A 115,343-nucleotide genomic window follows, 5' to 3' on the forward strand; every position below is an offset into this window, starting at 1 on the left:
TTCTTCGTGTTGTTTATAGCATTACTTTTTATTCCACACCCGACAAGCCATCAACACGACACATTAAGAACATTGCTAAGTATCGCTGCCGCAGGAGTAATAACAACCTTCCCCGGATTTATTGAGTTCACATATACAAATAAAGCTGGATATTCCATAACTGCTTTTGGTTCAATAGCAATTTTCCTTGTTGTATACCTGATTAACCCTGCAAAGCTTAGAGAAAAGATCGAAAAATAATAAATCTGATGCGCACAATGACGTTATGCTAAAGAGGCCGCTGCGGGATTCGATTTTCGCAGCGGCCTTTTCAACATAACGAGTCGTACATTATGCGCACCAACGTTGATTCAGGGCGAATCCAGCATTCCGTGGCCGTCATTGGGTTTTCCCTTGGCTACTGATAGCTGTTGTAAAATCATTTACGAGTTTGTACATAACGCTACCCACTGAGCTACCTGGTTGATAGTCTTGATTACACAGAGTAATCAGCGCTGATGGAGAAAACATGTCGATAACCGAAGCAAAGTTGCTGGCATCTGGATTTACATCCTCGGACCTTCAGAAGTTGCGTAAGTACATAACAAAAGATGCCCTTTCTCTGGATATGGTGATATCTGACTTGTCCAGACGTTTTAACGCAGCGTTGTTATTGACCATATTGCTTGCTGCTGTTTACCTCATAGTTCTTATCATCGCGTCCAGAGAAAATGTAGTATCCACGGGCGTTGCGATGTTGATCGCTTTGTTCATCATTTGGTTTTTTCAGCCGCCGTTTCTTTCCTATAAGGCATGGAAAATTAAAAAGAAATACCGTTAACACGGCCGCTGTCTTTAGAATCTCTTATCTCAGTTTGCTGACGTAGCCATCATCACTCATCTTTCATAAATATGGCATATGCTTAGCGGATCCTTCTCTTAGCAGAATTCAAAACAGGTTCAGATACTCATGAACAGCAATCTGCCTCCGGTCGACGACGAACCGGGCGTTCCACCTCCGCATGTCAGTTTCCGTGAAGCCTTTTTATTCTGGCTGAAGCTGGGATTCATCAGCTTTGGCGGGCCGGCTGGGCAAATTTCGATAATGCATCAGGAGCTGGTTGAAAACCGACGCTGGATATCCGAACAGCGCTTTTTGCATGCACTGAATTACTGTATGGTGCTTCCGGGCCCGGAGGCGCAACAACTGGCGACCTATATTGGCTGGCTGATGCACCGCACCTGGGGCGGCGTGGTTGCCGGGACACTGTTTGTGCTCCCTTCCCTTTTTATCCTTATTGCCCTGTCGTGGATTTACGTGGCGTATGGCCATTTGTCTGTCGTTGCCGGTCTCTTTTACGGCATAAAACCGGCAATTACGGCGATTGTTGTGCAGGCTGCGCACCGTATCGGTTCGCGGGCGCTGCGTAACCGCACGCAGTGGGCAATCGCTGCCGCCGCGTTTGTCGCCATTTTCGCCCTCAATGTCCCTTTTCCCGTTATTGTCCTGTCAGCCGCAATGATGGGTTATGTGGGTGGGCGCCTTTTCCCCGACCATTTTGGTCAGGGTAACGCCCATGACGCCAGCCGAAAATCCTACGGTGCTGCCATTATTGATGACCATACGCCAGCGGCTCCGCATACAGTTTTCAAATGGTCACGCTTGACCCTGATTATCATTGCCGGTGTTTTTTTATGGGCAACGCCAATGGCGATGCTCTATCTAAGCTTTGGCTGGATGCACCCGTTTACCCAGATGGGCTGGTTCTTTACCAAGGCGGCGCTGCTGACCTTTGGGGGTGCCTATGCGGTACTGCCTTATATCTACCAGGGCGCGGTTGGTCATTATCAGTGGCTCACGCCAACGCAGATGATTGATGGTCTGGCTCTGGGCGAAACCACGCCGGGGCCGCTTATCATGGTTGTGGCATTTGTGGGATTTGTTGGTGGCTATGTGAATATGGCGTATGGCCCGGATCAGCTTTTCCTGGCGGGCGCTGTTGCGGCCGTGCTGGCGACCTGGTTTACGTTTCTGCCATCGTTTCTGTTTATCCTCGCCGGTGGGCCTTTTATTGAAACGACGCACAACAATATTAATTTCACCGCGCCACTCACGGCAATTACCGCAGCGGTGGTTGGCGTGATCCTGAATCTGGCACTCTTTTTTGGCTACCACGTGCTCTGGCCACAGGGATTTGACGGCAAAATGGACTGGATAGCGGCGGTCATTGCTTTTGCTGCCGCCATCGCACTATTCCGGTTCAAATATAGAGTCACACACGTAATTGCCGCATGTGCGGTAATCGGATTGATTTTACATCTTTTCCTCAGAACATAGAGCAAGGCCCCGAATAACCGGGGCCAGACAGCCATTCTAACCTTCACGTTTAAAGAAAGTTGAAGCACGTCTGATATACTTCAGTTTTTTTAAAAACCGCACTAAATAAATGGAAATTGAACTGGATAAAAGTTTTAAAGAACGCGTTTTGCATGCGGTTCTTTTCGAAGTGACGGCCAATGTCATCATTGCGCTGTCACTTGCGTGGTTGATGAACGTGTCGGTGCTTCAGTCGGGTTCGTTGTCCGTGATATCTGCACTTGCCGCCACGGCATGGAATTTTGTGTTTAATAAATTCTTTGACGCCTTGCAGAAAAAATATGCGTTTCAACGAACATTTCTCGTGCGTGCAATCCATGCTGTCTGCTTTGAAACAGGACTTATCATCACATTAATCCCTGTCGCGATGGTAATGCTGAATTTAACAGTCACTGAGGCATTTTTTGTCGAGATCGGTCTGGTACTGTTTTTTCTGCCATACACGATGCTCTTCAACTGGCTTTATGACTACCTGCGTTGGACATTTGTTGGTCGGAAACGGTCCGCCATCTAGATCTATACTCTTTATTTCTGCATCTTATTGAGGAAAGAAGATGTTCGATCATGTGAAATTCGGCGTCAGTGATTACGAAAGAAGCAAAACCTTTTTCATCAAGGCGCTTCAGCCGCTTGGTATTAAGATCGTTGATGAAGGCACACCCGAATATGGGGTTGAAATGAGTTCCGGCAACGTGTCACTTTGCCTGTTCCAGACGCGCGACAAACCGGCCCCTCTGCACCTGGCGTTTGTGGCAGAAACACGCCAGCAGGTAGATGATTTTTACCAGGCTGCCTTGCAAGCGGGCGCCCGTGATAACGGTGCCCCAGGCTTGCGGCCCTACAGCAAAAACTACTATGCCGCCTTTGTCATTGCGCCTGACGGCCATAATATCGAGGCGGTCTGTCATGCACCGGACTGATTCATGATGGATTTTGTGCGGGTTTCTCTGCCGGTGCTGCGAACCAGTTTTCTTCCGCGACGACGACCGCACCTTCCGGCTGCATCACGAAGTTTGGTGACATAATCTGCACGTTGAACTCGTTGAAGACGTCCTGAATGTTACTGTGGAGCTCATTGCGGGCTTCGGCAAGTGACTGTCCGGGCTGCAATTTTACCTGCAGCTCATAGGCAATGTACCAGTCCATCAGCCCCAGCTGACGCACCAGGGGCTGCTGCGAAGGGTCAACACATTTCGACCGTCTCGCCGCCATCTCCAGCATGGCATGAACCTGTCGCCACGGCGTGTCATAGCCAATCGTCACGCCAATCGTCAGGTTCACGCCACCGTCAGGATTCTGTACGCTCAGATTGGTGATTTTTCCGCTCACCACCACCGCATTGGGTACGGTCACAACATAGTTCTCGCGGGTGATGATCTTGGTCGCCAGCATGCCTATCTCCGTGACCAGCCCTTCGTTATCCGCCACCCGTATAACGTCTCCTTTCCTCAACGCTCGTGAGTAGATCAGTACCAGTCCGCTCATCGCATGGTTCATCACGCCTGCCGAACCCAGGGTAAGCATCAGGCCAAAGAAGACGCTAATGCCTTTAAACGCCAGCGAATTCGCTCCCGGTAAAAACGGATAGGCCGCAGAGAGGGCAAATAACCACACCACGACAGAAATCAGTTTACGCGTAGCTCCCACGGTTTCAGGATGAATGCCCGGCAGCTGCAGGCGCCCTGCTTCCACCTGATTTAACAACACCTTCAGGAGCTTCAGAATAAAGGCGGTAATCACAAAGATGATCAGGACAATCATAATTCCCGGCATGGCCGAGACAATCGACAGCGCAATATCCCGCAGCACGTGCATGGTCCAGTCGCCTAACGATGCACCCCAGACGCGTGTCCAGGGGAACAAGCTGAACGCCCAACTCAGCCAGAGATACAATCCGAGAATACCCAGTAAAATCATCAGCAAAGCATACAAACGAGCCTCAATTGCGCCGACAAACTTACGCCAGCTCTGCGGGATGACGCTGCGGTTTTCAAGAATGCGGCGACGGCAGACATTGCGAACCCAGCGCCACGACCGCCACGCCCCGTACCAGAAAAGAGACAGAACCAGCAGCCCGACGACCGTTTTCCCGGCGGAGAGCGCCAGCCAGGCGGTGTCATATTGATCGCGAAGCGCCGTACGTTGCGCCTCCATCCGCGCCAGCACGCGCTGAGCGGCCTGGTCGAGAGTCAAATCGTCCCCCTCATCCAGGTCCGCCTGCGTAAGCAATAAAACAGGCTTATTGTTCATGACAATCAGCCTTCCCTGCTGGTTGTAACGGGTGACGGGAACAATTTTCAGCGGCTCACGTACGTCCTGCTGCGTGAAATTGCGCAGGGTATGGCGAATACGTAACACGCGTTCTTCAGGCGTCGTGAGACCAAATTTGGCCTGCAACATCACAATCGGTTGATGAAAAATATAAACGGTTCGGGCCCGCTCCTGCTCAGTAGGCTCCTGGCGTGGCTCGGCTGCGACGCCAGTAAATGAGATGACCGAGAGCACGCAGGATAATAATGCGAGCAGGACCTTATTCATTTCCACCCCCTGAAACGCAACTTATTGTTATTTTTCAATTGCCCCAGAGAATGGCGAGTCTCTGCATGTTGAGCATAGACCAGCGTCACGCTTATGCAACATCACCATTATGCATGATACTGCTTGTATTTGCACGATAGTGCCTATTAAGATACTTTTCAGAGCTGAAAACCGATACTTCAATTATTAACGTGCAAATTCATGCACCATCACGCAACGAGGTATGTATGACACAACAGTTGATTTTAATCGCGGGCCCCTGGCGCAGCGGGACTGATGGCGACCAGGCCAAAATGAATGAAAACCTTGCCCGTCTGGAAAACGCAGCATTAGCCGTATATCAGCGTGGCCACGTTCCGGTGATTGGTGAATGGCTTGCGCTACCGCTGGCAAAGGCCGCTGGTTCAACGTCAATTGGGGATGAAATCAGTGAAGCGATGCTCTATCCCGTTGCACACCGGCTTATTGGGAAATGCGACGCGATTTATCGTATTGCCGGTGCGTCTAAGGGAGCTGATATGGATATCGAGGTTGCCCGTAAGCTCGGGCTGAACGTTTACACCTCATTAGAAAGCATCCCTCAGGCCTGAGGACGCGCCTGAACCTGCCTGCTGATCACAGGCAGGTTCAAGGGTTATTCTGGATCTGAGGTCGTCACCACGGAGACGCCCTTCTCCCTTACCGCGCTAATCCAGGCGCGATCGGTATCATCTTCCACGACAATCGTATTGGCCAGCGATAGTTCGCCAATCACAAACGATGACGCGGTGTTAATTTTTTCTGGCGATGCCAGGACCACTGTCTCGGCGGCCCTGCAGGAAAATGCACGTTTGATGCACGCCTCTTCGAAATCGCCGGTAGTAAGCCCCGCTTCTGGATGGATGCCGGTAACCCCCATGAAGAACAGATCCGCATGGATATTGTCGATGCCTTCAATGGCCGCTGCGCCTACCGTCACGATGGAGTGTTTGTACAGACGTCCTCCGATCAGGATCACTTCAATCGAAGGATGCTCGACGAGCCCAAGGGCGATGCTCGGGCTGTGTGTGACCACGGTAATGCGTAAATCCGCCGGTAAAAACGCGATCAGTTCCGATGTGGTGGTGCCGCCGTCGACAATCACCACCTGCCCAGGGGAAATGAGCTTTGCGCCTTTGCGGGCCACATTTTTTTTCGCGTCCATCTTCACCGATTTACGCTCGGCAAACGGCACAGTGGCCGACGAGGCCGGCAGCGCACCGCCATGGACACGCTGCAAACGCCCTTCCGCCGCCAGTTCGCGGAGATCACGACGAATGGTGTCTTCTGACACCGCGAAATGTGCGCTGAGCGCTTTAGACTGGACCTGGCCTTCAGCGGCAAGCTTCTCGAGGATTAATTGTTTTCGCTGACTGGTGAGCATTGTGGATTCCTGATATTGCACGTTTTATCTTGAATGTGCATGATAATGCTGTTTATGACGATCACTCTACGTAAGGAGCAGCAAACGTGCAATCGAAACGTGCAGATGTGCGCATCATTGAAAATGAAACCCTGTCGGATAACTGGTACATTCTGAAAAAGTACACCTTTGAGCTGCAGCGACGCGACGGTGAATGGCAGCGGCAAAGCCGCGAAGTGTATGACCGGGGAAACGGGGCCACGATACTGCTCTATAACCGTGATAAAAGAACGGTGATCCTGACGCGCCAGTTCCGTTTTCCGGTCTTTATCAATGGCCATGAGGACGACCTTATCGAGGCCGCTGCCGGGCTGCTGGATAACATGGATCCCGAAAGCCGCATCAAGGCGGAAGCGGAAGAAGAGACCGGATATCGTGTCTCCCGTGTTGAGAAAGTCTTTGAAGCCTACATGAGCCCAGGCTCCGTCACGGAAAAACTCTATTTTTATATCGCAGAGTATCAGCCGCAGGATCGGGCCAGCGCAGGCGGCGGCATCAAGTCAGAGGGAGAAGATATCGACGTGCTGGAAATGCCGCTGGATGAGGCCTTGCGCGGTATTGATACCGGCAGGATTGTCGACGGCAAAACGATTATGCTGCTTTACCATATCGCGCTGAAAGGCGTTCTGTAGTCACTGCGTCGGTCGAGACCTGCCCCAGTGCGGGTCTCTGCCTGTGCTATTCTTGCTGATGAATTCAACACGGAGAGGCAAAAATGGCCGACTGGAACCCTTCGCTTTATCTGCAATACGGTGCCGAACGCACGCGCCCTGCTGCTGAACTGCTCGCCAGAATTCCACTGGATGAGGTGTCCACCATCGTTGATTTAGGCTGCGGACCGGGAAACAGCACCGCGCTGTTGAAGCATCGCTGGCCTTCCGCCCACATCACCGGTGTCGATAACTCACCGGCGATGCTCGAAGAGGCGCGCCAGGCGTTGCCCGATTGCCACTTTGTTGAGGCCGATATTCGCCAGTACAAGCCAGGCCAGCCGCTGAGCCTGCTTTATGCGAATGCCTCGCTACAGTGGATCCCTGACCATTACGAGCTCCTGCCGCATCTGGTTTCGCTGCTGAAGCTAAACGGCGTGCTGGCGATCCAGATGCCTGATAACTGGCTTGAACCGACACACGTCTCGATGCGCGAAGTGGCTGTTGAACAAGGTTATCCGAATCGAGGCCGTGAACCTCTGCCCGGTGTCCATGCGTATTACGATATTCTGACGGAGGCAGGCTGCGACGTGGATATCTGGCGCACAACCTATTTCCATAAAATGGGGTCGCATCAGGCGATTATTGACTGGGTCAGCGCCACGGGGCTGCGTCCGTGGTTACAGGAGTTGAATGAAAGCGAGCAGAAGCAGTTCCTGAAACGCTACCATGAACTGCTGGAAGAGCAGTATCCGCTTCAGGAAAACGGGCAGATACTGCTGGCATTTCCACGCTTGTTTATAGTTGCTCAACGTCAGCCGTAAGTCGGCTCAGGAGCGAGCCTCTTTCAGCAACTGCTGAATGACTTTTTCCTGCTGTTCGTAATTGCCCTCGCCAAAGGAGGTGTAGCGCAGTTGCCCTTTGGCATCGAAATAGTAGTGTGCGGGCCAGTACTGATTCCCGAAGGCGTTCCAGATCTTATAGTTATTATCCGTGACCACCCGATACGGGAGCTGCCATTTCGTCACCGCTTTTTGTACCGAGGCGAGCGGTTTTTCCCACGGGTATTCCGGCGTATGCACACCTATCACCACCAGACCTTGCGCCTGGTACTTTTGGGCCCAGTCGCGAACGTGCGGGAGCGTATGCTGACAGTTGATGCAGTCCCACGTCCAGAAATCAATCAATACTACCTTCCCCCGCAGAGAGTCAGACGTGACAGGGTCACCATTTACCCATCCTGTTCCGCCGCTTAAGGAGGGTAACTGGCTGCTGGGTTCGGTCATCACCACTGGCTGAAGCTTCACCGGTGCCGTTGCGGGTTTCGCCAGCGTCAGGAGCGAATTCTCCAGACGGTCTGCGACCCCGTTAGCGCCTTTCAGAACGGACGTCATCCCGGTGGCGTTAAACGCAACGGTCGCTAACATGGCCACGCCCGCCCCCTTGCGTAACCTTTCCATCAATGCCGATCTGGCACGCAGGGGTGCCATCAGCGCGCGACCACCGATAACCAGCAGCCCCAGCATCAGCGCGCATCCGCTGCCGTAAGCGGCCAGCAGTGCCCCCGTGGCAATGGCGGAGTGACCGGCAATATTCAGGCTGAAGATGGCACCCAGAATCGGTCCGGCGCACGGCGACCAGAGCAACCCGACGGCAAGCCCGGCCAGAAATGCGGAGAGAGTACCGCGCGTCTGTCCGCTGCGTGTGTTGAGGAGATTACCTGCGCTGACGGCCGGTCCGGCAATACGCTGGGCGAATGTCGGGAAGATGAGTGCCAGCGCGGCTATTGCCAGTACAACCAGTGCGACCCAGCGCCCTGCTATCGTCGCCTGGGCGATCCAGTTGCTGGCAGCGGTAGCAACCAGTGCCACGAGGGTGAACATTACAATCATCCCCGCGAGCAACGCCAGAATATACCGTCGTTGCCTCTGGAACCCGGCAAACAGCAGTGGAATAACCGGGAGTGTGCATGGGCTGAGCAGGCTTATCATTCCGCCCAGAAAAGCGATTATCAGAAACATAGTGACCTCACATTACAGATGCCCTGCGAAGCTGCAGTGAGGTTATTTCACCGTGTTGATATGTTCAGGATGTGTGCAAATCAGCGCGAATTGTCTGTGCGCGTATCATGAAGGCTGTCCGATACAAAACCGTACAATTACCCGCGCGGCAGCGTAATCGAAACGTCCAGCCCACCCTCGGCGTGGTTCGCCAGATGCAATTTCCCGCCTAACTGCGCAGTCAACTGGGCGGCGATCGCCAGCCCTAATCCGGTGCCCCCGGTGTCGCGGTTTCGTGAGGTTTCCACCCGATAAAACGGCTGCAATACCGCCTCCAGTTCGGCGTCCGGTATCCCCGGTCCGCCATCGCGAATGGCGATCGTGACATGATGGGCATCTGAATGAATCGTAATGACGGCGTAGTCGCCAAATTTCAGCGCATTATCCAGCAGATTGGTCATCACCCGGCGTAGCGCCTGCGGACGCGTGACCACGGGCAGACGGGCATCGGTTGCCTGAAGCTGCACGTTTTTCCCGATGTCCTGGTAATCGCTGGCGATGCTGTTTATCCAGGCATTCAACTCCAGCTTGAGCGAGGTCTCTTCCAGAGATTCTGATGACCGGGCATACGCTATTCCTTCCCGCACCAGGCGCGTCATATTGTCCAGGTCGTTGAGCAACTTGTCCCGTAGCTCCGGCTGGTCCGCCATTTCGACGCGCAACTTCATGCGCGTTATCGGGGTCTGAAGGTCGTGCGATACGGAGGCCAGGATCTGCGCGCGCTCGCGCAGGTAAGACTGGATACGCGCCTGCATCGCATTAAAGGCGTGCGCGGCCCGTTGCACCTCGACCGGCCCTGTCTCGGTCATTGGCGAGCTCGCTGACGGGTCGAGGGAATCCACCGCCCGGGTAAACTGAGAAAAGGGTCGAATAACCTGACGCACGGCAATCCATGAGCAGAACGCCAGAAGCAGCAGCTGCAACACAAGCACTACAGGCAGCCAGCTGGCGACCGGAGGCATTCGGGGGATAAGGTCAATGGTCAGCGGCGAACCATCGCTCAGCGTAAGGTGGGCCTGAATATGGGAAACCGGCCCCGGCACGGCAGTAAACGTCAGTGGCCAGGTTGCCGACAGCGCCTCTGTCAGGGTGCGGATGGCATCCTGCGAGCGTTTGTCATGCGGTGCGGGCCCCGGTTCACCGGTGCCCAGAATGTAACGATAGTTCCCCCGCGCCAGTCGTTCCAGCCAGGCTGGACGCTCCCCCGCGGGAAGCCGGTCGAGGATGGCCACACTGGTGGAAACGTCATATTCCAGGTTGCCGAGCATCACCGTGCGGGCGCTGCGCATCCGCTCAAGCATGACCAGCGTGAGGCTGAGCGCGTTGGCCAGCAGGAGCCCCAGCATCACGATGATCAGCAGTCGCGTCAGTAACGAGCGTGGCCAGAGCCTCATTCATTGGCCTCTTTGATGATCACCGGCATGGTAAAAACGTACCCTTCGCTGCGAACGGTCTTGATGTAGGCCGGCGTGCGGGCATCTTCATTCAGTCGCTGACGAACCCGACTGACAAGAAGATCAATCGAGCGCTCAAAGAGTTCAGCATCTCGCCCCTGGGTCAGGTTAAGCAACTGATCGCGGCTCAGCACACGCTGAGGATGGTCTAGGAACACGCGCAGAAGTCGGTATTCCGCCCCGCTGAGTGCCACAATCATCCCCTCGCTGTCGATCAGGTGACGAGCAACGGTGTCCAGTTGCCAGTCGCCGAACATCACCAGGCGCCCGGCCTCGGTCACCTGCAGATTGGGTGGCATGGTACGAAAACGGCGCAAAATGGCTTTGATACGCGCCAGCAGTTCGCGCGCAACAAAGGGCTTCACGACATAGTCATCGGCCCCCATTTCCAGCCCCAGGATCCGGTCTGTCTCTTCGTTGCGCGCGGTCAGCATCAGGATCGGCAGATCTTTATGTTTACCGCTGCGCAGTCCCCGGCAGAGCGTTAATCCGTCATCGCCTGGCATCATCACGTCCAGCACCACCAGATCGACATGCTGTTTATCTAGCACGGCCCGCATCTCTTTGCCGTTCGCCGCGCCAGACGCGCGATAGCCCGACTTGACGAGATAGTCGACAATCAATTCACGAATATCCCTGTCGTCATCGACGACAAGGATATGATCAATATGCTCCACCGGGATCTCCTGACTGAGGGGTAACGTATTGAAAATAGCACATATCACAGCTTATCCGCGTCGATAACCGCCTTGACGAAATCCTGCGGATCTTCCTGCGGCGGGTTGTGCCCCACGGTGGCCCCAAAGGTGCGGTGTTCATATTTACCGGTGAATTTACCGGCATAGGCTTGCGGCGCAGGATGTGGCGCCCCGTTGTTGCCGCCTTCGATGGTGATTGTCGGAACGGTGATATTTGGCAATGTCGCCAGTTTTTGCTCGTAGCTGTCGTATTTACGCTCGCCTTTTTCGAGGCCTAAACGCCAGCGATAGTTGCTGAGCGTAACCGCGACGTGATCGGGGTTATCCAGGGATTTTGCGCTGGCGTTAAAGGTCGCATCGGAAAACTTCCAGTCTGGTGAGGCCTGAGACCAGATCAGACGGGCGAAGTCATGGGTATTTTTGGCATAGCCTGCGGCACCGCGTTCTGTTGCGAAATAGAACTGATACCACCACTGCTGCTCTGCTTTTGGCGGCAGCGGCTGTTTACCAATCTGCTGGCTGCTGATGAGATAGCCACTTACCGAAACAAGGGATTTGACGCGTTCAGGCCAAAGCGCCGCGACAATGTCCGCCGTACGGGCGCCCCAGTCGTATCCCGCAAAAACAGCCTGCTTAATGTTGAGGGCATCCATCAGGTTAACGATATCTTTCGCCATGGCCGAAGGCTGGCCGTTACGCGGCGTGCTTGCTGACAGGAAGCGCGTGGTGCCGTAGCCGCGCAGCGAAGGCACAATGACCCGGTAGCCTTTTGCCGCCAGCGCGGGTGCGACTTCGGCATAGCTGTGAATATCGTAGGGCCAGCCGTGTAACAGAATCACCGGCTGTCCCTCTTTTGGTCCGATATCGACATAGCCGATATTCAGATCGCCAGCGTTAATTTGCTGAGGGTGATCGAAGGCTGCGGCAACATCTTTGCCGGTGACTTCGGCCTGACAGGACATAACGGTGCCAAGAGAAACGGTTAACGCCAGGGTTGAATACGCGAGTTTGCTGAACATGTTGGTATCTCCGGTTAAGAACAGTTGACGGGGATATAACAACACGCGTTTGTATAGCGGATATGTGCGAAAGGGGGTTTATTGCAATCCTGTGTATGTATCCGGTACGCAGATACAGTGTGATACAAACACAGGTGATTCAGGCTTACAGCGAGAGGCGGTAGCGTACGTAATCGTCAGCTTTACCGTATTTGTCATAGAGTTTACGCGCCGGGTTGTTCTCCCGGGTCACCCAATACAGTTTCGACCACCCTTCGCGCTTGCCTTCGGCTATCAGGGCATCAATGAGCGCCTTCCCGGCCCCCACACCGCGTTCGGTGGCATCGACAAACAGATCTTCCAGGTAGCAAACCGGGGCCGTTGACCATGTGCCTTCGTGGAGAATGCACATCGCGAAACCAATGATCTTTTCGTCTTTCTCTACCACGCGGCAGAAAATCGGTGAATGCGCTGAGAGCGCCCTTTCCCATGTCGATGCGGTAACCGATTCATCAAGAAAGCAGTCATAAAAATGGGTATACCCGTCCCACAGCGGTCGCCATTGGGAGTAATCGTCTGCGTGTAAAGGTCTTACGATAACTGTCATGTTTTTCTCACTTTACGGCGCTATAAACTGCTGACAAAGTGCATGGTGTATGTTTCGCCCGGCGGCGCTACGCTTGCACGGGCCTACAATGAATTGGGAAGTGTAGGCCGGGTAAGCGCAGCGCCACCCGGCAAGAAATCAGCAACCTCAAGCGCCCTTTAGACCGCTCTTTACAAAATACCAGAACGCAAACAAAATCATAACGCTTAAATATGGAGATCTGCGGATGACGATACCGACGCTCACGACAGAACGCTTGCTGCTAAAACCGCTGGTTGCCGAAGATGCCGTTCAAATACAAAAGCGCTATCCGCGCTGGGAGATCGTCCGCTATCTGGTCTCTTCCGTGCCCTGGCCCTACCCGGATAACGGCGCGGAGAACTATGTCAACAACGTGGCGCTGCCGGATATGGCGAAAGGGATTGCCTGGTTCTGGAGCATCCGCCGTCGTGAAGCGCCGGACGAACTGATGGGGGTTATCTGCCTGTACGATGTGGAAGATAACAACCGCGGGTTTTGGCTGGCGCCGGAGTTTCAGGGAAAGGGATATATGCGCGAAGCCAGCATTGCGGCAACGGATTACTGGTTTAACACGCTGAACAAACCCGTATTGCGCGCGCCGAAGGCGGCCGCCAATAGCCGCTCCCGTCGTATTTCAAACAGTAGCGGCATGCGGCTTATCAGAACGGAAAAGAAAGCGTACGTCAGCGGTATGCTCGATTCTGAGCTGTGGGAAATCACCCGGGACGAGTGGAACGCCCGTCAGGTCAGCTGATAATACTTATCCGGCATCAGCCTTTCCGGAATGTTCTCTTCATCGTTCATCTGCAGCAGATCGCGTTCCATCATGTTGCAGATTGCGTCCAGCGGCAGGTCGTTGTCTTCGGTACCAAACGGATCTTCCAGCTCTTCTGCCAGCGTATCCAGCGAAATGAAGGTATACGAAATCAGCGCAGAGACAAACGGCGTCATGTAGTGCAGGTCAACGACCAGCGCGAACGGCAGCATGATGCAGAACAGATAGACCGTACGGTGCAGGATAAGCGTATAAGCAAACGGCACGGGCGTGGTGGCGATGCGCTCGCAGCCTGACAGGACAATCGACATATCGTTGAGACGGTTGTTCAGGCTGTGGAACAGAATATCGGAGAGGTCTCCGTTACGGCGTCTGACGGCCAGCCATTCACCCATGATCAGCAGAATACGGTTCGCCGGGGAATTGGCGGCCATGACGTTGCGTAAATCCTCCGCCGCCAGATAGCGCGCCAGTTGCCCTTCCCCCTTTTCACGACGCAGGGTCATGCGCAGACAATGGGCAAAGGCGATCTGCAGGCGGACGAACTCACCCAGATGTTTATCATCCGGCAAGGTGTTTTTAACCTCGCGAAATAACGAGCGTGCCGCTATCATCAGTTGCCCCCACAACTGGCGCGCCTCAACGTAGCGCGAATAGCAGGCGTTGTTTCTGAACCCCAGAAAGATAGCGATGGCCACACCCAGGATGCTGAACGGTGCAACGGTAAATTTAATGCCCAGCGAGGTATACCACGGCAGCATCAGAATAACGGCGATGGATAGCAGGAAGTTAAGTAACAACCGGGTATAGATTTTAGGAAGTACCGAACCGTGCCAGACGAAAATCAGTTGTAGCCAGTGCTGTTTGGGACGAACAATCATAGTCAGCTTCAGGAAAGGAAAGAGCCGCGTTATTAAACGTGATCCCTGTCACGGTTGCAAGCTTGTTAATAAGAGATTGCATTTTATCACCTGATAAGCAATAAACCGCACGGTGCTAGAGTCTGCTTTACATAAACGAGTCCATAGTATGTTGTAACTAATAAAGTATAAAATACCCGGCCGAAGCCGGATATGGTTTAACAAAGCGGTTTTACTGCGGCCCGCATCCCCTGTTGCAGAATCGCGTCGAGATCGCGCGAAACCTGACCGACAAGACCCTCTACCTGAGTTAAATCCTGCTCCCAGTGCTCAGTAACGCTTAAAACGGAGGCGACCAGCTCGCGGGTGGTGATCTGTTTATCGTGATGCTGCGCCCACAGCTGTTGGTAACGAGCAAGCCAGTGCGCGTCATCCTGCACCGGATAGTTCTCCCCGTTACGCTCTGCACGGTAGAACGCGATCAGTGCGGCCAGCGCGAACGTCAGGCGAGCGGGCAACGTGCCAGATGCCTTCACCCCCGCCAACAGCTGCGGCAGAATGCGCGTGCGATACTTGGTCATGCCGTTAAGGGCAATCGACAGCAGCTGATGCTTGATATACGGATTGCGGAAACGACCCGTAACGGCGCTGGCGAAAGACGCCAGTTCATCACGCGGCAAATCCAGGACCGGAATGATTTCCTCATAGATCGCTTTTTCGATGAATGCGCATATGTCGGCATCATTCATCGCCTCGCCCACCGTATCCAGCCCCGCCTGGAACGCCACCGGCACCAGCGCTGTGTGCGCGCCGTTGAGAATCGCCACTTTGCGCTCCTTGTACGGCTTAATGTCATCCACAATCCGCACGTTTAGCGGGAATTTGTCCAGACGCAATTCGCTGGCCAGGGATTCAGGCCCCTGAATAACAAACAGGTAGAAATGTTCAGCGGTATCCAGGAACGCATCGTGATAGCCAAGCCCGGCTTCCAGCGTCGCCGCTTCGTCGCGCGGATACCCCGTTACAATGCGGTCAACTAACGTGGAGCAGAAGCTGTTATGCGCATTCAACCACTGAATAAATTCCGCTGGCAGTGCCCATGCCTGTGCATAGCGCAGCACCAGTTCGCGCAGCGCTTCGCCGTTATAGTCTATTAGCTCGCACGGAATGATGATCCAGCCTTTGTCCGCGGCGCCGTTAAAATGGCTGAAGCGCTCAAACAGCAGCCGCGTCAGCTTCGCTGGATAGCTCACCGCTGGCGCATCTTCGAAACGATCGCCCGCGTGCCAGCTAATCCCCGCCTCGGTGGTGTTGGAGAAGACAAAACGCATCTCCGGATTGTGCGCCAGTTTCAGAAATTCATCGTACTGGCTGTAGACGCTGATCTCTCGATTCACCGAGCGGATAAGACGCGCTTCGCTGACCGCCTCGCCCTGCTCATTCAGACCACGAATGATCGTGGTATACAGGCCATCCTGAGTGCTTAATGACGGCGGGAAGTCGCTTTGAATTGGGCGTACGACCACGACGCCGGCATCGAGATCGGTATGTTCGTTTAACAGGTCGATTTGCCAGTCGACAAACGCACGCAGGAAATTGCCCTCGCCAAACTGAATGATTCGTTCGGGGTAGAGAGCACCGGGGAAATCACGACGGTTAAGTGTGTTCACAATGGGGTCCTTTTATGATTAGTCGTACAACCTGATTAAATTGGTATGATAACTTACCAAAGGTTTTCGACCAGAACCCCGCTTTTGATCAATTCATCACGTCATTGAGGGAAATAATCACAAGAACTTATAGAAGACCGATGTGGCAGTCATCGCGCCATCCGGCATTAGCGCATAACGCGGGATCTCCCCCACTTTTTGCCAGCCAGCACGCTGGTAGAAGGTCTCCGCTCCGCTGCCGGTTGAGGTATCCAGCACCAGCACCGAGATGTCTCTTGCTCTGGCCTGCACTTCCAGTTCCTCCATTAGCGCCATCGCGGCACCTTTACGACGCGCTTTTTCATGCACTAGCAGCTTTGCCACATCGGCACGATGCGGCTGGTTTTCCGGCTGATCGGTAATGAGCTGCACGGTGCCAATCATGCCATCCTGAGAATCGATGCAGGCCAGCACAACGCGTTCGTTACGCCCTACGCTACCGGCAATATCCTGCCAGAAAGCACGAGCTTTATCGGTACTGAATGGCAACATAAAACTGATGGAAGCGCCGCCCCTGACACAGTTTTCAAGGATATCGGCCAGCGCATCGAGGTGGGTGAGAATATCGTCCCGGGTGAGGGTTTTGATCTGCAGTGAGGTATTCATGGGTTTTCCTTACGTTGAATACGCTCACTGTGCATTTAACATTTACGTAACGCAATCACATCAGACATAGGCTTTTGTTATGTCATGTTGCGCGCCTGCGCTGCTGCTTCATGGCATACATTTTTTCATCCGCGTCTTTCATCCACTGCTGCAGATCGTTGCCGTTATGATCGAACTCGCTCAGCCCCCAGGAAAAATGGAGTGACCAGGGATGCAGCCTGCGCGCATTGTACTGTTCAACCTGCTCGGCCAGATACTGCATGGCAATCCAGGCCCCCTGCTCGTCGGTATCGGCAAACAGCACGGCAAACTCATCGCCGCCAAAGCGAACCAGCAAATCCGCTTCACGGAAAGAGGTGCGCATCAGTTCCGCCATCACTTTCAGCGCGTTGTCGCCCTCTTCATGTCCGTAGCGATCGTTAATCTCTTTGAAGCGATCCAGATCCAGCCAGCCCAGAGTTAACGGCTCCGCCCGGCGTCTGGCTACGGAGAGCGTGAACCGGAGCAGCTGGTTAAAGCCCCGACGGTTAAACAGACCGGTTAATTCATCGGTTGTCGCCGCGCTGACGGCAGCAAACTCGTCTTCCGCCAGTGCGCTCAGATCGCCCAGCACGGCAAGATCGGCTGCGGAAAATTCACGAGGAGAATAATCAATCAGGCACAGCGATCCCACGCTCGCCCCGTCACGTAAACGCAGTGGAAAACCGGCATAGAACCTTACGCCGGGCTCACCGGCCACCAGCGGATTATCGGCAAATCGATCGTCCTGACGCATATCGGCAACCACCAGCGGCGCTTCGCTGAGGATCGTATGGCCGCAAAACGAGATATTACGCGGAACGGTGTCAGGCGCCTGACCATCGGCCGACTTCACAATCAGCGAGTGTTCATCAATAAGATTGACCATCGCCAGGGGAACCTGGAAGAAGCGTTTTGCCAGACGTGTCAGTCGGTCAAACGCCGGGGAACTGTCGATCTCAAGCAGGCCTGACTCGCGCAGCGAGTTCAGACGTTCCATTTCATTTGCTGGGGTTGCAGGTGTTTTCATAACGTCTCCTGACGCAAAGCGTTACTCAAAGCGTAGCCTAAACAGAGACATTGTCAGTGCGCGAATATTCTGTTCTTACCGTCCCGCTTGGCGCGGTACAGGGCGTTGTCCGCGGCCTGTAGCCAGTCGGTTACGCTTATCATTTCTTGCGTGGCACAGGCGATACCGATGCTGAGCGTGCAATGCACCGTCTCCTGAGCCACCTCCTTTTTCATTGCAGCCGCATCCATAATGCGTCTGGCGACAACTTGCGCCTCTTCAAGGGTGGTATCCGGCAGCAAAACCACAAATTCATCGCCGCCAAGGCGTGCGGGGGTATCGTTCGGGCGTGTCGACAAATGCAGTATTTGCGAGACGGCCGCCAGCAATGCATCCCCAACCTTATGACCAAAACGATCGTTAACGTCTTTAAAATTGTCGATATCGATGAACATCAGGGCCGATTCCCGGCACGTCTGGCGCAGTTTATTCAGTTCGTGGTCAATCCGCTTTTCGAGCAGCCGTCGGTTCGCGATATCCAGTAGCGGATCCATCATCGCGATCCGCTCAAGCTCCCGGCTCTTGATCCGCAGGCGCAGCGCAATGCTGTCCGTTAATATGCTCAGTGCCAGCAGATAAATTGCAATCAGCGGCAGCGTGGCAAACATGGTGCGCTGCGAAACGTACATATCCACCGCCATTCCCTGCGTCAGCCAGGTCACCAGAAAAACGCCCACCATGGTGATGGCCGCCTTTCTCATCAGCGTAACGCCCCCTGCTGAGAGCCGATCGGTCAGCATGATGGTGGCAATGACCACCGACGGCAGCGGATTGACCGCCATCATGGCGATCCAGAATCCCCCCGCCCCGGCGTCCAGCACCAGATTCTGATGCTCAGTTACCAGCGGCATGGCCGAATTTCGCGCCCGATACCAGGCAAGCGTAAGCCAGATAAACGCGTTCAACGCCAGCAAACACATCAGCCAGATTGAACGATTCTGTTCAATCAGCACGGAGAGGATGGGAACAAAACAGAGAAACGTGCCGAGAATACGCATCAGATACATACGTTTGACAAACCGGCTTCCTGGTACACGAGGGGGTCTACTGAGTTTGTCAGCTGCATTCATTCTGCGAATTTTCCGATAGCTTTCTTGCGGTATCTTATTGACGTTAAAAATACCTAGCAAGCAATTTATCTGCTATTCGTTATGATTAATCCCCGGCAGAATGCAGGCTGCGCTCAGGTTTCACTCTCCGGGGTCGGGGTAATGGGATCGTCTGACACACGCGCACTGGTGCGATTTCTCCCCGCTTTTTTGGAACGATAGAGATGATCGTCTGCTTCGGCCATCAGCCTGTTGAATACTTCGGTCAACTGCCACGACGCCGCCTTCCCGCTCCCGAGACCAATACTCACGGTAAGATAGAGCGCTTGCTGGCGCCAGGTAAACGGATGAGCGGCAATGGTGAGTCTGATACGTTCCGCCAGCGCAAAGCCGTGCTGCGCGTCACCGGTGTTCACCACAACCGCGAACTCTTCTCCGCCCATACGCGCCACCATACCGTCGTCTCCGACAACCTGCTGAACCTCGCGGGCAAACGTGGCCAGCACGCGGTCGCCACACTCATGCCCATAGTTATCATTGATGCTTTTGAAGTAATCGATATCCAGCAGCATCACGGTCAGAAAACGTGTCTGCCGCTGCGCCTCTTCCCGCTTTAACGCCTCATAGAGCCCGGAGCGTGAATAAACGTGGGTCAGAAAATCATAATCCGCGCGCAACGACACCTGACGGATGAGCGAATTAATGGCCGCCATACTGACGGAGACCATAACCGGACAGATCGCCATGGTGGCAATCCCCAGCCGGGCGGAGAACATCATCGGGGTAGAGAGCGGCGTGCCCACGGCGATATTGATAATGGAGTTAGCGACCAGAACGATCTCCAGACCGCCGGTCAGAAACGTCAGCAGACAGGTCGCGGGCAAGGAGTAGCGGACCGCACACCAGATCAGCGCCGGCAGCGGAAAGGCAAGGCTTCCCGCCCCGCCAATCACCACCGATGCCATCACCGAAACAATCAGCGCAATGACCGGTAAAAGTTGCTCCAGACGCAGCCTGAATGCCCGCGTCGGCATACTGACCGTGAGCATGCAGGGTAAAATGAGCACGCCGGTTGAGAACTGCTCGCTGAACCAGTCGGCAAACAGCGGCCAGAAGGTATGGCTGTCGATCCCCACCGACCCGGTCGCGCCGAGCAGCGCACATAATAAGGCGGCGAACAGACAATAATTGAACAGCCGCAGCGCATTAATGGGATCGGGGGTTTTCTTCATCAACCGCTTATCACGCACCACCAGCAATGCGACAACAACGATAAAGACCATATTCGACAGGTTGATGACCACCGAGGCCATTCCCCAGTTGGTGGTGACCGCATCGTACATCAGCATGGCGACATACGACACCGCGTAGTTATGAAGGCGATTGAGATAGGTAAAACGGGCAAAGACGCCCGCCATCACGCCATTCAGCGGCCAGAACAGCGACAAGGCTTCGACCAGACGTAATTCCGCGCCGATAAAGTAGAACAAGGTGGTGAGAATAAAGATACCCGCCGCATTACGCAGTGGGGATTCAGGGCGAAAAAGCGTGAAGGCAGCGGGGTCTGAACGCATTAAATATCATTCCATATAATAACTTATGGCAACTAACTGACCCGTCACCACGCGGGGGATCTCATAGCGTGCATCTATAACACAATTACAACAGGATCAGCACCCATCAACATCAGGCGTTCATCTGCAACACCAGCCAGTGGTGGATCACGCCGACGATATAGTGCTGTTGCTGCGCGGTGAGCTGAACACCTTGCGGAATGTTGTGCCATTTCGCCAGACAGCCGCGACAGCAGGTGGCGGTCGCGTGCTGGGCAATAAACACCGGATGGCCGCGCATGGGGGTCTGTTTACCGTCGTTGACGGGGTGCGCGGGGGCAAGACGCTTCGCAATAAAGTCGGCAGCATGCTGGTCAATGGTATCGGCACCTTTGTCCCAGCAGTACTGTCGTTCTTTTGTGCCTAAGCGAAAGCGCGACCGAAAGGTCGATCGCGCCAGGCGAGAAAAAAGAGGATCCAGGTCAGACATCAGTAAACGGAACGTCCCAGGCGTTGGGTCAGTTTCTCCAGAACCGCCACACCGGCCAGTGAATTACCCGTCTCATCCAGCTCCGGGCTCCAGACAGCAATAGCCATCTCATGCGGTACAATGGCAACCACCCCACCCCCGACGCCCGACTTGGCCGGAAGACCGACGCGCCAGGCAAATTCGCCCGCGTTCTGATACATCCCGCTTGTCGCCATCAGGGCATTGACCTGACGCGCCTGCATAGGTGAAACCACCTTCTGATCGAGATGCGGTGCGTGCCCCTGGTGAGCAAGGAACAGGAAGGTCTGCGCCAGCTCCACGCAGCTCATTTTCAGCGCGCAGTAGTGGAAATAGTTTTGCAGTACGGTCGCCACATCATTATGGAAATTGCCGAACGATTTCATCAACCAGGCAATGGCGGCGTTACGCGCAGAGTGCTCGAACTCCGAACGGGCGACCACTGAATCATAAGCAATATCGTCAACGCCTGAGAGCTGGCGAACAATTTCAAGCATGCGCTGGCGTGGCGCGCTAAGACGGCTTTGCAGCATATCGCAGACCACCAGCGCCCCCGCGTTGATAAAGGGGTTACGCGGTTTACCCTGTTCAATCTCAAGCTGTAGCAGAGAGTTAAACGGCTGCCCGGAGGGATCTTTACCCACCCGTTGCCAGATCTCCTCTTCCTCGTACTGTCGCATGGCCGCAACCAGACTTAGCACTTTCGAAATAGACTGGATGGAAAAACGTTCCGTGGCGTCACCGGCCTGGTAACGCTGACCGTCTATCGTACAAATTGCAATTCCCAGCTTATTCCCGCTGACCGAGGCAAGGGCCGGAATATAGTCGGCAACCTTTCCTTTTCCAAGTAACGGACGAACCTGCGCCAGAATCTCGTCCAGCATCTCATTATGGATGACCGCAGCCACTCTCTTTGCTCCTTGCCCTCAGGCTAAAACGGGCTGCGAGTATAACAGACGCTTATGTGTTGCGTCAGGCACTGAGACGAAAACGCGAAACCGCCTGCAATAAAAGATCCGACTGTTTGTGCAGGCGCTCAGAGGCATCAGACGCGTCAGAGACAAGGCTGTCGGTTTGTCGCGACACCTGATTCAGCGCCTGAAGCTGGCGCGTCATCTGATGAATACTCTCCCCCTGACTCAGCGTGGCCGCGGAGATCTCATTCAGCAAACTGCTTAATGTTCCCACCAGCCCCGTCACCTGCTGCAGGTTATCTTCCAGACGGTTAACGGCCCGTGACCCGTCTTCGATCCCCTGAAGGGAACGGTTGATAAGCTCCTGAATGGTCTGCGTAGAATGGCTGCTCTTCCTCGCCAGCAGCCCCACTTCACGAGCGACAACGGCAAACCCGCGCCCCTGGTTTCCCGCGTGAGCCGCTTCAATTGCCGCATTCAGTGCCAGAATGTTGGTCTGAAAAGCGACGCTGTCGATCATGGCCACGATCCCCCGCATCTCTGAGGATCGGTCGACGATCGCCTGCATCGACGCATTGACGGTCGACATCATCTGATCCCCGCCCGCCGCGGCCTGGCGCGCCTCATCCGCCCGCGAGCTGGCAAGCTTCGCATAGCCCGTGTTGCCTTCTACGTGGGTTTCCAGAGTCGCGATATGCGCCGTCACGTCTTCCAGCTCTTTGGCCTGACGTGCCGACTGGTGATACAGCTTTTGATTGCCCTGCGCCAGTGCGCCAATATTTTCCACCATGGAGGTGGTCGCATCGCTGACCTGGGTCACCAGCTGCTGTAGCCCGTTCTGCATGGTGGCAATACTGTCGCTGAGCTGGGCAATTTCACGGTTAAAACGCGTCACGCCAGGAGGGGTACCGGAGAGATCGCCCGCGGCCAGCCGGTTGATATGCGCAATCAAGCGCCGCAACGGGGTAATCACCCACCGGGACATCCCGAACCAGACGGCAACCGCAATAGCGAGCAACAGAACAGGCGCAAGCAGGAACAGCGTTTGCAGACCGGAGAGCTGCGCAATCAACGACTGACGCCCTTTGAGCGCCTGCTTCTCGCTTGCTTGCTGATAGCGGGCATAGTTGTCATTAAAGTCGGTCTGAAACGCCTGCGCCGGCACGGCAAAAAACGCATCGATGGTGTTGGTTTTCACCAGCCCTTCCGCCTGCTCTTTTATCGCGCCGTAAAAAAGCTGATAGCTGTTCACCAGGGCGTCATCTTTTGGCGGATTAAGCGCCAGCCAGGCATTCCACGCCTGCTGCGAAACGGCCAGCGCCTTTTGCGCGTCGTCCATCAGGCTGTGCCAGCTGCCCTCGGAGCCGGTCTCTTTATCCTGCATAAACCAGACGCCGGAGCGGTTAAGCAGATCGCTTGCGGCCAGCAGGGAAACGCGAGCCAGATCCAGCTTGCTCTGCTGCTGGTACGCCAGCAGGTTTTGCTGCTCGTTGCGTTGCGCTTCCTTAAGGGAGGCATTGAGCAGGAACGACGAGGAGAGTTGCAGGGCGGAAAAGAGGCCGATAATACAAAAGATACCGGTCAGCAGGCCAAACTGGCGGGGGATAATGCGCTGCGCAATACGACGATAAATTTGCGTTAGGTTCATAATTTTCTTCAGTAACAAGACGTTAGACGCGTGCGAGTCTACGAAACGAAAATGACAGAACCATTGCAGAGAAATGACAGAGGCCCTCGTCGTCGGGGCCTCTGTAAGGATGGCGGTTACACTCTGTTCTTCCACACCGTCTGCACGTTACAAAACTCGTGCAAACCAAAGTGGGAAAGCTCGCGACCAAAACCACTTTTCTTCACGCCGCCAAAGGCCACGCGCGCGTCACTGGCGCTAAAGCCATTGATAAACACCCCGCCGCACTCCAGCTCGCGGGCGAATTTTCCGGCCAGCGCTTCGTTGGCGGTAAACACCGTGGCAGAGAGACCAAAGTCGCTGTCGTTGGCAAGCTGCAGGGCATGTTCCGCATCCTTCGCCACCGTAATCGCCGCAACCGGACCAAACAGCTCCTGACGGAAGGCGGTCATTGTCGGGGTGACATGGCTCAGCACGGTTGGCGCGTAATAGTTGCCCTCCCCGCTGATTTTCTCGCCGCCCAGCAGCAGCGTGGCCCCTTCCGCGAGCGTGGCCTGCACCTGCTGATGCAGTTCGTCACGCAGATCGAAACGCGCCATCGGGCCAGTATCATTCTCTTCCCGATCCGGTGCTCCCATCTTCAGCGCCGTAACCGCCGCAACAAAACGCCGGGTAAAGTCATCGGCAATACCCTCTTCGATAATAAAGCGCTTTGCCGCCGCGCAAACCTGCCCGGTGTTCTGATAACGTCCCGTGACGGCCGCGCGAACGGCCAGATCCAGATCGGCATCATTCAGCACGATAAACGGATCGGAGCCGCCCAGCTCCAGAACGCATTTTTTCAGCGCCGCTCCCGCCTGCGCCCCTATTGCCGCACCTGCACGCACGCTACCGGTGACGGTTACCGCTGCAATACGACGATCGTTGATCGCCTGGCTCACGCCATCATTGGTGGCATTCACCCAGCCAAAGACGCCTTGCGCAATACCGGCATCAGCAAAGATTTGCCCAATCAGCGCAGCAGAACCAAGGACGTTCGGTGCGTGTTTGAGCAGATAGCTGTTACCTGCCAGCAGGATCGGCACCGCACCGCGCAGTACCTGCCAGAGCGGGAAGTTCCACGGCATTACCGCAAGAATCGGCCCCAGCGGACGGTATTCAATGACCGCGTTTTGGTTTTCCACCAGCGTGGGCTCCGCACGCAGCATCGCCGGGCCATGTTCCGCATACCAGTCGCACAGACCCGCAGATTTGGCCACTTCCGCCCGCGCCTGCACAATCGGCTTGCCCATTTCCCGGGAGATCATTTGCGCCATCTCTTCCCCACGCTGGCGCAGTGCTGCCCCCAGGTCGCGCAGTTTTTGTGCCCGGTGAGAGACGCTTTCTCCTCGCCACTGGCGAAAACCGGCATCAGCAAGGGCGATTGCCTGTTCGACCTCTTCGGATGTGGCCCAGGGATAGGCGGCCAGCGTCTCGCCTGTCGCCGGGTTAACAGAGAGGGCATGCGTAGCAGATGAATAAGTCATGATGTTCTCCACGTAATATCGGTTGATTGATTGTGGCCCACTCTGCTATTTCTTAAAAATGAATAATACTAACCACCTTATTCACGAATCGAGAATGCTATGGATTTAACTCAGCTTGAAATGTTTAACGCCGTTGCCCTGACCGGCAGCATTACCCAGGCGGCGCAGAAGGTGCATCGCGTTCCGTCTAACCTCACCACCCGCATCCGCCAGCTTGAGGCCGATCTCGGCGTTGAGTTGTTTATCCGGGAGAGCCAGCGTTTGCGCTTATCTCCCGCCGGGCACAACTTTCTGCGCTACAGCAAGCAGATCCTGGCGCTGGTTGACGAGGCGCGCATGGTCGTCGCCGGTGATGAGCCGCAGGGGTTATTTGCCCTTGGCGCCCTGGAGAGCACTGCCGCCGTGCGGATCCCGGAAAGTCTGGCGGCGTTTAACCAGCGCTATCCGCGCATTCAGTTCGCGCTCTCTACCGGCCCGTCCGGAACGATGATTGACGGCGTTCTGGAAGGCAGCTTAAGCGCGGCGTTTGTCGACGGGCCACTTTCACACCCGGAGCTGGAAGGCATGCCGGTTTACCGGGAAGAGATGATGCTGGTCACCCCCACCGGACATGCGGAGGTGACGCGCGCCGCGCAGGTAAGCGGCAGCGACGTCTACGCGTTTCGCGCAAACTGTTCGTATCGACGTCATCTGGAAAGCTGGTTTCACGCAGACCGCGCCACGCCCGGGCGGATCCATGAGATGGAGTCGTATCACGGTATGCTCGCCTGCGTGATTGCAGGGGCGGGTATTGCGTTAATGCCCCGCTCAATGCTGGAGAGCATGCCGGGGCATCATCAGGTAGAGGCGTGGCCGCTGGCGGAGAACTGGCGCTGGCTGACCACCTGGCTGGTGTGGCGTCGTGGGGCGATGACCCGCCAGCTCGAAGCGTTTATAGCGCTGCTAAACGAACGTCGACAACCAGAGCCTTCTCCATAAACAGGCTCAGCGGATCGTCGACATACGGCGCAAACGCCGGACGGCGTTCATATCCGCACTGTTCATACAGGCGAATGGCGGCGTGTTGCTTGATCCCTGTTTCCAGGCGCACGGTGTGGCAGTGACGACTCAGGGCTTCATCCTCAAGGGCAGCAAGCAGCTTCTCGCCCAGATGTTGCCCGCGATGGGTCGGATCGATATAGACCCGTTTCATCTCCCCGGTACCGTCGCCATTAAGCACCACAGCGCCACATCCCACGGCCTGCAGCTGCGGGTCGCGAATGATCATCATGATAAGCGAGGCTTCAGGCAGCGCAGCCAGATCGAGCAGATGATTGCTTTCAGCGGGATAGAGTTCGCTCTGATAGCGGTCAAGCGCCGCGATCAGCTTGAGGATGTCCGGATGACGGGCAGATCCAGAGGTAATGGAATACATGGCAGGCTCCTTGCTTTTTTTTGTGAGGCCAGGCTTCAACATAGCGTCTGCCATCTGTTCGGACTTCATAGTTTTAACTTATGTCATGACGCCAGCGTCAGGCGGGTCTCAAGCTGTTCCAGCTGGGTCCGGGCCGCTTCATCCAGCCTGCTGTCGGTGACGATATCCGTCAGGGTGTTCAGGTGCGCCACATTAAACAGCGACCAGGCACCGTACTTAGAGCTGTCTGCCAGCAGCACCCGGCGTTTTGCATTGGCTATTAAATCCCGCTTCAGCGCGGCCTTCTCTTCCGTAGGCGACGTGATACCGCGGGTAATATCCCATCCATTACAGCTGACAAAAGCCACATCAGGCCAGACATTCTGCAACAGCCGACGCCCGTGCTCACCAATACAGGACTGGCTCGAATCATCGATACGGCCGCCAATGATCGTCACTTCAATCTGTTTAAACTCAGAGAGAAACAGCGCAATGTGCAGATCGCTGGTGATGACGCGAAGCGGCAGATGCGTGAGCTGACGCGCGAGTTCAATCATTGTGGTACCGGCATCCAGCACAATGGCATCCCCCGCTTTCACAAAGCTCGCGGCCGCGCTGGCGATGGCATGTTTTTCTGCCAGGCTGCGCTGCATTTTTTCGGACGTGGTCGGCTGGGAAGGAATAAACCGGTTAAGAGTCACGCCGCCGTGGGTTCGGCTGATGACGCCCTCCTGGTCAAGCTTAATCAGGTCGCGGCGGATCGTCGCCGGTGAGGCATCGGTGATCGCCACCAGCTGATCCACCGTGACCAGGTTGTGCCCTTTGAGGTAATCCATTATCTGCTCTAACCGGTTATATCCCTTCATATTATTCCCGTGTAATTTGCATAGCCAACTGAATAGACACCGTCATGCTCTCCGACCTGGCTTTACCGGTCCATGCAATATCGAACGCGGTTCCGTGGTCTGCAGAGGTGCGGATAAACGGCAATCCGGCGGTGATATTCACCCCGTCGTAAAAGCCGAGCAATTTTAGCGGAATATGCCCCTGATCGTGATACATCGCAACGACCATGTCATACATTCCTTCGTGGCATTGCATAAATACCGTATCCGGCGGGCACGGTCCGGTGACGTTGACCCCCTGCGCCTTCATCGCTGCAACGGCCGGGCCAACAATCGTGATCTCTTCATCGCCAAACAGGCCATTTTCTCCCGCATGCGGGTTCACGCCCGCGACCGCAATACGAGGTGCGCTAAAGCCCACCCGTTTCAGGAAGGTATCCGCAATGCCGATGACGGTTTTTACCCGATCCTGATTGAGCGTATCAAGGAATTTACGCAGCGCAATATGGGTCGTGATATGAATGACCTTCAGCCGATCGGTGTACAGCACCATAGCGTAGTCTTTGCTGTGCGTCAGATGGGCCAGCAGCTCGGTATGCCCGGGGTAGTGATGTCCGGCCAGATGCAGCGCTTCTTTATTCAGTGGCGCCGTGGCAACCGCTTTTACGTCCCCCGCCATCGCCAGTTCCGTCGCGCGCTTCACGCAGCGATAGGCTAAATCCCCCGCCTGAGCCTGGACCACGCCGGGCTTCAGGGCATCAGGGTCGGCCAGCGGTTCGTCCAGCACGTTAATCACGTTGGGGGCGAAACGGGCCTCGCTGACCTGCCTGATGATATGGATGTCAGCCTGCCCCACGATCCCATCACCCAGCACCCGCCTGAGCGTGCGGGCACAGCCCACCACGACAACCGGGGCTCCCGTTAATTCGCTCCCGGTGAGGGATTTGATAATGATCTCCGGGCCAATGCCCGCCGGGTCACCCATGGTTACAGCAATAATGTTAGTCACTCAGTCTCTCCTCGATAAAATGCAACACCTCAAGCAGCGTCTCTTCTTTTCCGAAGCCCCCTGCTTTGGTCATTACCGGCTGGTGCCAGGCACAACCCAGAAATTTGCCGTAAGGGACGCATCCTGCGACGCGCCCTGTAATTTCAAATCCTTGCGCATCAAGCGCGCTGGCGACGGCCATTGCCACATCGCCGCCTGAGACATACAACGCATCCGGCGGACATGCCGTCAGTGCCTCTCGGGTAATCTCTCCCAGGAAGGCGCAGATCGTTTCACCCAGTTCGGTCCGGGTCATTTGATACTGCGCGCAAAGCCGTTCAACCTGATGTCGCGCCTCATGGTCCGGGCAGGTATGAACGATGCAGTGACGGCCCGCCTTCAGGACCTGCGTGATGCGCATGAGCGCGTTCGCCGTCTTCCCCTTCAGCACATCATTAACATCAATAAATACCGACGAAACCGCAGGCTCTGCAGCGGCCAGCGCAATCTGACGTTGAGCGATCTCACTCATTGATCCCACCACCGCCAGCAGATGCTGACGCTTCACGGGAGCGAGATGGCGTGCCAGCGCATCACATAACCCGGCAGACCCGACCAGCAGCGGTGTCTGCGGGCAGGTCAGCGCGGCGGCAATAATGGCGTCCAGATCCTCGTCACAATGGGCATCGACAATGAGCCACTCCGTTCCCTGCGCCAGTTCGGCTGCCAGCGTGTTTACCGTCACGGATTGACAACTCACGTCGGTAAACAGGTCAGCAATCGTGGCAGACGGGACGGGCGTTTTCGGATCGCTGGCGAATTCGGTTTCATCCACCGGAATGCCGTTCACCAGACACCTGCCGTGGCGTGTGATCCGCCCTGCCGCGGGATACGCTGGCGCCACAATCACCTGCCGTTTGCCGCTTACTGCCTTAAGGACGCCTGTTTCTGCCCCTACATTGCCGCGCAGCGTGGAATCAATCTTTTTGATGAGCCAGCGCGCAGCCGCAATATCCGCCCCCAGTACGGCCACTTTTTCGGCCGCATCTGCTGCCCGCAGCGCACGGGAATCGGTATTAATAACCAGTGCATCCACCGGCTGGGTAAAGGGGGTGTGGAATGCCACGCTGACCTTCTTACCGCTCAGCGCCAGGCTGACACCCGCATCGTTTGCCCCGGTAAAGTCATCTGCAACGACAACGACGTCTCTGAACAGGTTGTTTTCTTTCATTCCCACTCCGGGCTCGTTTTTCCTGCTAATGATTATATTCAATCACGATTGATTATATGTGAGCAAGATCAAGTTAATCAGTTTGCGAATAAATTATAAATTTAGCCACACGATGACCATGAAGCGTCTTAATTGAGCGAATTTAATCATGGACACAAAGACAGGAGAAAAGCGTGGTTACCCTCAACAGCACCATTATTAGCGGCGCAAATGCGCTCGCCGCCATCAGGCCATTACTCACCGAAAACGCGCAGCTCTTGCTGGTTACGGACGGCAACATTGCGCGTCTGGAGGCGGCAACACAGATCCGTTCAATTCTTGAAGAGGGCAACCGCCGCGTCACGGTGATTGACACGGTGCCGCCTGAACCCTCCCACCACGATGTCAGCCAGTTGCTCGCGGGGTTAAACTGCGGATCGTTTGATGTCGTGGTTGGGATCGGCGGCGGCAGCGTACTGGATGTGGCGAAACTGCTCTCCGTGCTTTGTCACCCGCTGTCACCGGGGCTGGACAGCCTGCTGGCAGGGGTAAAACCGGTGGCACGTATCTCCTCGCTTCTGATCCCCGCCACCGCCGGAACCGGGTCGGAGGCCACGCCGAACGCTATTCTGGCGATACCGGAGCAAAACACGAAGGTCGGTATTATCTCTCCGGTCCTGCTGCCCGATTACGTCGCCCTGCTGCCGGAACTGACCACCAGCATGCCCGCGCATATTGCCTCCTCCACCGGCATCGATGCCCTGTGCCATCTGATTGAGTGCTTCACCGCCACGGTCGCCAACCCGGTCAGCGATAACGCGGCGTTGACCGGGCTCGCTAAGCTGCTGAAGAACATTGAAACGGCCTGCGCTGAACCGGGCAACCTGCTGGCAAAGCTGGAAATGCTGTGGGCCTCTTATTACGGCGGGGTCGCGATTGCGCATGCCGGCACACACCTGGTTCACGCCCTGTCTTATCCGCTTGGCGGGAAATATCATCTGCCGCACGGCGTGGCCAACGCCATTCTTCTGGCGCCCTGCATGAGGGTGGTTCGTCCCCACTGCGTGACAAAATTTGCGCTGGTGTGGGATCTCGTGCCAGGCGCGGACAGCAGCCTGTCCGATGACGAAAAATCTCACGCGCTGGTGGAGTACTTTGCCGCGCTGGTTCGTCGGCTCAACCTGCCGGACAACCTTGAGTCCCTGGGCGTGCCGCGCGAAGACATCGCTTCCCTGAGCGATGCCGCCCTGAACGTTAAACGGTTAATGAACAATGCCCCCTGTCAGGTGAATCACGACGAGGTGCAGGCGATTTACCGGACACTGTTTCCTGAACATGCATAGTCAAGGAGTAAGAAATGCGTAACAACATCAAGGGCGTGCTGACGGCCATCGTCACCCCCTTTGACGCGGAAGGCGAACTCAACCTTCCCGGCTTAACGCGGCAGGTCGCCCGGCAGCTGGACGCCGGAAACGGCATTTTCTGCGGTGGAACCAACGGCGAGTTCTTTGTCCTGAACGAAGCGGAAAAAATCGCGGTCACCCGGACCTGCGTGGAAACTGTCGCCGGACGCGCGCCCGTCGTGGCGCATATTGGCGAAATCTCCACCCGCGACACCATCCGGCTGGGAAAACAGATCGTCGCGCTGGGTGTGGATGCGGTTTCCGTCATCACCCCTTACTTCGTACCGCTGAAACAGTCTGAGCTCATCGCACACTACACCGCCGTCGCTGACGCGCTAACCGTACCGGTCTTTCTGTACAACATTCCGGCGCGGACCGGCAACACCCTTGAGCCCGCCACGGTACGGGCGCTGGCCGAACATCCCAACATTTCAGGTATTAAAGACAGTGCCGGGAGCTATGAAAGCCTGCGCGGTTTCCTCAACGCGGTAAGCGACATTGACGGGTTCGACGTGCTGAACGGACCAGATTCACTGATCCATCAGGGCTTCGTCGAGGGATGTTCAGCCTGTATTTCCGGGCTGGCAAACGTGGCGCCAGCGGCGATCAACGCCATTTGGTCACGCTTTAACGCGGGTGATGTTGAAGGTTCCCGGCAGGCGCAGGAGCGCGTCACCCGGCTCCGCACCGAGCTCTACAGCGTGGCGTTTTCCCCTGCCGCTGTTAAAAAGGCCCTGCAAATCATGGGTGAGGATGTCGGAGAGAGTCGCTATGCCGTGGCGTTTAGCGAGCAGCAGTGCCAACAGATTCGCCAGATAGTGACAACGTCACTTAGCTAAACGGCGTTGGTTTCGTCAATAAGAATACCGGGTACCTGAGGTGCCCAGGATTCACTCGCCCTGAAGAGAGGCAAAGATGAATAATTTTACCGCTGAAGATACCCTGATCATTGTGGGCATAGTCATTGCCTACATCCTGTTCACCACCTGGCTGACCTTCCGGATCCGCAGTAAAAATTCCGGGGACTTTATGGAAGGCTCCCGCGCGATGCCGGCGTTTATTGTCGGGATCCTGCTGATGTCTGAGTATATCGGCGCTAAATCCACCATCGGCACCGCGCAGGCGGCGTTCGAGGACGGGTTTGCTGCGTCATGGTCCGTCATCGGTGCCGCGATTGGCTTCCCGCTTTTTGGCCTGTTGCTGGTAAAACGCATATACAACACCGGGAAAATCACCATCTCGGGTGCGATTGCTGAAAAATACGGTAACAGCACCAAAAACATTATCTCCCTCATCATGATCTACGCCCTGCTGCTGGTGAATGTGGGGAATTACGTCAGCGGCGCAGCAGCCATTTCTACCGTACTGAAAGTCAATCTGCCCGTTGCCGCTTTCATTACGGCTATCGTCAGTACCTTCTATTTCGCCTTCGGCGGCATGAAAGGCGTGGCGTGGGTAACCGTGCTGCACAGTGCGCTGAAATACTTCGGCATTCTGGCCATCATGGGTTTTGCGTTATCCAAAACCGGCGGTTTCACGCCGATGATCGAAAACATGCCGGACTTCTACTGGACCTGGGATGGCAACATCGGCGCGTCGACCATTTTCGCGTGGCTTATCGGCACCATTGGCTCCATCTTCTGCACCCAGTTTGTGATCCAGGCCATCTCCTCCACTAAAGATGTTAAATCGGCCAAACGCTCCACCTGGGTCGCGTTCTTCTTCTGCCTGCCGATCGCGCTGGCCATTGCGGTGATTGGCGTGGCGGCAAAATACCTGCATCCGGAGATCGACAGCCTGTATGCGATGCCGATTTTCCTGCAGGATATGAACCCGTGGCTGGCCGGTCTGGTCACCACCTCTCTGGTGGCGTCCATCTTCGTCAGCGTCAGTACCGTGGCGCTCGCCATTGCCTCCCTGGTGGTCAAAGATTTCTACGTGCCGATGCGCAACCCGACCCCCGAGCAGGAGTTTAAAGCTACCCGCTGGATCTCCCTGCTGATTGGTTTCCTGCCGCTGATTTTTGTTCTGCTGGTGCCTGAAGTGCTGAAGCTGTCGTTCTTTACCCGCGCCATTCGTCTGTCGATTTCCGTCGTGGCGGTCATCGCGTTCTACGCCCCGTTCTTCCGCAGTACTCGCGGAGCCAATGCTGGGCTGATCGGCGCCTGCGTCGTGACCTCTGTCTGGTATCTGCTGGGCGATCCGTTTGGCATTAACAATATGTACATCGCCCTGCTGACCCCTGCGGTCATCATGGTCATCGACCGTCTCATTCCGGGAAAGGCACAGGGTAAAGCGCCAACCCCCGTTGAAAACAATGGAGTCTGATATGTCTGTAACCGTAACCCGCGACGGGATTATTCGCCCACAACAGGATACGCGCGTGAAGGCGGCCATGCTGCCTTCCGCCTGCCCACAAAACCACGCGGCAAATCTGCTGCCGCTGCCGGATGGTTCGCTGATGTGCGTCTGGTTTGGCGGTACCCAGGAGGGTATTGCGGATATCTCTGTGTGGGGTTCGCGCCTGTCACCGGGAAGCCAGCAGTGGAGTGAGGCAGAAAAACTGTCGGATGATGCCACGCGCTCCGAACAGAACCCGGTTCTGTTCCTGGCACCCGATAACGTGCTGTGGCTGTTGTGGACCGCGCAAATGTCCGGCAACCAGGACACCGCTATTGTGCGCTATCGCCAGTCCCGGGATCTGGGTAAAACCTGGGGGGACATCGCGACCCTGCTCGATAAACCCGGCACCTTTATTCGTCAGCCGATTGTCGTGCTGGAGAATGGGAACTGGCTGCTGCCGATGTTTTACTGCCGCACCCGGCCAGGTGAGAAATGGGTCGGTAACGATGACATCAGCGCGGTGAAAATCTCCGAAGACGGGGGCAAAACCTGGCGTGATGTTGAGGTGCCGGACAGCCTGGGCTGCGTCCATATGAATATCACCCCGCTGCGCAATGGCACCTTGGTTGCCCTGTTCCGCAGCCGCTGGGCGGATAACATTTATTACAGCCAGTCAACGGACAACGGCGAAAGCTGGTCCGTGCCGGAGCCCACGGTATTACCTAACAACAACTCCTCTATCCAGGTGACAACGCTTGCCAGTGGCGAGCTGGCGCTGGTGTTTAACCTCATGAGCGCCGCCGGGGCGCAGGAGCGTCGCACCTCGCTGTACGATGAAATTGACGATGGCGATGGCCGTAAAGAGCCGGTTGTGACTCACGGTCGAACCGCCTTCTGGGGTGCCCCGCGTGCGCCAATGACCGTCGCCATTTCGCCGGACGGAGGCAAAAGCTGGCCGTGGCAACGGCATCTGGACGAGGGAGATGGCTACTGCATGACTAACAACTCTCTGGAGAAACTGAACCGTGAGTTTTCCTATCCGAGCATTAAACAGAGCCCGGATGGCAGCCTGCATATCGCCTACACCTACTTTCGTCAGGCCATAAAATACGTGCGGGTGACGCCCGAGTGGGTCAAGGAGTCAGCATGATTATTGGACATCTCGACGCCCTGCCGCTGGCAGGGTTACCGCCGGTGTTGTATGCCCTGCTGTCCCGCCCGGACTGCGCGCTGCAGGCGCTTAGCGAACGCGATGACGGCCGCTGGCAGCCGGACAATGCCCCCTGGTTTTGCCAGATTGGTCCGGCGCAGACGCAGCCGCGCGCGGAGCGGCATACGGAGTACCATCACCAGTGGGCGGATATTCAGGTTGTGCTGGCGGGAGAAGAACTCATCTATGCCGGCGCGCGCCCTGTTGGCAAGCCGGATGACGAAGAGCGTAAAGCGGACCTGTTCATTGCCAGCTCATCGGCACACAGCGTCGGGATCCGCCTTGGCGCGGGTGACTTTGCGGTCTTTTCTCCCGGAGAACCACACCAGGCGCTGTGCACCAGCGGCGCGCCGATGACCGTGCGCAAAGCGGTGTTTAAAGTTCCTCGTTCAATGCTGGAGCTCTGATATGCGTCACGCCGTCGTGACCGGAGCCAGCTCCGGAATTGGTGAGGCCATCGTTAAGCGTTTACTGGCGGAAGGCTGGCAGGTCACCGGACTCAGCCGCCGCGCCGTGATGCCGGATACCCCTCGCTTTACGGGGTTACGCGTGGATATCACCGACCCTGAGGCGCTGAACAGCGCCCTGCACGCCATCGCGACACCGCAGGCGGTGATCCACGCCGCCGGGATGATGGCCGCCGCCCCACTGGGGCAACTGGAAAGCAGGGTTGGCGCGTCACTGTGGCAACTGCACGTCCAGGCCTGCGAAGCCCTGTTTAACCATTTCGCGCCCGCTATGGCCGCCGGTGGACGATTTGTGGCGATTGGCAGCAGAACCTCCCGCGGGGCGGCAGGTCGTTCACAGTATGTTGCCACCAAGGCGGCGATGACAGGGATGGTCAGAAGCTGGGCGGCGGAACTGGCCCCGCGTGGGATCACCGCAAACGTGGTCGCGCCGGGCGCCACCCAAACGCCGATGCTTAGCGCACCGGGGCGAGAAAGTTCACCGCCTGCCTGTCCGCCCATCGGCCGTCTTATCACGCCAGAAGAGGTCGCGGGACTGGTGAATTTCTTGCTCAGCGATGAAGCCGCCGCCATCACGGGCCAGGAGATGGTGATATGCGGCGGCGCCTCGCTCAGCTAGCGCAGGAAGATACGCCCTTTCAGATAGAGCGTCGCCTGGCCGCCAATCAGCACACGGTCGCCCTTCAGTTCGCAGCGCAGATCCCCGCCACGGTATGAAACCTGGCGGGCGTTCATCGACGTTTTGCCCAGCTTCTCGCTCCAGTACGGTATCAGCATGCTGTGCGTGGATCCGGTGACCGGGTCTTCCGGTACCCCTTCGCCCGGGCAGAAGAAGCGGCTGACGAAGTCATACTCCTCTCCCGGTGCCGTCACGCAGACCATTTTCCCGAGCGGCGCCATCGCTGCAATATCCGGGGTTAAGGCCTCCACCTGTTGCTGGCTCTCCAGTACCACCATGTAATCCCGTCCGACGCGGACCTCTTTAGCCTGGTCTATCCCTAGCGCGCTGAACAGGCCCTGCGGGGGATTGTCGACCACCTCGGTCGACCACGCAGGGAAATTGAGCGTCAGCCAGTCGCCGCTGCGTTTCACCGTCAACTCACCCACGAAGCGCGTGGTGAAGGTGATTTCGGTATGCGGATAATCGAGGTATTCGAAAATCACGTGGGACGCTGCCAGCGTCGCGTGGCCGCAGAGGTTGATTTCATGCAGCGTGGTAAACCAGCGCAGCTCGAACCCGGTGTCGGTGCGTACGAAAAACGCCGTCTCAGACTGGTTATGCTGTTGCGCCATTTTGAGCAGCGTCTCATCCGAAAGCCACTCCTCCAGCGGGCATACCGCCGCTGCATTGCCGCCAAACGCCCTGTCGCTGAAGGCATCCACCAGATAAAAATCAATTTCCTGCATTGTCTTTTCCTCTGTTGTTATAGGTATCTAGCGCAGAAAAACTGTGCCTTTCAAATAGCATGACGCCTGTCCGCTCATCAGCACGCGCGAGCCTTTTAGCTCGCACCGCACGTCGCCGCCCCGCGCGGAAACCTGACGGGCAAACATCGTCGTTTTACCCAATTTTTCGCTCCAGTAAGGAATGAGCATGGTATGTGCAGAGCCGGTCACCGGATCTTCCCAGACGGCAACGCCGGGGGAGAAAAAGCGGCTGACGAAATCGTAATCCCCGTCGCCCCGCGCCGTAACGGCAACCTTATGTTCGCCAGGCGTCATGGCTGAAATTGTCGGTGCGAGTGCTTCAACCTGCTGGCGATCTTCCAGCACCACCACCCATGCGCGGCCTTTGCGGGCTTCAACGTAGCGGCGGATACCGAGCGCCGCGAGCATCTCCGGCGGGGGCGTCTCTTCATGCGTGGGACATGCCGGGAAATCCAGCGTCAGCCACTCACCCTCCCGGCTCACCGTCAGGCGGCCAGAGGCCGTTTCGAAGTGGATCCGCGAGTCAGGATAGTCCAGCTCATTGAACAGAACGTACGCCGCAGCAAGCGTGGCGTGACCGCAAAGATTAACTTCGGCCAGCGTGGTAAACCAGCGTAGCTCAATGCCCCCTTTCGTACAGACGAAAAATGCGGTTTCCGACTGATTATGCTGTTGCGCCATTTTCAGTAACGTTTCGTCCGGCAGCCACGCCTTGAGCGGGCAAACGGCAGCCGGATTTCCGCCAAATGACACATTGCTAAACGCATCGACCAGATAAAAATCAATCTCCTGCACTGTCTTACCGCCTGTTTTTGTTGGAGTGTTCTTTTATATTCAATGAAAACCCTGCCTCCGGCTACCGCTTTCATAAGGTAAATATTGAGATCTTCATCACATAATGGTTGAGTTTTCGCCGTGCAAGGCTTTAAGATCGTCTCCTCTTCTTTTGCAACGAATCTCCGACATCCCTATGACAACGAACACAGTTTCCCGCAGGGTTGCGTGGCTACGCGTGGTCACGCTGGCTATTGCCGCGTTTATTTTCAACACCACTGAATTTGTTCCGGTTGGGCTGTTGTCTGACATCGCAGAGAGTTTCCAGATGGAAACGGCGCAGGTGGGCATTATGTTGACCATTTACGCCTGGGTGGTGGCGTTGATGTCGCTGCCGTTTATGCTGCTTACCAGCCAGATGGAGCGGCGTAAGCTACTGATCGGGCTGTTTGCGTTGTTTATCGCCAGCCACGTGCTGTCGTTCCTGGCGTGGAATTTTACGGTGCTGGTGTTAAGCCGCGTCGGGATCGCTTTTGCGCATGCCGTTTTCTGGTCGATTACCGCGTCGCTGGCTATCCGACTGGCACCGGCGGGGAAACGCGCCCAGGCGCTGAGCCTGATTGCCACCGGGACCGCGCTGGCGATGGTGCTGGGCCTGCCGATTGGCCGTATCGTGGGGCAATACTTCGGCTGGCGTACCACGTTCTTCGCCATTGGCATGGGAGCGCTGGTTACCCTGGTGTGTCTGGTAAAACTGCTGCCGAAGCTGCCAAGCGAACATTCCGGCTCACTGAAAAGCCTGCCGCTGTTGATGCGTCGCCCGGCGCTGCTGAGCATTTATCTGCTTACCGTTATTGTGGTCACCGCCCACTATACGGCTTACAGCTATATCGAGCCGTTCGTTCAGGTGGTGGCCGGCTTTAGCGGCAATTTTGCCACCCTTCTCCTGCTGCTCCTTGGCGGGGCGGGCATTATTGGCAGTATTCTTTTCGGCAAGCTTGGCAATCAGCACGCTTCAGCGCTGGTGAGCAGCGCCATCGGTTTGCTGCTGGCGTGTCTGCTGCTGCTGATGCCCGCCGCGGGCAGTGAAAGCCAGCTGGCGATCCTCAGCCTGTTCTGGGGTGTGGCGATCATGATTATCGGTCTCGGGATGCAGGTGAAAGTGCTGGCCCTCGCGCCGGATGCCACAGACGTGGCGATGTCGCTGTTCTCGGGCATTTTTAACCTGGGCATTGGCGCGGGTGCGCTGGTGGGCAATCAGGTGATTCTGCACGTATCCATGTCGGCGATTGGCTATCTGGGGGCCATTCCGGCACTGGTGGCGCTTATCTGGTCGGTGCTGATCTTCCGTAAATGGCCGGTGGCGCTGGAGGAACAGGGGCAGCACGGGTGACGTCTGTTTGTGCCGGGTGGCGCTACGCATACCCGGCCTACAAACCCGTAATAACGTCGGCCCCGCCACCCGGCAATGACCTCAGTGGTAAGTCTTAATAATCTCCAGCACGCCGTTAATAATAAACTGCACGCCCATACATACCAGCAAGAACCCCATCAGACGGGAAATCGCCTCGATACCGCCTTTGCCGACCCAGCGCATAATTGCCCCGGAACTGCGCAACGATGCCCACACAATAATGCCGATCAGTGCAAATATCAGCGGTGGCGCTACGGTCACAACCCAGTCCGGAAACGTAGTGCCGTCACGTACCGTTGAGGCAGAACTGATGATCATCGCAATGGTCCCTGGCCCTGCCGTGCTCGGCATGGCTAGCGGTACAAAGGCGATATTCGCACTCGGTTCGGTCTCCAGCTCTTCGGATTTGCTCTTCGCTTCAGGCGATTCATGCGCTTTTTGCGCCGGAAACAGCATGCGGAAACCGATAAAGGCCACAATCAGCCCCCCGGCGATACGCAGGCCAGGGATGGAGATCCCGAAGGTATTCATCACCAGCTGACCGGCGTAGTAAGCCACCATCATGATGGCGAACACATACACTGAGGCCATCATCGACTGATGATTGCGCTCTGCGCTGTTCATATTCCCTGCCAGCCCGAGGAAAAGCGCTACCGTCGTTAACGGGTTGGCCAACGGCAGTAATACCACCAGCCCAAGACCAATTGCTTTTATCAAATCCAACATAGTGCGTCGTTGTCCTTATCCATGTTTATCACCGCAATTATAGGGTGAAAGTGTGACATTGAGCCATTCACGCAACGTAACGATTATTTTCATAAAGGAACGATAACCCTGCGTTATCTGTATGATTTGAAAGACCTCAACAAAAGTTCATGAAACGTTTTAGCAATTCGTGGCATCCGCAGATCCATTCAGTTGACTTATACTTGCCTGAGCAATAATATCTGCCGTGATTAAACTACTTGCCAGGGCAACCATTGTGAAAAGCACCAGTGATATCTTCAACGACGTTGTTCCGCTGGGTCGTCTTATTCATCTGGTTAATCAGAAAAAAGACCGCCTGCTGAATGACTATCTGTCGCCGCTGGATATCACCGCAACGCAGTTCAAAGTGCTGTGCTCCATTCGCTGCCAGGTGTGTATCACCCCGGTTGAGTTAAAAAAGGTGCTCTCTGTCGATCTGGGCGCGCTGACCCGCATGCTGGATCGTCTCGTCTGTAAAGGATGGATAGAACGAAGCCCTAACCCGAATGACAAGCGCGGCGTCCTGGTGACACTCACCAGCGACGGTGCGGATATGTGTGAACAATGTCATCAATTAGTAGGACAAACACTGCATCAGGAACTAACAAAAAACTTAACGGCAGAGGAAGTGGCAACGCTTGAGCTTTTGCTTAAGAAAATACTGCCGTAAACAGAAAAAGAGGTATGACGATGTCCAGACGCAATACTGACGCTATCACTATTCATAGCATTTTGGACTGGATCGAAGATAACCTGGAATCGCCGCTCTCCCTTGAAAAAGTGTCAGAGCGTTCAGGTTACTCCAAATGGCACCTGCAACGGATGTTTAAAAAAGAGACCGGTCATTCATTAGGTCAATATATTCGCAGCCGCAAGCTGACGGAAATTGCCCAAAAACTGAAAGAAAGCAATGAACCGATCCTTTATCTGGCGGAGCGATACGGGTTTGAATCGCAACAGACCCTGACGCGTACGTTTAAGAACTACTTCGACGTGCCGCCTCATAAGTATCGTATCACCAGCGTGCCGGGTGAATCCCGATACCTTTATCCGCTAAAACATTGTAGTTAATCATCGCCTGTAAAGACGTAACCGAGGAAATCATGAACGTTACCGCCTCCGCCGCCCTCGCCTTGCTGGTGCTCTTTTCCAGCCAGACCTTCGCGGAGCAACCCCCTCGTGCAACGCAGCAAAATAATCATGACACGATGATTTTGCCGTCAGCACATAGCCAGTCCCCTTATGATTTCAACCATATGGGGTCTGGTAGCGACAAATCCGACGAATTAGGCGTGCCTTATTATAATCAGCACGGCTTCTGATTCGTTTTGCCCCGCCGATGCGGGGCTTTTTTCTGCCCTAATTCCGCACTCGCGCCGCCCGACGCACGCGTAAGCCAAACACGTTGATATACAGCCCGGCCATGATCAGCACCGCGCCGAGCAGCTGTAATGCACTCAGCTTTTCGTCCAGCAAAATCGCAGCGCTCGCCAGCCCGACAACCGGCACCAGCAGCGATAACGGCGCCACGCGCCAGGTTTCGTAGCGCCCCAGCAGAGAACCCCAGATCCCGTACCCGATAATGGTGGCGACAAATGCCAGGTAGACCAGTGACAGAATAGTGGTGAGATCGATTTCAACCAGACTCGTCAGCATCACCGCCGGGCCATCAAAAATCAGCGAGGCCACCATAAACGGCACAATCGGGATCAGCGCGCTCCAGACCACCAGCGACATAACCTGCGGGCGTGTTTCATGCTGCATGATCAGCTTGTTGAAAATATTGCCGCAGGCCCAGCTCAGCCCCGCTGCCAGCGTCAGCATAAAGCCCAGCAACGCCACGTGTTGACCATTCAGGCTGGCCTCAATCAGCACCAGCACGCCAAACACGGCCAGAGTGATCCCCGCCAGCTGTTTGCCCTGTAAACGCTCGCCAAAAACAAACGCACCAAGAATGATGGTGAAGAACGCCTGCGCCTGCAGCACCAGCGAGGCAAGACCGGCAGGCATACCAAACTTAATGGCGCAGAACAGAAATGCAAACTGGCCAAAGCTGATGGTCAGGCCATAACCCAGCAGCAGCGTTAGCGGGATTTTCGGGCGGGCAACAAAAAACAGTGCCGGGAAGGCGACCAGCATAAAGCGCAAACCGGCCAACATCAGCGGGGGCATGTTATGCAATCCCACTTTGATGACCACAAAATTAAGTCCCCATACGATGACCACCAGCAGTGCCAGCAATCCGTCTTTACGCGTCATACCCTGCCCCTGATTTATTAATAATTTGTTAACACTTCAAGGTAACAGAAAAAAGTGCGTCGCGAGAAGATCATTAATTCTGGCAGGCAGTTGAAGCACTTACGGATAAATTGGGCGCTATACAAGCTTCTTATGTCGTGATACTCCTTTTAGGACACACTATAAAAAAGTATAAGCATTTGTCGGGCAGGAATATGAAACCATCTCTCAGGCGCTCAACCGCAGCGCTGCTGGCATCGTCATTGTTATTAACCATCGGTCGTGGCGCTACGCTGCCGTTTATGACTATTTATCTCACGCGCGTGTTTAACATGAGCGTCGAGAATATTGGTTATGCCCTGACCATTGCCTTGACCATCGGCGTGGTATTCAGCCTGGGGTTTGGCATTCTGGCCGATAAGTTCGATAAAAAGCGCTACATGCTGATCGCGATTGTGGCGTTTATCGCCGGTTTTGTGGCGATCCCGCTGGTCAATAACGTCACGCTGGTGGTGCTGTTCTTTTCGTTAATCAACTGTGCCTATTCTGTTTTCTCGACGGTGCTGAAAGCCTGGTTCTCCGACGTGCTGACCTCCAGTGAAAAAGCCCGCGTTTTTTCGCTGAACTACAGTTTTTTGAACATCGGCTGGACGATCGGGCCCCCTCTTGGCACGTTTCTGGTGATGTACAGCCTGCAGCTGCCGTTCTGGCTGGCCGCGTTCTGTGCCGCTCTGCCGCTGGGGTTTATCCACTTCTTTGTGCAAAAAAGCATTGCGTTAGATGCCGCGGAGCAGAAGACAACGTGGCAGCCGTCGGTTTTGCTGAAAGACCGCGCGCTGTTCTGGTATACGCTCTCTGGCCTACTCGCGTCATACGTCGGCGGGTCGTTCGCGAGCTGTATTTCGCAGTATGTTCTGGCTGCACATGCAGACAGTGATTTCGCCGAAAAGGTGGTCGCCGTGGTTCTGCCCGTCAATGCCGCAGTGGTGGTGACGCTGCAGTACGCACTCGGACGCAAGATCTCTGCCAGCAATATTCGCCCGTTGATGACGGCCGCCACCCTGTTTTTTATCGTGGGGTTGGGTGGCTTTATGATCTCCGGAGAAAACCTGATTTACTGGGGCATCGCCGCCGCCATCTTTACGCTGGGTGAGATTATTTATGCGCCGGGTGAATATATGCTGATCGATAACATCGCCCCGCCGGGTATGAAAGCAAGCTACTTCTCCGCTCAGGCGCTGGGCTGGCTCGGCGCGGCGGCCAACCCGATGATCACCGGCATCATCCTGACCCATTTGCCGCACTGGTCGCTGTTTATGATTATGATGGCGGCTATCGTCATTGCCTGGCTGATGATCCTGCGTGGAATGAGCGTGAAGCGTGAAGATTGCGTGTCGGGTAGCGCTGCGCTTACCCGACCTACAAAACCCTGATCGCAGGCCGGGTATGGCGTAGCCGCCACCCGGCAACAGCAACAGCCTAGTGGTGCAGCATCTCCTCCACCACCTGCTCTTTGTACATCTCGTTTGGATAATAGGTCGGCCAGTTATCCATCTCTTTCAGCAGTGCCTCGTGGGAGGTATTGCCCATAAAGATGTGGAAGTGGGATGAGGCTTTTGGCGCAATGGTGTGGTCGCTGAACTGAACAAACTTCGGTGCCTTGCTGCCCGCGTCCTTACACTCAAACAGATAGCGAACACCTTTTTTGCCTGACGCGTAGGTCAGAATTTTGTAGCCGCTGTAATCATACTGACAGCGGCTGACCTCTTTACCTTTATGGAATTCCATGACGTTATTTTCGATGCCGATAGCCTCCACATCGGTGGCGTACCCCGTGCGGTAATAGGCTTTGATCTCGTCGAACGTTTTATTGTCCTTCTGCGCCTTCTTTCTGAAGACCGGATCCAGCGAGCCATCCAGCAGGAAGGGATAAACGGACTGCCAGGTGCCGTCCCAGTCGGACAGTTTCCGGTCCTTAACGTCTTTGTCCGCAAACACGCCGTTTGCCGCCTTTTGCTCCGCTTCGGTCATCTGGTGACCGTGTGAGTGGGCAAACAGCTGGCCGCTGACCAGCAGCGCCCCCAGAGTCATCGCAAATTTTCCAATATGTGCAGCCACAACAGTATCCTCACTCCGTTTTTATAAGAATGAGGATGTTATATTATAACATTTCAGATCGCAACCTGTCCGCGAACGCCCTCCTGCTCCATGTTTTCTCCCCGTCCTCGCTGGATAATGGTGCCGCGAGACATGAGCAGATAGCTGTCTGCCAGCGCTGCCGCAAAGTCATAAAACTGCTCCACAAGCAGGATCGCCATGTCCCCCCGGTCTGCAAGCTGGCGGATCACGTGGCCAATCTCTTTGATTACCGAGGGCTGAATGCCTTCGGTAGGTTCATCGAGGATCAGCAGCCGCGGACGGCTCGCCAGGGCGCGACCTATCGCCAGCTGCTGCTGTTGTCCGCCAGAGAGATCGCCTCCGCGTCGATGCTTCATCTCTTTTAATACCGGGAAAAGCTGCCAGATTTCCTCCGGGACATGTTTTGCTTCCCGGGCTGAGAAGCGCGAGAGCCCCATGAGCAGATTCTCTTCCACGGTTAAGCGCGGGAAAATCTCACGTCCCTGCGGCACATACGCCACGCCAGACTGCACCCGCTGGTGCGGCTTGCTGTGGGTGATCTTTTTCCCCTGCCAGATAACCTCACCCGTTTTCGCCGGGATCAGCCCCATCAGACACTTCAGCAGCGTGGTTTTACCCACGCCATTGCGCCCCAGCAGGCAGGTCACTTCGCCGGTGATGGCCTCAAAGCTCACGCCGCGCAGAATATGGCTTCCACCGTAGTATTGATTCAGTTCGTTAACCTGTAACATCAAGGCTCCTTAGCGTCCCAGATAGACTTCAATTACCTGCTCGTTGGCCTGTACCTCGCGCAGCGAGCCTTCTGCCAGCACCTGTCCCTGATGCAGTACGGTCACGCGATCGGCAATGGTTTCAACAAACCCCATGTCATGTTCAACCACCATCAACGAGTGCTTGCCTGCCAGGGTCCGGAAAAGCTCGGCGGTGTACTCGGTCTCCGCGTCCGTCATCCCGGCGGCGGGTTCGTCCAGCAACAGCAGATGCGGATCCTGGACCAGCAGCATTCCGATCTCGAGGAACTGTTTTTGTCCGTGCGAAAGCAGTCCGGCGCGGCGGTCGCGTTCACCGGCGAGCCGCAGCAGGACCAGCATCTCATCAATGCGATCGCGCTGTTCGCCGTTGAGTTTGGCCCGCAGGCTTGCCCAGACGGACTTGTCGGTTTTCATGGCGATCTCAAGGTTTTCCCATACCGTCAGCGCCTCAAATACCGTCGGTTTCTGAAACTTGCGGCCAATCCCCTGGCGCGCAATGGCAGCTGGCTCAAGCTGGGTCAGATCTACCGACTGGTCATAAACGGCTTTACCGCTTTTCGGCCGCGTTTTGCCGGTGATCACGTCCATCAGCGTGGTTTTTCCCGCGCCGTTTGGGCCAATCACGCAGCGCAACTCCCCCACGCCGATATTCAGCGTGAGATCCGTCAGCGCCTGAAACCCATCGAAGTTAACGTTGATCTTCTCCAGCTGCAGCACCGGGTCCGTCTGCTCGCGATAGCGATCCCCGGGCAGTTGGCGAGTGAATAATCCTTCTGCTGGCTGCATTATTTCTCTCCCTTACGAAACAAGCCGTAGACGCCACGCGGTAAAAACAGCGTTACCGCGATAAAAATCAGCCCGAGAAACAGCTGCCAGTATTCCGGCATTGCGACGGTGAAGAAACTCTTCGCGCCGTTCACCAGCGCCGCGCCAATGACCGGGCCAACCAGCGTGCCGCGGCCGCCCAGCGCCACCCAGATGGCGGCCTCAATGGAGTTGGTCGGCGACATTTCACCGGGGTTAATAATCCCGACCTGCGGCACATAGAGCGCTCCCGCCAGGCCACACAGCATGGCGGAAAGCGTCCATACCAGCAGCTTAAATCCCTTCGGATCGTAGCCGCAAAACGTCAGGCGGTTTTCAGCGTCGCGCACGGCGGTGAGAATACGGCCAAACTTGCTTCTGGCGAGGGCAATGCCGATGCCAAGCGTGAGGAGCAGCAACATGACGGTCGCCAGAAACAGCGCGATACGTGTCGTGGTCGCGGTGATGGAGAACCCCAGCAACGTGGTAAAACCGGTAAAACCGTTATTGCCACCAAACCCGGTTTCGTTGCGAAAGAACAGCAACATTCCCGCGTACGTCAGGGCCTGCGTCATGATCGAGAAATAAACCCCTTTGATTTTTGAGCGAAAGGCAAACCAGCCAAACACCAGCGCCAGCAGCCCCGGCACCATCACAATCAGTACCAGCGTCCAGGCAAAGTGCTGGGTTCCCCACCAGAACCACGGCAGTTCACTCCAGGAGAGAAACGACATAAATGCGGGCAGCCCATCGCCCGCGGCCTCGCGCATCAGGTACATCCCCATGGCGTATCCGCCCAAGGCGAAGAAGATCCCGTGGCCCAGCGAGAGCATACCGGCATATCCCCATACCAGATCGAGCGCCACCGCAACGATGGCGTAGCACAGGATTTTGCCGAGCAGCGTCAGCATCCAGGTCGACAGCGCCAGCGGATGGGTGGCGGGCAACATCGCAAAGAACGGCAATATCAGCAAACACGCCACCAGCAGGCTGCCTGCAATCTGCGTTGTGCGTGGCGCTTTTCGCGCCAGTTTTAAGGTAAGTGGCTGGCTCATCAGTCAGTGACCCTCCCTTTCAGCGCAAACAATCCCTGCGGACGCTTCTGAATAAACAGAATGATGGCCACCAGAATGACGATTTTGCCCAGCACGGCCCCCATCTGCGGCTCAAGAATTTTGTTGAAGATCCCAAGGCCAAACGCTGCCGCCACGCTCCCCGCCAGCTGTCCGACGCCGCCAAGAACCACCACCAGGAAGGAGTCGATAATGTAACCCTGGCCCAGTTCCGGCCCGACGTTACCCAACTGGGAGAGCGCCACGCCGCCTAAACCGGCAATGCCGGAGCCCAGACCAAACGCCAGCATATCGACACGTCCGGTCGGCACCCCGCAACAGGCCGCCATGCTGCGGTTTTGCGTTACCGCACGCACGTTCAGGCCGAGACGGGTTTTATTCAGGACCAGCCAGGTGAAGAACAGCACCATCAGCACAAAGCCCAATACCACAATGCGGTTCCACGGTAGCGTCAGGTTGGCAAACACCTGCACCCCGCCGGACAGCCAGGCCGGGTTTGCCACCTCCAGGTTTTGTGCGCCAAACGTCATGCGTACCAGCTGAATCAGCATCAGGCTGATACCCCAGGTGGCGAGTAATGTCTCCAGCGGACGACCGTAGAGATGGCGGATCACGGTGCGTTCAAGGATCATCCCGATGCCTGCGGTCAGGCAGAAGGCGACAGGCAGCGCGACGACCGGATACAGCGCCAGCCACTGAGGCGTGACGCTGGCCATGATCTGCTGAACCATCCACGTGGCGTACGCCCCAAGCATCAGCATCTCGCCGTGCGCCATGTTGATGACACCCAGCAGCCCATAGGTAATTGCCAGTCCCAGCGCCGCCAGCAGCAGGACCGAGCCCAGCGACAGCCCCATAAACGCCTGCCCGAGGAGATCGCCCCACATCAGACGGTGCTGGATTTGGCTCAGGCTCTCCCCGGCGGCGGCACGTACGCGGGCATCCGGTTCGGTTTGCGTCTGGGTATATGGCATGAGTCGGGATGGCACGTCCGGGTCGTCAGATTGCCCGAGTCGTTCAATAGCCTGAAGACGCACGTCAGCCTGTGGGCTGGCGAGCTGGAGATTAGCCAGCGCCAGCAGCAGCCACTGGCGCGCCACATCGTCCGTTTCACTGCTTACCCGCGTTTGCAGGAGGCCGATCATTTCCGGCTGCGCATCCCGCTGTAACTGGCGCGCGGCGGCACGCCGCTGCGTGACGTTGTCACTGATAAGTTGATGCGTAGCGTTGGCCGTGGCGGCCAGCACCCGCAGACGGTTGGTCAGGCGTACGGCTTTGGTTTGCCCTTCTGCAGCAGGGGAATCTCCCAGCGCCACCATCTCGCCATTGCGTCGCGCAAAGGCATGTTTCTGGCTGTCGGCAAACAGATTTTCGTTTTGCAGCGCCTGCAGTAACGGCAGTCTTGCGGCATCCGGCGCGAGAGCCCAGCGGGTCAGCATCTCCGCCTGCTGGCTGCGGCTGGCGGCAACAAATTGATCGGCATCCGATGCCTGCGCCATCCCTGGCAGCAGTCCGGTAAGCCATACAATAGCGATCATCATGCGCATGGCGTTCATGACTTTTCTCCCTGCAGTAATGGCTTAGTTGCTGGCGGTCTTCATCGGCTGATCGGGCTTTTTATCATTCCCGGCGATGAACGGGCTCCACGGCTGGGCGCGTACCGGCTCTTCCGTCTGCCAGACCACGTTAAACTGACCGTTACCTTCGATTTCACCGATCATGACCGGCTTATGCAGGTGATGGTTGGTGGCATCCATGGTGAGCGTAAAGCCGGAGGGTGCCTTAAAGGACTGTCCGGCCATGGCCGCGCGCACTTTATCCACGTCGGTGGTGCCTGCTTTCTCTACCGCCTGCGCCCACATGTGGATCCCAACATAGGTGGCTTCCATCGGGTCGTTGGTGACTACGGTATCGGCGTTAGGCAGCTTATGGGCTTTGGCATAGGCTTTATAGTCCGCCACGAAGGCCTGGTTGGTCGGGTTATCAACGGACTCGAAGTAGTTCCACGCGGCCAGGTTGCCGACCAGCGGTTTGGTGTCAATCCCGCGCAGCTCCTCTTCGCCAACGGAGAACGCCACCACCGGGACATCGGTTGCTTTCAGCCCCTGGTTAGCCAGTTCTTTGTAGAACGGGACGTTAGAATCGCCGTTGATGGTGGAGACCACCGCGGTTTTACCGCCTGCGGAGAATTTCTTGATGTTGGCGACGATGGTCTGGTAGTCACTGTGTCCGAACGGGGTGTAGACCTCTTCGATATCTTTGTCTTCCACGCCTTTGGAGTGCAGGAAGGCGCGCAGGATCTTGTTGGTGGTTCGCGGGTAGACGTAATCCGTGCCCAACAGGAAGAAGCGTTTAGCGCTACCGCCGTCTTCGCTCATCAGGTATTCCACCGCCGGAATGGCCTGCTGGTTTGGCGCCGCACCGGTATAGAAGACGTTCGGCGACATCTCTTCGCCTTCGTATTGCACCGGATAGAAAAGCAGACCGTTCAGTTCCTCAAATACCGGCAGTACGGATTTACGTGACACCGAGGTCCAGCAGCCAAACACCACGGCCACTTTATCCTGGCTCAGCAGCTGACGCGCTTTTTCGGCAAACAGCGGCCAGTTAGAGGCCGGGTCAACCACCACTGGCTCCAGTTTTTTACCCAGCACCCCGCCTTTGGCGTTGATCTCGTCAATCGTCATCAGGGCGACATCTTTCAGCGGCGTTTCTGAGATCGCCATCGTGCCGGAGAGCGAATGCATAATCCCCACTTTGATGGTATCGGCCGCCTGTGCGCCAAAACTCATCCCCATAGCAACGACTGACGCAGACAACGCGAAGGCTTTTAATAATGTACGACGGTGCATATTTTCACTCCTGAAAAAGAACGCTGTGCGAAGACGTCCGTTACGGCATGGACGCGGAAAAATGTCTCAGCGAAACAGGAGCAAAAAGGATGCCAGGATGAATAACGTGCTATTGCAGGATGTGTAACGCGGGATGTAAAGAGAACGACTCAGAATGGTACAGCGCTGCACTTTTATAATGCAGCGCTGTGACGACGGGATTACCAGACTTCGCTGGCGATCTGTGTGACCAGACGCACTTTGTCCCACTGCTGGGCTTCACTCAGGGTGTTGCCCTCTTCGGTGGAGGCAAAACCGCACTGCGGGCTGAGGCAGATCTGCTCTTTTGCCACGTATCTGGCCGCCTCCTCCAGGCGCGCCTTCACCCCTTCAGGGTTTTCCAGCTCGCCATTTTTGGTGGTGATCAGCCCAAGTACCACCTGCTGCTTGCCCGGGCGGACAAAGCGCAGCGGTGCGAAATCACCGCTACGGTCATTGTCGTACTCCAGGAAGAAGGCATCGACGTTCACCGTGCCGAACAGCACCTGGGCCACCGGCTCATAGCCGCCTTCGGAAATCCAGGTGGAGCGGAAGTTACCGCGACAGACATGCAGACCGATGGTCAAATCGTCTGGTTTTCCTTCCAGCGCCTTGTTCAGCACGCGGGCATAGGTACGCGCCAGCTCATCGGCATCTTCCCCGCGCTCGCGGATCTGACGACGCTGGTCATCTGAACAGAGGTAGGCCCAGACGGTATCATCCAGCTGCAGATAGCGACAGCCTGCATCATAAAATGCCCGGATGGCGTCGCGCCAGGTGGTGGCCAGATCGTCAAAATAGTCATTCAGATCCGGATAGACCGTCGCATCAATGTCTTTGCGACCGCCACGGAAGTGCAGCACGCTCGGGCTGGGAATGGTCATTTTTGGCTGCGCGTTGCCGCTGATGCTTTTCAGGTAGCGGAAATCTTCAAGCATCGGATGATCGCCAAAGCCCAGCTTGCCGGTGACGCGCACGCCGTGCGCTTTGGTCTGCACGCCGTTGAACTGAATGCCCTGCTGTGAATCGTAACGCTCAACCCCCTGCAGACCATCGAAGAAATCGAAGTGCCACCAGGCGCGACGGAACTCACCGTCGGTGACCACGTGCAGGCCGCAGGCGCACTGCTGTTCGACCACCTGGCGGATCGCGTCATCTTCCACCGCGCGAAGTTGCCCGGCATCAATCTCACCGCGGGCAAACTGCTGGCGAGCCTGTTTGATGGCATCCGGGCGTAAAAAACTGCCGACTACATCGGCGCGGTATGGGGCGTGCTGTCGCTGCATGGAAATCTCCTCTGTCTGCCGGCGATAATTGCCAGCAGTGATAATTCATCTCTTGAAGTTTTAGACTTCTGGATGTCTAAATGTCCAAAAAAGATGACATACCTGCTGTATCCCGGCAAACGAGAAAATTTCACGACAGTTGAAATTTATTCATGTTCACAACGCGGCAGCGGTTTCGCTACTGGCAAACGCGTACTGTTCGTCCTCCCAGCCAGTGATGCCGCCAATCATGATTTTCACGGGCAGTCCGAGACGCGCCAGCTTCAGCGCGGCTCTGTCCGCGCCGTTACAGTGCGGCCCCGCGCAGTACACCACGAACAGCGTATCGGCCGGCCACTGCGCCATGCGCGCCTCGGTGATCTGGCTCCAGGGCATATGTATCGCGCCGGGCACATGACGACGGGCAAACTGCTCAGGTTTCCCGACAACATGCAGCAACACAAAGTCCTGCTCGTTATTCGTCAGCGCATGGTGCACATCGGCACAGTCCGTTTCGACGCTCAGGCGACGCAGAAAATGGGTAACGGCTTCCTGCGGCTCGGCAGCCGGAAATTCAGTAACATAACTCATGATCCTTCCTCATCTTTGGCGTTTGTGTTAACACTACTCTATCCAGAAATTGATCACGTGAATGCGTCCGCTTATGCCAGAAAACAGCAAAAAGATGACAAACTTAAGACAGGTTTCCCACCCGCTGGTGGTGGTACTGGCCTATGACGGTTTGTGTACCTTTGAATTTGGCGTGGCGGTGGAAATCTTCGGATTGCCACGTCCCGAGCTGGGCGACGAATGGTATCGTTTTGCGGTGGCGGGCATTGATGACGGTGAGCTTCGGGCAACCGGTGGGATCCGCATCCTGACCGACGGGGGGCTTGATCTGCTGGAATCGGCAGACCTGATCGTTGTGCCGGGCTGGCGAGGGATGGATGCGCCTGTTCCCGCGGCGCTCTGTGAGGCCTTACGCCGGGCCAATGCGCGCGGTTGCCAGCTGCTTTCTATCTGTTCCGGGGTGTTTGTTCTGGCCGCGTCGGGTCTGCTGAACGGGCGTAAAGCCACCACCCACTGGCGCTATATTGAGGCGCTGAAAGCCCGTTATCCGGCGATCGGCGTGGTCGAGGATGTGTTGTATCAGGATGAAGGCGATATTCTGACCTCTGCAGGAAGCGCGGCAGGCATCGATCTCTGTTTGCACGTGGTGCGACGGGATTACGGTATGGAAACCGCCAACAGCGTCGCGCGCCGTCTGGTGATCCCTCCCCACCGGGATGGCTCCCAGCCGCAGCAGTTGAGTCGCCCGGTGGCACAGCTGCGGGAGAGCCAGCGTCTGGGACAGTTGTTCGACTTCCTGCACAGTCACCTGAGCATTTCTCACAGCGTGGATTCGCTGGCGCGTCGCGTCGGCATGAGCCAGCGCACCTTTCTGCGCCGCTTTCAGGCTGCCACAGGCACCACGCCTGCGCGCTGGCTGCTTAATGAACGACTCCTGCGGGCAAAAGATTATCTGGAGAGCAGCCGTCTCAGCATCGACAGCATTGCTGAACAAACCGGATTTGGACAGGCAGCGACCCTGCGTCACCATTTCCGCCAACAGTTCGCGCTTTCCCCTGCCCAGTACCGTAAACAGTTTGCCCGCCCGCCACGCTGATGGCCGGTTCGCAGGCAAAAAAAACCGCCATAATCTGGCGGTAAATGCTTGCATGGATAGATTTGTATTTTCATGTCTACGTCCCGACACTCCATGCCGGGCAGCGGATCAATAACAACCTAACATGCCTGAACTCAACAAAAGCTAAACAGAGCCATTAACCCGCTTTGGTATTAATTTGCAGGTAGCGCATCAGGCCCTGTTCCGCGCTCTGTTTTGCATCATCGTTAATCGCTTCCAGATAGAATGGACGCGAGACGCCATACGGTGCTTTATCTGCTGAGAAAACAGCAAACTGAAATGTTTTACTTTTCGACGGATTGGTACACCCTAATTCCCAACGCTCGTCATCAATTTGCTTGCTATTACACGCCACGCGTCCGTAGTCGCTGGTTAAATAAGAACCGACCCGAGCTTCCGCTGACTGAATATAATCCGGTTCGCCACTCCAGTTAACGTTCATACCTACAACAGCCCCAACGGCAACCACCAGAAGCGCTATTGACATGACTTTTTTCATTGAATCAGATCCATTCCTTTGTCAGAGAAATCTTATTATATAAGATTAATCCTTAAACCTCTGCCATATTTTGATACCAAATTTTAGGGTATGACAAAGATAATTCTTTTTTAGGAAAAATCTCACTACTCGCAAAATATATCCTGTTCGCGCAACATGACATATTCTTTGCGCTAATTTGAAAATGCCAATAATAACCCTACGAAACTACGTTCATGCTAGCGTGGCATTTTTAATGAAGGGGAAGTCCATGTTCAAAAAGGGGTTAACGCTTATGATGCTGGTCTGCGCCCTGTTTTCCGGCCAGCTGATGGCGGGACACAAAGGCCATGAATATTTGTGGGTTAAGAATGTTGATCATCAACTCCGGCACGAGGCAGACAGTGATGAATTACGCAGCGCAGCGGAGGAATCAGCAGAGGGTTTGCGCGAACATCACCTGTGGCAAAAATCGCGCAAACCGGGTACTCACTTTCGTTAATTAATTACCCTTACGTTTCGGCAGGGTTTTCATCAGTTCGTCGGGGCTCACGGAGGCAACAATACTGCCCGGTGGCGGCATTTTGAAAATATGGTTTTTCATTTTGCCAATAACGTGCATTTCACACGGACGACAATCAAATTTGAGGGTCAGCACCTCGTCGCCATTCACCAGCTGCATTGGCGTAGCTTTCCAGCTCTTAATATTGCCTTTCGCCTGTTTCGGGCAAAGATTAAAGGCAAAACGCAGACAATGTTTGGTGATCATCACCGGCACATCACCCTTCTCTTCGTGCGCCTCATAGGCAGCATCAATTAACTGCACGCCGTGGCGATGATAAAACTCGCGCGCTTTATGGTTATACACGTTCGCCAGGAACGATAAATGCGACTCGGGGTAAACGGGCGCTGGCACGGTTTCCGCCTTACGGCTGCCGCGGGGATAATTCGCCAGTCGCGCGTCATCCAGCATCTCTGCCGTTTCCCGGCGGAACTGGTTCAGCAGACTATTTGGCACGAACAGCGCATCCGGCAGATTTACCGCAATGTTGCGCGCATAGTAAATCGTCTGTCCCAGCTTCGCCACGCCATCCTTCAGGCTGTTGAGGGCTTTTTCTGCATTGTTCGCCACCTCAAACAGACCGTCGAGAGTATGCGTGACGCTGATGCCGTCTTCACAGGTCATGGTCAGGATCAACTGCTCTTCCCAGCCACCTAACTCGATATCCACCGCAATGCGACGCTCGCTGGAGGTTTTCAGCAGCGCCTGCTGCCAGTTGTGGTCAAGGTTACGGTTCAGCGCGGCGTTAGGACGTGCTTTATAGAGATCGGCAGGCATCTCGTTTGGCCAGACGCGATAGCGGTTTTCACCAGTCTTTTCCACCGTATTAGCACGGAAGCCCACGACTTCACGTTTGATCATCACGTTCAGACCATCCCCGTTCGCCAGCGGTTCGGTCACCGACACGTCGAGATAATCTTTGGCGACCTTCAGCACTTCACCCACCGGTAAACCGATAAACTTCGGTGAATCAAACGCGCCAATATCGCCTTTACGGGCATTGACGAAGTAATCCGTGCTGCCGCGGTGGAAGGTTTTATCTGTCGACGGAATAAAGAAATGCTCGGTGCGACCGGCAGACGCGCGCGCCAGGTCACCGCGATCTTCAATAATGGCGTCCAGCATCTGACGATAATGGGCGGTAATGTTCTTCACGTAGCTCATGTCTTTGTAGCGCCCTTCAATCTTGAAGGAACGCACACCGGCATCAATCAGCGCGCCCAGGTTGGCGGTTTGATCGTTGTCCTTCATGGACAGCAGGTGTTTTTCGAAGGCGACCACGCGGCCCTGATCGTCTTTCAGGGTATACGGCAGACGGCAGGCCTGAGAGCAGTCACCGCGGTTGGCGCTGCGGCCAGTCTGCGCGTGGGAGATATTGCACTGCCCGGAATACGCCACGCACAGCGCACCGTGGATAAAGAACTCAATGGTGGCATCCGTCGCCTGGTGAATATCGCGGATTTGATTCAGGTTCAGCTCGCGCGCCAGCACGATCTGGGAAAAGCCCGCATCGGAGAGAAACTTCGCCTTCTCGACGGTGCGAATATCGCACTGGGTACTGGCGTGCAGTTCAATTGGCGGAATATCCAGCTCCAGTACGCCCATGTCCTGAACAATCAGGGCATCCACGCCTGTCTGGTAAAGATCGGTGATCAGACGTTGCGCAGGCTCCAGTTCATCATCATGCAGAATGGTGTTCAGGGTCACGAACACTTTCGCCCCAAAACGGTGGGCGAACGGCACCAGCTCGGCAATATCGCTCAGGCTGTTGCTGGCGTTATGGCGGGCACCGAAGCCAGGACCGCCAATGTAGACGGCATCAGCCCCATGAAGGATCGCTTCACGGGCGATGGCGGCATCGCGGGCCGGGCTTAAAAGTTCAAGATGATGGGATTGCAGGCGCATACTTCGTCGTTATCCGTTATGGTCAAAATGGCGGCTATTGTAGTCAGAAGTATGCATCAGCGAAACAGTTTTGCGAGCCTTTAGCGGGGATAATGAATCAGGGAGTGAAAATGCACCGGTCGGCTGCTGCTGTTGCGGTAGGCATGCGGTTTATCCCCGGCAAAACGCACGCCCTGATCGGGGTAAAGGGTTCGCCATTCGCCGTCAATTTTCATCTCCAGTTCACCGCTTATCACCACCACGTGTTCAATCACCCCCGCCTCGTGCGGCGTGGATTCACTCAGGGCGCCGGGCGCCAGGATGATGGAGAAATGATCGAACTTCAGCGTCTCATCCCACGGGAACAGCGGCTTCACCACCATCGCCTGCTGCTGCGGGTCGAACACCGCCTGCCGGTCTGCCTCCGGCGTGATAAACGCCGAGAACGGGACGTTTAGCCCCGTGGCAATTTTCCACAGCGTCGACACCGTTGGGCTGGATTCATTACGTTCGATCTGTCCCAGCATGGCTTTTGACACCCCCGTCTCTTCTGCCAGCTTTGACAGGCTCCAGCCGCGCGCCTGGCGCTGCGTCTTGAGTGTTGTAGCAAGATGTTGTGTGATTTCCATGTTTCCTCCCGAGGGGGTAAGCATACCACTTGTACGCTATAACGCACAGTGCTACCTTATTGCGGACGTTATAACGCACAACGGAGATATTATGCGCCAGTCAGCCCCTCTTTTTCCCGCCATTCTTGCCGGATTTGTTGCCGTTCTGGTCGGTTATGCCAGCTCGGCCGCCATCATCTGGCAGGCTGCTGCCGCGGCAGGTGCCAGCGCACAACAGATCGCCGGCTGGATGACCGCGCTGGGGTTCGGCATGGGGATCAGTACGCTCGCCCTGTCATGGTGGTATAAAGCCCCGATGCTCACCGCCTGGTCAACCCCCGGCGCGGCGCTACTGGCTACCAGTCTGCACGGGATAACGCTTGCAGAAACCATCGGCATTTTCATTTTCGCCAATGGGCTGATCTTACTGTGCGGCCTGACCGGACTCTTCGCCCGCCTGATGAAGCTCATTCCCCATTCGCTTGCCGCCGCGATGCTGGCAGGCGTACTGCTGCGCTTTGGCCTGCAGACGTTCAGTCACCTCGACGGCCATTTTCTGCTCTGCGGCAGCATGATTGCGGCATGGCTGGTCGCCAAAGCGCTGGCGCCACGCTACGCCATTGTGGCGACTCTGATAACAGGGAGCGTGGTGGCCTGGGCGGGCGGTGACGTTGTCACAAACCGACTCACCCTTTCCCTCGTCATGCCACAGTTTATTGCACCGGCGTTTAGCCTCACCAGCCTGGTCAGTATCGGCTTGCCCTTTTTCCTCGTGACCATGGCGTCGCAAAATGCGCCCGGTGTCGCCACGATGAAAGCGTCGGGTTATCCGCTGGCGGTATCTCCGCTGATGATCGCAACCGGTGGGCTGGCGCTGCTGCTTTCGCCCTTCGGCGTCTACTCCATCTGCATTGCAGCCATTACCGCAGCCATTTGCCAGAGCCCGGATGCGCATCCGGATGCCAGTAAACGCTGGCTGGCAGCGATGGCGGCAGGCGGTTTTTACCTGCTGGCGGGCGTATTCGGGGGATCCCTTACCGGGCTGATGGCGGCCCTGCCGCCGAGCTGGATCCAGACGCTGGCAGGCCTGGCGCTGCTGGGCACCATCAGCGGGAGTTTGTATCAGGCATTGCATAACGAAACGGAGCGTGACGCGGCTATTGTCACGTTTCTGATGACCGCCAGCGGCGTGACGCTGCTCGGGATTGGCTCTGCATTCTGGGGGCTGGTGCTGGGAGGCGTGTGCTTCGCCGTTTTATCACGCCTTCGCCGCGCGTAGCTGTGAAGGCGTCATCCCCATAACGCTGCGAAAGCGGTTGCTGAAGTGGCTGGCGGAGTTAAATCCACAGGCGAGTGCAATATCCGTCAGCGGCGTCGCCGTATGCTGCACCAGCGTTTTGGCTTTCTCCATGCGGCGCTGCATCACGTACTGGTGCGGTGCCAGCCCCGTCGACTGGCGGAACATGCGGGCAAAATGGTACTCACTGAGCGCGGCCTGCGCCGCCAGTTCAGCCAGCGTGAGCGGCTGAGCAAGGTTCTCTTCGATAAAGGCCAGCACGTTGCGCAGCACAAACGGCGATAGCCCGCCGGTGACCACCGGCAGCTTCCACTGCACATTCGAATAGTTCTGCAGCAGATGGGTCAGCAGCAGCGTCGAGGCCGTGCTGAGCGTCAGCTGGTTGGCTTTTTGCTGCCAGTCACAGCCGAGCAAAAACTGACGATAGAGCGCAGTGATTTTTGCATCGCTGCCAAAGATTTTTTCATCCAGCGTCAACGACAGCGGGCGTTTGTCCCAGATTTTTTCACCCACATCGCGCAGATGGTCATCGGTGCAGTAGAGGTGGACAAACGACAGGTCATCTCGAATATCCCACGTCGATTCACTCTCTTTCGGCATCAGACAAAAACGATCCGGCCCGCCGCCGTTTTTCCAGCCGCCCGGCGTTTTTTGATAGCTCTCATAACCGTCCGCCACGTACAGGCTCAGGGTGTGATGATTGCTTTTTACGGTGATCGTGTCGCGCTTGTTGTACCACGCCGCCAGCTGGATACCGGAATTGAGCGCAACGGTTTCCCGCAGCACGGCGTTCTGTTGGCGGAGCGTTTCAAAGGTATCGTAAGCGTGTGACATAACCGTTAGCGCGTCAGTGAATCAGAATGTCAGTCTAAGAATTGTTGCTTCACGTTGCCAGACCCCGGAACAGAAAAAAGCGCAAGATTTTGCAAGTCCGCCGCAGGACGGTGAAAGCCTGTCAACGCCCTCGTCGCCATACTGTGGGTTTCCGTGGTTTGAGAAGAGAGACAACATGAACGCATTGTTATACGGACTGGTGGTGGTTATCTGGGGAACCACCTGGATTGCAATTTTCCTGCAGCAGGGTCCTGTGGCGGCCCCGGTGTCCATTTTCTGGCGTTTTGCCCTGGCCAGCGCCACGATGATGGTAGTGCTCCTGGCGCTTGGCCGCCTGCGTAAACTGGCGCTGCGGGATCATCTGTTCTGCGTACTGCAAGGATGCTGCGTGTTTTGCTTCAACTTCTGGTGCTTTTACACGGCAGCGGCGCATATTAACACTGGCCTGGAGTCGGTGATATTTTCCATGGCGGTGCTCTATAACGCCATCAACAGTTTTATTTTCTTCGGACAGCGTCCACCCGCGCGTTTCTGGACAGCCGCCGCCCTGGGTCTGGTGGGGATCATCACCCTCTTCTGGGACGATCTGCTGGCCAGCGGCTGGAGCGTATCGCTGCTGACGGGCATTGGCCTTTCCGCACTCGGGACCTACGGCTTCTCGCTGGGCAACATGATCAGCATGCGGCATCAGCGCAGAGGGCTAGAGACGATGACCACCAACGCGTGGGCGATGCTCTACGGCACGCTGGTGATGGGTTGCATCGCGCTGTTCAGAGGCGACAGCTTCGTGCCGCAATGGACGATGAGCTACATGGGGGCGCTGGTCTATCTGGCCCTGTTTGGCTCGGTGATTGCCTTTGGCGCCTACTTCACCCTGGTCGGACGCATTGGTCCGGGCAAAGCGGCCTACAGTACGCTGCTCTTCCCGCTGGTGGCGCTGTCCATCTCCACGGTGTATGAAGGCTACGTCTGGCACATTAACGGCATTATCGGGTTACTGCTGATTCTGGGCGGGAATATGGTGATGTTTACCAGACCGGAAACCTGGTTCAGACGCCTGCGTACGGCATAAAAAAACGGCCTGCGCTTGCAGGCCGTATATGATTATTTCGCTGTTTTATGCACATCAAACATGGTGGCGTCCGTCGCCATGTCATCAACAACCTGCTTCAGCGTCGCGAAGGTCATTGGTGAATTTTCGTTGTTCAGCTCTTTACCTTCACCTTTACGAACTACCTTGATTACCGGTTTGTTCGTCGCCGCATCAATCAACTCACCCTCGAAAAAGAGATGGGTATCCATGGTGCGATGGCCGGTTGCCATCTGCGTACCTGCCACCACCAGCGCAACAGGCACTACTTCATAGAACTGCAGACCTTCTTTCTGCGAGCTCACCCCGGTGATCGCCCCGCGGAAAATCAGGCTGTGTTTGCCCGGCGTCGTCACAATTGGCTTACGTTGGCCAATCGCGGTTTTCATTTTGTTATTGGTGTAATTTAACAGCTCATCAAGCGTACGTTGACCAATCTGGGTGGTCGGTTTAGGTGCCGGATAATAGGTAATCGGCGTCCAGATGATACTGTCGTAATTTGCTTCGTTATAAGAAGGATCAACCCAACGCAGGGTTGGTTTACCCGTTGCAGATGTCGTTTGCTGCAAGCCTGAGTAATCTTTCAAAAAGCCGGAGTATTGATCAGGCGCGGCGACCTTGGATGAACACCCCGCCAGCGCCAACAGACCAGAAAGCACTGCAACTTTAAAAAAAGTGTGAGTACGCATGATGGTTTTCCATGTTATCTGCAAGTATGCATTTGAAGTTATAGCAAAAGTCAGGCGGGTTTGTTGTGACAAAAAATGATGCCGGGAGCACAATTTGCGAAAAGTCTGCCCGCCATGCGACGGGCAGTGAAAAATCATGGCTTGATATCAACTTGCCAGAAGATATGTTTGCCAAACGGGTCGATTTCGTACCCCGTGACTTCCTTACGAACCGGTTCAAAAATCGTGGAGTGGGCGATCATCACCGCGGGCATCTGATCGTGCATCATCTGCTGAGCCTGCTTATACAGCGCCACGCGTTTGTCATGATCGGTTATCGATTTTGCCTCGGCGATGATGTCATCAAACGGCTTGTAGCACCATTTGGCCGAGTTTGAACCGCCGTTCGCCGAGGTGCAGGTAAAGAGCGGACCAAAGAAGTTGTCCGGATCGCCGGTCGCCGTGGTCCAGCCCATCAGCGCGGCCTGATGTTCGCCGCCCTTCACCCGCTTCAGGTACTCGCCCCATTCGTAGGTGACGATTTTGGTCTGTACGCCCACCTTCGCCCAGTCCGCCTGAATCATCTCCGCCATGCGTTTCGCATTCGGGTTATAGGGGCGCTGCACCGGCATCGCCCATAAATCGATGCTGATACCGTTGGCAAAACCGGCCTCTTTTAACAGCGCTTTGGCTTTTTCGGGATCGTATTCGTAATCCTTCAGCTCGCTGTCGGCCCCCCATACCCCCGGCGGCAGCAGGTTCTTCGCCGCCGTGCCAGTGCCGTGGAACACGGCGTCAATAATGGCCGGTTTGTTGATGGCCATCGCCAGCGCCTGGCGCACTTTCACATCATCCAGTGGAGGCTTCTGGGTATTGAACGCCAGGAAGCCGGTATTCAGCCCCGCCTTGCTCATGAGATTGATATCCTTGTTCGCCTTCATCCGCGGCAGATCGGCCGGGTTCGGGAACGGCATCACCTGACATTCGTTTTTCTCGATTTTGGCAAAACGGACCGACGCATCCGGCGTAATGGTAAACACCAGCCGATCCAGCTTCGATTTCCCCTGCCAGTAGTCCGGGAAGGCGGTGAACAGGATGCGGGAGTCTTTCTGATATTGCGCCAGCTTAAAGGGGCCGGTGCCGATGGGCTCCATGTCCACCTTCTCCGGCGTGGCCGCCTTGAGCATCGCGTCGGCATATTCCGCCGAAAGAATGGAGGCAAAATACCACGCCAGATCGGCGACAAATGGCGCTTCCGGGTGCGCCAGGGTAAATCGCACGGTATGCTCATCCACTTTATCAATCGCGGTGATTAAACTGCCAAACTCCAGACTTTCAAAGTTGGAATAGCTGCCGTTAGAGACGTTATGGTAAGGGTGATTCGCATCCTTCTGGCGCATAAACGAGAAAATCACATCATCGGCATTAAAGTCGCGCGTTGGCGTAAAGGACTTATTGCTCTGGAATTTCACCCCTTTGCGCAGATGGAAGGTATAGACCTTGCCGTCTTCGCTCACCTCCCAGCGCTCCGCGAGGCTCGGCACCAGCTCCGTGGTGCCGGGTTTGAAATCGACCAGCCGGTTATAGACCGGCACCGCGCTGGCGTCCACGCTGGTACCCGAGGTATATAACTGAGGATTAAAATTTTCCGGAGACCCTTCGGAGCAATACACCAGCGTTTTCGCGGCTACGGTGGAACTGACCGTGAGCGCGGCGAGTGCCAGGGTTAACGTTGTGAGTTTGCTTTTCATCATTTATTCCTGTCTTTTAATTCGACGGCTAATTAATTCTTTTGCCATTTCATAAATAACATTAAAGTGAGGGAGCAAACACCCGAAAAATAAATAAGGAAGAAAACACTATGGGCTCGCCGCTTTCCAGACAATTAACGCAACGCTTTTTCCGTTATCTCGCCATCACCAGCCAGAGCGATGCAAAAGTCAGCACTCTCCCTTCCACTCCGGGCCAGCATGAGATGGCGCGGGAACTGGCGAAAGAGCTGACACAGCTGGGCTTAGACGACATTGTCATCGACGAATTTGCCACGGTCACCGCGGTAAAAAAAGGCAATGTGCCCGGCGCGCCGCGGATTGGATTTATTACCCATATTGATACCGTTGACGTGGGTTTATCACCGGATATTCATCCACAAATATTAACCTTCACTGGTGAAGACCTCTGTCTGAATAAAGAGAAAGAGATCTGGCTTCGCGTCAACGAGCACCCGGAAATTCTGGCCTATCCCGGCGAAGAGATTATTTTCAGCGATGGAACCAGCGTATTAGGCGCAGATAATAAAGCCGCCGTGACTGTGGTGATGACCCTGCTGGAAAACCTGACGTCGGCGCATCAGCATGGGGATATCGTGGTTGCGTTTGTGCCGGATGAGGAGATTGGCCTGAAGGGGGCAAAAGCGCTGGATCTGAAGCGCTTCGACGTTGATTTTGCCTGGACGATTGACTGCTGCGAGCTGGGTGAAATTGTCTATGAAAACTTTAACGCGGCGGCGGCAGAAATCCGTTTTACCGGCGTCACCGCGCACCCCATGTCTGCCAAAGGCGTGCTGGTGAACCCGCTGCTGATGGCGACGGATTTCATTAACCATTTTGACCGACAGCAAACCCCGGAGTGCACACAGGGGCGTGAGGGCTATATCTGGTTTAACGGCATTCAGGCCGGGCAAAACGAGGCCGTACTGAGAGCGAATATCCGCGACTTCGATCAGGCAAGCTTTGCCGCCCGTAAGCAGCAGATTGCCGACGTCGCGGCGCTGATTGCCGCCCGACACCCCACCGCAAAGGTGGAGTACCAGATTGAGGATACCTACAGCAATATCAGCAATGCGATTGGGGAAGATCGCCGGGCCATTGACCTGATGTTTGCGGCAATGGAATCCCTTGGGATTACCCCCAAACCCACCCCGATGCGCGGCGGAACAGACGGCGCGGCGCTTTCAGCCAAAGGGTTGTTAACCCCGAACTTCTTCACCGGCGCGCACAATTTCCACTCACGGTTTGAGTTTCTGCCGCTGTCGTCGTTCGAGGCCTCTTACCACACTGCTCTACAGCTCTGTCTGCTGGCCGCCCGTTAAACGGGTTTACGCGCCAGCAGGGTCGCGAAGCGCAATTTGATGCGGTTGCCGTTCTCGTCGGTGCGATGCAGTTCGCCGGGATCTTCGTTGTACTTAAGCAGATCCCAGCCTTCGTAATAGTGGCTCAGTTCGCCAGTTTTGAATGCAAACGGGAAGCCGACGGTACAAGGATAATCCGCAGTATTCATGGCGGCCACAATCAGGTTGTAACCGCCCGGTTTCGTGCAGCGCTGCATATTGGCGATCAAACCAGGGATGGTTTTCGCTTCAAGGAACATCAGCACCACGGTGGAGAGAATGAAATCGTATTCCCCGTCAAAGCTCAGGCTGTTCAGATCTTTGATCGCCGTCTGCAGATTCGCTATGCCTTCCGCCGCTTTAATGCGTTCGATGTTATCGATGCTCATGGGGTTTTTATCCCACGCCGTCACATCGTAACCGTTAGCGGCCAGATAGAGGCTGTTGCGGCCATTGCCGCAGCCGAGATCGAGCGTTTTACCGGGCTTAACGATCTCTGCGCTGTACAGCACCTCTGAATGGGTACGGGTGAGTCCATATTTCTCGGTGAAGTAGTTTTCGTCGACAGCCATTATTGCTCCTCAGATTGCATAAGCCGTGCTTTCTCAGTGCGCACCAGAAGTTTGCCCTGTATCAGCAGGATGAATGTACGAACCAACAGCATCCCAATGATGAAGTTAGTGAAGATAAAGAGCGGCACAGCAATGGCGTGGAAAAAGCCTGACGCGCTGCTGTGCCCCAGATGCAGACCGGTGGTTGCCAGAGCCGACACGCCAAACGAGAAGCTCCAGAACGATGCGTTAAACGGCTGAGACATATACCACGGCAACAGACGCAACATAAACAGCAGTTGCAACAGGCCATAACCGAACAGCATTTTGGCAAAGGTATCGGCTTCCCCGCCGTTGACGCTAATCCAGGCGCTGCAGGCCACCAGCGCCGGGGCCAGTTGAATACCCAGCGACGTACGCAGTGCGGTGGGCAGTTCACCCGCGCTGCGAAGGCGCTGGAGAATAACCGGTTCCAGGCTGAGCCAGGAAAAGACGCCTGCGCCGAGGAAGACTAACCCTGCATCGTTAAACCCCAGCGCACCACACGCCATCGCGCTGATAAAATTGTTTGCCACCGTAGGCAGATATAATCCCGGCGTTGTCGCCTCCTGAGGATGGTTACCGCGCCATAGCCCGGCGCTTTGCCAGGCGGCATAGGCAAGCTGCACCACCACGCCCACGGCAAACAACACCAGCGAAACCGGGCGGTACCAGGGGACAAACCCAATGGCAACCAGCATCGTGGTGGCCGGAAAAAGGCTGACAAAGCTGCTCATCACCGGGTGTCGCATTTCCGCCAGCACGCTACGCGGGAAACGCACCGCGCGCGTAATAAACGCCACCGTCAGTAAAAACCAACATACCACCGCAAGGGCAACCAGCCCCTCACCCGGCCAGCGCGTAACCGGCCAGAGGGTGCTGGCGTATCGCCAGGCGAACCCCATGCCGATAATGCCAAGGACCATGCCAAAATAACCTACGGGCAGGTTAAGTACCTGCCGGGTTTCGTCATTTTTATTCATTAATTTTAAAATTTAAAATGTATTTGAAATGCCATTTTAAGGTGTTTCCGCCTCGGATGCCAGCACAACGCAAAGCTGAAAGTTTGCTACGTTTAGTGAAGACGCTCACCAGGGATAACACGATGAAAAAGTATCGGCTCAGCGATGAAACCCGGCTCTGGCACTGGAAAAACGGCGAAACGCCCCACTCGGCTACGTTAAAGCAGATTATCGCCACGACAGATTTTAATGACGTCGCCGCCGGGACGAAAGGCGGCTGGATTGAAGATGAACGCGCCTTGTCTCAGGAGGGGAACTGCTGGATCTACGACGAAAACAGCGTGGTCTTCGCCGGTGCGACCGTCTCCGGTAATGCCCGTCTGACCCTGCCGTGCGTCGTCAGCGACCATGCCCATATTAGCGGCAACAGCTGGCTGGACGGGGCAAACGTGAGCCATGGGGCGCGAATAAGTGACAACGTCACCATTCAAAACTCCACCGTACGGGGGGAATGCCATATTTTTGGTGATGCCCGGGTGCTGCATAACAGCATGATTATCGCCGCCAAAGGCTTAACCCCAGACCAGGAGCAGATCCTTAAAATCTACGACAACGCGACCGTCAGCCAGTCGCGCGTGGTGCATCAGGCGCAAATCTACGGCGAGGCCATCGTCAATTATGCCTTTATCGAGCACCGTGCCGAGGTGTTCGACAAGGCGATTCTTGAAGGGAACGATATCAATAACGTCTGGGTCTGCGACTGCGCAAAAGTGTACGGCAACGCGCGCCTGATTGCCGGATTCGACGACGATGCCATCCCTACCGTGCGTTACAGCTCCCAGGTGGCTGAGAATGCGGTGGTGGAAGGCAACTGCGTAATTAAGCACCACGTGCTGATTGGCGGTCAGGCGTGGCTACGCGGGGGGCCGATCATGATTGATGATAAGGTCGTGATTCAGGGACGGGCGCGGATCAGCGGCGACGTACTGATTGAGCACCACGTTGAAATCACCGACGATGCCGTCATTGAGGCTTTCGACGGCGACAGCATTCATCTGCGCGGCGAAAAAGTGGTTAACGGCGAGAGTCGAATCACCCGCACGCCCCTGCTGGGCGCGCTATAGGGGGAAGATACCGGGATAATTTCGGATTTTGCTGCGGTCATTGCCCCTCACCCCAGCCCTCTCCCAAAGGGAGAGGGGGCCGTCTGTGCAGGCATTATTTGTGGGGATCCCTCAGCCCACAGGGAGAGGGAATCGATCGTTAACGCATTACCCGGTCGTCAACGTAATTACGTTTGTCCGGCGCTGGCGGGAAATACTGATACAGCCAGGTTTCACTGATGGCATCGCCCTGACAACGCAGGAACAGGCGCATATCCACCGGCTCAGTCGAATCGGACGTCGGGTACCAGTCAAACAGAATGCGGTATCCGTCAAACGGCTCAACGTAGAGGATTTCCACCTGCTTCGCTTCACCGCTGGAGAGCGTGATCACCGGCTCAATCCCCTTCGGCGCGGCCGCTTTCAGATCGCCGCCGACAAAGTCGATGGCGAAGCGGCGGGCCCACACTTTCGGGTAGTGTTCACCTGGCGCCCAGCCTTCCGGGAAGCCGCCCATACCGGTACGCGTCGCGAAGACGTTGGCCAGCGGGGAACGTACCGGCGGCATGGCGCTCCAGTACAGGCGATATTTGAAGTCCAACTCATCGCCCGCTTTGACCGCTTTTTCCGGCTGCCAGAAGCAAACCACGTTATCCAGCGTTTCACCCGTGGTCGGGATCTCCATCAGGCCAACCGCACCTTTACCCCAGTCGTTACGCGGCTCCACCCACAGGCTTGGGCGTTTGTTATACCAGCCCATCACGTCCTGATAGTGGGAGAAATCCCGGTCAAGCTGCAGCAAACCAAACCCTTTCGGGTTTTTATCGACAAAGGCATTGAACTGCAATTTCTGCGGGTTGTTCAGCGGACGGCAGATCCACTCGCCGTTACCGCGCCACATGGCAAGACGGTCAGAGTCATGGATCTGCGGATGAATGGTGTCGCACATACGGCGCTCGTTATTGCCGCAGCTGAACATACTGGTCATCGGCGCGATACCGAGCTGTTTGATGTCTTTACGCGCATAGAGATGGTTTTCCACCTCCATGATCACCTGGCTCTTCTCGCAGTGGATCACGAACTTATAGGCACCGGTAATGCTTGGGCTGTCCAGCAGCGTATAGACGGTAAAGGTGGTGTCGCCCGGTTTGACGGTTTCAAACCAGAAGGCCGTAAAATCAGGAAACTCTTCCGGCGTGTCGGTAAAGGTATCCACCGCCAGACCACGCGCCGACAGGCCGTACTGGTAAGTGTCATCCACCGCACGGAAATAGCTCGCGCCGAGGAAAGAGACAATATCGCGACGCGCCAGCTCAGGCGCTTTGAAGGCGCGGAAGCCGGCAAAACCGAGGTCGCTCTGCCCTTCCAGCTGTTTGGTATCTACCCCGGTATCCCCGTAGCTGAAGAGCTCCGGGCGGAAGTGGATCTCACGCGCCTGGGAGGTCGACTGGTCCAGGGAGAACATCCGCACGCGGCGGCGGAAGCCCATCCCCATGTGGAAGAACTGCACGTCAAGCTGACGGCCTTCAATGTTGTTCCACAGGGACTGCTTTTCATCGTACCGGATGGCGTTATAGGCCTGCGGCGTCATGGTTGCCAGCGTTTCCGGCAGCGGACGCGGCGCACCACCCCACGGGGTTTTCGCCAGGTCATGGGCCATGGATTGCAGTACGGAGAAGTCAAAACGACGGCTCTGGCCATCGGCGATGTCAGAGTCAGCGGCATAGGCCGCTCTGGAGAACAGTGAAGCAAGGCCAGAAGTGCCGCTCAGGGCTGCCATTGCCAGCGAACCTTGTAAAAAACGTCTGCGATTCATGCCTGGAAAAACGTCCTTATGGTCGTGTGAATGTGTTTCGCGCTCGGCGAAATGACGGCAAGAAAGAACGCACAGCCTAAACAAAAACGGTTAAGAATCCAATTGTTGGCCGGTGATTATATGAGCAAAGTGAGAAATATTTTCTGTCGACCAGAACGGCCCGAAAGTGGTGTAAAGAAAGCCTGGAAAGTGTGAAGAAAAATGCCCCGGTGCGACATCGACAACCGGGGCGAAATGAGGTGGTTATTTTACGCTGACATCGATACCCGGGAAGTACTTATCAGCGAGTTTTGCGATCGTGCCGTCGGCACGAACTTTATCAATCGCGGCATCAAGCTGCTTTTTGGTGGCCTCATCACCTTTGCGCAGCCCAAAGCCAATCCCGCTGCCGAGGATGGTGTCGTCAGACACCGGTTTGCCGATAAAGCCAAACCCTTTCCCCTGCGGCTTGCTCAGGAACCCTGCCTGCCCGGCCGCGGACATCACCAGCGAGGCGTCGATGCGGCCATTCAGCAAATCGCCCCACGCCATATTCTGATCTTTATACGACACTACCGTGACACCCTGCTTTTCCCAGTGCTCTTTGGCATACGTTTCCTGAATGGAACCCTGCAACACGCCAATGGTTTTGCCCTTCAGCCCTTCAGGTGTCGCCTCTACTGCGGTTCCGGCCTTGCCCACTAACTGCGAGGGGATGCGGTAGATAGGTTGGGTAAAATCAATACTTTTGCGCCGCTGTTCGGTGATGTTCATCGCCGAGTTGATGGCATCAAATTTCTTCGCCACCAGTCCCGGAATCAACGCATCAAAGGATGTTTCCACCCAGGTGCATTTCAGCGCTGCGGCTTTGCAAATGGCATTCCCCAATTCAACGTCAAACCCTTCCAGCTCGCCGGAGGCATTGCGGCTCTCAAACGGTGGATATTCCGCTTCCAGTCCGTACCGCAGTTCGGTGGCCGCGAATGACGAAAACGTACACAGCAGTCCCATGCCGACAACTAACGCGCGTAATTTCATCTCAAACTCCTTAGCGTGGTTTAACCCGACACAGGGCCTGGGCACCTGCCCGTAACGTCGCCTCATCTTTGGCAAAAGAGAGACGAATCAATTTATTGTCCGTACCATCCGTATAGAAAGCGGACAGCGGAATGGTCGCGACACCGCACTCAACGATCAGCCGTTTCACCATCTCGCTGTCGCGCTCGTCGCTGAATGGGCTGTAATCTGCCAGCAGGAAGAACGAGCCCGCGCTCGGCAGCAGTTTAAACGGCGACTCAGCCAGCAGAGTTTGCAGCAGATCGCGCTTGCGCTGATAAAACACCGCCAGCGACAGCCAGGTTTGCGGATCGGTCATATGTTCGGCAAACGCATGCTGCATTGGCGTATCGGCAGAAAACATCAAAAATTGATGCACTTTACAAATCTCTTCCATCAGTGCCGCCGGCGCAACACAGTACCCCACGCGCCATCCGGTAACGTGATAGGTTTTTCCGAAGGAAGAGATAATGACGCTACGCTCCGCCAGCTGCGGATGTGTCGCCATACCGTGGTGCGGTTCACCGTCAAAAACGACGTGCTCGTACACTTCGTCAGACAAAATAATGATATCGGTATTGCGCGTCACGGCCACCAGCTGCTGCAGGTCATTCGCGGAGAACACCTGCCCGCTTGGATTATGTGGCGTGTTGATGATGATCATGCGCGTTTTGGGGGTGATGGCTGCGCGGACCTCATCCCAGTTCACGGCAAAATCCGGCACCGTGAGTTTGATGGCGACCGGGGTGGCGCCCTGAAGGCGAACAATCGGCGCGTAGCTATCAAATGACGGTTCGAAGTAGATCACCTCATTGCCCGGATGCACCAGCCCGCTGATGGCGGAATAGAGCCCCTGGCTGGCACTGGCGGTAACCAGCACCTCGCGCCCCGGGTCATACGTGGTGCCGTAAAGGGTGGCAATTTTCTCCGCGATACGCTCTTTCAAAGGCTGCAGGCCGGTCATCGCGGCATACTGGTTATGCCCTGCCTCCATTGCGCGGGTTACGCCCGCAATCAGTTTCGGGTCGCAGGAAAAATTCGGTGCGCCCTGAGAAAGATTGATGGCGTTGTGCTGAGCAGAAAGCTGGCCGATTACGGTAAAAATGGTGGTACCCACATCCGGTAATTTGGAACGGGTTTGTACCGCGGTCTTCAGGGTCATCATTTATCCTTCTCATGGGGATTGCATAACTATTCAAACAACAACGCCGTTGCCGGGACAATCGAATTGTTGTCATAATAGCCATGAGAAAAATGCATAGCTGAGGTGTTTTTATGTCGCGCCGTTCGCTCCCGCTCAATGCAATCGACGCCTTCCTGGTGACCGCGCGTCACCTGAATCTCACCCATGCCGCCAGAGAGCTTTGTCTGACTCAGGGGGCCGTGAGCCGTAAAATCGCCGCTCTGGAAGCGTGGTTTGGCTTTCCGCTGTTTGAGCGCCACGCGCGCGGGTTGCGCCTCTCTTCCCAGGGTAGCGCCCTGCTGCCGGAGCTACAATCCGCTTTCGAACAGATGCTGAACGTGGCCGATCGGGCCCGCACCCAGCATACGGTGATCCGGCTGAAAGCGCCCACCTGCGCCATGCGCTGGCTGGTGCCGCGCCTGCTGGAGGTAGAGCGCGAACAGCCCGATCTGCAAATCGCGTTGACCACCACCACCGATCATAACGTCAACTTTAAAACCGAATCCTACGACGCCGCCATCGTGTTTGGCACGCACATGAGCGCGGGCGATCTGCTGTTCGAAGAGGCGTTAACTCCGGTGCTCAGCCCGCTGCGGGCGGGGACCGGACTGGGTTCATTGACCTTTCTTCACCCGACACGGGATAAAACCGACTGGTCACTGTGGCTGGCGAAACAGGATGAGCCGGGCGTTGTTATGCACAAAAATCAACACTTCGACACGATGGATCTCGCCATTACGGCGGCCATTCAGGGGCTGGGCGTCGCCATCGCCGATGAAACGCTGGTGGAAGAGGACATCCGCGCAGGAAGGCTGGTGCGGCCTTTTGCGACCAGCATCAAAACCGGTGCGAGCTACCGGCTGGTGCTGCGCGAAGCGCCAGGCACGGAAAACGGCCTGGCCGCATTTCGTGCCTGTTTGCTTAATCGAGGTTAACGTGGTGCTTCATCACCCGTTTAAAGAGGCTCATGCGGGCGCGCATAAAGCGGTTTTCAAGCTTAAAACCTGCATGTTTATTCACACCAATGCGTAACAGGACGTCACGCCCTTTACGGCAGGCTGGCCAGTGCGTCGGCCCAGGCAGGCTGTCACGATGTCCGGCATCGCGGGCAAAACTCACCCAGTAGTCGGCCACGTGGGCGGCGAACTGTAAATCACGCGCGTTCACATACTGCCGTGAAGGTTCCACCTCTCCGAGCGTATCAAACACATACGGCACCTCGTTGCCGTGCCAGGCACCGTTGATATAGGTGGCGTGCTCCGCTTCGGCCACATAGTCAAACCAGTAGCGCCAGCACGGCGCACCGACGCGCTGCTGGGCCTGCATCACCACATAGCCCATGGTGGTGAACGCCATATCCCGGCACACCTGCCTTCCCAGCTCTTCATCGCCTTTCACGCCTGGATAGAGCAGCTTGATCAGCCCCAGACCAAAGCGCCGCTCGCGGCGGAGCTTCTGAATTTGTCCGGCGAGATCGATGCCAAACACCGCCATTACGCTCGCCTCGTCGCTGTTGGAGCCAATCATGATGGGGACAGGCTGCTGACGGGCGGCAAAGAAGACATCCAGCATCGGCTCCGGCAGCACACAATCTCCGGCGACAGGGGCCGGGGCGATATTCAGCGGTGCCGTCAACGGCCAGAACGACTCAGGTGGAATAGCGCGCAGCTGCTCCGCTGTCGCGTTCTCCAGCCCAAAATGCGCGGCCAGCGCTTCCCCTTTTCGCAGGGCCTGCTTGCGCGGGGTATCCGGCAAGGTATAGCCACTTTGCACAATCGCTTTATGAAATAACCCTTTCGCCAGCGGCGAGGCCAGCAGCGACAACACGCTGCGTGCGCCAGCTGATTCACCAAACAGCGTGACGTTTTCGGGATTGCCGCCAAAGGCGGCGATATTGTCCCGCACCCATTCGAGAGCGGCGATCTGATCCAGCAGGGCAAAATTGTGCACCACGCGATCTTCTTCCCCCTCCAGCGCAGGATGGGCGAAAAAGCCGAGATGACCAAGACGGTAATTGAGGGTGACCACCACCACGCCGCGTTCCGCCAACGCCCTGCCGTTATAGGGCGGTAACCCACCCGCGCCGAGCGTGAATCCACCACCGTGCAGCCAGACCATCACCGGCAGCGGCTCAACGCGGTCAATGGGCGACCACACGTTAAGATAAAGACAATCCTCTGAAAACTGTCCGGGATCCCCGCCGCCCAGCTCCTGGCAATATTCGCTGCTTTGCCAGCTTGAGGCGGAAAACGCCGTTGCCGTGCGAACCCCATCCCAGCGTTCGGGCGGTCGCGGCGAGCGCCATCGCCAGTTGCCAACGGGCGGTGCGGCGTAGGGAATGCCGTACCACGCCTGAACAGTATTATCCGTAAAACCAGCCAGTGCGCCGTAGCGCGTTTCAACCACAGGGGCGGAGGAATATTGCATAACTACCTTCTTTTTCCATCACACCCCTGAAGAGTAACGATTTCAGAGCAAACCGCAACGCTGTTTGCTGCGGGTTTCCGCCTCCTCGTACATTGCGAACTCGTCATAGACCGGGCAGCCCAGCGCCGCTTCGAAGGCATCCCGGCTGGCGTTACCGTGGCTGCGCGCCTGGGTTTCATTCCCGAGATTGGACTGGAAAATCCCTGCGGCGCTGACCGGCAGGAAATCTTCGTAGGTGATCGGCTGGGCAACCACCCACCCGCGTTCAATTAACGGCTGCGGATCGTCGCCCGGACGAAACGCATGACGATGCGCTTCACCCGCTGGCGTCAGGCGATAGCGGAAATACGCCAGCTCCTGTCGGCGCATCATCAGCTCGCTGTCCGGGAAGGCGCTGAACACTTCACGCAGATGAAGCTGATGGGTCAGGTTGTCTTTACCAGTGCCGGACTCGGCGAGCAAACTGTCATAAAGCTCGCGACCTTTCGGCGTCAACGCCACCCCGCGCTGTTCAATTTCACCAAAGCGCGCGGTATGGGTGCCTTTATGTTCCCCGGCAAACAGCACCGGCTCTTCCAGCGCCTTGAAGCTGGTCTGACGCAACAACACCGGCACCTCGTGGCGCGGCGGCCCTTCAATCAGAATTTTGGGTTCAATGCCGTACTTCGGCATCAGCTCCTGCACCCGGTCGATATCCAGCGTGCGTGGCGTAAGGTGGTTGATATGGCATCCCGGGAAACAGACCACATCCGCAATCAGGCGATGCTCATTATGCAGCGCCAGATAGGTCTCCTGATCGACCGTCGCATGACGGTGCCAGCGGAAGGTTTCTAACGCTTCCTGAACAAACTCCCGCGCCTGCGCCTCGGTGAACGCCCCTTCTTTTTCGTGCAGTTCGATGAGCGCCAGGCAGCGCGGCGTAAAGATGTTGCGGTGAGAGAGGATCTCCGCCGCCCGCTCGCGCAGGGCAACCTTCTCAATCAACTCAAGGCGCAGCAGTGAGGTAAAGATACGAAACGGGTTACGGCACAGCGCCGCATCATCCACCGGGCGAAATGCCGTCGAGTGAACCGGAACGCCCGCCTGAGAGAGATCATAGTAGCTGACCGGGTACATGCCCATGATGGCAAACATACGACGTAAGGTAGAAAGCTCTTTTGCGGTGCCCACGCGGATAGCCCCGTGACGCTCCACATTCAGGCGCGCCAGCTCATCTGCATTCGCCAGTTGTTCATGTAAGAGTGGATTGTTTTCCAGAACCGCCAGGTTTACGTCCGCGACCAGCTCAAGCAAGGTGCCGTACTGCGGAACTTCCTGCTGGTACATCGCCGACATAGCCTGCGAAAAATGTTCCCGAATATCATCAGCCGTGATGGTGTTCGCCATGGTGTCATGCCTCCAGTGAATATTACCTGGAGTGTAGAGAAACCCGTTCCTTCCGGGGGGAAGAATTTACGATTTGTGATCTTACGACGACAGTGGTCAAACCGTGTGCTGCCCGAACCTGTCGCGGCCGTACCAGGCCCCCTTCCTTTCCCCCCGGCCCGTCGTCCAGGAGTTTCCTTATAATTAATGATTATTCTGTTTCCTGGCTATAAAGGAGTAATTTTGGAGGCCATCCCGGCTAAAAATTGAACGAAATAGTGGCGCTACAATTTTTATCCTCACCTTTCAGGTTTTTAGCGGCAACTTAGGATTAATCCGAGCATTTTTTTACAAGTCCTTCCCACTCATCCATATTTTTTCGCCAAACGAAGCGTAAACCCACCAATATTTTTAAATAACGCAACCGTGAATGGCGAAACGCATTTGACGCATGCCGCACAGCGTCTAAAGTTATTACTCGAACGACGAGTGATACGGAATATTTCTGTATCGTACTGACATAACCAATATATGACTATGAGGTTTAATATGGCAGAGCATCGTGGTGGTTCCGGTAATTTCGCTGAAGACCGTGAAAAAGCATCAGAAGCTGGACGTAAAGGCGGCCAGCACAGCGGCGGTAATTTCAAAAACGATCCGCAACGCGCATCTGAAGCAGGTAAGAAAGGGGGTCAGAATAGTCACGGCGGAGGCCGTAAATCTGATAACTCCTGATTTTATTAAGCTGTCTCAGTAATACCAGAGAGCATGCTGCGGGCCGAAAGGCTCGCAGTTCCCTTAACGTTTTAACCGGAGCAAAATATATGAATATGAAAAGTATCGAGGATGTTTTTATTCATCTACTGTCCGATACCTACAGCGCGGAAAAACAGCTTACCCGAGCCCTGAGCAAACTCGCCCGTGCCGCCTCCAGTGAAAAGCTCAGCGCGGCCTTCACAGCCCACCTTGAGGAGACGCAGGGTCAGATTGAGCGTATCGACCAGATCATCGAACAGGAAGACGGTATTAAGCTTAAGCGAATGAAATGTGTGGCAATGGAAGGCTTAATTGAAGAGGCCAATGAGGTCATCGAAAGCACAGAAAAGAATGAAGTCCGTGATGCTGCATTAATTGCTGCAGCGCAAAAAGTGGAACATTACGAAATTGCCAGTTACGGTACCCTTGCCACATTAGCAGAACAACTTGGCTATAAAAAAGCCGTTAAACTTCTTGCCGAAACACTGGAAGAAGAAAAAGAAACCGATCTTAAACTCACCGACCTGGCCGTAGGAAATATTAACCAAAAAGCGCAAAAATGACGCTATAACACAGGTTAAATATAATGAGCATCAGTCCCAGGACAATTAAACGGTGCCATTTAACGGCAGCTATAATATGGTTCATTCTTGCTATCCCTTCCGTAATATGGTGGAAGAATAGCGTACTATGGGTCATTATCATCAGTATTTACGCCAATATTGTCGGCCATTTATCTGGCTACAGTGCCGCACGTGCCGATCAGGCTGCTGAAAGTGAGACCAAATAAGCGAACCTATAATGAGGAACGAAATATGAATCACGTAGAACACTACCATGACTGGCTACGCGATGCCCATGCAATGGAAAAGCAAGCCGAATCAATGCTGGAATCGATGGCCAGCCGTATTGAAAATTATCCTGATGTTCGCGCCCGTATTGAGCAGCACATTAATGAGACAAAACGGCAAATCACATTGCTGGAGGAAATCCTCGATCGTAATGATATTTCTCGTTCGGTTTTAAAAGACTCGATGAGCAAAATGGCTGCGCTCGGCCAGTCCATCGGCGGCATGTTCCCGTCCGATGAGATTGTTAAAGGCTCCATCAGCGGCTATGTTTTCGAACAGTTCGAAATTGCCTGCTACACCTCCCTGCTGGCCGCGGCCAAAAAAGCGGGCGACACCGCCTCTGTACCCGCCATTGAAACCATTCTCGCCGAAGAGCGCGAGATGGCCGACTGGCTAATTCGTCACATTCCGCAAACGACGGAACAGTTCCTGCTGCGTTCTGATGCATCAGGTGTCGAAGCGAAAAAATAAACCACAGGAGAGTGTATGTTTCGACACGTCAAACAGCTGCAATACACGGTTCGCGTTGCTGAACCGAATCCCGGCCTCGCCAATCTTCTGCTGGAACAATTTGGCGGGCCGCAGGGTGAACTGGCGGCCGCCTGCCGCTACTTCACCCAGGGCCTGAGTGATGACGATCCTGGCCGTAAAGATATGCTGATGGATATCGCGACCGAAGAGTTGAGCCACCTCGAAATCATCGGGACGCTGGTCGGCATGCTGAATAAAGGGGCCAAAGGCGCGCTGGCGGAAGGGGTAGAGAACGAAGCCGAGCTGTACCGGTCCATGACCGAAAACGGCAACGACAGCCATATCACCTCCCTGCTCTACGGCGGCGGTACCCCGCTCACTAACTCCGCGGGTGTGCCCTGGACGGCGGCCTATGTTGATACCATTGGTGAACCCACGGCGGATCTGCGCTCGAACGTGGCCGCAGAGGCGCGGGCAAAAATCATCTATGAGCGTCTGATCAACGTGACAGACGATCCCGGGGTGAAAGATGCACTGGCGTTTCTGATGACGCGAGAGGCGGCGCACCAGCTCTCCTTCGAGAAGGCGCTTCAGTCTATTCGCAATAATTTCCCGCCGGGGAAATTGCCGCCAATCGAGGAATTCACCAACAAGTACTACAATATGTCTGAAGGTGGCGAGGTCCGCGGAAGCTGGAACAGCGATAAGCATTTCGACTACGTTGAGGCCCCCCAACCTGCGGTTGACGGTGGAGACGGGAGTGCAAGCGTGACGCTTTCGACCGAACAGGCTACGCTCGTCAAGGCGATGTCTGCTCGCACAAAATCCGATCCGAACGCCGACCCGTTAACAGGTGCCGAGCTAGGCGCCGGTAAGAAAAAACCGTAACCGGTTTTGCCAGGCAGCTCCCGCTGCCTGGTAATTCTCGTGCCCCATCGTTCCAGAGGTACGGACCATGTTCGAACTCGACGCGTTTCATCTGGCGAGAATTCAGTTCGCTTTTACCGTCTCGTTTCATATTCTCTTCCCGGCGATCACCATCGGGCTTGCCAGCTATCTGGTGGTGCTCGAAGGGATGTGGCTGCGTACCAAAAACGACGTCTGGCGCTCCCTGTACCATTTCTGGCTCAAAATATTTGCCGTCAACTTTGGTATGGGCGTTGTGTCCGGGCTGGTCATGGCCTATCAGTTCGGCACCAACTGGAGCGGGTTCTCTCAGTTTGCAGGCAGCATCACCGGGCCATTGCTGACCTACGAGGTATTAACCGCTTTCTTCCTGGAGGCCGGTTTTCTCGGCGTAATGCTGTTCGGCTGGAACAAGGTTGGACCGGGACTGCACTTCTTCGCAACCTGCATGGTGGCGCTGGGCACGCTAATGTCCACCTTCTGGATCCTCGCCTCTAACAGCTGGATGCACACCCCGCAGGGCTTCACCATTGAGAACGGCCAGGTGATCCCTGAAGACTGGCTGGCCGTCATCTTCAACCCCTCTTTCCCGTACCGGCTGATCCATATGTCCATTGCCGCGTTCCTGTGCAGCGCGCTGTTTGTGGGCGCGTCGGGAGCCTGGCACCTGCTGCGCGGCAACGACACGCCCGCCATTCGCAAAATGTTCTCGATGGCTATGTGGATGGCCCTGCTGGTCGCCCCCATTCAGGCCGTAGTCGGGGATATGCATGGCCTGAACACGCTTGAACATCAGCCTGCCAAAATCGCCGCCATCGAGGGGCACTGGGAAAATCCGCCAGGGGAAGCCACCCCGCTGCTGCTGTTTGGTCTGCCGGATATGGAAGAGGAGCGCACCAAATACGGGCTTGAGATCCCGGCCCTCGGCAGCCTGATCCTGACCCACAGTCTGGATAAACAGGTCCCCGCGCTGAAAGATTTCCCGAAAGAAGATCGCCCTAATTCCACCATCGTCTTCTGGTCGTTCCGCATTATGGTTGGTATGGGGCTGTTGATGATCGCCCTCGGCGTCCTGAGCCTGTGGCTACGCTATCGCCACCGGCTGTATCACTCGCGCCCGTTCCACTGGTTTGCCCTCTGTATGGGGCCAGCCGGTCTGCTGGCGCTGCTCGCAGGCTGGGTGACCACCGAAGTGGGTCGCCAGCCGTGGGTGGTCTACGGCTATCTGCGCACCATCGACGCGGTCTCTCTGCATAGCACGCTGCAGATGAGCATCAGCCTGCTGGCCTTCATCGTCGTTTATTGCTCGGTGTTTGGCGTGGGCTATGTCTACCTTGTGCGTCTGATTAAGAAAGGACCACAGCCGGTGGACACGCTAACCTCAAACACCTCGGGCACTCCCGCCCGTCCGCTGTCTGCCGCTGAGTCTGTTCCGGAAGAGGAGAGAATCTGATGGGCGTCGATATCTCGGTTATCTGGTTTGCCATCATCGTCTTCGCCACCCTGATGTACATCATCATGGATGGCTTTGATTTGGGGATCGGTCTGCTGTTTAACTTCGTGGGCGATGCTAAAGAGCGCGACGTGATGGTGAACAGCGTGGCCCCCGTCTGGGACGGCAACGAAACCTGGCTGGTGCTGGGCGGCGCAGGGCTGTTTGGCGCCTTTCCGCTGGCCTATGCGGTGATCATCGATGCGCTCACCATTCCCCTTACCGCCATGCTGATCGGTCTTATCTTTCGCGGTGTCGCCTTTGAGTTCCGCTTCAAAGCGACGCCCTCTCACCGCCAGTTCTGGGACTATGCCTTTGCGGGAGGCTCGCTACTCGCCACCTTCAGCCAGGGCGTGGTGGTCGGCGCGGTGATCAACGGTTTTGAAGTAGAAGGCCGACGCTACGTGGGGTCTGCCCTCGACTGGCTGACCCCCTTCAACCTCTTCTGCGGTATCGGGCTGGTGGTGGCCTACACGCTGCTGGGCACCACGTGGCTTATCATGAAAAGCGAAGGTGCACTGCAAAACCGCATGCGCGAGTTGACCCGCCACGTGCTGCTGGCGCTGATTGTCGTCATCGCGGTGGTGAGCATCTGGACGCCACTCGGCTGGCAGTACGTGGCCGAGCGCTGGTTTACCCTGCCTAACTTCTTCTGGTTCCTGCCGGTGCCTCTGCTGGTAGGCGTATTTAGCCTGTGGATCTGGCGCTTGACCCGCAACCCGGCCAGCCACGCGCGTCCGTTCCTGTTGACGCTTGGGCTTATCTTCCTCGGTTTTAGCGGACTGGGCATCAGCCTGTGGCCGAACATTATTCCGCCGCGCATTAGCCTGTGGGATGCCGCGGCCCCGCCCGCCAGCCAGCTCTTTATGCTGGTGGGGACGTTACTGATTATTCCGGTGATCCTGGTGTACACCGCCTGGAGTTACTACGTCTTTCGGGGAAAAGTTTCTGATACAGAAGGTTACCACTGAGGTGCAGGATGGCAGGATGGCATACACGGGCCATTATTTATCAAATTGATACGGCACTGTTTTACGATTTAAACGGCGATGGCTGCGGAGACATCGCCGGAATAACGGCCAAATTGCGATATATACGCCGCATGGGGGCGACAGTAATCTGGATCACTCCGTTTTACCTTACCCCTTTTCTGGACGAAGGGTATGACGTCAGCGACCACCTGCAGGTCGACCCCCGGTTCGGCAAACTGGCGGATATTATCGCTTTTATTGAGCAGGCACGTGAGCTGGGGATGCAGGTCATTATCGAGCTGTTGATCCAGCATACGTCGGACGCCCACCCCTGGTTTCAGGAGGCCCGGCGCAACCCGAAATCCCCCTTTCGCGACTATTATCTGTGGTCAGATAATGACGATGACGATACGCCTCCGATGTTCCCCGGCGTGGAAAAGAGCATCTGGACATGGGATGACGAGGCGGGTCAATACTACCGGCATATGTTTTATCGCCACGAGCCTGATCTCAACCTCACCTCACCTGCGGTAATTAAAGAGATAGAGAACATTATCCTCTTCTGGCTTAAGCTCGGCGTATCGGGATTCCGTCTGGACGCCGCGTCGCATCTCACCACCCAGGCCGGAGGCGGTGACGAGAAAAAGGGGCTGTGGATCCTGGAGCACTTGCGCCGCCTGATTACCCAACATAACCCGCAGGCGATCCTGCTCGGTGAAGTTGACGTAGAAGTGGAAGCCTACAAGGACTATTTCGGCAATAACGACCGCCTGCATCTGGTGCTTAACTTCTGGCTTAATAAATATTTCTACGTGAGCCTGGCCAGGAAAAGCGCCCGCCCGCTGCGCAATGCGGTGAAGAAAATGATCGTCCCGCCGGACTCCTGCTGCTTTGCCAACTGGCTGCGTAACCACGACGAGCTGGATCTGGAGGGGATCGGTAAAAAGGATAAACAGTTCGTCCTCGACACGTTCGCCCCGGATGAAGAGATGAACGTGTACCAGCGTGGGATCCGCCGTCGCCTGGCGCCCATGCTGAATGGCGACCAGAAGCGGCTGGCGCTCTGCCACGCCGTGCTGTTCTCCCTGCCCGGGGTGCTCGTTATGCGCTACGGGGATGAAATCGGCATGGGTGATGATCTGGATTTAGAAGAGCGTTACGCCGTGCGTACACCCATGCAGTGGGCGCCCTCTCAGGGCGGTGGCTTCTCTGACGCAGACCCGCAGAGCTTTATCGCGCCCATCATTGACCACGGGCCCTATCGTTATCAGAAAATTAACGTGGCGGATTCGCTGCTGCACCGCAACTCTCTGCTGCACCGGATTATCGATATCGCCAACACGCGGTCTGAATTCCCGGAGATTGCCGTAGCGCCGTTTCATCTTATCGCCATCGATAATGATGCAGTGCTGGGGATTTACTACGAGGCTGAAGATCGCAGCATTCTTACCTTTGTTAATTTCAGCGATAAACCGGTGACCTTCACCGCCAGAGGGATCCGCCACGCCACCTGGACCGCCTGTCTGGCAGACAAACGCTACGAGGATGCGTTGGTCTGCGGCAAAACCGTTGAGCTGGATATAGGCGGCTACGGCTATCGCTGGTTCTGGACAAACCGTAGCGCGCTGCGCTGACTACTTTTTGCGGCCGCGCATCAGGCGTGTGAGCACAATCCCTGCGACGGCCAGGGAGCCCAGCAGCACTTTCCCGGGCGCGCCAGAGGAGACAGCGCTGGCGCGCGTTTTCGCCTCAGCGGAGAAATGGCCGTGGATTTTGTGCAGGTCGTTGACCGGCTGGTCGAGGTAATCCCGCCGGTCTTCTGCGTTCAGGGTGTCGGTCATCTGCCCTTCCCAGGCCTTTTTCACCATCAGGCGGTCAAGAAAGCCGGGGAAGAGGAACTGGCCGACAATCGACTGGATGGTACTGCTGCCCACCCACAGCTCGCGCACCGGTTTTTGCGCCACCCTGAAAATGGCACTCGCGGCCACTTCCGGCTCAAACACCGGCGGAACCGGGCGCATCGCCCAGGCAAACTTATTCCGTGCCCATTCAAACTGCGGCGTATTCAGCCCCGGCATCTGGACCATGGCGAGCTGCACCCGGCTGTTCTCATGCATCAGCTCGGTACGCACCGCATCGGTAAAGCCCCGGATCGCGGCTTTGGCGCCGCAGTAGGCGGACTGCAGAGGAATGGAGCGGTAGGCCAGCGCGGAGCCAACCTGAATAATCACGCCCCGATCGCGCGGCACCATCAGTTCCAGCGCGGCACGGGTACCGTTCACGTAGCCAAGGTAGGTGACTTCTGTGACGCGGCGAAATTCATCCGGCGTCATGGTCCGAAACGGCGCCAGCACCGCTCCCATGGCATTATTGACCCACACATCTATCGCCCCAAGGCGATACTCAATTTCGTTGGCGGCATCCACCACCGCCTGACTGTCGGCCACATCCGCCTGCACGGCCAATGCATTGACGCCAAAACGGCGTAGCTCTTCCTGGGTCGAGTGCAGGCTTGTCTCCTCGCGCGCAATAATGCCCACATCGTAGCCTGCTTTTGCAAAGTGCAGCGCCGTGGCTTTCCCCACGCCCGCCGTCCCGCCAGTAATGACCATCACAGCCATAAAACCTCCGCGTTATTTCAGCCCGATAATTTCGTCACTAATTCAGCCAGCGAGTAATGCACCGCTTTTTCCACCACGTCCTGACAGTCGCCGGAAAAGAGCACCCTGCTCGTTTCCGTCTTTCCGCCAATATTCCAGGCGAAGCACACGGTCCCCGCCGCCGTGCCGTCTTCTCCCCCTTCCGGCCCGGCATAGCCGCTGATGGCGATACTGACATCGGCCTGGGCAATGTCGCGGATGCTGGCCGCCATCTCGGTGACGGTCTGTTCACTGACGGCGGTAAACCGCGCGAGGGTTTCCGGGCTTACGCCCAGGATCCTCTCCTTCGCGCTATCGCTGAAGACGACCAGCCCCACGTCATAAAAATCGGCAGTGTTCTCTTCCGCGCAGAGCGCTACCGAAAGCTTCCCGCCGGTGCAGGATTCTGCGGTTGTTAAGCGAAGCCCGGCATCGATTAACCTGCTCGCCAGTTTTTTGGTCAGTTCAGCCACGGTAATGGTGTTGTCGTGGTATAGATTGCTCATCATCAGGCCTCTCATTTTTTCTCAGGAATAATGGAAATATGGCCATTACGTTCCAGAATGGCATATTTGATTTCGCTTAACTTTGTAATACCATTATTCTGCCGGGCCGAAACCAGAATATCATCACATGAAACATCGACCTTTTTGAGTTTATCTGCTAAGGGCACGCCGTTCTCAACCAGAATTACCGGCGTGCCATCCAGAATATTCTCCACCGGCGAAAAATACTTTTTCATCAGTCCAAAAATAATATCCACAACCACCAGCGTGGTGATGGTTATCATTGCACCCGTGACCGAAAAATCCTCCCCCAGCAGGGCCTGCTGGGTTGCTTCGCTGATAATTAACAGGAGAATAAGGTCAAAGCTGGTCATCTGCAGCAACGCACGTCGTCCGGCAACTTTGAAGACCACCACCAGAAACAGGTAAATCGCCAACGCCCTAAAAACCATATCCATGGCAGCCTCCTAAGGGTAAATAAATTGCCAGAAAGGAATATCCGGCAGGTTGTTTACACGAATGACGTTGTGCCATTTACCGCCTCTGGTCGGGGTAATGAACAGCCAGACCGCAAAATGTGGCGATTTTTCAAGATGATTATAGACAAAATAGAGCGTGTTCCCGCGGCTGTACATGCTGTCTGGCTGCGGCCAGACGCTGCCCGGCTCGTAGGCGTCGCTGCTCTCGCTGGTCATGCTCACGGTGTATTTGCCCTCGTTGTTGACCGGAAAGGTCAGCTGAAGTCGCGACTCCGTTTGCCGACGCGCAAAGCGCTCATAGTTGAGGGTCAGGGATTTTGCAGAATTGGTTTTCTCCGTGTCACTCACTATCCCACTTGAAAACAGACCAGCAATCGCCGCGATGATAATACTCAGTAACACAATAAATCCGACCTGGCGAAATGCATATTCAAACCTCAGCAAGCGATAACTCTCATTTATCCCGGGTAACTTTTCATTTTTATCATTCATGGTAGCTATCACCGTTTCGCTTATTTACCAAACGTTCTGTTTTGTATGGCGAATGTTTTTAAGACTTATCACATTTGCCACATAAAGGAATAGCAACAATACTTAATAAGTCAAGACACCTTAAATGAAGGATATCAGATGAAATTATCACTTATTTCCGCTTTTTTAATATTTATGGTGCCAACCGCATGGGCTGATAATAACGGCGGGTTACAAAAGGGTGAAGCACCGCCTCCTCCGCATGCACTGGATAGCGGTTATCGCGGCACGGATGATGCCCGTATTATGACCATCGACCAGGCGAAACAAATGCATGATGGCGCGACCATTTCACTGCGCGGCAACCTTATTGACGGTAGCGGCGATAAGTATGTATTTCAGGATAAATCCGGAAAAATCGACGTTATTATCCCAAAAGCAGTTTTTGACGGCAGAACAGTCAAACCAGACCAGATGATCAGCATTAACGGTTCGCTTGATAAAAAGTCATCGCCTTCCGTGGTGCGTGTCGATCATCTGCAGAAATAACTCAGCGAAGCGTTAACGCTGTATTTTCATCCTAACTCACCTATTGGCTTAAGGAGTCAGCTATGAGTGATACTCAACAACGTACGAACGCTTATCCGCAACCCCCTTTCCCGGAACAGCCGCAGACGCCACCAGGACTGGCTTCTGAGATGCAACCTGTTCCCGATCACGGGGAAACGAGCTATAAAGGCCACGGCCGTCTGGCGGGCAAAAAAGCGCTGATTACCGGCGGTGACTCCGGTATCGGCCGCGCGGTGGCCATTGCCTACGCCCGTGAAGGCGCCGATGTCGCCATTAATTATCTGCCTGAAGAAGAGAAAGACGCCGCAGAGGTTATCGACCTTATCAAGGCCGAAGGACGCAACGCCGTCGCGCTGCCAGGGGATGTCCGGGATGAAACCTTCTGCCAGAACCTGGTGGAAGAAGCTGTGGCTAAACTTGGCGGGCTGGACATTCTGGTGAATAACGCCGGTCGCCAGCAGTATCGGGAATCGCTGGAAGAACTCACTACCGAAGATTTCGATGCCACGTTTAAAACCAACGTTTATGCCCCGTTCTGGATCACCAAAGCGGCGCTTCGCCATCTGAAAGCCCCTGCGGCAATTATTAACACCTCCTCGGTGCAGGCGGTAAAACCCAGCCCTGTCCTGCTGGACTATGCCCAGACCAAAGCCTGTCTGGCGGTGTTTACCAAATCCCTTGCCAAACAACTGGGGCCGAAGGGCATTCGCGTTAATGCCGTGGCTCCCGGGCCTTACTGGACGGTGCTGCAATCCAGCGGCGGCCAGCCGATGGAGAAAGTGAAGCAGTTTGGGGGTGACACACCGCTGGGCCGTCCGGGCCAGCCGGTGGAGATTGCACCTTTATACGTCACGCTGGCGTCAGATGAGTGTTCCTTTACGACCGGCCAGGTATGGTGTTCCGACGGCGGTGATGGCGTGATTTAACGTTTCCCTGCCCGAATGTGCAATAAATGAACAAGGACGTTCAGCTCCCCGCCAAAAACATGTTGTAACTCAAACAGATCAAATGTTAAAAATATTTTGCTATCAAGTTATCAAAATTAAACAACTTAGCTTGTCACCCGCATCGCTCTGTTTTTAACATCGCCTATGGAAAAAAATGGTCTGTTCAGTCAGCGCATTCGCTTGCGCCATTTGCATACATTTGTGGCCGTCGCTCAACAGGGAACGCTGGGGCGTGCGGCTGAAACCCTTAACCTAAGCCAGCCTGCTCTCTCAAAAACGCTTAACGAGCTGGAACAACTGACCGGTGCCCGTCTGTTCGATCGCGGCCGTCTGGGCGCACAACTGACCCTGGTCGGCGAGCAGTTTCTGACCCATGCAGTAAAAGTGCTTGATGCGCTCAATACCGCCGGACAGGCGCTAAACCGTAAAGAAGAGCAGACGCACGAGATTGTCCGTGTGGGTGCCCTGCCCACGGCGGCGCTGGGCATTCTACCGCCGGTGATCGGTCAGTTTCACAAACAGCAAAAACATACGACCCTGCAGGTCGCCACCATGAATAACACCATGCTGCTTGCGGGGCTGAAATCCGGCGAGCTGGATCTGGGTATCGGACGGATGTCAGATCCTGAACTGATGGTGGGTCTGAATTATGAGCTGCTGTTCCTGGAATCCCTGAAGCTGGTGGTACGCCCCAACCATCCTCTGTTGCAGGATACGGTAACCCTAAGCCGGGTGATGGAGTGGCCGGTGGTCGTGTCACCAAAAGGTACGGTTCCACGGCAAAATGCCGAAACGTTACTGCAGATGCAGGGCTGTACGCTGCCGACAGGCTGTATTGAAACCCTGTCCGCCTCCCTGTCACGCCAGCTTACCGTGGATTATGACTACGTCTGGTTCGTCCCCTCCGGTGCGGTCAAAGATGATTTACGCCAGGGCACGCTCACCGCACTGCCGGTGACCTCGCCCGGCGCCGGCGAGCCGATTGGCATTTTAACCCGCGTTGATACGCCGCTCTCCTCAGGTGCACAGACGCTGCTGAGCGCGATACGTAAATCGATGCCTGCCTGATTCCTTTCCCCTTGCCCTGACCCTCTCCCCCCGGGGCGAGGGTCATTCCTGCGTTCTAATCATTTAATGCGAAATCATTTATTAACAATTGCGCAAAACAATTTAACAGTTTTATCATAGCGACGAATTCACCAAATGGTTCGTAAATGTTTTATCAACCCCGAATTCAAGCGTATTAATCATTATTCCCACTGCATTTATTACCCACCTGGTACACTTCCGGCACGTTGTCGTGCTGTGCAGCGGGGGAGCTTAAGGAGAAAGAGATGGCATTTGGCAACGCGCCACGTGGGATACCCCGTATCCTGCAGTGGCTCCTTGCCGGACTGATGGCAATCGTCGGTCTGGCCGTTGGCGGGTTGGGTTTTAAACTCGTCACCGTAGGCGGAAGTGGATACTTCCTGATCATGGGCGCGGTAATGGTGATTGCCGCGATCCTGATTTTCATCAACCGCAACAGCGGGATTGTGTTGTATGGCATCGCGTTTATCGCGTCGCTGTTCTGGGCGGTAAGCGATGCCGGCTGGGATTTCTGGCCGCTCTTCTCACGCCTCTTCACCTTTGCGGTGCTGGCATTCCTGTGTGCCCTCGTCTGGCCGTTCCTGCGTGCGGCAAACCGTGCGACTCCGGTGAAAAAAGGCCCGGCTTTTAGCGTGGCGGCGCTGATCGCCGTGGCAATGCTGGTCAGCCTGGGCTGGATGTTTAAACCCCAAACGCTGGTGGCGGCGAATGAGCCGGTGCCGGTGAAACCGGTCGCGGCTGGCGAACAGCAGAAGAACTGGGAACACTGGGGTAACACCACCCACGGGGATCGTTTTGCGGCCCTTGACCAGATTAACAAGCAGAACGTTAACGAGCTGAAAGTCGCGTGGGTTGCCCATACCGGGGATATCCCTCAGAGCAACGGCTCCGGTGCGGAAGACCAGAACACGCCGCTGCAGATTGGCGACACGCTCTACGTCTGTACGCCGTACAGCAAAGTGCTGGCGCTGGATGTAGATTCCGGGAAAGAGAAGTGGCGTTACGACGCCAAAGCCACGGCCCCGAACTGGCAGCGCTGCCGTGGGCTGGGCTATTTTGAAGATTCACAAAACGTGACAACGTCACAGGCTGATGCGCAGCCCGCCGCCTGTCCGCGCCGTCTGTTCCTGCCCACCACCGATGCCCGCCTGATTGCCATCAACGCCGATAACGGTAAAGCCTGCAAAGACTTTGGTGACAAAGGTACCGTGGATCTGAGCGTGGGTATGGGTGAGATTAAACCGGGCTACTATCAGCAAACCTCCACGCCGCTGGTGGCAGGAAACGTGGTGGTAGTCGGCGGACGCGTGGCGGATAACTTCTCCACCGGCGAACCGCCGGGCGTGGTGCGCGCCTATGACGTTCATACCGGTAAACTGGCCTGGGCGTGGGATCCGGGTAATCCGAACCTGACCGGCCTGCCGCCGGAAGGCCAGACCTACACGCGCGGTACACCGAACGTCTGGTCTGCAATGTCCTATGACGCAAAACTGAACCTGATTTACCTGCCAACCGGTAACGCCACGCCAGATTTCTGGGCCGGAGAACGCACCGCGCTGGATGATAAATACAGCTCTTCCATCGTTGCCGTTGACGCCACCACCGGCCAGGTCCGCTGGCATTTCCAGACCACCCATCACGACCTGTGGGACTTCGATCTGCCTTCTCAACCGCTGCTGTACGATCTGCCAGACGGTAAAGGCGGAACCACGCCGGTTCTGGTGCAGACCAGTAAACAGGGCATGATCTTTATGCTCAACCGCGAAACCGGCAAACCGGTGGCGAAAGTGGAAGAACGTCCGGCCCCGGCGGGTAACGTGCAGGGCGAACGCTACTCCCCGACGCAGCCGTATTCCGTCGGTATGCCGATGATTGGCAACCAGACCCTGACCGAATCCGACATGTGGGGCGCGACGCCTGTCGACCTGCTGCTGTGCCGCATCCAGTTTAAAGAGATGCGCCATCAGGGGGTCTTTACCCCGCCGGGTCTCGATCGTTCCCTGCAGTTCCCTGGCTCACTGGGCGGGATGAACTGGGGCAGCGTCTCGGTCGATCCGAACAACGGGCTGATGTTCGTCAACGATATGCGCCTGGGACTGGCCAACTACATGGTACCGCGCGCCAGCGTGGCGAAAGACGCCAGCGGGATTGAGATGGGTATTGTGCCCATGGACGGCACGCCGTTCGGCGCCATGCGCGAGCGTTTCCTGTCACCGCTGGGTATTCCATGCCAGAAACCGCCGTTTGGCACGATGTCCGCGGTTGACCTGAAATCCGGCAAGCTGGTGTGGCAGGTTCCGGTGGGCACCGTGGAAGATACCGGCCCGCTGGGTATTCGCATGCATATGCCGATCCCTATCGGGATGCCAACCCTTGGCGCGTCACTCTCCACCCAGTCTGGCCTGCTGTTCTTTGCCGGCACTCAGGATTTCTACCTGCGCGCGTTCGATACCGCCACCGGAAAAGAGATCTGGAAAGACCGTCTGCCGGTCGGCAGCCAGTCCGGGCCAATGACCTACGTTTCACCGAAAACCGGTAAACAGTACATCGTCATTAACGCTGGCGGCGCCCGCCAGTCACCGGATCGCGGTGATTACGTTATCGCGTATGCGTTACCCGATAAAAAGTAAGCGATGAAAAAAGGGACCGAAAGGTCCCTTTTTATTTGTAGGTCGGGTAAGGCGAAGCCGCCACCCGACACAACACGCCACTCAGAACGTCTCCCAGTTATCCCCGGAAACCGCTGCCGCCGGACGCAGCGGCGCATTCTTCGCCACTGGCGCAGACGTTGCCGCCCGGCCTTGCTTCGCGCCGCTCAGTCGAAATGCACCCACCGCCTCGGTCAGACGCGCGCCCTGTTCTTCCAGCGATGCCGCCGCGGCGGAAGCCTCTTCCACCAGCGAGGCGTTCTGCTGGGTCACTTTATCCATCTCAGAAATCGCCTGGCTCACCTGCTCAATACCACGGCTCTGTTCATCAGACGCGGCGGCGATCTCCAGCATAATGTCCGTGACGCGTTTAACCGCTTCGACGATTTCATTCATGGTATTACCGGCGGCGACGACTTCGCCCGAGCCCTGGTCAATCAGCGAAACGGATTCGTTGATCAGGCTTTCGATCTCTTTGGCGGCATTCGCACTGCGGCTTGCCAGAGTACGAACTTCGCTTGCCACCACAGCAAACCCGCGCCCCTGCTCACCCGCACGCGCTGCTTCTACCGCCGCGTTGAGCGCCAGAATATTGGTCTGGAAGGCGATACTGTTAATCACGGCGGTAATTTCGGAAATCTTCTTCGAACTGGTAGAGATATTGCCCATGGTTTTAACCACCCCGGAGACCATCTGGCCGCCACGGCTGGCTTTACCGGAGGCATCTTCCGCCAGCTTGCTGGCATGGTGCGCGTTATCGGCGTTCTGTTTCACCGTTGCGGTGAGCTGCTCCATGCTGGCTGCCGTCTGCTCAATGGCTGCCGCCTGTTGCTCGGTACGGGAAGAGAGGTCGGTGTTGCCTGCGGAGATTTCGCTGGTGCCACGATAGATCTCTTCCGCCCCCTGACGCACGGTACCGACGGTGTTCTCCAGCGAGTGCTGCATGGTTTGCAGGTCGCGTGTCAGGCGGCCAATTTCGCTGCGTCCGGCCACATCGTCCGGCATGGTGAGGTCGCCTTTGGCGATATTTTCAATGCGTTTCGCGGCGCGCTGCAACGGGGTGATAACCGTGCGACGCAGCACGACAAAGGTCATGGCCGTCAGCACCAGCGCCAGGGCAAACGCGCCCACCATAAACATCAGACCCAGCTGGGTGCGGCTGTGTGCCTTAACCGTCAGGGCGTTCGCGCGCTCGGTGCGGATCTTTATCGCCTTCAGCAGCACGGCGTTGTAGGCATCATCCAGCGGGCGGGCGCTTTCGTTTTCATGGTTAATGATGGCTTCAAACATGCCGTTTTTAGCAAACTTAAGCATCGGCTGCAGGCCTGCGATATAGGCGTCATAGCGTGTTTTCAGATCGGCATCCAGCGCTTCATCCTCAGGCGTACGAACCGGGCGATTGATGTAGGCATTAAACCCTTCCTGAGACTGCTTGATCCGTTTTTCCGCCTCAGCGATGTTTTGCTTCATCGCATCCATTTCCGCGATACGGCTCGCCGCCCCGGCGTGGATCATATTGATACGCGCGGTTCGCAGATGGTTTGAGCTATTCGACAGCCCCATACGCACCTGAATTTCAGACGTGACATCCTGCTGATCGGTGTCGGCCTGTAAAAGGAAATACCCCGCCAGACCTGCGCTCAAGGCAAATAGCAGAATAATGCCACCGAGAATGGAGGAAAACAGCGGAACCAGCCTGATGTGATGCAAGAAGCCCAGCTTGCGCTGCGCTGGCATCGAAGTAGTGTTGTCCATGACCGTCGACTCTCTTGTAGGTAAGATGCGTAAAAACACGCCTGTTAAATAGTCATCGGCACGGCTGAGATTTAGATTACGGCTAAAAACGCCGCACTGGTCACACTTTAGAGAAGATTATTAAAGAAACGCCAGCGGCGAAAAACCGCTGGCAGAAGAGTTACTTGTCGCCGAAATGAATAACGGTACGAATGGATTTACCTTCATGCATCAGATCGAACGCCTCGTTGATCTGCTCCAGCGGTAAACGGTGGGTGATGAACGGATCGAGCTGGATTTTCCCGGCCATCGCATCTTCAACCATCCCCGGCAGCTGCGTGCGCCCTTTCACGCCGCCGAACGCTGAGCCACGCCATACGCGCCCGGTTACCAGCTGGAACGGACGAGTTTTGATCTCCTGGCCCGCACCGGCCACGCCGATGATAATGCTCTCGCCCCAGCCCTTGTGGCAGCATTCAAGCGCGGAACGCATCACGTTCACGTTGCCGATACATTCGAAGCTAAAGTCCACGCCGCCGTCGGTCATCTCAACAATGACCTCCTGAATCGGTTTTTCGTGATCTTTCGGGTTCACGAAATCGGTCGCGCCCATTTCACCCGCCAGTTTGAATTTCTCCGGGTTGGTATCCACCGCGATGATCCGCCCGGCCTTCGCCTGGACCGCGCCCTGAATCACCGCCAGACCAATCCCGCCAAGACCGAACACCGCCACGGTGTCGCCCTCTTTCACTTTCGCCGTGTTGTGTACTGCCCCAATCCCGGTGGTGACGCCGCAGCCCAGCAGACAGACTTTATCCAGCGGCGCCTGCGGGTTCACCTTCGCCAGTGAGATCTCCGCGCAAACGGTGTATTCACTGAAGGTGCTGGTGCCCATGTAGTGGTAAACCGGCTCGCCGTTATAGGAGAAACGGGTGGTACCGTCCGGCATCAGCCCCTTGCCCTGAGTGGCGCGAACCGCCTGGCAGAGGTTGGTCTTACCGGATTTGCAGAACTTACACTCGCCGCATTCTGCGGTGTACAGCGGGATTACGTGGTCGCCCGGCTTCAGGCTGGTCACGCCTTCGCCCACTTCCACCACCACACCGCCCCCTTCATGGCCGAGCACCGCCGGGAAAACGCCTTCCGGATCGTCGCCCGACAGCGTAAAGGCATCGGTATGGCACACCCCGGTATGGGTAATTTTGATCAGCACTTCGCCCTTCTTCGGCGGTGCAACGTCGATTTCAACGATTTTGAGCGGCTGGCCAGGGCCAAATGCGACGGCTGCGCGAGATTTCATAGTGTCTTCCCTTATTGTGTGGTGTGTGGGTTTATTTTAGATAAGCGCGCAGTAAATGGCCGACTTCTGCCATGCGCACGGCTCGCTGATCCGGCGTGGTTTCCCCCGTTACCAGCTCATCTTTGAGGTGAATTTCAACCATTTCGCCCATCAGGCCATTGGCAGCGCCGCGCACGGCGGCAATTTGCTGCAGGATGGCCAGACAGGGGTCGCCCGACTCCAGCGCACGTTCAAGGGCATCAACCTGGCCCCGAATGCGACGAACGCGAGTGAGGATACGTTTTTTATCTTCGGGTGAGTGCGGCATACGGCCTCCTGATACTATAGGGGGGTATGGTACCCTTTAAAGCAACATTATGTAAACAACTGCTTTCATAGGGTTATCAGGCTCTTGAAGCGCATTATCATACATAAGTAATTCTGAATAATTTCTCTTTGAAATGCTGGCCTCAACATTCGAATTAAGCCATTTTCTATGGCTAAGCCAAAAAAAAGCGTCACCAGTACCCTTTATTCGCTGGAATCGATAAGCAGCATTGATAATAATTCAAAAAACCATCTAAACTTTAAACCAGGTAACATGTTGAAATGAAATGGTTTCCGCCATGATTAAATTTTCCTTAATAATAAAGGCTTCTACGAAATCTTATTTTTTTGCGTTCAGAACCTGTAAACGGTCAAAATCAAACCACTCCTCTTTGATGTAAGATATATAATTCAAAATAATTATCGAAACCATATTGCACAAACCATTGTTATATATAGAGAAAAATCACAACACCTTAAAATAACGATCAATATCAATGAGTTACAACATTGATTGATGTCTAATCACGTGCTAAACCTAAATCCAGGTAAAAATATCTTATGGAGAAGAGTATGATGTCGTGGCGAGTATTAAGTTCTGTCATTTGCCCTAACACAGGAATCGTTTATTCGCACATTGTTGGTTTGAAATTATTAAGATTAATAATTTGGTACGAGAGTGACATCTATCTTTTGCCCGGAGACAGAATACATACAACAAAAAATGGAATTTTTGTAAATGGGGTGTTCAACCAAATATCCCTTTATAACGTCTCGCCATACAATGAGAACCTGTGGGACGAAATAAAAAACAAAATGGCCTGTCCTTTTAATAAAAACCTGGATTCTGAAGACTGCTCATACGCTGAGCATTGCAATGCGCGCAAATGCCCGCACGGATTTGAGACAACCCCGTTGATAATAAGAGTGCCCCGCGATAGCTAATCATTTAATAAGTTAGCTTTTGGATCCGCTGCCCCCTGTTACAGGGACCGCATGCTTAACATATATTAGACTGAGATACCAACTGAAACCCTATCAGTTACGGCCCCCGCGCGCCTGCCGATGACTTGCGGCAGGCGCGAGGCCATATCTCAGATAACATACGTTATTAATCATTTGGTTTGGTATTATTTATACTTTTATTCATCCTGGTGGCAGAGGTCTTCTACCACATCTTTTAACTAAACTTTAAATGTTACGCGCGGAGATCTCTGCTTTAGTTAAGCTGTATAGCTCATCTTGTAACCTATTAAGCGCGTTGTTCTCTTCTCGCAGCATTTTGCCGTTATTTTGCAGTATTAAGTCGTTAAAGGACCCTGCCCCTGCGAAAATAGACCTGATACCTAACAAGGCCTGCTCATAATCAGAGCCCAGCTGTTCGCGAAAATAGATGAGTTTCTTTGACCAAACACTTTCATTACATGAAACAAGCAAGTCAATGATTTTATTTAGTAAAAAACCAACATCTGATTTCATTTCAGTCTCCTGATGATACCGGTCATTGCAGTCGCGCAACGACATGCCCCTTTCTGCCGACTGGCGCTGCGCTTAACCGGCTTTCACTTCTATTGCTAATTTTTGCAACTCTTCTTTCAGCCAGCGGGTTGCGCCCCGCTGACCGCTGCGTTTATGGGAGTAAATTTTCACGTCGAATTTTTGAATGGCGAACGGTAAGGTAAAAATGTTGATATTCACTGCCGCCTTCAGCTTTTCGGCTGCATACCGGGGAATGGCCATCAGCAGATCGCTTTGCGCAACGATAAACGGCGCGCTGAGCATTGACGGGGTTTTGATTGCAATGTGCCGGGTATAGCCCAACTCCTCCAGCCGTAAATCCAGCACGCCCTGCTTCTCATTCCAGGGGGTGACCACCAGATGGCGGGCCGCGAGATAATCCTCCAGCGTCAGACGTGTCCGGCTTGCGTTGCTGATGACCACATACTCATCTTCAAGCCAGCTTATCTCCTCCAGTTCAGGATGGCGGATCTCCTCCGCCGTGCTGAAACCGAGCGCCAGATCCACTTCGCCCGCCAGCAGCTCCGTCAGCGCCGGGCTGTGTGGCAGATAGCGCAATTCAAAACGCAAACCCGGCGCGGCATCCTGCAACGTGTGCATCAGGGCCGGGAATATACAAAGCGCGGTAAAATCTGTAATCGCAATGTGCAGGCTCTCGCTACTTTTGGCCGCTTCAAACTCCGGCTGCGGGGTAAGCTCATGATTAAGAAACGACAAAGCAGAAGCAATGGACGGCGCGAGCTGTGTGGCATACACGCTGGGTGACATGCGATGCCCTTCCCGAAAAAATAGCGGATCATTCAGCGTCGTTCGCAAACGTGACAGCGCATGGCTCAGTGCCGATGTGCTCATCGCTAACTCATCGGCGGCCAGGCGAACCGAACGGTGACGGTAAATGGCGTCGAAAACGGGCAGCAGGTTTAAATCAAGGCGTCTCAGGGCCGGATGCATAATATTCATCATTTGTTGATTTCATTGCACTTAATTCTTCGGACAATACTCCGTATGCTTAGCGCCATCAATCGCAAAACATGCAGGAAATACCATGAGCATTACCATTCGTCAGGCCCGCCCCGAGGATGCGGCGGCCATTTACGCCATGATTTATGAGCTGGCGGTCTATGAAAAAGCACCGGAAGAAGTGATCACCACGCCGGACGAGATCCGCGAAACCCTCTTTGGCGCAGACAGTAAAACCGAAGCGCTGATCGCGGAGTATGAAGGTAAGATCGCTGGGTATGCCGTGTTCTTCACCAGCTATTCAACCTGGCTTGGCCGCAACGGTATCTATATGGAAGACCTGTATGTATCCCCGGATTATCGCGGTAAAGGCGCGGGAAGAGCCTTGCTGAAACATATCGCGCAGCTCGCCGTAAAACGCCAGTGTGGTCGTCTGGAATGGAGCGTACTGGACTGGAACCAGCCGGCAATCGACTTCTATCTGAGCATTGGCGCGCTCCCGCAGTCCGAGTGGGTGCGCTATCGCCTGGATGGAGAAGCGCTGCTGAAATTTGCCGGGTAAACGGCGCGCGCTGTGCAGAGATCCCGGCTGTGCGGGATCTATGCTACAATTCCATAAATTTCATTAACATATTGTTGAATACCATGAGCACAGCCCCCTTCATTCGTCCTCAACTTACCCTGCCAAACGGCGCTGACAAACTGCTGCTGCACTCCTGCTGCGCGCCCTGCTCCGGCGAGGTAATGGAGGCCATTCAGGCCTCAGGCATTGATTACACCATCTTCTTCTATAACCCCAATATCCACCCGCAAAAGGAGTATCTCATCCGTAAGGAAGAGAATATTCGTTTTGCGGAAAAACACGGCGTGCCCTTTGTTGATGCGGATTACGATACGGACAACTGGTTTGAACGCGCAAAAGGGATGGAATGGGAGCCTGAACGTGGGATCCGCTGCACCATGTGTTTCGATATGCGTTTCGAACGCACGGCGTTATACGCGGCGGAAAATGGTTTCAGTGTGATCAGTAGCTCCCTTGGCATCTCGCGCTGGAAGAATATGCAGCAGATCAACGACTGTGGTCAGCGCGCGGCAGCCCACTATCCGGGCATGGTCTACTGGGATTATAACTGGCGCAAGCAAGGCGGATCGTCGCGGATGATTGAGATCAGCAAGCGCGAACAGTTTTATCAGCAGGAGTACTGCGGATGCGTATATTCCCTGCGTGACAGCAACCTTCACCGTAAGTCGCAGGGGCGTCCTCTCATCAAAATTGGCAAACTGTTTTACGGCAAAGACGAGTCTGAAGAGTAAGGCGGCGCGAAGGGAGACATATCCTAAAACGCGCCTGAATCCGCATTACGGCTCTCAGATGTTGAAATAGCGGCTATCCTTTAATTATCCACAAAAGGAGGTAACAATGTCTGATTTCGACGCTGATAAAAACGCACAGTATGCTGGTGATAAAGCCAAAAATAAACTCGACGAACTGACGGGCTCTGCTCAGCAGCAGTTTGGTGAATTCGTTGACTCCCCTAAACATCAGGTGAAAGGGGCAGCACGAAAATATGCTGCGCAGGCCAGTGATGCCGTTTCTGATGTCACTGAGGCAGTCAGAAATAACCCGTTAACCGGCCTGATTGCGGCTGGTGCAGTGGGTATTGTTCTGGGCCTGTTACTCGGCCGTAAATAATCTCAGGCCCCACGGGGCCTTATTTTATTAGCTAAACAATCTTACCATGCGATCTAACTCCTCCTCTTTCACGGCGCGGGAAAGATAATATCCCTGGAAACTTTTTACGCCTAACGCCACCAGCTTTTCAAATTTCTCTTCGCTATCCACCCCCTCTGCAATACATTCGCTGCCGGTCATGTCACTGTATATCTGAATCGCTTTGATAAGTTTGTAATCATTGTCATTAGCGACAAACTTTCCGACAATATCCCGGTCAAGCTTTAAACCATCAAAATGAACCTGCCTCACCGGAAACATGGTTTGATGGCTGGAGAAGCAATCATCCAGGAATAACCGACACCCCGTACTGCGCAGGCGACGCATGGTTTCTGGGATGGTTTTATCTTTGGTCACATCAATATCTTCAGCAAATTCAAAGACCAGGTTCCCGGCCCACTGGGGTTTGAGCAGCATCTTGATGGCTTTTTTGGCCATCTCGGGCAAGGCATTTCCGGCCGCGAGTTCCGGCGGTATATTCACCGAAAAATAATATTTCCCGTTATATTTGTTGATGCCAGAAACAGCGGCATGCAGCACCAGCGCCGTGATATTCAACCATAGCTCACGATTTTTCACCCCGGTAAGAAAATGGGCAGGCTTGATAATTTTACCGTTCTTGTTCCAGCGTAATAAAATCTCAAACCCAACACCTTTTTTATTTTCATCGGTGATGATTTGATACGCAGGAAATATCTCCCTTTTAAGCAGCGCATTAAAGACATCCACCTCAGTACTGGACAGTGATTCTATTTTGCCCTGCCGTTCCCCACTCCCTGACGCAGAAAAACCCTGAGAATTTTTATACCACAACTGGATTAATTGCAGCTTTCTTAAACCGGCCTTGCGATGTGTATATACCGTTTTATTCGTCAGCCCAAATTTTTTGCACTGTTTATTTACCGACATGCCCCGGTAGAAATTTAATAAGACATCAAGTTCTCTGTTTGTGAGCCCTTTTTGACGGTCTTTAAAGCTACAGTCCGCATGATGATCCTGCAATGAGCGAGATCTGTCCCTGCATGCGTCATTTTTTTTCTGAACACGCGCAATAATATCGCCGCTGTTGGCGATGCGGATCAGAGATAATTTTTGATTGTTATTCAATAAACTACGCAAGGTCCCGTACAGCCAACTGTCAGGTATATTGCCATACAGAGTGACCGGGCGGATGACGGGAAGTGTGTTAAGAAGATCGGCAAGGTGCCTGAGGCTCTGCAAAAGATCCACGATCTCTTCCCCGAGAAAGACCGTAATTTTAGCGTCCTGATTTTTGATAATAGTGTAGACATCTTCCCGATTTGCGACGTCATCCTCAAAACGCACCTGTGACGCCAACCCTCCCTGCTCTTTCAGTAACAGACGGTACCCCTGGAACGTAAAACTGCAGGCTGAAATAACAAATTCCTGTGCATGACAATCATGATTATTGTGAGAATTGTTTTGAATCATAATGCGCTCCTGGGTACAAAAACACCGTTGCCCTGGTCAATAATGACCAGCACATCGAGACTAAAAACATGCGGAAATGTCACAAGCCTGAATATAACCTGCGTAACAGGTTAATTTTATCTTACCACCGTAGGTTAATAAACCGTTATCAACGTCTCGCCCTGCAACATCTTTGCGTTAATCACCGCCTGGATCCATATGCTGTGCAAATATAACAATCTTTGCAAATAACGACGGAAAATGTTTTCCCTGCAAGGTATAATGAAAATTCCGAAAAAGAAGTCTGGACACTTCATTACGTCGGCTTGCTCAAAAAGAGAAAATGCTATGGATAATCATATCTCATCCAGGGCCTTGCTACATCGAAGGGATGTTATTAAGAACAACCCGCGGTTTAGCGAGGCAATAATAGAACACTACAAAATCAATGACAGCATCTATAAAAAACAACCCTTGTTCTACAAAACAATGCTCCAGGAATCACGGTTCAATATTATTCTTGCCATGTGTTGTTTTATATTCGGCAATCAGGCCGAATCTGTTTCAGAGATAAAAGCATTATGTTCGCGATACAAAATCGCCAGTCCCAACAGCGTTATTGCTATCATCACCTTACTGAGAACTACCGGGCGGATTAAGACCTGGCGCTGTATGGAGGATCGCCGAAAGACGCGCATCGCCCCCACGCAAAAAGGACTGGATGAACTAAAACGTTACATGAGCGGCGCATTTATACCCGTCAGTATTCTTTACCCGACATTTAACATCGACCTTAACCTGTTAGATAACGATATTCTGAGAAATAACTTTTTCCGCCGGGCGGCTGAGTATCTGTTTCGCGGATTAACCTTCAAAGCCGTGTTACCGGAAGTGGGGTTATTTATTGATAAAGATGGAGGGCGAATGATTATGCTGTATTTATATTTGCAGGCTATTAAAAACAAAACTGCACATGGCGCGATAATTGATTATTCGCCCGGCACGCTGGCGAAAGCGTTTTTTGTCTCACGTATCCACGTGGCGCGCATAATTAAATCCCCGCAAGAGGCAGGTTATCTTAAAGACAGAGGGGATGGCCGAATGACCATTTATCCTGCATTTATGCAGCTCGTCGAAAATTATGCCGGGTTATATTTTGCCTATGTCACGCATTACATCAACGTGGTTCCGAAGGAGCGACGCCAGGGTGGGGATGTAATCTCCCCGGTATAATCCTGGGGCGTTCGGTTTCCCGAGCGCCCTTTTCTGTTCGTCAGCGTTCCCGCAACGCCTCTTTCGCCTTATTCAGCGGTTTCAGCAGATAATCCAGAATGGATTTACTGCCCGTTTTAATATCCACCGTCGCAATCATCCCCGGAAACACCGGAAATTCCTTGCCCTGTTTATTGGTCAGGTGGTTACTGTCAGTACGGATATAGACGCGGTAGTAGTACACGTCTCTTTTGACCTCATCCTGAAGGGTATCGGGTGAAATCATGGTCACCTCACCCGTCAGTCCACCATAAATCGAGTAGTCATAGGCGGTGATTTTCACCAGCGCTTTTTGTCCGGGGTGGATAAACGCCACATCACGCGGTGAAATTTTCGCTTCAACCACCATCTGATCGTCAAGAGGCACCAGGCTCATCAGTTTCCCATTGGGGGGGATAACGCCGCCGACGGTGGTAACGTCGATGTCCTTCACAATCCCGCGCACCGGCGCGTTGAAGGTCAAACGGGTCAGGGAATCCTCGCGCCCTTTCATGACCGAGCGCTGGGCTTCGATCTCCGCATTCGCTTTCGCCAGCTCTTCACGGGCGCGCACGTAATACTGGTTTTTCATTTCGGTGATTTTGTTCTCAAGCTCGTTTTTTTGCCGCTCCAGACGTAACACCTCCACCTTGCTCGCCGCCCCCTGAGTGACCAGCGGACGGGTTAACGACAGCTCGCGCTGGACCAGTTCAGCCCCCTGACGCAAACCGGCCAGCCCTTTTTCCAGGCTTTCGCGACGGGACTGGAAGAGCGCCGTTTCCTGTTTGACCAGTTCAACGTCGTCATCCAGCTCTTGCGGAAACGTCAGTTCCGTGTCGTTGACTTCCGCTTTCAGGCGCGCAGCCGTGGCCAGCGCGGCATTCAGACGAGACTCACTTTCCAGCACGCTGGATTCTGTTTTGGTGCGGTCAAGCTGAGCCAGCCGCTGCCCACGTTCAACGATGTCACCTTCGCGCACCAGCAGGCTATGGATAATGCCCCCCTCCAGCGACTGAATGACCTGCTCGTGAGAAGACGGGATCACTTTGCCGTTGCCGGTGGTGACTTCATCAAGCTGAAACAGACTCGCCCAGGCGATAAACGCCGCAAGCAGCGCGAACAGCGACCAGGCCACCCACGTTGAGCGCGGCAGGCGCGGCTCTTTCAGGCGGCTGTTATAGCGGGATAGATCATTCATGCCATTCCCTCCTCGGACACGGCCGCCGGTTTCATGGTCACGGTACGCTGCGCTGCCTTTTGCGGCGCCATACCGTGCTGACGCAGGATCGCGTCGCGCGGGCCATCCATCACCACCTTGCCGTTTTCCAGCACGATGATGCGGTCAACCAGATCCAGAATCGGCAGCCGGTGTGTTGCCACCACCAGCGTCCGGCGCTTGCCCAGCCATTGCTGTAAGTGCTGAATGAACTGCTTTTCGCTCATCTCATCCAGCCAGGCGGTAGGCTCGTCCAGCAGAAGAATATTGGGCGACGTGATCAGGGCGCGCGCCAGCAACAGCGCCTGTCGCTGGCCGCCGGATAACCCGGCCCCCCCTTCATTGATGAGGTAGTTCAGCCCCATTTTCTGCTTACGCACGAACTCCAGCGCACCGCTGTTAACCAGCGCCTGATGGATCTCCTCGTCGGTAGCAAGCGGGTTGCCCATCAGGATATTGTCGCGCACAGAGCCAAAGAACAGCCGCGCCTGCTGGCTGAGCAGCTGCATATCCCGGCGCACATCGGCGGTGTCGAGATGATTTAAGGCAATATCATCCAGCAGAATGCTTCCCTGCTGCGGTTCCTGCATCCCGGCCAGAAGCTGCAGCAAGGTACTTTTGCCGGAGCCGTTGCGCCCCAGCACCGCCACCCGTTCGCCGGCGCGGATCTGCAATTTGCTGATGTGCAGCACGGTCAGTTTTTCCTCGTCGTCGTACCAGAATCCCACGTCGTCGAGGGTATAGTTCCCGCGCAGATGGGCTTTATGCACCTTTTTACCCTGCTGAGGATCGTCAATCGGGCGCTGCATCAGGTCGTCCAGACCCTTTCTCGCCACCTTCGCCGACTGCCAGCGGGACAGCACGCCCGAAATCTGTGAGAGCGGCGCGATGGTGCGCGAGGCCAGAATCGAGGTCCCCACCAGCGCACCGGTGGTCATGTCACCGCTGATGACCAGATAGCACCCCACCAGCAACACTACCGCGTAAACTATGGACTGTACCTCCTGCGTCCAGGTCAGGAGCAGCCCGGTCAGCCAGCGCTGTTTCATTCCGACGGTGGCCGCCACATCGTTGGTGTTGTTCCACTGATTCTGAAAACGCTGTTCGGCGCGCATCAGCTTGATGTCCTCAATGCCCTGTACCGCCTCCACCAGGGTGGCGTTACGAATGGCGGATTCGCGCATCCCTTCGCTGGAGAGTTTTCCCAGCGGGCGCTGTACCAGCAGGCCCGGGATCAGCAGCAGCGGCACGGCAAGCAGAACCACCAGCACCAGCGGACCGCCAATCATCCACAGAATGAACACAAACAGCAGGAAGAACGGCAGATCGGAAATCGCCGCAATGGTGGTGGAGGTAATCAGCTCGCGCACCGACTCCAGCTCGCGGATCTGGGCGATAAACGACCCGGTCGATTTAGAGCGGGCGCCGTTTTTGATCCGCAGCGCGTGAGCAAACACCCGCTCGGAGATCCGCAGATCCGCTCGCTTACCTACCACATCCGAAATATGCACGCGCAGCATGCGCATAATGAATTCGAACACGATGGCGAGCATGACGCCGCCAAACAGCACCCACAGCGTGGCTTCAGACTGCGAGGGCACCACCCCGTCGTACACCTGCATGGAGAAGACCATGCCGGAGAGCGCCAGCACGTTCGCGACCAGCGCCACCAGCATGATGTCGCTGTAGCGTCGCCAGTCTTTCAGCGCCAGCTGCCAGAACCAGTTTTTCTCATAGGGTTTGATGTAATCATCCACGCGGGCATCCGGCGTGGATTCGAGCGGGCGCAACACCAGCAGTGTTTTCAGCCGTGCGCCGAGCGCTTCCCGCGTTAATGTTGTCTCCAGCCCGCCATCGCCGCTGAACTGCAGGCTGACGTTGCCGTCGTTGTCCATGCGGTTAATAACCGCGATCTGTCCGCCAGTGAACTCCGCCAGCAGCGGTAAACGCCACGGGTCGAGGGAGACGGCGTCTGCTTCCACCTTACGCATCCCAAGCCCAAGCTGGCGCGCCATCTCCTCCAGCACCAGCTGGCGCGGGGACTGGCTTTCATGGTTAATCGTGACCCGAACATGCTCCGCCGAAAAATCCAGCCGATAGTGCTTCGCGATGGTGAGCATGCCCTGCAACCAGGGTTCGTACTGTGGATGTGTCTTCATAATCTCCGGGTTAACGCAAGTCGTCTAAAGAAACGCAAAAGGCCGCGGGGATCGCTCCCCGCGGCAGGGTTTTACGCAATTAACAGTTGATGATTGGCCAGCAGCGTCGCCAGATCCGTCTGGACGCCGTTCAGGGTCACCAGCGTGGTAGGCGAGAACTGACCGCCCGTACCGTCGAGGTCAACCTGGATTTCGGTATTGCTGCCGTTTTGCACCACGCGGATGTAATCGGTGATGTTCCCCGCGCTGCTGTCCAGCGTTGCCACCCCGTTCACATAGCTCGCCGAACCCGTGCCGGTATAACCGCTGTCGGAGAGCAGATCGCGCAGGTCGATACGGTCCGTATCCGCCGTGCCTTCCCAGGTGCCGACGGTAAAGCCGTTCACCACATCGTGACCGTTACCACCCGTGGCATCCGACGCGTTGATGAGCTTATAGAGCAACGTGTCGTGGCCGCCGCTGCCGATATTGAAGGTGTCGTTTCCGCCCCGGCCTTCGAACTGGTTATCACCGCTGTTGCCGGTAATGACATCGTCGAAGTCCGAGCCGTTGATCCCTTCAATGTTCAACAACCGCGTGGTGCCAAACCCGGTGTCCTGCGCCGTGGAGAGACGTAAATCAAAGGTAATGCCGGACGTTGCGTTACGGTAATCCACCACGTCCATCCCACCGGTGTTGCTCCAGGTGTCATAGTCGGAGTGGGTATTCCAGCCGCCGGAACCGTTATAGGTATAGGTGCCATCCTCTGCGATAAAGGTGTCGTTATACCCGGTGCCGGTAATCGTTCCGCTGTGGCCGCCGGTGGCCGCTTCGGCAGTGAGCACGTAGCCCTCCTTACCGTTGCTCGCCTCCAGGCCGCTCCAGGTGACGTTATCCGACACGCCGTTAGTGATCTTGACGATCTCGGCCGAGTAGGTCTCATTCGGATCCAGCCCGTAGAAACTCACCAGCGCAGAGGTATCGTTCGAGCCGATACCGGACTGGGCGTTGATGATCTGCGAGGCCACCAGCACACCCGCGGCGTTATACAGATTGACCGTGTTGCCGTAGTAAGCGTTGATACCCTCACTGTCGACAATGTGCAGATGCATCGCGGTGCCGTCGGCAATGGTTTTGCTGTTTTGCACCAGCACCACCTTGCCGTTTTGCTGCGACACCAGCAGATCCTGTGCGCCGTCCCAGTTGTAATCCACCGCGGCCACGCCGGTAACGTTGGCAAGCCCAGACGCCAGCTGGCTCGAGGTCCAGGTGGAACCGTAACCGTTGTTGGTGAACAGGGTTGCGGTTTGTGACGCGCCGTAGGTGCTGAGCTTGATGATGTCCATCTGCCCGTCACCGTTCCAGTCCACCGCCACCGACAGATACCCCGCCGTGGCGTTAGAAGCTTCTACCGCGCTCTTGGTCGTGGACAGCTGTCCTGCACCGTTGTTGTAGTAGATCACCCCGCCGGTGTTGTTGTAGCTGCTGCCCAGGTACAGATCCATGTAGCCATCGCCGTTGAAGTCCGCCCACGTCATGGAGGCTGCTGTGGTGGTATTCGAGGCGTTCGCGACAAACACGTTGGTCAGGTTCTGGCCGATGGAGAGCGTGCCGTTGCCGTTGTTGTTCATCACGGTTAACGAGTACGCGCCGCTGCGGTTGGTGTGCTGCACAATGTCTACGGTGCCGTCGTTGTTCAGGTCGACGCCGGAGATTTCACGCATGGTGGTGAATTGTCCCCAGAAGCCTGCCCCGCCGTTGGTACCGTCTGGTGTCAGCACGCCATTGTTGTTAATCAGATAGGTTATGGAGTCCGCACCCGCATCGCCGTATGCCAGATCCAGATAACCATCCCCGTTTTTGTCGTACGCCACCACGCCGCCGTACCAGATGGTGGTCCCCATCGCCAGCTGGCTGGCGTTATAGGTGCTGCCATCGTAGGTCCACATGACCTGCGTGGAGCCTGCGTAGCCGGTTTCAGTACCGAACACATCCTGTGTGCCGTTTCGGTCAAAGTCTGCGGCCGTCTGGCTGACCACGTAGTAGGAACGCGTGTTGGTCAGCGCATTACCCGCATAAGTGGAGCTATCGCTGCTGGAGTAAGACTGGCCGTTAGCAATGATATTCCACAGGCCGCTGCTGTTCGTGCCGACGGTCATAGTCGAGTTATTGCTGTTCCCCGCCGTGGTCGCCCAGTCGGTATTCACGGTGGTGGTATCAATCACCAGGCTGCCGTTGGCAATACCGGTGGTATTACCGTTGCCCGCACTGCTCTTCACCTGAGCGGTGACGTTATAGCTCGCCACGCCCAGCGCATCGCTGTCCGGGATCTGCAGATACCAGGTGTTGTGATCCGGGTCGACCACTACCGCACCGCCGGTCTGGGAGGTGTAGGTTTTCCCGTTCACCGTCACCACCAGGTATTCACCGTTCACCAGGTCTGCGGATACCGTACCGCTGACAATCGGCGTGGTATCGGAGGTGGTCTGGGCGGTAATTGCCGCCGTGGTGGTCGGCACGCTGGTATCGACGTTCAGCACAAACCCGTCCGATTCCGTGTAGTTACCGGCTTTATCGGTGACGCGCACAATGTAGGTGTGGTTGCCATCGCTCAGGCCGTTGTCCTGGAAGGACCAGCTGGCGCTGCCGTTCATGGTTACCTGACCAAGCAGAATGCCGTCGCGATAGAGCTGCACAATTTCACCGTCGTCCGGGGCGCGGTTCAGCGTGCCGTTGATCAGCGGTGAGGTATCATCCGTCGCCACCGACGTACCGTAAGTGCCCTGACGCTCGCCTTCACCGTCGGTGTAGCTCACCACGGTACCGATGGTGGTTGGCGGCGTAGTATCGACCGTCACCACCTGCGACGCGGTGGAGCCAACGTTACCCGCCTGGTCGATAATCCGCACCTGGTAGGTGTAATCCCCGTCATCCAGATCGCGGGTATCGGTGTAGCTCCAGCGCTGGTTGGTGACCGTGGTGTCAACCCACGTATTCCCGCCGTCGAGGCTGATCTGCACGCGCTCGTCGTCTGCCAGCGCGCTACCGAGCGAACCGTTAATGGTCAGTGTGGTGTCCATGGTGATGAAATCACTGCCGGACTGTCCGGTATCGTCGCTGATGCTGTCGATAGTGACGCCGTACTGCGGCGCCTGCGTATCCACCGTTACCACCTGCGACGTGGTAGCCCCGACGTTCCCCGCCTGGTCGACAACACGTACCTGGTAACTGTAGCTATCGTCGGTCAGCGTGCGCGTGTCGTTATAGCTCCACTGCGTGCCGCTCACGGTGGCGTAGACCCAGGTGGTGCCGCCATCCATGCTCACCTGAACGTACTCACCCGCTCCCAGTTCAGCACCGAGCGTGCCGTGCAGGGTGTAGGATGTCGAGCTGGTCAGGAAGTCGTTATTGTCGAAGCCGGTATCCACGGTGATGTTATCCACGCTCACCGTAATCGCCGCATCCGGGGCCACCGTGTCAACGGTGACCTGCTGTTGGGCGCTGGCACCCACGTTACCCGCGGCATCCACCACGCGAACGTAGTAGTCATAGGTCTGGTTAGCCAGCGTGCGGCCATCCACGTAGTACCAGCTGTTGCCGGTGACAATCACGTTCTGCCAGGTCACGCCGCCGTCAATACTGATCTGGGCATATTCCCCGTCGGCCAGCGTCGCGCCGAGCGAGCCGTGCAGCGTCAGCGAGGTATCGCTGGTGATAAAGTCGCTGCTGCTCAGGCCGGTGTCATCGCTGATGCTGTCGATGGCGATCGTTTTGCTGGCGTCCGGCACAACGGTATCGATGGTCACTACCTGGCTTACGGTAGCGCTGATATTCCCCGCATCATCAATGACGCGCAGCTGGTAGTTGTAATCCCCGTCGGCCAGCGTACGGCCATCCACATAGGTCCAGCTCAAACCGCTGACGCTGACGTCGGTCCAGCTCTGGCCGCCGTCGAGGCTGATCTGGACGTGGTCACCGCTGCCCAGCGCCGCGCCCAGCGTCCCTTTCAGGCTGATCTGCGTATCGCTGGTAATAAAGTCGCTGTCGGACAGACCGGTATCCTGGGAGATGGAGTCAACCGTAATGCTCGTTGCCACAGGCGCGGTCAGATCAATCACCACGTCCTGGCTGTCCGTTGCCCCCACGTTGCCCGCGTTATCGATCACCCGCACCTGGTACTGGTACGTATCGTCCGTCAGAGTGCGGCTATCGGTGTAGCGCCAGGTCGTGCCAGTGACGCTCAGATCACTCCACGTGGCCCCGCCGTCCAGGCTGATCTGCGCCTTCTCGTTGTTGCCGAGCTGCGCGGTCAGGGAACCGTTGAGGATAATCTGGCTGTCGTTGGTGATGAAATCACTCGCGCTCAGACCGGTGTCGTTTTGCAGGGAATCAATGCTGATCCCCATCGACGGCGCAGTCAGATCCACGGTAACGGTGTGGTTGTCGCTGGCGCTGTTGCCGATGGTGTTGCTCACCTGCGCGTTAATGACATACGCGCCGCCGTCTGCCAGCGCGGAAACATCTGCGCTGCCGAGCGTATAGCTCCAGCTGCCGTCATTCTGCACGGTCGTCGTATAGGACTTGCCGTTCAGGGTCACCGTCACCGTCTGGCCCGCTGGCGCGTCGGTAGTACCGCTGATCACCAGCGGCGTACCGTGTTCAGCGGCGCTGACGATGTCGTCCTGGGCAAAAGTGTTAATAACGATCGTCGGTACATCGCCGTTCAGCGTCACGTCGTGCGTGGCGCTGCCCGGGTTGCCCGCCTTATCGCTCACCGAGGCGGTAATGGTGTAATCCCCGTCGCTCAGGCCAAGGAAATCACGGCCCGGCACGAAGACCGACCACGTACCGTCTGCCGCGACGGTTGCCTGATAGCTGTGGCCGTTAAAGGAGACGGTCACTGTCTGGCCCTGTTCCGCCGTGGTGGTGCCGCGGATGGTCTGGCCGGCCAGCTGCTCGGCGTTGTTGACGATATCGTCATCGGCCACGGTGCTGATGGTGACGGTCGGCGCAACGGTGTCCACCGTTAAGGTGTGCGTGGTCTGGCCGTTATTACCGGCGTTGTCATTGACCGACGCGGTCACTGTCAGCGCGCCCTGGCTGAGTGCAGCCAGGTCAGTGGCCGGAACATCCAGCGTCCAGGTGCCGTCATTCGCCACGGTGGCAGTGTAGGTTTTGCCGCTCAGGGTCACGGTGACGGTCTGGCCCGCCTCTGCACTGGAGGAGCCGTGCACGGTCAGCGGCTGCTGCGCTTCCGCTGCGTTCAGCACGTCATCGCCCGACAGCGTTGCAATGCTCACCACCGGCGCAGTGGTGTCCACGCTGATGCTGTGCGTTGCCGAAGCGCTGTTGCCCGCGCTGTCCTGCGCCGAAACCGCTACCTGATAGTTCGCGCCATCGGCCAGCGCACCCACATCGGCCGCCGGTACGGTGGTGCTCCAGCTGCCGTCACTCTGAATGGTGGCCGTATAGCTCTTGCCGTTCAGGGTCACGGTCACCACCGTGCCGCTGGCAAACTGGGCACTGGAGCCGTTAATCACCAGAGACGTAGTGGCTTCTGCTGCGTTGATCACGTCATCGCCGCTGAGAGTATTTATCGTCAGCGCCACGGAGGCGGTGTTAACCACCACGTCGTGGGTCTGGGTGCTGCTGTTGCCCGCGCTGTCGGTGATGATTGCGCTGAGGGTCACGGTGCCGTCATTGAGCGCAGAAATCACGCTCGCCGGTACGCCCACGCTCCAGTTACCGCTGACATCAACGGTGGTGGTGTACTGGTTTGAACCCAAGGTGATGACGACCTTATCGCCCACGTTCGCGCCGGTGGACGTGCCGCTGACGATCTGCGCCTGCGCATGTTCCACGCTGTTGATGACATCATCGCCCGCCACCACGTTAAAGCTGACGGTCGGCGGTGTGGTATCCAGCGTAATCGCTTTGCTCGCGCTGCCCGGGTTACCCGCCGTATCGCTGACGCTCACCTGCACCGTATAGCCATTATCAGCCAGTGCGGACAGATCGGCGGAAGGTACGTTGACGCTCCAGGTGCCGCCCGGTTGTACCTGGGCGGTATAGCTGTTGCCGCCCAGCGTCACGGTAACCGTCTGCCCTGCTTCTGCCGTGGTCGTGCCGGAGACAGTCACACCAGCGGATGCTTCGCTGCCGTTAATAACGTTATCGCCTGCAACCGTATCAATGGTGACGCCTGGCGCGGTGGCATCTACGCTGTACTCACGCCCTGCGGAGGCGCTGTTGCCGTGCGCGTTGGTGACGCTCACCTGCACGCTGGCATCGCCGTCTTTCAGGCCCGCGAGATCCGCGGACGGTACGGTGGCGGCCCAGTTGCCGTCTGCATCGACGGTGGCGGTATAAGACTTGCCGCCAAAGGTGACGGTAACGGTCTGGTTTTCTTCCACGTTGCTGGTGCTACCAGAGAGCACCAGATCCGCACCTTTCTCCGCCGCGTTAATCACGTCGTCAGCGGCGATGGTGTCAATGCTGATGGCGACCGCGGTCAGATCGACCGTGACGTCATGGCTGATGGTCACCGGGTTGCCTGCTGCGCTCTGGCCTGCAACGGTGACGGTGACCGTACCAGCAGCCAGCGCCCCGACGTCTGCAGCCGGGATCGCCGCGCTCCATGTACCATCTGCCAGCACGGAAGCCGCATAAGTTTTGCCATTCAGGGTCACGGTGAGCGTTGTGCCCGCCGCCAGTCCGTCGCTGGAGCCGGTGACAATCAGGTTCTGACCATGTTCGATGCTATTGATCACATCGTCGCCCGCCACGGTGTCCACACGCAGACCCGGCAGGTTGGCGTCGATGGTCATATCGCGTTCGCCCGTACCGGTGTTGCCGTGGCCGTTGGTGACGGTCGCTGATACCGTTAAATCGCCGTTGCCCAGCGCGGTCAGGACCGACTCCGGCACGCTCACGGACCAGCTCAGATCGCTCTGCACCGTCGCGGTGTAGCTGTTGCCGCCAATCGTCACCGTTACGGTGTTGCCCGCTTCGGCATTCGCCACGCTGCCGCTGATGGTCTGGCCTGCCGCCACTTCCGCCGCGTTAATCACGTTGTCGCCCGCCACGGTGTTGATGGTGACGGTCGGCAGCGCGGTGTCGACCAGCAGGTTCGCCGTATTGCTCACGCTGTTGCCCACGCCGTTGGTGGCGGTCGCGTTCAGGGTATAGTTCGCCTGCCCCAGACCGGCCAGATCGGCGGCCGGAACCGTCAGGCTCCAGGTACCGTCTGCCGCCGTGGTGGCCGTGTAGTTTTTACCGTTCAGGGTCACGGTCACCACGGTGCCTTCTGCCAGGTTGGCGCTGGTGCCGCTGACGTTCAGATCCTGGCCTTTCTCCACCGCGTTCAGGATGTTGTCATCGCTGATAGTGTTGAAATTAACCGAAGGCAGACCGGTATCGACGGTCACACTATGGGTGCCGGTGCCGGTATTGCCCGCCGCGTCAGTGACTGACGCAGTCACGGTCACGCTGCCGTCGCTGAGGCCGGAAATGACGCTGGCCGGTACGCCCACGCTCCAGTTGCCCGCCGCGTCCAGCACGGTGGTGTAGATCTGGCCGCCAATCGTCACGGTGACCTTATCACCCGCCGCCGCGCCGGTGGCAATGCCGCTGATGATTTGTGCCTGGCCGTGTTCTGCGATGTTAATGACGTCATCGCCCGCGATGGTGCTGATGGTCACCTCAGGCACGGTCATGTCCACCGTCAGATTATGATCAACCGATGCCGGGTTACCCGCCTTGTCGCTGACCGATGCGGTGACGGTCACGCTGCCGTCGCTGAGCGCCGCCAGATCCGCTGCCGGGACGTTCAGCGTCCAGTTACCGTCTGAACCGACCGTTGCGGTGTAGTCCTTGCCGTTCAGGCTCACGGTCACCGTCTGGCCCGCTTCCGCGGTGCTGGTGCCGGAGACGGTCAGGTCAGACTGTGCTTCTGCGGCGTTGAGGATGTCGTCCGTCGCGAGGGTGTTGATGGTCACGGATGGCACGGTGGCGTCCACGCTGTACTCGCGTCCTGCGGACGCGCTGTTGCCATTGACGTTGGTAACGCTCACCTGCACGCTGGCGTCGCCGTCTTTCAGACCGGCAAAATCCGCCGCTGGCACGGTGGCGGTCCAGTTGCCATCGGCATCGACCTGCGCAGTATAGATTTTACCGCCCATGCTCAGGGTGACGGTCTGCCCGGCTTCCACGTTGGTGGTGGCGCCAGAGAGCACCAGATCCAGGCCCTTCTCCGCCGCGTTAATCACGTCGTCGGAGGCAATGGCATTGATGCTGATGGCCACCGTTGCCAGATCCACGGTGACATCATGGCTGATGGTAATTGGGTTACCCGCCGTACTGTCGCCGGTGACGCTGATCTTCACGGTGCCTTCCGGCCACGTGCTCACGTCCGCCGCCGGGACCGCCGCGCTCCAGGTGCCGTCCGCCAGCACCGTTGCGGAATAGTCTTTCCCGTTGACGGTCACGGTCAGTGCGGTGCCTGGGGTCAGCCCGTCGCTGGAGCCGGTGATAATCAGGTTCTGGTTGTGCTCAATGGTGTTGATCACATCATCGCCCGCCACGGTGTCCACACGCAGGCCCGGCAGGTTAGCGTCGATGGCGATGTCACGTTCGCCCGTACCGGTGTTGCCGTGGCCGTTGGTGACGGTCGCGCTCACGCTCAGACTGCCGTTGCCGAGCGCGGTCAGAACGTCGGACGGCACGCTTACGGACCAGCTCAGATCGCTCTGCACCGTCGCGGTGTAGCTGTTGCCGCCAATCGTCACGGTTACGGTGTTGCCCGCTTCGGCATTCGCCACGGTGCCGCTGATGGTCTGGCCTGCCGCCACTTCCGCCGCGTTAATCACGTTGTCGCCCGCCACGGTATTAATGGTGACGGTCGGCAGTGCGGTGTCGACCAGCAGGTTCGCACTGTTGCTCACGCTGTTGCCCACGCCGTTGGTGGCGGTCGCGTTCAGGGTGTAGTTCGCCTGCCCCAGACCCGCCAGATCGGCAGCCGGAACCGTCAGGCTCCAGGTACCGTCTGCCGCCGTGGTGGCCGTGTAGTTTTTACCGTTCAGGGTCACGGTCACCACGGTGCCTTCTGCCAGGTTGGCGCTGGTGCCGCTGACGTTCAGATCCTGGCCTTTCTCCACCGCGTTCAGGATGTTGTCATCGCTGATAGTGTTGAAATTAACCGAAGGCAGACCGGTATCGACGGTCACACTATGGGTGCCGGTGCCGGTATTGCCCGCCGCGTCAGTGACTGACGCAGTCACGGTCACGCTGCCGTCGCTGAGGCCGGAAATGACGCTGGCCGGTACGCCCACGCTCCAGTTGCCTGCCGCGTCCAGCACGGTGGTGTAGCTCTGGCCGCCAATCGTTACGGTGACCTTATCGCCCGCCGCCGCGCCGGTGGCAATGCCGCTGATGATTTGTGCCTGGCCGTGTTCTGCGATGTTAATGACGTCATCGCCCGCGATGGTGCTGATGGTCACCTGAGGCACGGTCACGTCCACCGTCAGATTGTGATCAACCGACGCCGGGTTACCCGCCTTGTCGCTGACCGATGCGGTGACGGTCACGCTGCCGTCGGCTAAACCTGCCAAATCCGCCGCCGGGACGTTCAGCGTCCAGTTACCGTCTGAACCGACCGTTGCGGTGTAGTCCTTGCCGTTCAGGCTCACGGTCACCGTCTGGCCCGCTTCCGCGGTACTGGTGCCGGAGACGGTCAGGTCGGCCTGTGCTTCTGCCGCATTAAGAATGTCGTCCGTCGCCAGGGTGTTGATGGTCACGGATGGCGCGGTGGCATCCACGCTGTACTCGCGGCCTGCGGACGCGCTGTTGCCATTGACGTTGGTGACGCTCACCTGCACGCTGGCATTGCCGTCTTTCAGACCGGCAAGATCCGCCGCTGGCACGGTGGCGGTCCATTTACCGTCTGTCCCCACGGTGGCAGTGTAGCTCTTGCCGCCGAATGTAATCGTGACGGTCTGGTTCGCTTCCACGTTCGAGGTGTTGCCGGAGAGCACCAGATCCGCGCCCTTCTCGGCCGCATTAATCACGTCGTCGGTGGCAATGGCGTCAATGCTGATGGCGACGCTTGCCAGATCCACCGTGACATCGTGGCTGATGGAGACCGGGTTACCCGCGCTGCTCTGACCTTCAACGGTCACGGTGACCGTGCCTGCAGCCAGCGCCCCGACGTCCGCGGCCGGAACCGCTGCGCTCCAGGAGCCGTCGGCCAGCACCGTCGCCGGGTAGGTTTTGCCGTTCACGGTGACGGTTAATCCCGTACCCGGCGTCAGACCGTCGCTGGAGCCGGTGATAATCAGGTTCTGTCCGTGCTCGATGGTGTTGATCACATCATCGCCCGCCACGGTGTCCACACGCAGGCCCGGCAGATTGGCGTCGATAGCAATATCGCGCTCAGCGGAGCCGCTGTTGCCCACATTGTTGGTTACGCTGGCGCTCACCGTCAGTTCGCCGTTGCCCAGCGCCGTCAGATCCGATTCCGGTACGTTGACAGACCAGGTGAGATCGCTCTGTACCGTGGCCGTGTACGTGTTGCCACCTAACGTCACGGTCACGGTATTGCCCGCTTCGGCATTCACCACGGTACCGCTGATGGTCTGCCCGGTTGCCAGTTCTGCCGCGTTAATGACGTCGTCACCCGCGACGGTATTGATGATCACCCCCGGCAGAACGGATTCCACGTTCACAGTGTGCGAGGTACTGGCACTGTTGCCAACGCTGTCCGTGGCTGACGCGGTGACGCTGTAAAGCGCTTCACCCAGTTGCCCCACCTCGCTCGCCGGAACGGTGGTGCTCCAGAGACCGTTATCATCCACCGTCGCGCTATACGCTTTGCCGTTGAGCATCACGGTAACAACCGCACCTGCCGTCAGGCCGGTGGCCGTACCGGTAATGGTCAGATCCTGCGTTTTCTCGGTGCTGTTGATCACATCATCACCGGACACGGTATCGATGGTCAGCACCGGGGCGGTCAGGTTCACCTCCACGTCATGGGTCGCGCTATTGCTGTTACCGGCTTTATCGGTCAACGCGGCGGTGATGGTGTAATCGCCCGCGGTCAGCGCACTGACGTCCGCCGCAGGTACCCCCACGCTCCAGTTGCCTGAGGCATCCACGGTGGCGGTATACGATTTGTTGTTAATGGTGACGGTAACCACATCGCCCGCTTCGGCGCCGGTCACGGAACCGGTCACCATCAGGGCCTGCGCATGCTCGGCGCTGTTGATCACGTCATCGTCGGACACGGTGTTAATGGTCAACTGCGGAACCGTGATATCCACCAGCACGTCGCGATCCGCAGAGGCCGGGTTGCCCGCTTTATCGGAGACGGCGGCACTGATGGTGTAGTTGCCGTCCACCATGCTGCTCAGGTCCGCAGACGGCACGGTGACGCTCCAGTTGCCGTTGGCCTGTACGGTGGTGGTGTAATCCACGCCGTTCAGGGTCACGGTGACGGTCTGGCCCGCTTCGGCGTTGGTCACACCGTTGATGTCCAGATCCTGCTGCGCTTCAAGCGCGTTGATGATGTTGTTATCGCTGACAATCTCAATGGAAACCGTCGGCGCGGTAGCGTCCACGCTGTATTCGCGGCCTGCCGACGCGCTGTTGCCATTGACGTTGGTGACGCTCACCTGCACGCTGGCGTCGCCATCTTTCAGGCTACCCAAATCAGCCGATGGCACGGTGGCCGTCCAGTTGCCGCTGGCATCTACGGTGGCGGTGTAAGACTTACCGCCGAAGGTGATGTAAACCGTCTGGTTTTCCTCCACGTTAGTGGTGGAGCCGGACAGCACCAGATCCGCCCCTTTTTCTGCCGCATTGATCACGTCATCGGTGGCAATGGCGTCAATGCTGATAGCCACGGTCGCCAGATCCACGGTCACGTCATGGCTGATAGTCACCGGGTTACCGGCGCTGCTCTGGCCGTCAACGGTCACGGTGACCGTGCCCGCATTCAGCGCGCTGACGTCTGCGGCAGGGATCGCTGCCGTCCAGGTGCCGTCTGCCAGCACCGTGGCCGCGTAGGTTTTACCGTTGACGGTGACCGTCAGCGCCGAGCCAGCGCTCAGCCCCTCGCTGGTACCGGTGATAATCAGGTTCTGCCCGTGCTCGATGCTGTTAATCACATCGTCGCCCGCCACGGTGTCCACACGCAGGCCCGGCAGGTTGGCATCAATGGTGATGTCACGCTCGCCATAACCGGTGTTGCCGTGGCCGTTGGTGACGCTGGCCGTCACGGTCAGGTCCCCGTTGCCGATGGCGGTTAACACGTCAGACGGCACATTCACCGACCAGCTTAAATCGTCCTGAACGGTTGTCGTATAGTTGTTGCCGCCAATGGAAAGCGTGACAGTGTCACCGCTCGCGGCACCGCTCACTTTCCCGCTCAGCGTCTGGCCAGACGCCACTTCCGCGGCGTTGATGATGTCGTCGGTGGCAACCGCATTAATGGTGACAACCGGCAGCGCGCTGTCCACCAGCACGTTATGGCTTGCGCTCGCGCTGTTGCCTGCCGTATCGGTCACGCTCGCCGTCACGGTGTAGCTGGCTTCACCCAGCGCCGAGACGTTGGCTGCCGGAACGGTCACGCTCCAGTTGCCGCTGGCGTCGGTGGTGGCGGTATAACTGATACCGTTCAGGGTTACGGTGATGGTGGTGCCGTCCGGCTGATTGCTGGTGCCGGAGAGCAGCAGATCGTCGCCCTTTTCGATCGCGTTAATCACGTCATCGCCCGCAAGGGTGTTGATGGCGATAACCGGTGCGGTCAGGGAGACCGTAACGTCATGCGTGGCGGTGGTGCTGTTGCCCGCTTTATCGGTGAGGATTGCCGAGAGGGTCTGATCGCCGCTTACCAGCGCGCCGACGTCCGTGGCCGGAATGCCGGTGCTCCAGTTCCCGGAGGCGTCCAGCATGGCGGTGTAGTCTTTGCCGTTGAGGGTGACGGTAATCACGTCTCCCGCCTGGGCACCCGTGACCTTACCGGAGACGATCAGCGCCTGGCCGTGTTCGGCGATATTCAGGATGTCATCACCCGCCACAACGTCAAACACGATCTGCGGCACGGTGGTATCCACCAGCACGGCCGCATCGGTGCTCGCCGGGTTGCCGGCTTTATCAGAAACGGATGCCGTGACCGTGGCATTACCGTCGGCGATGCCCGCCAGATCGGCCGCCGGGACGTCGAGCGTCCAACTGCCGTCTGCCTGCACCTGCGCGGTATAGGTGTTGCCATTGAAGGCCACGGTCACCGTCTGGCCCGCTTCGGCGGTGGAGGTACCGCTGAGGGTCAGATCCTGCGCCGCCTCTGCCGCATTCAGGATGTTGTCACCGCTGATGGTATTGAGGGTGACCGTCGGCGCGGTGGTATCCACGCTGTACTCGCGCCCCGCCGATGCGCTGTTGCCGTTAACGTTGGTCACGCTCACCTGCACGCTGGCATCGCCGTCCTTCAGGCTGCTCAGATCCGCTGCCGGAACGGTGGTGGTCCAGTCGCCGTTGGCGTCTACCGTCGCCGTATACGTTTTCCCGCCCAGGGTAACGGTCACGGTCTGTCCCGCCTCAACGTTGGCTGAGGTGCCGCTGAGCACGAGGTCTTCGCCTTTTTCCGCCGCGTTCAGCACGTTGTCAGCGGTCACGCTGTTAATGCTAATGGCGACCGGGCTGAGATCCACATCAACGACGGTGCCAATCGTGACCGGGTTGCCGGAGGTGTCCTGCGCGCTGGCGCTGATGGTCAGTGAACCGTCAGCCCACTGGGAGACGTCCGCCGCAGGCACGGCCGCCTGCCAGGTGCCGTCCGCCAGTACCGAGGCGGAATAATCCTTGCCG

The 115,343-nt window shown here is 56.2% G+C and carries 103 protein-coding genes and 2 pseudogenes (1 of these 105 running past the window's edge); 45 read left to right on the forward strand and 60 right to left on the reverse strand.

The window, feature by feature from the left end; all coding sequences use genetic code 11:
* From M8370_RS03680 to M8370_RS03700, 5 genes and pseudogenes are all read left to right on the forward strand, one after another.
* Positions 1–240 (forward strand): annotated as a pseudogene (locus tag M8370_RS03680) (hypothetical protein); the annotation flags it as partial.
* 268 nt (positions 241–508) lie between these two features.
* Positions 509–820 carry a hypothetical protein gene (locus M8370_RS03685; RefSeq protein ID WP_045902974.1) on the forward strand — a complete coding sequence of 104 codons (312 nt, stop codon included), beginning with the start codon at positions 509–511 and terminating at the stop codon, positions 818–820.
* Positions 821–949: 129 nt separating this feature from the next.
* Entirely contained in the window at positions 950–2,317 is a 1,368-nt protein-coding gene (gene chrA, locus M8370_RS03690) for a chromate efflux transporter (protein ID WP_222168399.1), read from the forward strand.
* A 109-nt stretch (positions 2,318–2,426) separates the two neighbouring features.
* Positions 2,427–2,870 carry a PACE efflux transporter gene (locus tag M8370_RS03695; RefSeq protein ID WP_013096588.1) on the forward strand — a complete coding sequence of 148 codons (444 nt, stop codon included), beginning with the start codon at positions 2,427–2,429 and terminating at the stop codon, positions 2,868–2,870.
* A 40-nt stretch (positions 2,871–2,910) separates the two neighbouring features.
* A complete protein-coding gene (locus M8370_RS03700; protein WP_013096589.1) occupies positions 2,911–3,276 on the forward strand; it encodes a VOC family protein in 366 nt (121 codons plus the stop codon).
* Between the two features lies 1 nt (position 3,277).
* Here M8370_RS03700 and M8370_RS03705 read toward each other — a convergent pair whose 3' ends face one another.
* Entirely contained in the window at positions 3,278–4,894 is a 1,617-nt protein-coding gene (locus tag M8370_RS03705) for a mechanosensitive ion channel family protein (RefSeq protein ID WP_250020499.1), read from the reverse strand.
* 227 nt (positions 4,895–5,121) lie between these two features.
* On the opposite strand from M8370_RS03705, the gene M8370_RS03710 reads away from it, so the two are divergent.
* Positions 5,122–5,484 carry a TIR domain-containing protein gene (locus M8370_RS03710; RefSeq protein WP_057071905.1) on the forward strand — a complete coding sequence of 121 codons (363 nt, stop codon included), beginning with the start codon at positions 5,122–5,124 and terminating at the stop codon, positions 5,482–5,484.
* 44 nt (positions 5,485–5,528) lie between these two features.
* On the opposite strand, the gene M8370_RS03715 is transcribed toward M8370_RS03710, so the two are convergent.
* On the reverse strand, positions 5,529–6,296 hold the full coding sequence (locus M8370_RS03715; protein WP_057071904.1) for a DeoR/GlpR family DNA-binding transcription regulator: 768 nt from the start codon (positions 6,294–6,296) through the stop codon (positions 5,529–5,531).
* A gap of 86 nt (positions 6,297–6,382) precedes the next feature.
* Between M8370_RS03715 and M8370_RS03720 the strand changes: the two genes are divergently transcribed.
* Together M8370_RS03720 and tam are read left to right on the forward strand one after the other, a co-directional pair.
* Complete coding sequence (locus M8370_RS03720; RefSeq protein WP_029883288.1) at positions 6,383–6,967, forward strand: NUDIX hydrolase; 585 nt, start codon at positions 6,383–6,385, stop codon at positions 6,965–6,967.
* A gap of 83 nt (positions 6,968–7,050) precedes the next feature.
* Positions 7,051–7,809 (forward strand): trans-aconitate 2-methyltransferase, encoded by a 759-nt coding sequence (gene tam, locus M8370_RS03725; protein ID WP_038980704.1) that lies wholly within the window; start codon positions 7,051–7,053, stop codon positions 7,807–7,809.
* A 6-nt stretch (positions 7,810–7,815) separates the two neighbouring features.
* Here the strand turns inward: tam and M8370_RS03730 are convergent, their stop codons facing one another.
* The 5 genes from M8370_RS03730 to M8370_RS03750 all read right to left on the reverse strand — a co-directional run bounded on the left by M8370_RS03730 (position 7,816) and on the right by M8370_RS03750 (position 12,802).
* The gene (locus M8370_RS03730) at positions 7,816–9,006 is read right to left on the reverse strand and encodes a cytochrome c biogenesis protein/redoxin (protein WP_250020500.1); all 1,191 of its coding nucleotides are present in this window, start codon (positions 9,004–9,006) and stop codon (positions 7,816–7,818) included.
* A gap of 137 nt (positions 9,007–9,143) precedes the next feature.
* Positions 9,144–10,439 carry a sensor histidine kinase gene (locus M8370_RS03735; RefSeq protein WP_250020501.1) on the reverse strand — a complete coding sequence of 432 codons (1,296 nt, stop codon included), beginning with the start codon at positions 10,437–10,439 and terminating at the stop codon, positions 9,144–9,146.
* On the reverse strand, positions 10,436–11,176 hold the full coding sequence (locus M8370_RS03740) for a response regulator (RefSeq protein ID WP_020688639.1): 741 nt from the start codon (positions 11,174–11,176) through the stop codon (positions 10,436–10,438). The genes M8370_RS03735 and M8370_RS03740 overlap by 4 nt, the downstream gene beginning before the upstream one ends.
* Before the next feature lie 44 nt (positions 11,177–11,220).
* Complete coding sequence (locus M8370_RS03745) at positions 11,221–12,216, reverse strand: alpha/beta fold hydrolase (RefSeq protein ID WP_250020502.1); 996 nt, start codon at positions 12,214–12,216, stop codon at positions 11,221–11,223.
* Between the two features lie 145 nt (positions 12,217–12,361).
* On the reverse strand, positions 12,362–12,802 hold the full coding sequence (locus M8370_RS03750; protein WP_250020503.1) for a GNAT family N-acetyltransferase: 441 nt from the start codon (positions 12,800–12,802) through the stop codon (positions 12,362–12,364).
* Positions 12,803–13,028: 226 nt separating this feature from the next.
* On the opposite strand from M8370_RS03750, the gene M8370_RS03755 reads away from it, so the two are divergent.
* Positions 13,029–13,577 (forward strand): GNAT family N-acetyltransferase, encoded by a 549-nt coding sequence (locus tag M8370_RS03755; RefSeq protein WP_250020504.1) that lies wholly within the window; start codon positions 13,029–13,031, stop codon positions 13,575–13,577.
* Here M8370_RS03755 and M8370_RS03760 read toward each other — a convergent pair.
* From M8370_RS03760 to sad, 10 genes are all read right to left on the reverse strand, one after another.
* Positions 13,565–14,479 carry a bestrophin family protein gene (locus M8370_RS03760; RefSeq protein WP_023619574.1) on the reverse strand — a complete coding sequence of 305 codons (915 nt, stop codon included), beginning with the start codon at positions 14,477–14,479 and terminating at the stop codon, positions 13,565–13,567. The two genes, M8370_RS03755 and M8370_RS03760, sit on opposite strands and share 13 nt — an antisense overlap.
* 197 nt (positions 14,480–14,676) lie before the next feature.
* On the reverse strand, positions 14,677–16,128 hold the full coding sequence (locus tag M8370_RS03765; protein ID WP_250020505.1) for a tagaturonate reductase: 1,452 nt from the start codon (positions 16,126–16,128) through the stop codon (positions 14,677–14,679).
* Between the two features lie 117 nt (positions 16,129–16,245).
* A complete protein-coding gene (locus tag M8370_RS03770) occupies positions 16,246–16,773 on the reverse strand; it encodes a GNAT family N-acetyltransferase (RefSeq protein ID WP_250020506.1) in 528 nt (175 codons plus the stop codon).
* 82 nt (positions 16,774–16,855) lie between these two features.
* Positions 16,856–17,821 carry a sensor domain-containing diguanylate cyclase gene (locus M8370_RS03775; protein WP_250020507.1) on the reverse strand — a complete coding sequence of 322 codons (966 nt, stop codon included), beginning with the start codon at positions 17,819–17,821 and terminating at the stop codon, positions 16,856–16,858.
* A 53-nt stretch (positions 17,822–17,874) separates the two neighbouring features.
* Complete coding sequence (locus tag M8370_RS03780; protein ID WP_250020508.1) at positions 17,875–18,867, reverse strand: sensor domain-containing diguanylate cyclase; 993 nt, start codon at positions 18,865–18,867, stop codon at positions 17,875–17,877.
* A 176-nt stretch (positions 18,868–19,043) separates the two neighbouring features.
* Complete coding sequence (locus M8370_RS03785) at positions 19,044–20,483, reverse strand: GGDEF domain-containing protein (RefSeq protein ID WP_045294050.1); 1,440 nt, start codon at positions 20,481–20,483, stop codon at positions 19,044–19,046.
* A gap of 112 nt (positions 20,484–20,595) precedes the next feature.
* Positions 20,596–20,952 (reverse strand): DUF4186 domain-containing protein, encoded by a 357-nt coding sequence (locus M8370_RS03790; RefSeq protein ID WP_013096609.1) that lies wholly within the window; start codon positions 20,950–20,952, stop codon positions 20,596–20,598.
* Entirely contained in the window at positions 20,952–21,878 is a 927-nt protein-coding gene (gene glsB / locus M8370_RS03795; RefSeq protein ID WP_250020509.1) for a glutaminase B, read from the reverse strand. The genes M8370_RS03790 and glsB overlap by 1 nt, the downstream gene beginning before the upstream one ends.
* A 64-nt stretch (positions 21,879–21,942) precedes the next feature.
* Positions 21,943–23,532: a methyl-accepting chemotaxis protein gene (locus tag M8370_RS03800; RefSeq protein WP_250020510.1), complete on the reverse strand. Its 1,590-nt coding sequence runs from the start codon at positions 23,530–23,532 to the stop codon at positions 21,943–21,945.
* 116 nt (positions 23,533–23,648) lie between these two features.
* Positions 23,649–25,037, reverse strand: coding sequence for a succinate-semialdehyde dehydrogenase (sad, locus tag M8370_RS03805; protein WP_250020511.1), 1,389 nt, complete (start codon positions 25,035–25,037; stop codon positions 23,649–23,651).
* Positions 25,038–25,136: 99 nt separating this feature from the next.
* Between sad and ptrR the strand changes: the two genes are divergently transcribed.
* Positions 25,137–26,015, forward strand: a complete 879-nt coding sequence (gene ptrR / locus M8370_RS03810) for a putrescine utilization regulator PtrR (protein WP_250020512.1) — start codon at positions 25,137–25,139, stop codon at positions 26,013–26,015.
* Here ptrR and M8370_RS03815 read toward each other — a convergent pair.
* From M8370_RS03815 to dtnK, 4 genes are all read right to left on the reverse strand, one after another.
* Positions 25,969–26,451, reverse strand: coding sequence for a GNAT family N-acetyltransferase (locus M8370_RS03815; protein ID WP_250020513.1), 483 nt, complete (start codon positions 26,449–26,451; stop codon positions 25,969–25,971). The genes ptrR and M8370_RS03815 overlap by 47 nt on opposite strands.
* An 83-nt stretch (positions 26,452–26,534) precedes the next feature.
* Positions 26,535–27,296, reverse strand: coding sequence for a DeoR/GlpR family DNA-binding transcription regulator (locus M8370_RS03820; RefSeq protein WP_029883777.1), 762 nt, complete (start codon positions 27,294–27,296; stop codon positions 26,535–26,537).
* Between the two features lies 1 nt (position 27,297).
* Entirely contained in the window at positions 27,298–28,284 is a 987-nt protein-coding gene (locus M8370_RS03825) for a D-threonate 4-phosphate dehydrogenase (RefSeq protein WP_061771835.1), read from the reverse strand.
* Positions 28,277–29,494 carry a D-threonate kinase gene (gene dtnK, locus M8370_RS03830; protein WP_250020514.1) on the reverse strand — a complete coding sequence of 406 codons (1,218 nt, stop codon included), beginning with the start codon at positions 29,492–29,494 and terminating at the stop codon, positions 28,277–28,279. Before dtnK ends, M8370_RS03825 begins: the two co-directional genes overlap by 8 nt.
* Before the next feature lie 173 nt (positions 29,495–29,667).
* Between dtnK and M8370_RS03835 the strand changes: the two genes are divergently transcribed.
* The 6 genes from M8370_RS03835 to M8370_RS03860 all read left to right on the forward strand — a co-directional run bounded on the left by M8370_RS03835 (position 29,668) and on the right by M8370_RS03860 (position 35,515).
* Complete coding sequence (locus M8370_RS03835; protein WP_250020515.1) at positions 29,668–30,816, forward strand: iron-containing alcohol dehydrogenase; 1,149 nt, start codon at positions 29,668–29,670, stop codon at positions 30,814–30,816.
* Between the two features lie 14 nt (positions 30,817–30,830).
* The gene (locus M8370_RS03840) at positions 30,831–31,715 is read left to right on the forward strand and encodes a dihydrodipicolinate synthase family protein (RefSeq protein WP_250020516.1); all 885 of its coding nucleotides are present in this window, start codon (positions 30,831–30,833) and stop codon (positions 31,713–31,715) included.
* Positions 31,716–31,791: 76 nt separating this feature from the next.
* Positions 31,792–33,204, forward strand: coding sequence for a sodium:solute symporter family protein (locus M8370_RS03845; protein ID WP_013096620.1), 1,413 nt, complete (start codon positions 31,792–31,794; stop codon positions 33,202–33,204).
* 1 nt (position 33,205) lies between these two features.
* A complete protein-coding gene (locus M8370_RS03850) occupies positions 33,206–34,369 on the forward strand; it encodes a sialidase family protein (RefSeq protein WP_250020517.1) in 1,164 nt (387 codons plus the stop codon).
* Positions 34,366–34,836: a NanQ anomerase/TabA/YiaL family protein gene (locus tag M8370_RS03855; protein ID WP_250020518.1), complete on the forward strand. Its 471-nt coding sequence runs from the start codon at positions 34,366–34,368 to the stop codon at positions 34,834–34,836. Before M8370_RS03850 ends, M8370_RS03855 begins: the two co-directional genes overlap by 4 nt.
* 1 nt (position 34,837) lies before the next feature.
* A complete protein-coding gene (locus M8370_RS03860) occupies positions 34,838–35,515 on the forward strand; it encodes an SDR family NAD(P)-dependent oxidoreductase (RefSeq protein ID WP_250020519.1) in 678 nt (225 codons plus the stop codon).
* Here the strand turns inward: M8370_RS03860 and M8370_RS03865 are convergent.
* Together M8370_RS03865 and M8370_RS03870 are read right to left on the reverse strand one after the other, a co-directional pair.
* Complete coding sequence (locus M8370_RS03865; protein WP_148790897.1) at positions 35,512–36,303, reverse strand: PhzF family phenazine biosynthesis protein; 792 nt, start codon at positions 36,301–36,303, stop codon at positions 35,512–35,514. The two genes, M8370_RS03860 and M8370_RS03865, sit on opposite strands and share 4 nt — an antisense overlap.
* A gap of 27 nt (positions 36,304–36,330) precedes the next feature.
* Positions 36,331–37,119, reverse strand: a complete 789-nt coding sequence (locus M8370_RS03870; protein WP_047024804.1) for a PhzF family phenazine biosynthesis protein — start codon at positions 37,117–37,119, stop codon at positions 36,331–36,333.
* A 175-nt stretch (positions 37,120–37,294) separates the two neighbouring features.
* Between M8370_RS03870 and M8370_RS03875 the strand changes: the two genes are divergently transcribed.
* Positions 37,295–38,491, forward strand: coding sequence for a sugar transporter (locus M8370_RS03875; RefSeq protein ID WP_029883786.1), 1,197 nt, complete (start codon positions 37,295–37,297; stop codon positions 38,489–38,491).
* An 81-nt stretch (positions 38,492–38,572) separates the two neighbouring features.
* On the opposite strand, the gene M8370_RS03880 is transcribed toward M8370_RS03875, so the two are convergent.
* Entirely contained in the window at positions 38,573–39,238 is a 666-nt protein-coding gene (locus M8370_RS03880) for a MarC family NAAT transporter (RefSeq protein WP_013096626.1), read from the reverse strand.
* A gap of 256 nt (positions 39,239–39,494) precedes the next feature.
* Between M8370_RS03880 and marR the strand changes: the two genes are divergently transcribed.
* Genes marR through marB form a run of 3 tightly spaced genes read left to right on the forward strand, consistent with a single transcriptional unit; the run spans position 39,495 to position 40,581 of the window.
* Positions 39,495–39,929, forward strand: coding sequence for a multiple antibiotic resistance transcriptional regulator MarR (gene marR / locus M8370_RS03885; protein WP_013096627.1), 435 nt, complete (start codon positions 39,495–39,497; stop codon positions 39,927–39,929).
* Between the two features lie 20 nt (positions 39,930–39,949).
* The gene (gene marA / locus M8370_RS03890; RefSeq protein ID WP_008502237.1) at positions 39,950–40,330 is read left to right on the forward strand and encodes an MDR efflux pump AcrAB transcriptional activator MarA; all 381 of its coding nucleotides are present in this window, start codon (positions 39,950–39,952) and stop codon (positions 40,328–40,330) included.
* Between the two features lie 32 nt (positions 40,331–40,362).
* Entirely contained in the window at positions 40,363–40,581 is a 219-nt protein-coding gene (gene marB, locus M8370_RS03895; protein WP_013096628.1) for a multiple antibiotic resistance protein MarB, read from the forward strand.
* Positions 40,582–40,618: 37 nt separating this feature from the next.
* Here the strand turns inward: marB and eamA are convergent, their stop codons facing one another.
* A complete protein-coding gene (gene eamA / locus M8370_RS03900; RefSeq protein WP_013096629.1) occupies positions 40,619–41,518 on the reverse strand; it encodes an O-acetylserine/cysteine exporter in 900 nt (299 codons plus the stop codon).
* A gap of 194 nt (positions 41,519–41,712) precedes the next feature.
* Here eamA and ydeE point away from each other — a divergent pair, with 194 nt between their 5' ends.
* Positions 41,713–42,930, forward strand: a complete 1,218-nt coding sequence (ydeE, locus tag M8370_RS03905) for an efflux MFS transporter YdeE (protein ID WP_048972147.1) — start codon at positions 41,713–41,715, stop codon at positions 42,928–42,930.
* 46 nt (positions 42,931–42,976) lie between these two features.
* On the opposite strand, the gene zinT is transcribed toward ydeE, so the two are convergent.
* From zinT to M8370_RS03945, 8 genes are all read right to left on the reverse strand, one after another.
* Positions 42,977–43,615, reverse strand: coding sequence for a metal-binding protein ZinT (zinT, locus tag M8370_RS03910; protein ID WP_013096631.1), 639 nt, complete (start codon positions 43,613–43,615; stop codon positions 42,977–42,979).
* Positions 43,616–43,668: 53 nt separating this feature from the next.
* Positions 43,669–44,367, reverse strand: a complete 699-nt coding sequence (urtE, locus tag M8370_RS03915) for an urea ABC transporter ATP-binding subunit UrtE (RefSeq protein WP_045294027.1) — start codon at positions 44,365–44,367, stop codon at positions 43,669–43,671.
* A 9-nt stretch (positions 44,368–44,376) separates the two neighbouring features.
* Positions 44,377–45,174: an urea ABC transporter ATP-binding protein UrtD gene (urtD, locus tag M8370_RS03920; RefSeq protein WP_057071879.1), complete on the reverse strand. Its 798-nt coding sequence runs from the start codon at positions 45,172–45,174 to the stop codon at positions 44,377–44,379.
* Positions 45,174–46,247, reverse strand: a complete 1,074-nt coding sequence (urtC, locus tag M8370_RS03925) for an urea ABC transporter permease subunit UrtC (protein ID WP_040020854.1) — start codon at positions 46,245–46,247, stop codon at positions 45,174–45,176. Before urtC ends, urtD begins: the two co-directional genes overlap by 1 nt.
* The gene (gene urtB, locus M8370_RS03930; RefSeq protein ID WP_250020520.1) at positions 46,247–47,821 is read right to left on the reverse strand and encodes an urea ABC transporter permease subunit UrtB; all 1,575 of its coding nucleotides are present in this window, start codon (positions 47,819–47,821) and stop codon (positions 46,247–46,249) included. Before urtB ends, urtC begins: the two co-directional genes overlap by 1 nt.
* Positions 47,822–47,845: 24 nt before the next feature.
* Positions 47,846–49,117 (reverse strand): urea ABC transporter substrate-binding protein, encoded by a 1,272-nt coding sequence (urtA, locus tag M8370_RS03935; RefSeq protein ID WP_013096636.1) that lies wholly within the window; start codon positions 49,115–49,117, stop codon positions 47,846–47,848.
* A 200-nt stretch (positions 49,118–49,317) separates the two neighbouring features.
* Positions 49,318–50,421: a cobalamin-independent methionine synthase II family protein gene (locus M8370_RS03940; protein ID WP_013096637.1), complete on the reverse strand. Its 1,104-nt coding sequence runs from the start codon at positions 50,419–50,421 to the stop codon at positions 49,318–49,320.
* Between the two features lie 156 nt (positions 50,422–50,577).
* Positions 50,578–50,991 carry a rhodanese-like domain-containing protein gene (locus M8370_RS03945; protein WP_013096638.1) on the reverse strand — a complete coding sequence of 138 codons (414 nt, stop codon included), beginning with the start codon at positions 50,989–50,991 and terminating at the stop codon, positions 50,578–50,580.
* A gap of 73 nt (positions 50,992–51,064) precedes the next feature.
* Between M8370_RS03945 and ftrA the strand changes: the two genes are divergently transcribed.
* Positions 51,065–52,066: a transcriptional regulator FtrA gene (gene ftrA, locus M8370_RS03950; protein ID WP_250020537.1), complete on the forward strand. Its 1,002-nt coding sequence runs from the start codon at positions 51,065–51,067 to the stop codon at positions 52,064–52,066.
* A 157-nt stretch (positions 52,067–52,223) separates the two neighbouring features.
* Here the strand turns inward: ftrA and M8370_RS03955 are convergent, their stop codons facing one another.
* Positions 52,224–52,586, reverse strand: coding sequence for a hypothetical protein (locus M8370_RS03955; protein WP_023619540.1), 363 nt, complete (start codon positions 52,584–52,586; stop codon positions 52,224–52,226).
* A 250-nt stretch (positions 52,587–52,836) separates the two neighbouring features.
* Between M8370_RS03955 and M8370_RS03960 the strand changes: the two genes are divergently transcribed.
* Positions 52,837–53,067, forward strand: a complete 231-nt coding sequence (locus tag M8370_RS03960; protein WP_013096641.1) for a DUF2554 family protein — start codon at positions 52,837–52,839, stop codon at positions 53,065–53,067.
* Here the strand turns inward: M8370_RS03960 and M8370_RS03965 are convergent, their stop codons facing one another.
* Both M8370_RS03965 and M8370_RS03970 read right to left on the reverse strand, forming a co-directional pair.
* Complete coding sequence (locus tag M8370_RS03965) at positions 53,068–55,032, reverse strand: peptidase U32 family protein (protein WP_038419401.1); 1,965 nt, start codon at positions 55,030–55,032, stop codon at positions 53,068–53,070. It abuts the gene before it with no gap.
* A gap of 80 nt (positions 55,033–55,112) precedes the next feature.
* Positions 55,113–55,640: a helix-turn-helix domain-containing protein gene (locus M8370_RS03970; RefSeq protein ID WP_013096643.1), complete on the reverse strand. Its 528-nt coding sequence runs from the start codon at positions 55,638–55,640 to the stop codon at positions 55,113–55,115.
* Between M8370_RS03970 and M8370_RS03975 the strand changes: the two genes are divergently transcribed.
* Positions 55,639–56,898 carry a benzoate/H(+) symporter BenE family transporter gene (locus M8370_RS03975; RefSeq protein WP_284038855.1) on the forward strand — a complete coding sequence of 420 codons (1,260 nt, stop codon included), beginning with the start codon at positions 55,639–55,641 and terminating at the stop codon, positions 56,896–56,898. The two genes, M8370_RS03970 and M8370_RS03975, sit on opposite strands and share 2 nt — an antisense overlap.
* Here M8370_RS03975 and M8370_RS03980 read toward each other — a convergent pair.
* Complete coding sequence (locus M8370_RS03980) at positions 56,878–57,750, reverse strand: helix-turn-helix domain-containing protein (RefSeq protein ID WP_013096645.1); 873 nt, start codon at positions 57,748–57,750, stop codon at positions 56,878–56,880. The two genes, M8370_RS03975 and M8370_RS03980, sit on opposite strands and share 21 nt — an antisense overlap.
* 175 nt (positions 57,751–57,925) lie before the next feature.
* Here M8370_RS03980 and M8370_RS03985 point away from each other — a divergent pair, with 175 nt between their 5' ends.
* Entirely contained in the window at positions 57,926–58,822 is an 897-nt protein-coding gene (locus M8370_RS03985) for a DMT family transporter (RefSeq protein ID WP_045294014.1), read from the forward strand.
* A gap of 32 nt (positions 58,823–58,854) precedes the next feature.
* Here the strand turns inward: M8370_RS03985 and M8370_RS03990 are convergent, their stop codons facing one another.
* Positions 58,855–59,529, reverse strand: coding sequence for a DUF3313 domain-containing protein (locus M8370_RS03990; protein WP_161657181.1), 675 nt, complete (start codon positions 59,527–59,529; stop codon positions 58,855–58,857).
* Positions 59,530–59,663: 134 nt separating this feature from the next.
* Positions 59,664–61,259 carry an ABC transporter substrate-binding protein gene (locus M8370_RS03995; protein WP_250020538.1) on the reverse strand — a complete coding sequence of 532 codons (1,596 nt, stop codon included), beginning with the start codon at positions 61,257–61,259 and terminating at the stop codon, positions 59,664–59,666.
* Between the two features lie 110 nt (positions 61,260–61,369).
* On the opposite strand from M8370_RS03995, the gene pepT reads away from it, so the two are divergent.
* Complete coding sequence (gene pepT, locus M8370_RS04000) at positions 61,370–62,599, forward strand: peptidase T (protein WP_058684668.1); 1,230 nt, start codon at positions 61,370–61,372, stop codon at positions 62,597–62,599.
* Here pepT and tehB read toward each other — a convergent pair.
* Positions 62,596–63,189, reverse strand: coding sequence for a tellurite resistance methyltransferase TehB (gene tehB / locus M8370_RS04005; protein ID WP_058684667.1), 594 nt, complete (start codon positions 63,187–63,189; stop codon positions 62,596–62,598). The genes pepT and tehB overlap by 4 nt on opposite strands.
* Positions 63,189–64,190: a dicarboxylate transporter/tellurite-resistance protein TehA gene (gene tehA / locus M8370_RS04010; RefSeq protein ID WP_250020522.1), complete on the reverse strand. Its 1,002-nt coding sequence runs from the start codon at positions 64,188–64,190 to the stop codon at positions 63,189–63,191. The genes tehB and tehA overlap by 1 nt, the downstream gene beginning before the upstream one ends.
* Positions 64,191–64,312: 122 nt before the next feature.
* Here tehA and ydcK point away from each other — a divergent pair, with 122 nt between their 5' ends.
* Positions 64,313–65,293, forward strand: a complete 981-nt coding sequence (ydcK, locus tag M8370_RS04015; protein ID WP_013096652.1) for a YdcK family protein — start codon at positions 64,313–64,315, stop codon at positions 65,291–65,293.
* 139 nt (positions 65,294–65,432) lie between these two features.
* Here the strand turns inward: ydcK and M8370_RS04020 are convergent, their stop codons facing one another.
* The 3 genes from M8370_RS04020 to M8370_RS04030 all read right to left on the reverse strand — a co-directional run bounded on the left by M8370_RS04020 (position 65,433) and on the right by M8370_RS04030 (position 69,285).
* The gene (locus tag M8370_RS04020) at positions 65,433–67,088 is read right to left on the reverse strand and encodes a glucan biosynthesis protein D (RefSeq protein WP_013096654.1); all 1,656 of its coding nucleotides are present in this window, start codon (positions 67,086–67,088) and stop codon (positions 65,433–65,435) included.
* 243 nt (positions 67,089–67,331) lie between these two features.
* Positions 67,332–68,105 carry an ABC transporter substrate-binding protein gene (locus M8370_RS04025; protein WP_014831878.1) on the reverse strand — a complete coding sequence of 258 codons (774 nt, stop codon included), beginning with the start codon at positions 68,103–68,105 and terminating at the stop codon, positions 67,332–67,334.
* Between the two features lie 10 nt (positions 68,106–68,115).
* Positions 68,116–69,285, reverse strand: a complete 1,170-nt coding sequence (locus M8370_RS04030; protein ID WP_250020539.1) for a pyridoxal phosphate-dependent aminotransferase — start codon at positions 69,283–69,285, stop codon at positions 68,116–68,118.
* A 113-nt stretch (positions 69,286–69,398) separates the two neighbouring features.
* Between M8370_RS04030 and M8370_RS04035 the strand changes: the two genes are divergently transcribed.
* Positions 69,399–70,241, forward strand: a complete 843-nt coding sequence (locus M8370_RS04035) for a LysR family transcriptional regulator (RefSeq protein WP_020688590.1) — start codon at positions 69,399–69,401, stop codon at positions 70,239–70,241.
* On the opposite strand, the gene M8370_RS04040 is transcribed toward M8370_RS04035, so the two are convergent.
* On the reverse strand, positions 70,228–71,733 hold the full coding sequence (locus M8370_RS04040) for a carboxylesterase/lipase family protein (RefSeq protein ID WP_250020523.1): 1,506 nt from the start codon (positions 71,731–71,733) through the stop codon (positions 70,228–70,230). The two genes, M8370_RS04035 and M8370_RS04040, sit on opposite strands and share 14 nt — an antisense overlap.
* Before the next feature lie 42 nt (positions 71,734–71,775).
* Positions 71,776–73,119: a 2-oxoadipate dioxygenase/decarboxylase HglS gene (hglS, locus tag M8370_RS04045; protein WP_250020524.1), complete on the reverse strand. Its 1,344-nt coding sequence runs from the start codon at positions 73,117–73,119 to the stop codon at positions 71,776–71,778.
* A 528-nt stretch (positions 73,120–73,647) separates the two neighbouring features.
* On the opposite strand from hglS, the gene M8370_RS04050 reads away from it, so the two are divergent.
* From M8370_RS04050 to M8370_RS04085, 8 genes are all read left to right on the forward strand, one after another.
* Positions 73,648–73,833, forward strand: coding sequence for a con-10 family general stress protein (locus tag M8370_RS04050; RefSeq protein WP_004150795.1), 186 nt, complete (start codon positions 73,648–73,650; stop codon positions 73,831–73,833).
* Positions 73,834–73,922: 89 nt separating this feature from the next.
* Positions 73,923–74,417, forward strand: a complete 495-nt coding sequence (locus M8370_RS04055) for a YciE/YciF ferroxidase family protein (RefSeq protein WP_014831873.1) — start codon at positions 73,923–73,925, stop codon at positions 74,415–74,417.
* A gap of 23 nt (positions 74,418–74,440) precedes the next feature.
* Entirely contained in the window at positions 74,441–74,644 is a 204-nt protein-coding gene (locus M8370_RS04060; RefSeq protein WP_013096662.1) for a hypothetical protein, read from the forward strand.
* 25 nt (positions 74,645–74,669) lie between these two features.
* On the forward strand, positions 74,670–75,176 hold the full coding sequence (locus M8370_RS04065) for a ferritin-like domain-containing protein (RefSeq protein WP_020688585.1): 507 nt from the start codon (positions 74,670–74,672) through the stop codon (positions 75,174–75,176).
* Between the two features lie 15 nt (positions 75,177–75,191).
* On the forward strand, positions 75,192–76,064 hold the full coding sequence (locus M8370_RS04070) for a manganese catalase family protein (protein ID WP_020688584.1): 873 nt from the start codon (positions 75,192–75,194) through the stop codon (positions 76,062–76,064).
* Positions 76,065–76,131: 67 nt separating this feature from the next.
* Positions 76,132–77,535, forward strand: coding sequence for a cytochrome ubiquinol oxidase subunit I (locus M8370_RS04075; RefSeq protein WP_013096665.1), 1,404 nt, complete (start codon positions 76,132–76,134; stop codon positions 77,533–77,535).
* On the forward strand, positions 77,535–78,545 hold the full coding sequence (gene cydB / locus M8370_RS04080) for a cytochrome d ubiquinol oxidase subunit II (protein ID WP_020688583.1): 1,011 nt from the start codon (positions 77,535–77,537) through the stop codon (positions 78,543–78,545). Before M8370_RS04075 ends, cydB begins: the two co-directional genes overlap by 1 nt.
* 8 nt (positions 78,546–78,553) lie before the next feature.
* Positions 78,554–80,179, forward strand: a complete 1,626-nt coding sequence (locus M8370_RS04085) for an alpha-amylase family protein (protein WP_250020525.1) — start codon at positions 78,554–78,556, stop codon at positions 80,177–80,179.
* On the opposite strand, the gene M8370_RS04090 is transcribed toward M8370_RS04085, so the two are convergent.
* Genes M8370_RS04090 through M8370_RS04105 form a run of 4 tightly spaced genes read right to left on the reverse strand, consistent with a single transcriptional unit; the run spans position 80,180 to position 82,661 of the window.
* A complete protein-coding gene (locus M8370_RS04090) occupies positions 80,180–81,166 on the reverse strand; it encodes an SDR family oxidoreductase (protein WP_020688581.1) in 987 nt (328 codons plus the stop codon).
* 17 nt (positions 81,167–81,183) lie between these two features.
* Positions 81,184–81,690, reverse strand: a complete 507-nt coding sequence (locus tag M8370_RS04095; protein ID WP_028027876.1) for a 2-oxo-tetronate isomerase — start codon at positions 81,688–81,690, stop codon at positions 81,184–81,186.
* Between the two features lie 11 nt (positions 81,691–81,701).
* Positions 81,702–82,148, reverse strand: coding sequence for a DUF421 domain-containing protein (locus M8370_RS04100; RefSeq protein WP_013096670.1), 447 nt, complete (start codon positions 82,146–82,148; stop codon positions 81,702–81,704).
* Positions 82,149–82,157: 9 nt separating this feature from the next.
* Positions 82,158–82,661: a hypothetical protein gene (locus tag M8370_RS04105; protein ID WP_058678523.1), complete on the reverse strand. Its 504-nt coding sequence runs from the start codon at positions 82,659–82,661 to the stop codon at positions 82,158–82,160.
* A 138-nt stretch (positions 82,662–82,799) separates the two neighbouring features.
* Between M8370_RS04105 and M8370_RS04110 the strand changes: the two genes are divergently transcribed.
* From M8370_RS04110 to M8370_RS04125, 4 genes are all read left to right on the forward strand, one after another.
* Entirely contained in the window at positions 82,800–83,189 is a 390-nt protein-coding gene (locus M8370_RS04110; RefSeq protein WP_013096672.1) for a YdeI family stress tolerance OB fold protein, read from the forward strand.
* 62 nt (positions 83,190–83,251) lie between these two features.
* On the forward strand, positions 83,252–84,136 hold the full coding sequence (locus M8370_RS04115) for an SDR family oxidoreductase (RefSeq protein ID WP_013096673.1): 885 nt from the start codon (positions 83,252–83,254) through the stop codon (positions 84,134–84,136).
* Between the two features lie 165 nt (positions 84,137–84,301).
* Positions 84,302–85,225 carry a LysR substrate-binding domain-containing protein gene (locus tag M8370_RS04120; RefSeq protein WP_014831860.1) on the forward strand — a complete coding sequence of 308 codons (924 nt, stop codon included), beginning with the start codon at positions 84,302–84,304 and terminating at the stop codon, positions 85,223–85,225.
* Positions 85,226–85,491: 266 nt separating this feature from the next.
* On the forward strand, positions 85,492–87,876 hold the full coding sequence (locus tag M8370_RS04125) for a glucose/quinate/shikimate family membrane-bound PQQ-dependent dehydrogenase (RefSeq protein WP_250020526.1): 2,385 nt from the start codon (positions 85,492–85,494) through the stop codon (positions 87,874–87,876).
* Positions 87,877–87,957: 81 nt separating this feature from the next.
* Here M8370_RS04125 and M8370_RS04130 read toward each other — a convergent pair whose 3' ends face one another.
* From M8370_RS04130 to M8370_RS04140, 3 genes are all read right to left on the reverse strand, one after another.
* On the reverse strand, positions 87,958–89,649 hold the full coding sequence (locus tag M8370_RS04130) for a methyl-accepting chemotaxis protein (protein WP_040020822.1): 1,692 nt from the start codon (positions 89,647–89,649) through the stop codon (positions 87,958–87,960).
* A gap of 160 nt (positions 89,650–89,809) precedes the next feature.
* Positions 89,810–90,928 carry an S-(hydroxymethyl)glutathione dehydrogenase/class III alcohol dehydrogenase gene (locus M8370_RS04135; protein WP_023619503.1) on the reverse strand — a complete coding sequence of 373 codons (1,119 nt, stop codon included), beginning with the start codon at positions 90,926–90,928 and terminating at the stop codon, positions 89,810–89,812.
* A gap of 31 nt (positions 90,929–90,959) precedes the next feature.
* Entirely contained in the window at positions 90,960–91,235 is a 276-nt protein-coding gene (locus tag M8370_RS04140; protein WP_013096678.1) for a metal/formaldehyde-sensitive transcriptional repressor, read from the reverse strand.
* Positions 91,236–91,810: 575 nt separating this feature from the next.
* Between M8370_RS04140 and iraM the strand changes: the two genes are divergently transcribed.
* Positions 91,811–92,179 carry an anti-adapter protein IraM gene (iraM, locus tag M8370_RS04145; RefSeq protein WP_071843286.1) on the forward strand — a complete coding sequence of 123 codons (369 nt, stop codon included), beginning with the start codon at positions 91,811–91,813 and terminating at the stop codon, positions 92,177–92,179.
* 246 nt (positions 92,180–92,425) lie between these two features.
* Here the strand turns inward: iraM and M8370_RS04150 are convergent, their stop codons facing one another.
* Both M8370_RS04150 and M8370_RS04155 read right to left on the reverse strand, forming a co-directional pair.
* The gene (locus M8370_RS04150) at positions 92,426–92,713 is read right to left on the reverse strand and encodes a DUF6966 domain-containing protein (protein ID WP_058678945.1); all 288 of its coding nucleotides are present in this window, start codon (positions 92,711–92,713) and stop codon (positions 92,426–92,428) included.
* A 72-nt stretch (positions 92,714–92,785) separates the two neighbouring features.
* On the reverse strand, positions 92,786–93,715 hold the full coding sequence (locus M8370_RS04155) for a LysR family transcriptional regulator (protein WP_250020527.1): 930 nt from the start codon (positions 93,713–93,715) through the stop codon (positions 92,786–92,788).
* Positions 93,716–93,797: 82 nt separating this feature from the next.
* Here M8370_RS04155 and M8370_RS04160 point away from each other — a divergent pair, with 82 nt between their 5' ends.
* The 3 genes from M8370_RS04160 (at position 93,798) to M8370_RS04170 (ending at position 95,405) form a co-directional block, all read left to right on the forward strand.
* The gene (locus M8370_RS04160) at positions 93,798–94,274 is read left to right on the forward strand and encodes a GNAT family N-acetyltransferase (protein WP_029883812.1); all 477 of its coding nucleotides are present in this window, start codon (positions 93,798–93,800) and stop codon (positions 94,272–94,274) included.
* A gap of 83 nt (positions 94,275–94,357) precedes the next feature.
* On the forward strand, positions 94,358–95,026 hold the full coding sequence (locus M8370_RS04165; RefSeq protein ID WP_058651353.1) for an epoxyqueuosine reductase QueH: 669 nt from the start codon (positions 94,358–94,360) through the stop codon (positions 95,024–95,026).
* 106 nt (positions 95,027–95,132) lie between these two features.
* The gene (locus M8370_RS04170; RefSeq protein ID WP_013096686.1) at positions 95,133–95,405 is read left to right on the forward strand and encodes an ElaB/YgaM/YqjD family protein; all 273 of its coding nucleotides are present in this window, start codon (positions 95,133–95,135) and stop codon (positions 95,403–95,405) included.
* A 27-nt stretch (positions 95,406–95,432) separates the two neighbouring features.
* On the opposite strand, the gene M8370_RS04175 is transcribed toward M8370_RS04170, so the two are convergent.
* Complete coding sequence (locus tag M8370_RS04175; RefSeq protein ID WP_058651354.1) at positions 95,433–96,896, reverse strand: EAL domain-containing protein; 1,464 nt, start codon at positions 96,894–96,896, stop codon at positions 95,433–95,435.
* Between the two features lie 327 nt (positions 96,897–97,223).
* Here M8370_RS04175 and M8370_RS04180 point away from each other — a divergent pair, with 327 nt between their 5' ends.
* Entirely contained in the window at positions 97,224–98,108 is an 885-nt protein-coding gene (locus M8370_RS04180) for a MarR family transcriptional regulator (RefSeq protein ID WP_250020540.1), read from the forward strand.
* 40 nt (positions 98,109–98,148) lie between these two features.
* Here the strand turns inward: M8370_RS04180 and M8370_RS04185 are convergent, their stop codons facing one another.
* From M8370_RS04185 to M8370_RS04195, 4 genes and pseudogenes are all read right to left on the reverse strand, one after another.
* The gene (locus M8370_RS04185) at positions 98,149–99,324 is read right to left on the reverse strand and encodes an HlyD family type I secretion periplasmic adaptor subunit (RefSeq protein ID WP_013096690.1); all 1,176 of its coding nucleotides are present in this window, start codon (positions 99,322–99,324) and stop codon (positions 98,149–98,151) included.
* A complete protein-coding gene (locus tag M8370_RS04190; protein ID WP_250020528.1) occupies positions 99,321–101,501 on the reverse strand; it encodes a type I secretion system permease/ATPase in 2,181 nt (726 codons plus the stop codon). Before M8370_RS04190 ends, M8370_RS04185 begins: the two co-directional genes overlap by 4 nt.
* A gap of 71 nt (positions 101,502–101,572) precedes the next feature.
* Entirely contained in the window at positions 101,573–103,639 is a 2,067-nt protein-coding gene (locus tag M8370_RS23575) for a beta strand repeat-containing protein (RefSeq protein WP_458294793.1), read from the reverse strand.
* 12 nt (positions 103,640–103,651) lie between these two features.
* Positions 103,652–115,343: pseudogene (locus M8370_RS04195) on the reverse strand (Ig-like domain-containing protein) (its annotated part continues 4,235 nt past the right edge of the window); the annotation flags it as partial.

The organism is Enterobacter cloacae complex sp. OE43NF (assembly GCF_023544405.1).
GTDB lineage: Bacteria > Pseudomonadota > Gammaproteobacteria > Enterobacterales > Enterobacteriaceae > Enterobacter > Enterobacter cloacae.

Excerpts from the sequence above, each read along its gene's own strand:
- urtB (WP_250020520.1), bottom strand. The coding sequence starts at position 47,821 with ATGAACGCCATGCGCATGATGATCGCTATTGTATGGCTTACCGGACTG.
- M8370_RS04065 (WP_020688585.1), top strand. The coding sequence starts at position 74,670 with ATGAATCACGTAGAACACTACCATGACTGGCTACGCGATGCCCATGCA.
- M8370_RS04190 (WP_250020528.1), bottom strand. The coding sequence starts at position 101,501 with ATGAAGACACATCCACAGTACGAACCCTGGTTGCAGGGCATGCTCACC.
- M8370_RS04175 (WP_058651354.1), bottom strand. The coding sequence starts at position 96,896 with ATGATTCAAAACAATTCTCACAATAATCATGATTGTCATGCACAGGAA.
- M8370_RS04115 (WP_013096673.1), top strand. The coding sequence starts at position 83,252 with ATGAGTGATACTCAACAACGTACGAACGCTTATCCGCAACCCCCTTTC.
- tehB (WP_058684667.1), bottom strand. The coding sequence starts at position 63,189 with ATGGCTGTCGACGAAAACTACTTCACCGAGAAATATGGACTCACCCGT.
- dtnK (WP_250020514.1), bottom strand. The coding sequence starts at position 29,494 with ATGAAAGAAAACAACCTGTTCAGAGACGTCGTTGTCGTTGCAGATGAC.
- pepT (WP_058684668.1), top strand. The coding sequence starts at position 61,370 with ATGGGCTCGCCGCTTTCCAGACAATTAACGCAACGCTTTTTCCGTTAT.
- ydcK (WP_013096652.1), top strand. The coding sequence starts at position 64,313 with ATGAAAAAGTATCGGCTCAGCGATGAAACCCGGCTCTGGCACTGGAAA.
- M8370_RS03955 (WP_023619540.1), bottom strand. The coding sequence starts at position 52,586 with ATGAAAAAAGTCATGTCAATAGCGCTTCTGGTGGTTGCCGTTGGGGCT.
- M8370_RS23575 (WP_458294793.1), bottom strand. The coding sequence starts at position 103,639 with ATGACCGTCGGCACGAACAGCAGCGGCCTGTGGAATATCATTGCTAAC.
- M8370_RS04040 (WP_250020523.1), bottom strand. The coding sequence starts at position 71,733 with ATGCAATATTCCTCCGCCCCTGTGGTTGAAACGCGCTACGGCGCACTG.
- M8370_RS03855 (WP_250020518.1), top strand. The coding sequence starts at position 34,366 with ATGATTATTGGACATCTCGACGCCCTGCCGCTGGCAGGGTTACCGCCG.
- M8370_RS03745 (WP_250020502.1), bottom strand. The coding sequence starts at position 12,216 with ATGTTCAGCAAACTCGCGTATTCAACCCTGGCGTTAACCGTTTCTCTT.
- chrA (WP_222168399.1), top strand. The coding sequence starts at position 950 with ATGAACAGCAATCTGCCTCCGGTCGACGACGAACCGGGCGTTCCACCT.
- M8370_RS03985 (WP_045294014.1), top strand. The coding sequence starts at position 57,926 with ATGAACGCATTGTTATACGGACTGGTGGTGGTTATCTGGGGAACCACC.
- M8370_RS03820 (WP_029883777.1), bottom strand. The coding sequence starts at position 27,296 with ATGAAGGGATATAACCGGTTAGAGCAGATAATGGATTACCTCAAAGGG.
- M8370_RS03850 (WP_250020517.1), top strand. The coding sequence starts at position 33,206 with ATGTCTGTAACCGTAACCCGCGACGGGATTATTCGCCCACAACAGGAT.
- M8370_RS03710 (WP_057071905.1), top strand. The coding sequence starts at position 5,122 with ATGACACAACAGTTGATTTTAATCGCGGGCCCCTGGCGCAGCGGGACT.
- M8370_RS04035 (WP_020688590.1), top strand. The coding sequence starts at position 69,399 with ATGTCGCGCCGTTCGCTCCCGCTCAATGCAATCGACGCCTTCCTGGTG.
- M8370_RS03700 (WP_013096589.1), top strand. The coding sequence starts at position 2,911 with ATGTTCGATCATGTGAAATTCGGCGTCAGTGATTACGAAAGAAGCAAA.
- M8370_RS03945 (WP_013096638.1), bottom strand. The coding sequence starts at position 50,991 with ATGAGTTATGTTACTGAATTTCCGGCTGCCGAGCCGCAGGAAGCCGTT.
- M8370_RS04150 (WP_058678945.1), bottom strand. The coding sequence starts at position 92,713 with ATGAAATCAGATGTTGGTTTTTTACTAAATAAAATCATTGACTTGCTT.
- urtC (WP_040020854.1), bottom strand. The coding sequence starts at position 46,247 with ATGAGCCAGCCACTTACCTTAAAACTGGCGCGAAAAGCGCCACGCACA.
- M8370_RS03840 (WP_250020516.1), top strand. The coding sequence starts at position 30,831 with ATGCGTAACAACATCAAGGGCGTGCTGACGGCCATCGTCACCCCCTTT.
- M8370_RS04105 (WP_058678523.1), bottom strand. The coding sequence starts at position 82,661 with ATGAATGATAAAAATGAAAAGTTACCCGGGATAAATGAGAGTTATCGC.
- marA (WP_008502237.1), top strand. The coding sequence starts at position 39,950 with ATGTCCAGACGCAATACTGACGCTATCACTATTCATAGCATTTTGGAC.
- M8370_RS03970 (WP_013096643.1), bottom strand. The coding sequence starts at position 55,640 with ATGGAAATCACACAACATCTTGCTACAACACTCAAGACGCAGCGCCAG.
- M8370_RS03685 (WP_045902974.1), top strand. The coding sequence starts at position 509 with ATGTCGATAACCGAAGCAAAGTTGCTGGCATCTGGATTTACATCCTCG.
- M8370_RS03705 (WP_250020499.1), bottom strand. The coding sequence starts at position 4,894 with ATGAATAAGGTCCTGCTCGCATTATTATCCTGCGTGCTCTCGGTCATC.
- M8370_RS03695 (WP_013096588.1), top strand. The coding sequence starts at position 2,427 with ATGGAAATTGAACTGGATAAAAGTTTTAAAGAACGCGTTTTGCATGCG.
- M8370_RS04020 (WP_013096654.1), bottom strand. The coding sequence starts at position 67,088 with ATGAATCGCAGACGTTTTTTACAAGGTTCGCTGGCAATGGCAGCCCTG.
- M8370_RS03790 (WP_013096609.1), bottom strand. The coding sequence starts at position 20,952 with ATGTCTGACCTGGATCCTCTTTTTTCTCGCCTGGCGCGATCGACCTTT.
- urtD (WP_057071879.1), bottom strand. The coding sequence starts at position 45,174 with ATGCAGCCAGCAGAAGGATTATTCACTCGCCAACTGCCCGGGGATCGC.
- M8370_RS04185 (WP_013096690.1), bottom strand. The coding sequence starts at position 99,324 with ATGAATGATCTATCCCGCTATAACAGCCGCCTGAAAGAGCCGCGCCTG.
- urtA (WP_013096636.1), bottom strand. The coding sequence starts at position 49,117 with ATGCACCGTCGTACATTATTAAAAGCCTTCGCGTTGTCTGCGTCAGTC.
- M8370_RS03755 (WP_250020504.1), top strand. The coding sequence starts at position 13,029 with ATGACGATACCGACGCTCACGACAGAACGCTTGCTGCTAAAACCGCTG.
- M8370_RS03815 (WP_250020513.1), bottom strand. The coding sequence starts at position 26,451 with ATGTATTCCATTACCTCTGGATCTGCCCGTCATCCGGACATCCTCAAG.
- M8370_RS04075 (WP_013096665.1), top strand. The coding sequence starts at position 76,132 with ATGTTCGAACTCGACGCGTTTCATCTGGCGAGAATTCAGTTCGCTTTT.
- M8370_RS03760 (WP_023619574.1), bottom strand. The coding sequence starts at position 14,479 with ATGATTGTTCGTCCCAAACAGCACTGGCTACAACTGATTTTCGTCTGG.
- M8370_RS03995 (WP_250020538.1), bottom strand. The coding sequence starts at position 61,259 with ATGAAAAGCAAACTCACAACGTTAACCCTGGCACTCGCCGCGCTCACG.
- M8370_RS03940 (WP_013096637.1), bottom strand. The coding sequence starts at position 50,421 with ATGCAGCGACAGCACGCCCCATACCGCGCCGATGTAGTCGGCAGTTTT.
- M8370_RS03990 (WP_161657181.1), bottom strand. The coding sequence starts at position 59,529 with ATGCGTACTCACACTTTTTTTAAAGTTGCAGTGCTTTCTGGTCTGTTG.
- ptrR (WP_250020512.1), top strand. The coding sequence starts at position 25,137 with ATGGATTTAACTCAGCTTGAAATGTTTAACGCCGTTGCCCTGACCGGC.
- M8370_RS04120 (WP_014831860.1), top strand. The coding sequence starts at position 84,302 with ATGGAAAAAAATGGTCTGTTCAGTCAGCGCATTCGCTTGCGCCATTTG.
- M8370_RS03780 (WP_250020508.1), bottom strand. The coding sequence starts at position 18,867 with ATGTATCTGATGCGTATTCTCGGCACGTTTCTCTGTTTTGTTCCCATC.
- M8370_RS04100 (WP_013096670.1), bottom strand. The coding sequence starts at position 82,148 with ATGGATATGGTTTTTAGGGCGTTGGCGATTTACCTGTTTCTGGTGGTG.
- M8370_RS03750 (WP_250020503.1), bottom strand. The coding sequence starts at position 12,802 with ATGACAGTTATCGTAAGACCTTTACACGCAGACGATTACTCCCAATGG.
- M8370_RS04130 (WP_040020822.1), bottom strand. The coding sequence starts at position 89,649 with ATGGACAACACTACTTCGATGCCAGCGCAGCGCAAGCTGGGCTTCTTG.
- sad (WP_250020511.1), bottom strand. The coding sequence starts at position 25,037 with ATGACTTATTCATCTGCTACGCATGCCCTCTCTGTTAACCCGGCGACA.
- cydB (WP_020688583.1), top strand. The coding sequence starts at position 77,535 with ATGGGCGTCGATATCTCGGTTATCTGGTTTGCCATCATCGTCTTCGCC.
- M8370_RS03845 (WP_013096620.1), top strand. The coding sequence starts at position 31,792 with ATGAATAATTTTACCGCTGAAGATACCCTGATCATTGTGGGCATAGTC.
- M8370_RS03735 (WP_250020501.1), bottom strand. The coding sequence starts at position 10,439 with ATGAGGCTCTGGCCACGCTCGTTACTGACGCGACTGCTGATCATCGTG.
- M8370_RS03965 (WP_038419401.1), bottom strand. The coding sequence starts at position 55,032 with ATGCGCCTGCAATCCCATCATCTTGAACTTTTAAGCCCGGCCCGCGAT.
- M8370_RS04125 (WP_250020526.1), top strand. The coding sequence starts at position 85,492 with ATGGCATTTGGCAACGCGCCACGTGGGATACCCCGTATCCTGCAGTGG.
- ydeE (WP_048972147.1), top strand. The coding sequence starts at position 41,713 with ATGAAACCATCTCTCAGGCGCTCAACCGCAGCGCTGCTGGCATCGTCA.
- M8370_RS04025 (WP_014831878.1), bottom strand. The coding sequence starts at position 68,105 with ATGAAATTACGCGCGTTAGTTGTCGGCATGGGACTGCTGTGTACGTTT.
- M8370_RS04060 (WP_013096662.1), top strand. The coding sequence starts at position 74,441 with ATGAGCATCAGTCCCAGGACAATTAAACGGTGCCATTTAACGGCAGCT.
- M8370_RS04070 (WP_020688584.1), top strand. The coding sequence starts at position 75,192 with ATGTTTCGACACGTCAAACAGCTGCAATACACGGTTCGCGTTGCTGAA.
- M8370_RS03860 (WP_250020519.1), top strand. The coding sequence starts at position 34,838 with ATGCGTCACGCCGTCGTGACCGGAGCCAGCTCCGGAATTGGTGAGGCC.
- M8370_RS04085 (WP_250020525.1), top strand. The coding sequence starts at position 78,554 with ATGGCAGGATGGCATACACGGGCCATTATTTATCAAATTGATACGGCA.
- M8370_RS04050 (WP_004150795.1), top strand. The coding sequence starts at position 73,648 with ATGGCAGAGCATCGTGGTGGTTCCGGTAATTTCGCTGAAGACCGTGAA.
- urtE (WP_045294027.1), bottom strand. The coding sequence starts at position 44,367 with ATGTTACAGGTTAACGAACTGAATCAATACTACGGTGGAAGCCATATT.
- M8370_RS03865 (WP_148790897.1), bottom strand. The coding sequence starts at position 36,303 with ATGCAGGAAATTGATTTTTATCTGGTGGATGCCTTCAGCGACAGGGCG.
- M8370_RS03875 (WP_029883786.1), top strand. The coding sequence starts at position 37,295 with ATGACAACGAACACAGTTTCCCGCAGGGTTGCGTGGCTACGCGTGGTC.
- M8370_RS03770 (WP_250020506.1), bottom strand. The coding sequence starts at position 16,773 with ATGAATACCTCACTGCAGATCAAAACCCTCACCCGGGACGATATTCTC.
- M8370_RS04030 (WP_250020539.1), bottom strand. The coding sequence starts at position 69,285 with ATGACCCTGAAGACCGCGGTACAAACCCGTTCCAAATTACCGGATGTG.
- hglS (WP_250020524.1), bottom strand. The coding sequence starts at position 73,119 with ATGGCGAACACCATCACGGCTGATGATATTCGGGAACATTTTTCGCAG.
- ftrA (WP_250020537.1), top strand. The coding sequence starts at position 51,065 with ATGCCAGAAAACAGCAAAAAGATGACAAACTTAAGACAGGTTTCCCAC.
- M8370_RS03800 (WP_250020510.1), bottom strand. The coding sequence starts at position 23,532 with ATGAACCTAACGCAAATTTATCGTCGTATTGCGCAGCGCATTATCCCC.
- M8370_RS04135 (WP_023619503.1), bottom strand. The coding sequence starts at position 90,928 with ATGAAATCTCGCGCAGCCGTCGCATTTGGCCCTGGCCAGCCGCTCAAA.
- M8370_RS03715 (WP_057071904.1), bottom strand. The coding sequence starts at position 6,296 with ATGCTCACCAGTCAGCGAAAACAATTAATCCTCGAGAAGCTTGCCGCT.
- M8370_RS03980 (WP_013096645.1), bottom strand. The coding sequence starts at position 57,750 with ATGTCACACGCTTACGATACCTTTGAAACGCTCCGCCAACAGAACGCC.
- iraM (WP_071843286.1), top strand. The coding sequence starts at position 91,811 with ATGTCGTGGCGAGTATTAAGTTCTGTCATTTGCCCTAACACAGGAATC.
- M8370_RS03960 (WP_013096641.1), top strand. The coding sequence starts at position 52,837 with ATGTTCAAAAAGGGGTTAACGCTTATGATGCTGGTCTGCGCCCTGTTT.
- M8370_RS03880 (WP_013096626.1), bottom strand. The coding sequence starts at position 39,238 with ATGTTGGATTTGATAAAAGCAATTGGTCTTGGGCTGGTGGTATTACTG.
- M8370_RS04140 (WP_013096678.1), bottom strand. The coding sequence starts at position 91,235 with ATGCCGCACTCACCCGAAGATAAAAAACGTATCCTCACTCGCGTTCGT.
- M8370_RS03975 (WP_284038855.1), top strand. The coding sequence starts at position 55,639 with ATGTTTCCTCCCGAGGGGGTAAGCATACCACTTGTACGCTATAACGCA.
- M8370_RS04110 (WP_013096672.1), top strand. The coding sequence starts at position 82,800 with ATGAAATTATCACTTATTTCCGCTTTTTTAATATTTATGGTGCCAACC.
- tehA (WP_250020522.1), bottom strand. The coding sequence starts at position 64,190 with ATGAATAAAAATGACGAAACCCGGCAGGTACTTAACCTGCCCGTAGGT.
- M8370_RS04170 (WP_013096686.1), top strand. The coding sequence starts at position 95,133 with ATGTCTGATTTCGACGCTGATAAAAACGCACAGTATGCTGGTGATAAA.
- M8370_RS03775 (WP_250020507.1), bottom strand. The coding sequence starts at position 17,821 with ATGAAAACACCTGCAACCCCAGCAAATGAAATGGAACGTCTGAACTCG.
- tam (WP_038980704.1), top strand. The coding sequence starts at position 7,051 with ATGGCCGACTGGAACCCTTCGCTTTATCTGCAATACGGTGCCGAACGC.
- M8370_RS04055 (WP_014831873.1), top strand. The coding sequence starts at position 73,923 with ATGAATATGAAAAGTATCGAGGATGTTTTTATTCATCTACTGTCCGAT.
- marB (WP_013096628.1), top strand. The coding sequence starts at position 40,363 with ATGAACGTTACCGCCTCCGCCGCCCTCGCCTTGCTGGTGCTCTTTTCC.
- M8370_RS03730 (WP_250020500.1), bottom strand. The coding sequence starts at position 9,006 with ATGTTTCTGATAATCGCTTTTCTGGGCGGAATGATAAGCCTGCTCAGC.
- M8370_RS04160 (WP_029883812.1), top strand. The coding sequence starts at position 93,798 with ATGAGCATTACCATTCGTCAGGCCCGCCCCGAGGATGCGGCGGCCATT.
- M8370_RS04165 (WP_058651353.1), top strand. The coding sequence starts at position 94,358 with ATGAGCACAGCCCCCTTCATTCGTCCTCAACTTACCCTGCCAAACGGC.
- M8370_RS04090 (WP_020688581.1), bottom strand. The coding sequence starts at position 81,166 with ATGGCTGTGATGGTCATTACTGGCGGGACGGCGGGCGTGGGGAAAGCC.
- M8370_RS04155 (WP_250020527.1), bottom strand. The coding sequence starts at position 93,715 with ATGATGAATATTATGCATCCGGCCCTGAGACGCCTTGATTTAAACCTG.
- eamA (WP_013096629.1), bottom strand. The coding sequence starts at position 41,518 with ATGACGCGTAAAGACGGATTGCTGGCACTGCTGGTGGTCATCGTATGG.
- M8370_RS04180 (WP_250020540.1), top strand. The coding sequence starts at position 97,224 with ATGGATAATCATATCTCATCCAGGGCCTTGCTACATCGAAGGGATGTT.
- M8370_RS03785 (WP_045294050.1), bottom strand. The coding sequence starts at position 20,483 with ATGCGTTCAGACCCCGCTGCCTTCACGCTTTTTCGCCCTGAATCCCCA.
- M8370_RS04095 (WP_028027876.1), bottom strand. The coding sequence starts at position 81,690 with ATGAGCAATCTATACCACGACAACACCATTACCGTGGCTGAACTGACC.